This is a genomic window from Corynebacterium sp. MSK032, from assembly GCF_030232065.1.
GTDB classification, from domain to species: Bacteria; Actinomycetota; Actinomycetes; order Mycobacteriales; family Mycobacteriaceae; genus Corynebacterium; species Corynebacterium jeikeium_D.
The window spans coordinates 1-115,343 of the sequence record NZ_JASPJR010000003.1; the positions used below are offsets into that span (position 1 = coordinate 1).

Below are 115,343 nucleotides of genomic sequence, written 5' to 3' on the forward strand. Positions count from 1 at the left end.
AGCATATATTTCTCTGAAACCTAGAGGTCAACCACTACAAATCACCGAATCCAGACACACTTTCTGTCGTTTAACCCAAAAACTATGTCCACACCCACATCCTCGCGCCTCAACGCGCGCGACTTCATCAATATCGGCGTCTTCACTGCCTTGATGTTCGTCATCGTGTTTGCATTCGGAATGCTCGGGTTCATTCCGGCTGCCATGTATGCCGGCTTCTTGCTTTCTATCCTCGTTAACGGCATCGTCTTTGCGCTGTTTACTGCCCGCACTCCGAAGATGGGGGCGTTGACAATCATGCTGATTATCATCGAAATCCTCTTCTTCGTGACCGGCCACTGGGTGGGAGGAATTGCGATCGCCGCTGTGTTCGGCCTGCTCGCTGACTTGGTGATCACCAAGGGGCCGAAGAGCGTGAAAGTTCGTGTCCCGCTGGCATATGCACTGTTTATTCTGCCGATCTATGTTTCCCCGTGGATTCCGCTATTTATGAACCAAGACGCATATATGTCGCAGATCGCCGAACAAATGGGTGCCGAGTATGCCGCCAAGATGGCACAGGTCGTCACGATTCCGATTCTGCTGGGCTTCTTCGGCGTGATGCTCATCGTGGGCTGGCTTGCTGGTCTGTTGGGAACCAGGGTCGCGCGCAAACACTTTGAACGGGCCGGTCTTGTCTAAACTTCCCGACCCGCGCACCATTATCGCAGCGCTCGTCATCGTCTCCACCACGATCTACAGTGCCTACTCGCCGTGGTTCGTGTGTACTCTGGGCGGATTCGCCGCCGTGATGCTGACGAGCGCTACGATCAACCCCAACACGCTCGTGCGCCCGAGCTGGGTGGCCGTCTACCTGGCCACGTTTGCGGCTCTCGGCACACTCGTCTTCGTGATACCCCTGGTCTGGAAATCAACAGCCAGCGCGTTCCTCGTGCTGTTTCTGCAGTGGATGTGGCGATTCAGCGTCAGCGCAGGAATGGGAGCCTACGCGATCGGCGTAATCCGACCCGCCACCTTGCAAAAAGCACTCGCCAGCTCACGAATCCCGACCTGTTTCACGATCCCGATCTCAGTCGCGTTACGTGTGCTGCCCGTGATCGGCCACGAAGTTAAAGCGATCTCAGATGCCATGAAACTACGCGGCATGTCCGTGCTCTCACTGCGTGCGGCGCAATACTTCACAATCCCTCTGCTATCGACCGTGGTACGCAGCGGGGACGAACTGGCATCGGCCGCCCTCGTGCGCGGACTGGGCGGAACCGCAAAGCCCACCTCAGTCACAGTCGTGAAATTCCGAGTGGTCGACGCAGTCATTCTGCTCATCGTTATCGGCTTCGCGATATGGAGAATCGTCCTATGACAATAGCCCAAGCAACTAGGGTCACCTTCACCTATCGAGGAGCAGACCACCCCTCAATCAACGACGCAACCATCACCATCACACCCGGAACCGTCACCTTGCTGTGTGGCGCATCCGGGTCAGGAAAAACCACCGCACTACGGCTATTTAACGGGCTCATCCCGCACTTCCACGACGGCGACCTTACCGGAAACGTCACAGTCGACGACATTGACGTGGCACAAACAGACCTGCCACGCCTTGCCCACCACTGTTCGACAGTGTTTCAAAACCCGCGCACCCAGTTCTACACCACCCACGTGCGCCAAGAACTCGCCTTCGGCCCAGAAAATCTCGGCCGCGACCCGCAGGAGATCTGTGCCCGCATTGACGAGGTCGCAGCCGAGTTAGGTATCGCCGACCTGCTGGAATCCCGCGTCACACAACTATCAGGCGGACAGATGCAACGCGTGGCCTGCTCCGTCGCCATGTGCAACAACACGTCGCTGATCGTCTTTGACGAGCCAACCGCGAACTTGTCCGCTGACGTTATCGACCAACTCGCCACACTCATCGCCAGGCTCAAAGCCGATGGACACACCATCATCATTGCTGAACACCGGCTAAGTTTCCTTTCCGGGATCGTCGACCGTGTCTACTGCTTCGACAAAGGCAAGATTGTCCTCACCGCAACCGGCGAAGAGTTCTACGCTACCTCGGATGAGGAGCGCAAACAGCTTGGGCTGCGATCCCTAGTGCCCGTATCCATGCCGAGCCTGCCCGAACCAGAAGGTGAAGGGCTCACAATCGACAACCTCGCCTTTGCCTACCGCCACGGAAACACAGTCCTCAATATTAACCACGTGTTGTTTCCGGCAGGGAAAATCACGGCACTCCTCGGCCCGTGCGGGTCAGGCAAATCAACACTGGCACGCATTGTTTGCGGACTAGAAAAAGCCAAACATGCATCCATCACACTCGGCGGACAAAAATTCACCAGCCGCGACGCCTACCTTGTGATGCAAGACCCTACCCGACAGTTGTTCTCAGATACCGTCATCGACGAAGTCACGCTCGGCACGACCAAAGCCGAAAAGCAACACATCGATGCCCACGCGATCCTTGAAGAACTCGACCTTGCCGACCACGAGGCTGATCATCCGCAAGCACTCTCTGGCGGGCAACGTCAACGTCTGGTTATTGCTACAGCGCTTGCTGCGAACAAGAAAGTTTACATCTTCGACGAGCCCACGTCCGGTGTTGGCTACAAACACCTTGTCGCGATTTCCCGAGTAATGCGTAAACTCGCTGACACTGGTGCCGTCGTCATCGTCATCACCCACGATGCTGAACTCGTTACCGAGGTCGCCGACCACGCTATCCACCTCGACCAAATCAACGCCTGCTAACGCAAACGCTCACTCAGCCGAAAGAGAGGAAAGTGTTTCTACAGGTCAGAGTTAACGCGCTATACACTCGCTAACGCAAGCGATTTTCTTGACCCCTTGGGGCATACTCGCTAACGCAAACGCCTACTTATCATTTTCGACGTCTAAGTGGAGCCGATGACGGGAATCGAACCCGCGCCGCCTGCTTGGGAAGCAGGAGTTCTACCATTGAACTACATCGGCACACAGTAGGCGGAATGATTAAAAGCACGCCACGGGATTGGCACAGTAGGTGTGGCATGCAGGAAATCAGTCGCCCTCTGTAACTTCAATGTAGCACTCTCGATTCGCGTCGAAAAAATTGGTTGGCAGCAGCTCCGCTGAATTTATCGCGGGCATATCCTGCAACCCGCGCACGCTGTGCATTACAGAGCGGTTAAGCTGGTCTATGTGTTGCTCTCAGATCGTGATATTCGTGCCGCTATCGATGCCGAAGGCTCCGGCCATCTCGGCATTGATCCTTTTGACCCGAAGATGATTCAGCCTTCGTCCATCGACGTGCGTCTGGACAAGTTCTTCCGAGTTTTTAACAACTCGCAGTACACGCACATCGATCCGAAGTTGCCGCAGGAAGAACTGACGTCCCCGCACGAGGTTCCAGAAGGGCAGCCCTTCATTCTTCACCCGGGCGAGTTCGTCCTGGCATCGACCCTGGAGTACTTCACTATTCCTCCGAACTTGGCAGGCCGCCTGGAAGGTAAGTCTTCGCTGGGGCGTCTGGGCCTGGCAACGCACTCGACCGCCGGCTTTATTGATCCAGGGTTTTCAGGTCACATCACGCTGGAGCTATCCAATGTGGCGAACTTGCCTATCGCACTGTGGCCAAATATGAAGGTCGGCCAGCTGGCACTGTTCAAGATGTCCTCGCCGGCAGAAGTGCCTTACGGTTCCGGCAAGCTCGGTTCGAAGTATCAGGGGCAGCGCGGCCCGACGCCGTCGCGTGCGTACCTGAACTTCCGTGATGAGGAATAAGGCACCTGAAACTCGGGATATGAACTCGGAATATAAATGAATTGTGAATAGCCCCGAGTGAATTCTCGGTGAAGAAATGGAAACAATTGTTCAATAAAGAGTTTCCGCAGGTGAAAAGCCTAAATATGGGCCTTTAGTTCACACCATTTAAGGGTTAAATCGGCTTGAGGGCCTTTTATCTTTCGATAAATAATAGCCCTTATGCGTATTACGGTTATTGGTACGGGTTACCTTGGCGCCACTCATGCCGCGGCAATGGCGGAGTTAGGCCACGAGGTTCTCGGCGTAGATGTTGATCCCGCCAAGATTGAGGCATTGTCCGCAGGTCAAGTTCCTTTCTTTGAGCCTGGCTTGCCCGAACTGCTAAAGAAGCACGTTGAGTCGGGGCGACTACGTTTCACCACTAACTACGACGAAGCCGTTGAATTTGCGAACGTCCACTTCGTAGGTGTCGGAACTCCGCAGGTTAAGGGCTCGTACGCCGCCGATGTTCGCTATGTGGACGCAGCTATTACCGAATTGGCTAAGCGCGTCGTCGGCAAGCATTTAGTGTTTGGTAAGTCCACTGTGCCCGTCGGTACCGCACCGCGCCTGCAGGAGCTGGCTGCGAAGATGATCGGTGAGCGCGCCGCAGCCGGTGATGAGCAGTTGAAGAACACCAGCCTCGAGATCGCCTGGAACCCGGAGTTCCTGCGCGAGGGCTTCGCGGTAAAGGACACCCTGGAGCCGGACCGTGTGGTGCTGGGCACCCAGAAGCCGGGCATGATCCTCAATGGTGCTGGTCAGGAGGTCGAGTCAATCGCTGAGGACAGCCTGCGCGAGTGCTTCGGCCCTATCTTTGAGCGTGAGACGCCGTTTATCGTCGCGGACACCGCCACCGCAGAGCTGGTGAAGGTGTCGGCGAATGCATTCCTCGCCACCAAGATTTCCTTCATCAACGCGGTCTCTGAAATCTGTGAGGTCACAGGTGCGGATATCACCACGCTTGCCGACGCCATCGGTATGGACGCTCGAATTGGCCGCCGCTTCCTCAATGCGGGGCTGGGCTTCGGCGGCGGTTGCCTGCCGAAGGATATCCGCGCATTCATGGCCCGCGCTGGTGAGCTGGGCGTTGACCAGGCGCTGACTTTCCTGCGCGAGGTCGATGCAATCAACATGCGTCGCCGTGAAAAGACCGTTGACCTGGTACGCGGCAGCTTCGGTGGCTCGTTGCTCGGTCACACCGTGACTGTGCTGGGTGCGGCTTTCAAGCCGAACTCTGACGATGTGCGTGACTCCCCGGCGCTGTCGATTGCCGGTTCGCTGTCGTTGGCAGGCGCTTCGGTGAGCGTTTACGACCCACAGGCCATGGAGAACGCCAAGAAGAATTTCCCGACCTTGGAGTACGCACCGAGCATCGAAGCAGCTCTGGAAGGCTCGGAGATGGTTGTCGTCGCCACCGAGTGGCAGCAGTTCCGCGACATCGACCCGGTGGCTGCGAAGAAACTGGTCAAGCGCGCAGCGGTCCTTGACGGCCGCAACTGCCTGCCAACCGATCAGTGGCGTGCCGCAGGCTGGGACGTCACCTGCCTCGGCCGCGGCTAAATGCTAGCTGCCCTCGAGCGCTTCGGAAACTTCATACCCTCCGGGGCCACGGTATAGGCGGCGATGAGGGTGGTAATCGGCACTGCGAGTACCAAAGCCACCGCACCGATGGTGGAACGCAGCAGCTCTGTGGCCACGACATCGGAGGTCAACGACTGCATCAGCGGCCGGTCGGAGACGCTTAACAAAATCGATAGCGGCAGTGCGGTGCCGAGGTACGCCAGTACCAGTGTGTAGACCATCGACGCGATGTGATCGCGACCGACGCGCATTGCCGAGCGGAAGACCTCCATAGGGCGCGACCGCGGAGCTGCTTCGTAAAGCTCCTGGACGGTCGATGCCTGGGCGATGGTGACGTCGTTAAGCACGCCCAACGCGCCGATGATGAATCCCGCCAGAAGCAGACCTGTGACGGAGACGTCAGGCAGGTAAAGCTGAATGAGCAGGTTGTCCTCGTTGCCGAGACCACGTAGCTGCGACGTGGAGATAGCGAGGTTGGCCAGGCCCGCCGCCAGTACCATCGTGGTGAGTGTTCCCGCCAGTGCGGAAGCTGACTTCCAATTGATGCCATGAACGAGGAAGAGCACTGGGAAGAGAATCGCCGCGCCCGCCGTGATGGCTAAGGCCACAGGATCGCCGCCGCGTAGCAGTGCCGGAACCAGGAATCCCATCACTGCGGCCAGCGTGATGCCAAGACCAATGAGGCTCAAGACTCCGCGAGTCATGCCGACGAGGATGATGAGCAGCACCGCTGCGCCGAGCCACAACCAGATCGTCGTGGTGCGATCCATGTCCAGGAAGGTGTAGGTGTTGCCGATGCTAGCGGTGTCGACAACCTGATGAGGTGCGAGGTCGACGACATTAGTGTCGGCCGCGGGAGCAGGAGCTGCGGGGGCAGCGGGGGCTTCTGCACCGGATTCAGGTGCTGGTTCCTGCTCCGGGGCTGGAGCTGGTGCCGGAGCCTCTGCATCAGGAGCAGGCTCACCCTCTGCGCCCTCAGGGGCAGGCGCGGGAACAACGCCGGGAGCCGGTGTCATCAACCCCGGATCCGGCACGGCACCATTGTCGACAGCTCCGGTACCGGCCGCGTTTGGACGGTGAATTGCCAGGACGACCTTGTCGCCCTCCGCCAGCTCGATTTCTCCGGGCAGGCCGGATGCCTCCAGAAGCGTCTTCTTGCCCTCGTCTGGGCCCGAGGTCAGCTCAATGACCGAGAGCTGGCATTTCGGCGCCGCGGGGTCATTGAGGGAGGCCGCCAGTCCTGGCCGCGGCTGGTCATCGAAGACGCGTCCGTTGTCAGGCGAATTGCACGCGCCGACGCTGTGCTTTACGACGGTTCCCTTAACCGTCTCTGCAGCTGACGTCTGTGACTGCAGGAATCCCGGCCCTGGGCTCGGAGCTTCACCCGATGGCCAGAGACCAATCACTGCGAGGAAAGTGGCAATACCAGCAACTGTGAGAGCTGTGGCCAGTAAGCGACGTGCTCTTGTGGGGTTGTGCCGCGGTTTCTTTGGTTTTGGTTTGGCTTGTGCAGGTTCGTTTTGCCGTACCGGTGCTGGTTTTGAATGTGCGGCTGGTTCTGCATGTCGTGCTGGGGCAGCCGAGGTTGCAGAGTTGGGTTGATTCGCGGTATTGACAGCCCGGAACCGGCCGGTAGGGGAGCCGCTGTTCGAGTTCTTCAGTACGTCGAGATGCGCACCTATGTCGGAACCCGGAGCAACGCGAAAAGGTTGCTGGTTGTCAGAGTTCATTGAATCTTTTGAATGCCTGCCCACCCTTAATAACCTAATCGCTGCACCAGCACCGGAAGGCGTACCGCCATTCCGGCGCGCCGGGCCGTGGTCATCAGCGCTATGGCCCACCTATCGATGCAATACTCACTCATCGATGCGCTCCAGTGTGTCCATAAGTGAATAGCGCATCGATATGTGAGAAGGGCAGAACCAGTAGCGTGCGCAACCTTAAGTACTGCTATTGCTTGTAGCTGACCAGGAAGTTGCCCAGGCGCTCGATGGCTTCCTTCAGGTCGCGTGCCCACGGCAGGGTGACAATTCGGAAGTGATCCGGCGTCGGGTAGTTGAAGCCAGAGCCGCCGACCATCAGGATCTTCTCTTCACGCAGGATGTCGAGCATCAGCTTTTCGTCATCGTGAATTTCGTAGACGTTCGGATCCAGCTTCGGGAATGCGTACATGGCGCCCATCGGCTTCACGCAGCTCACGCCCGGAATTGAGGTCAGTCCCTCGTAGGCGACATTGCGCTGCTCCAGAAGGCGACCCCCTGGCAGGATCAAGTCCTCGATGGACTGGTAACCGCCAAGTGCCACCTGAATGCCGTGTTGAGCAGGGACATTCGGGCATAGACGGGTGCTGGCCAGCAAGTTGATGCCCTCGATAAAGCCCTCTGCGTGGCGCTTCGGGCCAGTCAGCACCATCCAGCCAGCGCGGTAGCCGGCCACACGGTAGGTCTTGGACAGGCCGTTGAAGGTGATACAGAGCAAATCCGGGGCCAAGGAGGCAGTGGAAATGTGCTCTGCATCGTCGTAGAGGATGCGGTCGTAGATTTCGTCGGAAAGCAGCAGGAGTGAGTGCTCACGAGCGATATCCACGATGGCTTCGAGTGTCTGGCGTGTGTAGACCGCGCCGGTCGGATTGTTCGGGTTGATGATGACAATCGCCTTCGTGCGATCCGTCACCTTCGAGCGAATGTCTTCGACATCCGGGGCCCAGTTATTCTCCTCATCGCACGTGTAGTGGACGGCCTTGCCGCCGGCGAGGGTGGTTGCTGCAGTCCAGAGCGGGTAATCCGGAGCTGGAATGAGGACCTCATCGCCCTCGTTGAGCAGCGCCTGCGTGGTGATGGAAATCAGCTCGGAGACGCCGTTGCCCAGCCAGACGTCGTTGACGTCGAAACGGGGGAAGTCCGGGTCCATCTCATAGCGCGTGACGACGGCACGGCGTGCGGAGTAAATACCCTTGGACTCGGAATAGCCCTGTGCGTGGGGGAGAGCGCGGACCATGTCCTGCACGATGGTGTCAGGTGCATCAAAGCCGAACTTCGCCGGATTGCCAGTGTTGAGCATCATGATGCGGTGGCCGTCGGCCTCCATCTGCTCGGCGAGAGTAGTCACCGGACCGCGAATGTCGTAGAGGACGTTCTGCAGCTTGGAGGATTGGTCCAGTGTCTTCAGTGGAGTGCGGCGAGGTGCCCTGATGTTTCCACGACGGGCGGCAACACGGGCAGCACGGGACTGCTCGGCCTGAGCGGCCTGCGCAGCCTGAGCGTCCTGCGTTGTCTCGTTGGTGGTTTCGGTGCCCTGGGAAGTGTCTTTACTGGAACTCACCTGTCTAAGCATGCCACTTTTTTGCTCCCGCACCATGCTTTTCTCACAGCGGGGGCAGATTAATTGCACATTAATTGCGCAAAAGCGCCCTGCATGAGGATGCAGGACGCTTTACTGGGTTGCGGGCAGCTGGGGTTCTGGCTGCTAGTTACTGCTTAACTGCGGAGCCGTCGATCTGCAGGGAAATCTCGTTGCCAAGGAGCAGTCCGCCAGTCTTAATAGGAGCGTTGTAATCGATGCCGAAATCGGTGCGGTCAATCTTGGTGGCTGCCTCGAAGCCAACGCGAGTCTGCCCCCATGGGTCTTCAGCGGAGCCGAAAATGTCGACATCCAGGGTGACCGGCTTGATGATGCCGTTGATGGTCAGGTCGCCGGTAACGGTGGCCTTTTCTTCGCTCTGGAGCTCGATAGCGGTGGAAACGAATTCGAAGGTTGGGTTTTCGTCGGTGCCGAAGAAGTCCTTCGAGCGCAGGTGGTTGTCGCGCTCTTCATTGTTGGTGTTGATGGAGTTCGCCTGAATGGTCGCCTTTGCCGTGGAATTCTCCGGCTTGTCGGCATCAAAATTAATAACGGACTCAAACTCAGTGAACTGACCGTGGACCTTAGTGATCATTGCGTGACGAACGGTGAATCCAACGGTGGAGTGCTGTGCATCAAGAACGTAGTTGCCAGACTGAAGAGCCATAGTGAATCTCCTAAAAGTTAAAAGTATCTCGAATGTTTCGAAGTATTTTTGTCCGCCGGAACCAACTTCCGGTGTTGACGTGTCAACTATAAGCCGGTGAGGGATGACGTGTCAACAAAAAGGTCTTAATATGGAGCCATGCAATTCGGAGTTTTTACAATTGGCGACGTCACAAAAGATCCCACGACCGGACAAATCCCTACTGAACATGAGTGAATTAAGGCAACTGTCGCCCTAGCGAAGAAGGCCGAAGAGGTCGGCCTCGATGTATTTGCTACTGGCCAGCACCACAATCCACCGTTTGTGGCACCGGCGAATCCGCCGATTTTATTAGCCAACCTCACAGCACAGACCGAAAATCTGATTCTGTCGACCTCGACAACGCTGATTACCACCACCGACCCCGTGCGCATCGCCGAGGATTACGCCTACCTCCAGCACCTTTCCGAAGGTCGCATTGATCTGATGATGGGCCACGGCAACACCGGGCCGGTTTATCCGTGGTTTGGCAAGGATATTCGCAAGGGAATTCCGCTGGCCATCGAGAACTATCACCTGCTGCGCACCCTTTGGCGTGAGGAGAATGTGGATTGGCAAGGTCAATTCCGCACTCCGCTGCAGTCATTTACGTCCACACCGCGCCCGCTCGACGGTGTAGCACCTTTCGTGTGGCACGGCTCAATCCGCTCCACTGAGATTGCTGAGCAGGCCGCCTTCTATGGGGACGGCTTCTTCCATAACCACATTTTCTGGAATATCGAGCACACCACAGCCATGGTCAACCTCTACCGCCAGCGCTATGAGCACTACGGTCATGGTGCTGCTGATCAGGCAATCGTCGGGCTTGGCGGTCAGGTCTTCGCCGCTGAGACGGAGAAGAAGGCCAAGGAGATTTTCCGCCCATACTTCGACAATGCCCCGGTCTATGGACATGGGCCATCTCTGGAAGAATTCGAGAACATCACTCCACTGACCGTCGGCACGCCTGAGCAAATCATCGAACGTTACCTGGGCTATGCAGACGCCGTTGGCGACTACCAGCGTCAGCTCTTCCTTATCGATCACGCCGGCCTGCCGCTGGAAATGGCGTTGGAGCAGGTTGAAATCCTGGGAACCGAAATCGTTCCGGTCCTGCGTGAAGAGTTCGAGCGCCGCCGTCCGGCGCACGTGCCTTCCGACCCGCCGACGCATGCCTCGCTGGTTGCCGAGGGCGCAGATTCCCCGCACCTTCTCGTCCGCCCGGCTGAAAGGAATCAGTAGTGAAAAAGCTCGTCGTCGTAAGTGCCGGTGTTTCCGATCCATCAACCACGCGCATCCTTGCCGACCGCATCGCGGAGGCCGTCGAGGCGCAGGTCTCCAAGCGTGGCGAGGGGGTCCAAGTTGAGTACGTCGAGCTGCGCGAACTCGCTGTCAGCCTCGGCACTGTGATGTCCACAGGGCTTTACGACGAAAAATTGCGCGCCGCCCTCGATACTGTCAGCGGTGCTGATGGATTGATTGCCGCGACCCCGGTGTTCGCAGCGTCCTACTCTGGGTTGTTCAAGATGTTTTTCGACGCCCTGGATAAGGATGCGCTGACTTCCATGCCGGTCATTATTGCTGCGACGGCTGGCACAGCACGACATTCGTTGGTGCTGGAGTATGCGATGCGTCCGCTGTTTAGCTACCTGCGCGGCACGGTTATGCCGACTGCTGTATTTGCAGCCACTGAGGACTTTGGTGCTGGCGATGGTGCCGGAAATGGCGCCGGCGGAGTGTCCGGCGCGGAGATGAATAATCGCGTGGTGCGTGCAGCTCGTGAGCTTGCCGAGTACCTTGTCGGTGTTCGCTCGGCCGTAGTCGGTTTTGGTCCAGATTTTGGGAACGAAGCTGAAGAAAAGGGTGCGGAGCATTCAGCGGGCGGGGCCAGCGAGGGGAATCGGGGTGTTGGCGAGCCGAACCAGCGACGCAGTACAAACACGCGGGTGGATACTAATGTCACGGATTTTGCCACACTGCTAGAGGGGCTCGACGGCACCGCGAAGTAGCCGCGCTCACGTGAAGGGGCGGCAGAGGAGGGGTAGGGGGTCAGCGCTCTTTAGCGGCACCACGGGAGGTTGTAGTAGTCGCAAGAGAAGGTATCGGAAAGAGCGTATTCCTTAACCTGCAGGTCGTCGCTGCTGGTCGTAGCTGTCGGTGCTGCGGTAGCGGTCGGGGCGCCGGTCAGCGCGCCCAGGGAAAGTGCTGCGGATGCAATGGTGGTAGCAAGAACAGAAGTGCGTCGAAACATTAGGTAGTACTCCGAAAGATATCTGCCTCGGCAAAGTGTCAAGGCTGTGTGGACTGCCGGACTTCGCCAGTGATTAATAAAGAAATCATAACTATTTAATCAAGAGTGTGAAGTGTGGAGGTCTCTCTACCTGCCCGCGCCTGGGGGTGGCCATTCGGCTACTCTCTGGTGTCTTTATGTAGGTGGGCTAGTGGCCGAAATGTTGATTGTCTAGTACCAAGTGGCCGACCGAGGCATTTTTGAATTGGTTCAAAAGGCGTAGTTCTGATGCGATTGAATTGATCGCCGAAATCTTATTGTGGCGCCCATAATCGCTGGTCAAGGTCAATTAGATGTCGTATTTTCGCGTGGTAGAAATCGGTGAGATTCCATTTTTACTATGTGGATAATCGCTGCGGCCGTCGTAAAGCCAGTCGAAAATTTTCCATTACAAAACGCTGAATTTCGACTTACCTTTGCAGGTGTCAGTTCAAGTATTTCCTTACGAGTTGCTCGTCACATCCTGAAAGGATTTCGCCGTGAAGAAGACCCTGCTCTCCGGCTCCATTGCAGCCCTGGTCACCATGTCCTCGCTGGCTGTCGCCCCGATGGCTGAAGCTGCCCCAGCCCCCACCCCGGGCACTGTCGGTGGCACTTGCTCCGTTGAAGGCCAGTCCGGCCAGTCCCTGAAGATCACCGGCTCGAAGTTCGAGGTCGAAGGTACTGCGACTGTCGCTAACTACGGCGACACCGACCTGCCGCTGACTCAGACCCTGAAGGAAGGCAAGACCAAGTCCTGGAACGTCGGCGGTTCGGTCGACTTCGATTTGCTCAAGCTCTTCCACGTCACCTTCAGTGCCGGCTACCAGTCCACTCAGACCTGGGAAGTTGGCCAGACCCTCGGCCCGTACCCTGTCAAGCCCGGCTACACCGGTGTTCTGGAGTATGGCTTCCTGAATCAGTCCTTCGAAGGTACTCACCTGACCTGTAAGGGCGGAAAGTGGATTGACGCGGGTCGTCCGTACTGGGGCACCATCCCGAAGGAGCGTCACATTCGCGTTTCCATGCGCGCCAACGAAGCTGACCGCTCCGTGGACGGTGCTGCTCCGCAGGTCAAGGAGTACGCCGTTTAAGACGGCCAGAGCCCCTAAAGCCTCGAAGCAGAAGGAAGTTTCTCCATGTTGAGCCTGAAAAAGAAGGCCCTGGCCTGCGCGGTGATGGGTGCAAGTCTTCTTGCACCAGGCATCGTTGGACAGGCCGCGGCGACCCCGCTGACCCAGACCCCTGACCAGGATGAGCACCACACCGGTTTCACCAATACGGATAAATGTGACCCGGTCAAGGATGCCAAGCGTCACCCCTGGGAACAGTGGATTACCGACGAATGGGACCGCTACAACGGCACTAACTCATTCACCAACCGCACTGACCGCCCTATTCAGTACACCCTCGAGGTGACAGAGGGAGTCAACGAGTCCGTAAAGGCCATGAGCTCCGGAAATATGTGGGACGTGTTCCTCCACGGGGTGAAGAACAAGTACGGCATCGTCGAGGTCAGTCAGTGGTCGGTTGGCGACAAGCTGGGCCCGGTGACCGTCAACCCCGGTGAGACCGTTCGCGCAGACTACGGCGTGCACATGAAGTCCTTCATTGGCCGTGTTCGCACCTGTGACCAGAAGACCGGCCTGTGGCGCGGTGAGCCCTACTTCGGTGAGTACAACGGCAAGGGGCCGTCGACTCGCTTCGTGGTCTGGCACAAGACCACCAAGGAGGGCGAGCACCGTCAGCAGTGGGCGCCTGTCAGCGGTAACTCCGGTGACGGCGGCCCGGCATCCGCCACGATTAACGACTAGGAGCAGTTATGAAAAAGCGTGTTGTCGCCATGTGCTTGACGACGGTCTTTGCGCTCGGACTCGGTGCTCCGACAGCGGTGGCCGCCCCGAATCCAGGAGCCGGTGAACCGTTCGCGCCGGAGGAGTGGGTACCAGTGCCCAAGCCGGCGGCAGTTGACCGCGGTCCGGCACCGGGAACCACTTGTGAAGCTCCGGGTTCGGTGGCTGAGTTCGTGGAAATCACCGGCTCTCGCTACGACGTTGAGGGCGTTGTTTCTACGAAGAATGACATCGGTGATGAGCCGATTCCGCTGACGCAGACCATTAAGGAGTCCAAGACCAAGAAGTGGTGGACCAATATCTCTGTCAGCGTGAAGGTCAGCAAGGAGCTCAACCGTAAGTACTCCTGGGAATACTCCCGAGAGATGGTTTGGAGCCTCGGGCAGAAGATCGGACCATACGAAGTACGCAAGGGCGAAACTGGTCGTCTGAGCTGGGGATTCCTGGTTGACGAGTTCGCCGGGCAGACTGTCCGCTGCAACGCCAACTCGAAGACGTGGCAGCCCATTGGGCGCAGCTACTTCGGCGTGGCTCCGCGTGAGCGACATGTCGAGGTGACCATTCAGTAGTTACACAGTTCTCTCTCCACACTCAGCACGGGTAAAAGGGGGCCTATTCACGAAAGTGAATAGGCCCCTTTTTTTGCTACTCCGTCTTTTTGTTACTGCGCTGTTTTGCTACTGCGCGGCAGCGGATGCCGGAGGCTGGAAGCCTGCGTCTATTGCTTTCAGAGCCAAGTCCAGGCGTGAGGTAGCCCCGAACTTATTGAACATGCTGGAGAGGTGCTTCTTGATGGTGCCCGGCGACTTGCCGAGTTCCTTGGCGATGTCGTGGTTCGATTTACCGCGGCAGATCAGGCCGAGAACCTCTCGCTCGGCATGAGTGATCTTGTACGAGGAAATGTTGCGGGACGGCAGCGTTTTAATCAGCCGAGTCGCAGAAATCGGGGAGATGACGGTGCCGCCCTGGAAGACATCTTCAACGGTGCCAATGACGGATTCCGGGCGAGCGGTTTTGAGAATGTAGCCGTTTCCACCGAGGCTCAAGATTTTCAGCATTGTTTCATCGGTATCGAATGAGGTGATAGCGATGAATTTCGGTGGATTCTCCACCTTCTTAATGCGCTCGAGCAGCTCAACGCCGTCCATGTTGGGCATATGAATATCGGTCAAAACTACGTCAATGCCACCGCGGGCAATGATATTGAGGGCCTCGTGGCCATCGCTGGCTTCATCGACCACGGTAATGTGCGGTGCCTTCTTGAAGTAAGTTCGCAGCGTCGAGAGTACGAGTGGGTCGTCGTCGACAATGAGAACCTTAATGTCAGACATCCGCGAACCTTTCATAGAAGTTATAAAAACCGAACAATATCTGTCATCGTGTGATATTACTACGCTAACCAGGACTTTTCGAGAGATATCTTCGTCACAGGCGGTTACTACACCAATCTTACGCTAGCGTAACTTACTGATTGGTAGGTGGCATGTGGAGTTTGGTATTCCACACATTTCCTTCTCGTTCTGATGTGATGGAACCGTCCCACGGTCGCACTCGCCGATGCAGTGAGGAAAGCCCCAAACCGCTCGAGAGCATCGCCCGCGGCAGAAAATGCGGTAGCGCCTTCGATATCTGATTGCTGATGTCGAGCGTGAAGCCATCCTCCTCATTGCCCAGCGCCAGAATGTGGACGTTCGTTTGCGGCTCGCCGTACTTCTGAATATTCGTGCAGAACTCCGACAGCGCCGGCGAGATAACTTCTGAAATCTGCGTCAAGGAGGGCTCGGTTTCAATGCTCGTGGCCAGCGAAACGTTAAACCCAGCTTCCTGCAGTTCATCCTTGGCCTGTTGGAGCACCCTGTTCATGCTAGGAACTCGCTCATCTTGGCCAATAGCCGAGGTCAAAGAGCTTTCTTTGTCAGCGGATTTCAGCAGTGAAAGCAACTGGCGAAGCTGTAGCAGACCTTCTCGGGAGGTTTCTGCGATGTCCTCCAGGGACTCTTCAAGCTTTTCATCTGTCCCTTCTCGCTCGATGGCGAGCGCCTGCGCCAGCATGGTTACGCGAGTAAAGGACTTGGCGGTGGAGTCGTGCAGCACGGTCGCCAACTCAAGGCGTTGTTCTTCCAGGGCGCGGTTAGATTCAATCGTTGCCTGCCGGCGTTGCTCTTTGTAGCGACTGCGCATCATGCCGATGGCGTAGGCAATTACAAAAAGCAGCGTTGTCACAAAGGTCGCGACGTGGTCGCGCGCGAACGTATTTGTGTTTACGTCGTAGTTTGAAATTACCAACAAGAGCAATGCAGTGATTCTCGCCGGCATCTTGTTGTTGTTAGCACGCATCACTTCCACGATGAGAAGCGCGCAGAAAATCTGCATTGGAGCCTGCTCTGTAGGAAGGAAAGTCAACGCCAAGAAATTCGCTGGGACAACCACCATGGCAAAGAGCGGCAAATACGTCGCCACTGCAACAAGAATGACCTGAAGGCCACCGATAATGGTTGGCAACAATAGATCAGAGTTGCTCTCGCGGAGAATTAGCGCATCGAGAGCAGTGAGGATCAGCGCAATGACCATCTCCACTGACCCCGGAGTCCTCAGAAAGTCTCTTATCTGTGACAGCGATTTCTTAATCACTACGCCAAGACCTCTTTCCACACCACAACGCGGTCATCTCTAACGGGATGCAGTAATCAATATATTGTCAGTGCGGTTGAGAGTGCCATTTGCATGATTAATGCCGTGGCGCAGGGGTCGTCGTAAAGCACAAAAAATCCGCCCGGGAAGAATAACCTCTCGGGCGGATTTTGGCTTACTTAGCGAGCGTTACTTACGTCGCGCCGATCCTGGCAGCGGAACTCCGTGCTGGTTGCGCGGAAGGTTCTTAGCGCTTGCCGACGGTGCCTGCGTCTCCTCGGCTGGGGCCTCAGCGGCCTGCTCGGTGGAGGTGGCTTCTTCCGTCGCCCGCTCTTCGGTAACCTCTGGCTGTTCCGGAGCCTGCTCCGCCTCTGGCTGGGCAGATGCTTCCTGAGCCTCGGTTTCCTCGGCTGCCGGGGCAGGGGCGCTAGCGGCCGGCTTTGCCTTGCGCGCGCCACCTGGAATCGGAGCGCCCTTGCGTGCGCCACCCGGAACCGGGGCACCGGATGCGGTCTTCGGCTGCTCAGCTGCTGGCTGCTCGGACTCGGTGGCCGTAACCTCAGCAGCGGTGTCCTCGGCAGGAGCGGTTTCCTCGGCCTTCGGCTTGGCGGCTGGAGCTGCCTTCTTAGCGCCACCTGGGACAGGTGCGCCCTTGCGTGCGCCACCCGGAATCGGAGCGCCCTTGGTTGCCTTCGGGGTCTCAGCCGGAGCTTCGGTTTCCGCAGCTGCTGGCTCTGCCTGCGCGGCCGGCTTAGCAGCCTTGGCGCTACCCGGAACTGGAGCGCCCTTCTTGGCACCACCTGGAACCGGTGCACCGGCCTTTGCGCCGCCTGGCTTTGGAGCGCCACCCGGAACTGGTGCGCCGGCCTTAGCCCCGCCTGGTTTCGGTGCGCCACCTGGAGCTGGAGCGCCCTTCTTGGCGCCACCCGGGGTCGGTGCGCCGGCCTTAGCGCCGCCTGGCTTCGGAGCGCCACCTGGCTTTGGAGCACCACCTGGAGCTGGAGCGCCCTTCTTGGCACCGCCCGGGGTCGGTGCGCCGCCCTTAGCGCCGCCTGGCTTCGGAGCGCCACCCGGAGCTGGAGCGCCCTTCTTGGCACCACCTGGGGTCGGTGCGCCGCCCTTAGCGCCGCCTGGCTTCGGAGCGCCACCCTTGGCAGCAGCGCCTGCAGCAGCACCAGCAGCTGCGGCACCAGCGCCGGCAGCGGCAGTCTTTTCTGCCTTCTTCTTCTCGGCAGCCTCAGCCTTCTTGCGCTTTGCTTCCTCCTCCTCGAGGCGCAGGCGCTCTTCCTCTTCAGCCTTCTTCGGATCGACCCAGCCACGCTCTGGCTGCTCAATCCACTCCGGCTCACGTGCCTGTGGCAGCTCGCCGTCGACCTTCACAGAGTCGCGGAGCATCTGGGCGATGTCCAGGACTTCCGGCTTCTTCTCGTCGTCCTCGATGACGTTGTTGACACCGTCATTCATCATCGTCTTACAGAACGGGCAGCCGATGGCAATTGCCTCAGCGCCAGTGCCGACAGCCTCTTCGGTGCGGTTGACGTTGATGCGCTGGCCGATGGTCTCTTCCATCCACATGCGCGCGCCACCTGCACCACAGCAGAAGCCGGTGTTCTTGTTACGCGGCATCTCGACGAGGTTAGCGCCGGATGCACCAATCAGCTCACGCGGAGCCTCGAAGACCTTGTTGTGGCGACCCAGGAAGCATGGGTCGTGGTAGGTGACCTGGCGGCCTTGGCCGGAAGCAACCGGCTGGAGGCGGTTAGCGCGAACCAGTTTATTTAGCAGCTGGGTGTGGTGGACAACTTCGTACTGTCCGCCCAGCTCTGGGTACTCGTTCTTGAAGGTGTTGAAGCAGTGCGCACAGGTGACGACAATCTTGCGCTGCTTCGGCGGGACACCGTCGAAGACCTCATCGAGCTGTTCGATGTTCTGCTCAGCCAGCATCTGGAAGAGGAACTCGTTACCAGCGCGGCGAGCGGAATCACCAGTACAGCCCTCAGCCTGGGAGAGCACAGCGTACTTCACACCGGCGGTGTAAAGCATTTCTGCAACAGCCTTGGTGGTCTTCTTCGCATTGTCGTCGTAAGCACCGGCACAACCGACCCAGAACAGGTACTCGGTGTCGTCGAAGCTCTCGACATCTTCGCCCCAAATCGGGACGACGATGCCTTCCTTGCGGACCTCGTTAATCCAGTCGGCACGAGTGGAAGCGTTCTGGCCCCACGGGTTGCCCTTGGTCTCGAGGTTCTTGAACAGGCCAGCCAGCTCGGTCGGGAAGTCCGACTCAACCAGAACCTGGTAGCGGCGCATATCGACGATGTGGTCGATGTGCTCAATGTCAACCGGGCACTGCTCAACACAGGCACCACAGTTGGTGCAGGACCACAGGACGTCCTGGTCGATGATGCCCTCATCGCCGTCGCCAACCAGCGGCTTGGTCAGGAGTGCTGCGCCAGCGCCTTCGCCCTCGCGAGCGGTTTCGATGGTCTCGCCAGCCAGCAGGTACGGGGCAGAAGCGTAAGCGTGGTCACGCAGCTGGTTAACCAGCAGCTTCGGGGACAGTGGCTTGGAAGTGTTCCATGCCGGGCACTGCTCCTGGCAGCGACCACACTCAGTACAAGAGGTGAAGTCCAGCAGAGCCTTCCAGGAGTGGTCGGTGACCACACCGGTACCCATGGAGTCAACTTCTGGGTCAGCCTCTTCCAGGTTCAAAATCTCGCCGTTAGAGGTCATCGGCTTAGCGCCAGCGAGGGCGTTGTAGCCATCAGCGTTGCGCTTGAGCAGGATGTTGGCGAATGCCAGGAAGCGGTGCCATGCGACACCCCAAGTCAGGTTGCGGCCAACAACGAAGAGCCAGACCATACCGGACAGTAGCTTAATCAGCGCGAAGATGGACACCATGACTTCGGAGGCCGGCAGAATCTGTGCGATACCACCGGTGACGAAGTTCGCCCAGTTCCAGACCTCGGCGCCAGTGTGACCGTGGTCGCCGTAGGTAGCCAGCTTGGCTGCCTTGACGAACATCATGCCGAGGCCCTCGATGAGGACGACAGCCTCGACGAAATAAGCAGCACCAGCGTTGGAGCCGTAGAAGCGGCTCAGGCGCTCCTTGCCGAGGTTGGTCTGGCGGACGAGGATCAGTGTCAGGATGCCCAGGGTGGTGCCCAGGCCGAGCAGTTCGTCGATGAAGTGCCAGGCGGTCAGATTCCTGAGGATTGGCCAACCACCGGCTGGCCAGAAGGTCTGAATGTACGCCTCGAACCACACCAGGGAGCCGAGGAGGAAGCCCACCATGACGAACCAGTGAGCCACAGCAACGCCGGGTTTCTTGGCCATCTTGGTGTGACCGACGATCTCTCGGATCATGGTCCAAATACGGGTTCCCCATTCACCGGTGTGACCGTATGTCTTTTGGCCCACCATGATGGTCTTCACCATATGGGTGAATCCCTTGATAAAGATGAACCAGCAGGGCAGGGACAACAGGACGCCAATAACGCCGACTGCGACGGTGAATCCGGTAGATTCCGGAATCGCCGTGTCAGCCGTCGCCGCGGCGAGGTTGAGCACGCTCATAATGTTCCTTCTAGGCTGGCTCAGCCAGGGTGATGGCTGAGTGAAAATAGTTCTCTTGTGAGTTCTATCACGAGCCGCGGACGCTTACCTAACTAATGTCCAAAATGGTGCTGAATTCATCGATACACGGTGTAACCAGCGGTTATTTGGCGAATTACGCAAAAAAATCGTTGTTTTATTCGAGAGGGATTCGAGGGGCAACGTCTTCGCTTGACGACGGTGCGAGGCACTTTCGTCGTCACGCTTTTATGGGCGGAAGTGGTGGCGGTGTTGCGTGTGGGCAGTTGTCGAGTGTTGTCGACTCGATGTTCTGCGGACGCATTGCGGGGGTAGCGCCGAAGCGCAGGGGCGGAGCTGTGTTGCGAGGCGGGGAGGGGGTCGGTGGCGTGTTGGTCTTTGAAAACTGATTGAAGCAGACATGTATTCACATGCGTTACATTCTTAACACAAATAACAATAGTTACTTCTGTACCTGTGTTTTGGTGGATAGTTCGCTATTGGGCCCGGGATTTGCTGACAATTAACGAAAAAGTCATTAAATGTAACTGACTTTTATGAATCCCAAGTGGATTTAAAAGCCTCTATGTCCGCAATTTGCCTGGTAATCGGCGTGCCAATTCGGTGGTGAGGAGAGTTGCCTGGCCACCCCCGGCGCAATTCTTATGTAGGCGCCATTCTGTGTATTACCTAGTATTAGCAGCGTGATACTGCAGATTTATCCGTCTGATTCTAAATGGCAGTGGGGTATGGATTTCTCAGTGCCACTTTTTCTTGAGAGGGACTTTAATGGCGCGATCTTTCCGTGCAATCGCTATGGCTGGAGCAGGCCTTATTCTTACTGCGAGTGCGGTCTTTGGCTCGGGTGTAGTGGCAAACGCCAATCCGGTCAGTGCGGTCGCAGTCAAGGCGTTCAATAGCTCGCTTGTGACTCCAGTGGTGGTGTCCCCGGTCGGACGTGCAGCTGCGGAGACTGCGTTACTTGATCCTCAGGTGCCGATTATTGTGCTCGGGGCCCGTCTTAATCCCGACTGCAGTGCTCCTGCTGTTTTGACGTCCCGATTGGAAACTGCACGTTCGCTGGCGCTGCGTCATCCGCTTAACCCGGTCGTCGTCACGGGTGGTCGTACTCAGCCGGGCTGCCAGACTGAGGCTGAGTACATGCGTGATGCGCTTGCATCTATGGGAGTGTGGAAGCGACGAATCACGATGGAAACAAACTCAGACTCCACCGTTGAAAACGCGGCAGGCACTGCATACCTTGCAGGATCGGGAGCCCGTGGCGTTCGTGCTGCTGTCATTGTGACTTCTCCAACGCACACACCGCGTGCACGAGACACCTATGCTGCCGCCGACAACTCGGCTCTGTGGCTGGCAGTCCCGTCGACTGTGAACTAGCAGTTTCTAGGAATTGGTGAAGTTTGCCTCGCGCTTTTCAGTGAAAGCGGCCATGCCTTCCTTCTGGTCATTGGAGGAGAACAGGGAGTGGAAGGTGCGACGCTCAAAGAGCAGTCCCTGCGACAGCGTCATTTCGTAGGCCTGGTTGATCTGTTCCTTAATCTGAGTAGTGGCTACCAGTGACTTCGACGCAATGGTGTCGGCGACCTTCAGGGCCTCGTCGAGAAGCGCCTCCGGCTCGACGACGCGGGCGACCAGACCTGCGCACTCAGCTTCCTCGGCACCCATCATGCGGCCGGTGAGGCACATCTCCATTGCCTTAGCCTTGCCGATTGCGCGGGTGAGACGCTGCGAGCCGCCCATGCCCGGAGAGATGCCGAGGTTGACCTCAGGCTGACCGAACTTGGCCTTAGCGCCAGCGATGATGAAGTCCGCCATCATAGCGACCTCGCAGCCACCGCCCAGGGCGTAGCCGTTGACGGCGGCGATAACTGGAGTGCGGACGGAAGTCAGAACATCCCAACGTGCGAACCAGTCAGAGACATACATCTCGGTGCCGGACTTGTCCGCCATCTCCTTAATGTCCGCACCTGCGGCAAACGCCTTCTCGGAGCCGGTGATGATAATCGCGCCGATTCCCGAGTCGTTGTCGAAAGCGGTGGCTGCTGCGCCGATCTCTTCCATGGTCTTGTGGTTCAGGGCGTTCAGTGCCTTCGGGCGGTTCAGGGTGATAATGCCGACGCGACCTCGGGTTTCGGTAAGGATGTTTTCGTAGGTGGTCATTAGATACTCCTTTGGGATGGCTTGAGTTTGGTGAAAGTTGTGTATGTAGCCCGCAATTCCAAAATCTGAAGAACGTGGCTGCGGCTTGAAAAGTCTTTCCTGTATGCGAGGGTACCTGCGGTAGCGGGTGTCGTCAGGCTGTTTGAGCTGATAGGTGCAGGGTGGGGCGAGTTGGTGTCTTTTAGTGCTCGATGTGCCGGTGGCCATATTGGCTAACTAGACAGCTTTGTCTATATACTTCGCTTTATGTCGAACAAGAACACCGCAAACACGCACGAACTATGGGACATTGCTCGCAAGCTTCGGGAAAACCACACCTATGTTGACTTGACTCACGCGTTTCACGCCGGTCAGCCGAAATTCCCTGCGCTTCCCGACGAACAGCGAACACGGCTTTTCACCGTTGCTGAGCATGGATTTGAAATCGACCAGTATCAGTTTGTTGGCCAGTGGGGTACGCATGTGGATCCGCCTGTGCATTTCGTCCAAGAGACGAGAACTCTTGACAATATTGGCGTCGAGCAGATGATCCTGCCTTTGGTCGTCCTAGATTTCACTGCTGAAGTCGCTCGGGATAATGATTTCTCCCCTTCGATTGCTGATGTCGAGGCGTGGGAGGAACGCAATGGTTTGATTCCGGGCGGTGCATTTGTCGCATTTCGCAGTGACTGGTCAAAGCGGTGGCCTGACGCTGAGGCAATGGCCAATGCGGATGAAGAGGGCGTGACTCACTACCCAGGATGGAACGTTGAGGTTGTCGAATGGTTGATAGACAACCGTGGCGTTGTGGCGATTGGGCACGAGACCACTGATACGGACCCCGGCATCGTGGCTCATGGTGGCAGCTTGCCGACGGAACTCTATCTATTAGGGCGTGACCGATGGCAGATTGAACTTCTGGCTGGGCTCGACCAGGTGCCGGAAACGGGGGCTCTCGTGGTTGCCTCCTGGCCGAAGCCAAAGGATGGGACGGGGTTCCCAGCTCGAGTTTTTGCTGTTTTGCCAGTGTAATCCTCCCACTGCCTTCGAACGGTTTTCGAATACGCCATAAAGCTTCGCCTAACTCAATCCGAGCCTAGATGCGTGATTCAGCCGTCATTGTTTGAGAGCTTTGCATTGTCCGTTCACTGCGTCGACCGAAACGACGAGCCGACAGCACGGATTATCCTCCGGCGTGCATTGTCAAGATCGGCCGGCTCTATGTGCTCGCATGGGGTGAGCTCTGTGAAGGCATGGGCGGCAGTGCCGCGGTGAAGGCGGATTCCCGAGTGGCAATCCGCCTGTGGTCTTAACCTCGCTTACGCAGTGAAACTACCAATGCGGCAATACCGGTCAGCGCGCCCACGAGGCCGAGCCCCAGGCCCCAGCCGCCAAGCGTGCTGCTCGAATCCTCGCTGGTAGCAGCTGCGGAATGCTCCACGTCGTCTGAGCGGCTATCGCCGTGGTTTGTCTCGCTGGTGCCATGGTTGTGGCTGTGGTCGTGACCGTGGCTATGTTCATTGTCTTCCGACTTCTCAATCAGCTCCACAGTTGGAACCGGGTAGTCACTATCGTGGTCCTTTTCAGCCCAGTTCATCGAACCCTTTTCACAGGTTTGCAGCGTCGGCACCTCAACTGTCGACGGCTTTGCGTCATCAGCCACCTTCACGCTGAGCGTCAGAGAATCCTTCAGGTCCGACGGCAGTGGAGTCTTTGCGGTGTAGATGACCTTCTGCACCTTTTCATTCTTGCCAGAGCCGGTCGACTCCTTGGTGACATCCCAGTTCGCGTTCACGTTCGGCGTAACCTTTTCGAACTCCTCCGGGATGGTGAACTCGACCTTCGTCGTCGGCGAACCGTCGCAGCCATGGCCGACCCCGAAAGCCAGATCCGCGTAGCCGCCAATCGGGGCAGACGACGGGGTTGCATGCACATGTGCGGATGCAATGGCAGGGAAGGCGAGGGTTAGTGCGGCGCTTGCCGACGCTACTGCGAGCCCACGGAAAAAGGGGAAATGGTGTCGCTGTGCATTCTGAGGCACGAAAAACTCCTAAATAAGTGGGATGAATTCTTGGCTCAATCGCCCCGTAAATGGGGAGAATTTAGACATGTATTAGTGGAGCCGCCAGAGCTGATTCGGTGTCAGGCCATGGGGTAACAAGGGCATGGCCTGTTGATGAGCCGGTGGCTGCAAAACACGTCAGGGGATTAGTCGGTTCGCTGTGCAGGAAAGTTCCCAGGGCTAGTGCTAGGAAATTCTTTGTCCCCCTGGAGTCCAGAGGCAGGATTCTGTATAGAAAATTGCGCTGTCGGCTACCGTGAGTGGCTTTAGAGCATAGTCTTGTAAAAATCTTTTATCGCGGTGACCTGCGGTGATGACGGTTTTTTTAGAAAAGTTGAGTCGGGTTGGAATAACTTTGTCCCATAGTCCGTTGCATAGCATGACAAACATTGAGTCGGACACACTCAAGTTTGCTTGACAGATTTTCTACGGCAATGCAGACTTGAGCGCGTAAGACTTAAGGGCAATTCTTTTACTCTTCTAGAAAGGTGTTCATCATGGGACGCGCTGTTGGTATTGACTTGGGTACGACGAACTCCTGTGTCTCCGTCCTCGAGGGCGGCGAGGCTCAGGTGATTGCGAACGCTGAGGGTTCGCGCACCACTCCGTCGGTGGTTGCATTTGCAAAGAATGGTGAGGTCCTGGTTGGCCAGTCCGCTAAGAACCAGGCTGTCACTAACGTTGATCGCACTATTCGTTCGGTCAAGCGCCACATGGGTACTGACTGGAGCATCGAGATTGATGACAAGAAGTACACTCCGCAGGAGATTTCCGCTCGTACGCTGATGAAGCTGAAGCGCGACGCTGAGTCTTACCTGGGTGACGACGTCACTGATGCGGTTATTACCGTTCCGGCTTACTTCAACGACGCTGAGCGTCAGGCAACCAAGGAAGCGGGTCAGATTGCTGGCCTGAACGTCCTGCGCATTGTCAATGAGCCGACTGCTGCTGCACTTGCTTACGGTCTGGAGAAGTCCGACAAGGAGCAGACCATTCTGGTCTTCGACCTCGGTGGCGGTACCTTCGACGTCTCCCTGCTGGAGATCGGCGACGGTGTTGTTGAGGTTCGCGCAACTGCTGGTGACAACAAGCTCGGTGGCGATGACTGGGATCAGCGCATCGTTGACTGGTTGGTTGAGAAGTTCCAGTCCAGCAACGGCATTGACCTGACCAAGGACAAGATGGCTCTGCAGCGTCTGCGTGAGGCTGCTGAGAAGGCCAAGATTGAGCTGTCCTCCTCGCAGCAGGCATCTATCAACCTGCCGTACATCACCGTTGATGCTGACAAGAACCCGCTGTTCCTGGACGAGACCCTGTCCCGTACTGAGTTCCAGCGCATCACCTCTGATTTGCTTGACCGCACTCGTAAGCCGTTCCAGCAGGTCATTGCTGACGCTGATGTTTCGGTTTCCGACATTGACCACGTCGTGCTGGTCGGTGGTTCCACCCGTATGCCGGCAGTCTCCGAGCTGGTCAAGGAACTGACCGGTGGTCGTGAGCCGAACAAGGGCGTTAACCCGGACGAGGTTGTCGCAGTTGGTGCTGCTCTGCAGGCCGGCGTTCTGCGCGGTGAGGTCAAGGACGTGCTGCTGCTCGACGTCACCCCGCTGTCGCTGGGTATTGAGACCAAGGGCGGTGTCATGACCAAGCTGATCGAACGCAACACCACTATCCCGACCAAGCGTTCGGAGACCTTCACCACTGCTGAAGACAACCAGCCGAGCGTTCAGATTCAGGTCTTCCAGGGCGAGCGTGAGATGGCTGCAGCTAACAAGCTGCTGGGCTCTTTCGAGCTGGGCGGTATCGCTCCGGCACCGCGTGGTGTCCCGCAGATTGAGGTCACCTTCGACATCGACGCCAACGGCATTGTCCACGTCACCGCTAAGGACAAGGGCACTGGTAAGGAAAACACGATCACCATCCAGGACGGCTCCGGCCTCTCCAAGGAGGAGATCGACCAGATGATCAAGGACGCTGAGAAGCACGCTGACGAGGACAAGAAGCGCCGCGAGGAGCAGGAAGTCCGCAACTCGGCTGAGTCCATGGCTTACCAGACCCGCAAGTTCGCATCGGAGAACGAGGACAAGGTTTCCCAGGACATCCGCGACCGCGTTGAAGAGGCCGCCAAGGAAGTCGACGAGGCTCTGAAGGGCTCCGACATCGAGGCCATCAAGTCCGCCGTCGAGAAGCTGTCCACCGAGAGCCAGGAGATGGGTAAGGCTATCTACGAGGCTCAGGCAGCTGAGGGTGCAACCGCAGCCGAGGGTGCTGAGGCCGCTGACGCTGACGACAACGTCGTTGACGCTGAGGTCGTCGACGAGGACGAGAAGGACAAGTAAGAATGACTGACCAGGATCAGGGAAACCAGCCCACCCCGGAGGAGCCGGCCAACCTGGCCGATCAGGTCAACGAGGTCTTCGAGCAGGCCAAGCTTGACGACGACGTGGAGCCGGCGACCGAAGGTGCCGCCGGCGACACCGCCGCGGAGGAAGCTGCAGACCCAGTTGCAGCCATCCAGCGTGAGTTGGATGAGCGCACGGAGGACCTGCAGCGCCTGTCGGCGGAGTTCGCAAACTACCGTCGTCGAGTTGACCGAGACCGTGAAGCCGAGCGCGTACAGGCGAAGGCAAAGCTGGCTGGAGAACTGCTGGTTTTGGCTGATGACCTCGACCGGGCTGAAGAGCACGGCGACTTGGCAGACGGCACGCCGCTGAAGGCTTTCGCGGATAAATTCCGTGGCGTGCTGACCGCACAGGGTGTTGAGGAATTTGGTGCCGCAGGAGAGGAATTCGACCCGGACATCCACGAGGCTGTCCAGGATCTCTCCGAAGGGGATGACAAGGTTCTAGCCAATGTGCTGCGCAAGGGCTACCGAATTAATGACCGTGTCATCCGTACGGCGATGGTAATCATCGGCGATCCGCAGTAGCGGAGACACAAGTGACGCAGATTTCTTTGAATTAGTTTTTCTGAAAGGAGGAGATGCACCATGACTCAACGGGAATGGGCAGATAAGGACTATTACGCTGACTTGGGCGTCTCTAAGTCTGCGTCACTCGACGAGATTAAAAAGGCCTACCGCAAGTTAGCCCGGGAGAACCACCCGGACAAGAACCCGGGTAACAAGGTTGCTGAAGATAAGTTCAAGCGAATCTCCGAGGCATACTCGGTGGTCGGTGACGAGGACAAGCGCCGCGAATACGATGAGCTGCGTGCAGCTCTCGCAGGTGGTTTCCGATTCCCCGGTGCCGCAGGTGCCGGCGGAGCCGGTGCTGCCGGTGCACGTGGATTCGACTTCGACGTGTCGGATCTCTTCGGCGGAGGTGCCGGATTCGGTGGCAATGCTGGTGGTGCAGGTGGCCTAGGTGATTTCCTGGGCGGCTTCGTAAACCGCAATGGTGGCGCTGGTGCTGCCGGGCGGCAGAAGGCCCGCCGTGGTGCGGATGTGGAGACAGAGATTACGCTCGATTTCCGCGAGGCTGCCCAAGGTGTCACCATCCCGCTGCAGCTCACCAACCCGTCGCCATGCACGAACTGCAATGGTTCGGGTGCAGCGCCGGGAACCTCACCGGTGACGTGTACCACCTGTCATGGTTCGGGATATGTCAAGGAGCAAAAGGGGGCCTTCGGCTTCTCCAGTCCGTGTGCGGACTGTGGTGGCCAGGGCACTCGTATCGAGAACCCTTGCTCGCAGTGTAACGGCACCGGTGTGACCACCCGCCGTCGTACCATCACCGTTCGCGTCCCCGCAGGTGTGGTGGACGGCCAGAAGGTCCGTCTTGCGGGCCAAGGTGAAGCGGGACTGCGGGGGCGTCCGGCCGGTGACCTCTTTGTCACCGTTCATGTTCGCCCGGATGAAGTCTTCACCCGCAGCGGCAACGACCTTGAGGTCACGGTGCCCGTGAGCTTCGGCGAGCTCGCGCTCGGCGGCACTATTACTGTGCCGACGTTGGGTGACAAGATTCGCGTGCGTGTCCCGGCTGGCACAGCCGATGGCCGAACACTGCGTGTGCGCGGTCGAGGAATCCCGAAGCGCAATGGCACTCCGGGTGACCTGCTGGTAACCGTGCGTGTGAAGGTGCCGACCAATTTGGACGACAATGCCACTTCGGCATTGCGCTCCTACGTCGAAGCGGAACGTGCCAGCGGGTTCAATCCTCGTGAGGGTTGGGCAGGTGCGAAATAATGTCCGACAACACTGAGGTCTATGTCATATCCGTAGCCGCGAATCTCGCGGGCATGCATGCGCAGACGCTGCGCAATTATGACCGACTCGGGTTGGTAACTCCGCAGCGAACCTCCGGCGGAGGTCGGCGCTACACCAAACGCGATGTGGCGCTGCTGCGTGAGATTCAGCGTCTGAGTCAGGAAGACGGCGTCAACCTGGCCGGTATTAAGGCCATCATCGACCTGACTGAGCGGGTGGATTCGCTTGAGCAGGAAAATGCAGAACTGCGAGAGCAGCTCTATCAAGCAAAGGCACAGGCTCGTCGTTCGCGAGGCGAACTGGTTCACGTCCCACGCTCTACGGCAGTGGTGATGTGGGAGCCGCGCACACGACGCCGGCACAAAGACAACCGCGGTGGGGAAAGGTCATCCCACACGGCTGAGTGAACGGACTAACCAGCGTCGCCTGGTTAGTCCGTTTTCTTTTGGCTTGTTAATTTGGGCCGTGGATTCGCAACCGCTGATCTGAGAGACCGGTCAGCTGTCAGTTAGCCACCGGTTGGCCTCGCGGGTGAAAACTCCGTCGTCAAAGTAGTGTTCGATGTGTGGGTTGCCCTGGATGTGCCGATACTTTTGAGGAATATCCTGCACGGGAGTGACCATGAATTCGGCCAAGTCTCGCATGGACAGGCCACGCTCACTCAGGTTGAGTGCGTACGCGCCGAAATCCTTATCCGCTGGGTTTTTCCCATGAATCCCCAGTTCGGCAGGAATACGAATGGGGTCCATCGGGGACGTCGCCACTGCCACACGGTGGCTATTTTCATCTTCGGGTCGGACTGTGCCGTCCGGCTTGAGTAGTTTCATGTCGTTTGCGCGCTCCAGTCCGGGGCCAACACCTGGCGGAGCTATGAGCAGCACCCTATCCGCGTAGAGGCCACTACCAAGGGAAGCCTGCGAGACCACCGTCGCCCCATAGCTATAGCCGGCGACAACGTGCCGCTGAGTAGAAGACGTGCCGTGGCTAGTAAGGCCACCGGCAATCGCAGTGTCACCACTATCGACGCCACCGGAACGCTCAATCAAACCAGCTTGCAAATGCTGCAGCCGCTCAGCGGCAAAATTGTGATACTCGGTGCGTATGGCCTCACGGAGGTCGGGTGGCGCGTCATAGGAAAACAACACCACCGCCACATCCTCCGGATCTTCACCGGCGGCGTGGAAGGTCGCGGCTACGCGCTCGAACTGCCTGCTAGCGTCCTCCGCGCTAGAGCTGGTGCCGGGGACGAGAGTAATCACAGTCGATGCTCGCTCAACGTCACCGAACGCAATCGCAGAATGTCCAGGCGAGGACTCCAATAGTTGTCCAGGAGGCAGCCCCAAAGACCGGGCGCGAGCGGACATGGCAGCGTCTATCTCCGATAGCGGTCTACTCGAATACGCCCCAGTCAATCCGCTCCCAACTTCCAAGTCCCAACCACCGTCAAGCCCTCTGTCAGCAGGGTTGCCAGTACCACTGCCAGCCTGTGATGGCTGCAATCTACCCGAGCCGCTAACTCCGCTTGCCACCAGTGGTGAAAGAGCTGAGATTGCGCCCGCCGCCTTCTCATCGAGTCGGTTGAGTTCAGCCAAAGCCGACTGAATCCGAAGCTGCGAGGTTGCACGCCATTCGGCCATGGTGAAAGGCCCGGAAGGAATTTTGGGATGAACGAGGCTGCGCGCAATCGTAGAAAGCATGCCCTCCGGCGGAGTCACCGCACCAGAAACCAGGTTCACCTGAAATCCCAGGTTGGTTGCCTGGTTTACCGCGTCGGTAAGTTCGCGGATGACGTCGTTAAGCATGGCGGCGGTGTCGCTGCAGCAGGCGGCGAGACGTTCGAGCGCGACACTGCTCCGGCGTAGACGCGTGGAGCTGTGGGTGACAGAAATCTCGGCGGCGCTGCGGTTGTCGCCGGCGAAGTCGTCCTCTGAGAGCGCGTTGAGTGCGCCCTGGGAACTGTCGGCGGAATCGGCGAGGGCGCGTGCCCCGGAACGCAGTGCCCGGGCAAGCGTCTCCAGCGAATCCACATGCCACAGCAGTGCTTCGCCTACCGTGACCATGACAGCTTTTCCAAGGCGGCGGACTGGTCATGCTCGTGCGCGAGAGCGCTGACAGCGAGGGCATCGGCAGCCTGCGCAATAACGTCGATGTTTGTGCACGCAGCAAGCAATGATTCCGACCACTTCCCACAAGTAGTGGAGGCAGCGGGGACGATCCGTGAGCCGGGCAGGGCAGAGGTGAGCTCGGCGCTTCCTGGGGCAGCTGCGACGATGGTGGAAAGACCATCAATACGAGTGGAAATCTGCTGGTAGGAACGACTTAAGGCGGATAGTTGAGCTGGGTTGACTGTGATGTGTTCTGCCATGTTTTTGATTCTGCTGGGTGGCGAAAGGCAGCGGAAGACCATCTTCAGCGAACTGTGGATAACTCTGAGCGGAAGCAACGCAGGAAGCCGCGCTGTGGATAACTTCAGGGCGGTCAATCCGGGGTAGTCGGTAGCATTTAGGCATGCGTATTGCACTGGCTCAATTGGAATTGTCAGCGTCGGTTGAAGAGAATCTGGACGCGGTGAAGGTGACTATCGCGCGGGCAGCACAGGACAACGCCGATTTGGTGGTTTTCCCCGAAGCCACGATGAAGGCGTTCAATTCCGGTCGCCTGGATGTCGTGGCGGAGTCCAGCAGCGATAGGTTCGTAGCGGAGGTCTCGCAGGCCGCTCACGATGCCGGAATCAGCGTGGTGGTCGGCATGTTCCGGCCGGCAGATGAAGTGGAGCGCGACGGTAAGACGATGCACCGCGTCTTCAATTCGCTGCTTCTGGCTTGGCGTGATGAGGACGGCCCCGGTGTCGAGTTCTACGACAAACTCCACCTCTTCGACGCTTTTGGGTTTCGCGAATCGGATACTGTCGCGCCGGGCAACGCGCACGTGGTCTGTGATGTCCCGCTTGCCGACGGATCGTCGGTCGCCCTCGGTCTTGCGACATGCTTTGACATCAGGTTCCCGGAGCAATTCATTCAACTGGCCAACCTGGGCGCAGAGGTCATCGCGCTGCCTGCATCGTGGAATGATGGCCCGGGCAAGGTAAGGCAGTGGCAGACGCTGGTGTCGGCACGCGCACTGGATAGCACTTGTGTGATTGCGGCAGTCGATGCGGCCCGGCCTGGTGGGGCGAAGGCCGCGGGGAAGGATGAGGGGCCGACCGGCGCGGGGCATTCCATGTTGGTCAATGCGGACGGCGGAGTTATTGCCTCGGCGGGCTACGGCCCGCAGTTGCTTGTGGCCGATGTGGATATAGCGGAGGTGGAGCGGATTCGTCGCTCGATTCCGGTGCTGGAAATTCGCGATCAGGGCTAGCCGGGAAGCAATGAAGCGGGCCGAGTCGAGGGGGCGAAGATTGCGGGATATTAGCCTATAGTTCTACCGATTCGGGCGAAGTCCTTTATATTTCTTATCATGCTGCTCCACATCCTCTGGGTCATCGGAATTACGGCCGAAGGCGTCACCGGCGCACTAGCGGCCGGTCGAATGCGCATGGATCTCTTTGGAGTTTCAACAATTGCGTGCATGACTGCTATCGGCGGCGGTACCCTGCGCGATGTCATTCTCGGTCACTATCCGTTGGTGTGGGTTGCAAGCCCACAATATTTGCTGGTTATTGTCGGTGCAGCACTGATCACGGTGCTGTTGGCCGACTTCCTGATGAAGCACTTCCGGGTCGTGTTCTTGGTCGCTGACGCAATCGGTTTGTCGGCGTTTTCCATCATTGGTGCCCGCGTGGCCATGGAAATGGGGCACGGCGTCATCATCGCTATTGTCGGCGCCGTTCTTACCGGTGCGTTTGGAGGTGTGCTCCGCGACCTGATGTGTGACCGCGTCCCGCTGGTGTTTCAAAAGGAGCTCTATGCCTCCATCGCAGTCGTCGCGGCGACGCTTTACTACGTGCTCGACATGGTTGGCCTGCACGAGAACATCAACATCATCTGTGCGGTGCTGTCCGCACTGTTCATTCGACTAGCGGCGCTTTGGCGTGGCTGGTCGCTGCCGGTATTTGATTATCAAGGGCGCGATTAAATAACTCCCGCACCAAGAAAACCTGGTACGGGAGTTTTTAGTTGCGCTAGCGACTACCTAGAGGTGCGCACAAGCGCAGATGCACAGCGCGGACGATTAGGAAATCGAAGCCTCGTAGATGCCCTTGACGGACTCAGCCATAGTTGCGTTGAACTCTTCGTCGGACTGCTGAGCGGACAGGCCCTCAGACAGTGCACGGGAGAAGGAAGCAATCATGCCGTGGTTGCGGGACAGGCGCTCGTTGGCGTCCTCGCGCTCGTAGCCACCGGACAGGGCGACAACGCGCATGACCTTCGGGTGCTCAATCAGCGGCTTGTACAGGTCATCCTTGGTTGGGATGGAAACCTTGATCATGACCTTCTGGTCATCAGCCAGGTCATCCAGGCCAGCGAGCAGCTCGCGCAGGACAATGTCCTCAGCCTCTGCCTTGTCAGCAGCGTTGATGTCGACCTCCGGCTCCAGGATCGGAACCAGACCGTGGGACAGAACCTGCTTGCCGAACTCGAACTGCTGAGCAATGTTGGCCTTGATGCCCTCTTCGTTTGCCTCAGCAATGAAGGAACGCATCTTGGTGCCGAAGATGCCCTTAGCGACAGCGCGCTCCAGCAGCTCATCCAGGCCCGGGCACGGCTTCATAAGCTGAACGCCGTTTTCCTTGTCTGCCAGGCCCTTGTCGGTCTTCAGGAACGGGACGATGCCCTTCTTTTCCCACAGGTACTGAGCGGTCGGGATTCCCTCGATGTCGCGATCCATTGTCTGCTCGAAGAGAATCGCGCCAATAATCTGCTCAGAGTTGAAGGACGGGGAAGTGATGATGCGGGTACGCATCTCGTGAACCAGGTCGAACATTTCATCTTCGTTCGAGTACTGATCCTCGTTGATGCCGTACAGGCGCAGAGCCTTCGGGGTAGATCCACCGGACTGGTCGAGAGCGGCGATGAAGCCTTTGCCCTCAGTCATCTGACGTGCCTGCTCGATGTTCATTCGAGTCCTTTCGTGAGAATGAAGGAATGTCACCTACCAGGGTAACCAAAACAGTATGAGTGCGCTGTCCACCCATCACTCACATGGGGGAAGTTGAATCCGGCGGGAGTGTGCTGGTGAGGACGTCGGGCGGTGTGTCGGAGTGTGTTCGCACGTGGTTTCTGGAGCTTTCCAACGTTTTCTAGTGCTTTCCGGCGTGCTACTACGCTTAACGACGCTGCCGAGCTCAATCCTTTTTGCTATAGGTGTGGTGTGAATCACGGTCGGGAAATTGAAAAACTTGAAGTTGAGTGGAACAGACTCAAGGTTGAATGCGTTATGGGTAGTGAATGACAAAGTTGAGCCAAAGGGGCGCAAGTTATGAGTTTTACACCAACAACTAAGACTGGAGAAGTTCTCCAGGAAGCTATGAAGGCCGCGACCAGCGCGGGTAACCCGGATATCCGGCCTGGGCACATTCTGGTAGCACTGCTGGAGCAAAAGGAGGGTATTGCGGCTCCACTGCTTGAAGCAGCGGGCGTTAATCCTTCCGGGGTTTTGACCCGCGCTAAGGAGTTGGTCGCGGGGTACCCGTCGGCAAGCGGGGCGAATATGGCGAACCCACAGTTTAATAGGGACGCCGTTAATGCTCTGAACGCCGCCGAGGAGCTGGCGGGGGAGCTGGGAGACGAGTACGTTTCCACGGAAATTCTGCTTATCGGTGTGGCAACTGGCCAGTCGGAGGCGGCAACTGTGCTGCAGTCGGCGGGTGCTACTGCCGAGGCGTTAAAGGGTGCGCTGACTAGTGTGCGTGGATCGAGGAAGGTAACAACGGAGAATCCAGAAGAGCAGTACCAGGCTCTGGAAAAGTATGCGACGGACTTAACCGCGCGGGCACGTGAGGGCAAGATTGACCCAGTTATTGGCCGCGATGCGGAGATTCGTCGCGTGGTACAGGTCTTGAGTCGTCGTACCAAGAACAATCCGGTGCTCATTGGTGAGCCGGGCGTTGGTAAGACGGCCATTGTAGAGGGGCTGGCACGACGCATTGTTGCAGGTGATGTGCCGGAATCTCTGAAGGGCAAGACGCTGATGAGCCTGGATCTGGGCTCTATGGTCGCCGGTGCGAAGTATCGCGGTGAGTTCGAGGAGCGCCTGAAGGCGGTTCTGGACGAGATTAAGGAGTCCGACGGTCAGATTATTACCTTCATCGATGAGATTCACACCATCGTTGGCGCTGGCGCCACGGGTGATGGCTCGATGGATGCGGGCAATATGATTAAGCCGATGCTGGCTCGTGGTGAGCTGCGGCTGGTCGGTGCGACGACCCTGGATGAGTACCGCAAGTACATCGAGAAGGATGCTGCGCTGGAGCGTCGTTTCCAGCAGGTCTTTGTCGGTGAGCCGAGCGTTGAGGACGCCATTGGTATTCTGCGTGGCCTGAAGGAGCGCTACGAGGTCCACCACGGTGTTCGTATCCAAGACTCCGCGCTAGTGGCTGCAGCAACGCTGTCGGATCGCTACATCACATCCCGCTTCCTGCCGGATAAGGCTATCGACCTGGTTGATGAGGCCGCATCGCGTCTGCGTATGGAGATTGACTCCTCGCCGGAGGAAATCGACTCCGCGGAACGCATCGTGCGCCGCCTCGAAATCGAGGAAATGGCCCTGGAGAAGGAAACTGACATCGCGTCGAAGGAGCGTCTGGACAAGCTCCGTGAGGAACTTGCAGATGAGCGCGAGAAGCTCAACGCTCTGAAGACTCGCTGGCAGAACGAGAAGTCCTCGATTGATGATGTCCGCTCCGTCCGCGAAGAGCTCGATGCCCTGCGCACTGAGTCCGAAAAGGCTGAGCGCGAAGGTGACTACGGGCGCGTCGCAGAGCTGCGTTACGGACGCATCCCTGAGTTGGAGAAGAAGCTGGAGGCCGCCGAGGAATCGGTCGCTGACGCAGAGGAAAACTCCATGCTCAAGGAGGAGGTCACGCCTCAGGAAGTCGCTGAGGTTGTCTCCGCCTGGACGGGTATCCCGGCTGGCAAGATGATGCAGGGTGAGACCGAGAAGCTGCTCGAAATGGAGCTCAACCTCGGCCGTCGCGTTGTTGGTCAGAATGCCGCTGTGGAGGCTGTCTCCGATGCCGTCCGCCGTTCGCGTGCGGGTGTTGCCGATCCGAACCGTCCGACTGGTTCCTTCCTGTTCCTCGGTCCAACTGGCGTTGGTAAGACAGAGCTGGCCAAGGCGCTGGCGGAGTTCCTCTTCGACGATGAGCGTGCGATGGTGCGCATCGATATGTCCGAGTACGGCGAGAAGCACTCTGTCGCTCGTCTGATTGGTGCTCCTCCCGGATACGTCGGCTACGACGCTGGCGGTCAGCTCACCGAGGCTGTTCGTCGCCGTCCGTACACCGTCGTGCTTTTCGACGAGGTCGAGAAGGCTCACCCGGACGTGTTCGATGTGCTCCTGCAGGTGCTCGATGAGGGTCGCCTGACCGATGGTCAGGGCCGAACCGTGGACTTCCGAAACACGATTCTGATTCTGACCTCCAACCTCGGTGCTGGTGGTACGCATGAGCAGATCATGGATGCGGTCAAGATGGCCTTCAAGCCGGAGTTCATCAACCGTCTCGACGATGTAGTGATCTTCGATCCGCTGACCTCCGAGCAGCTGCGCGGCATTGTGGACATTCAGGTTCGCAACCTGGCAGAACGCCTGGAGGCACGTCGTCTGGTGCTGGATGTCTCCGATGAGGCACTGGATTGGCTGTCGGAGCGCGGCTACGACCCGGCCTACGGCGCCCGTCCGTTGCGTCGTCTGGTGCAGAAGGCAATCGGCGATGAGCTGGCACGTCGACTGCTCGCTGGTGATGTTCGCGATGGTGACCGCGTAGAGGTCACGGTTGCTGACGATGGCGAGTCGCTGAAGGTTGTCGGCTATGACGAGGATGGCGTAGCCCGAATCTAGGGCGCCTGATACTCAGGGCGATAACTGCTGAGCAGGCTGTCTGTTTGTTGGGGCGGTTTGAGAGAGTTTTCTCCTGAACCGCCCTTTTTGTGCTTTTATTGTCCAGATTTATGTGTCTTGTGACCGACCGTGTGGGCTTGTTGCATTCCGGTCAGTCTGGAGTGCGCCGGTATAGTGCGCAAATATGACTAACTTTCAGTGGCGACCAGCGACAGACTCCGACCTCCCCTTCATTGCCTGGATGGACGAACTAACGGAAACATTCGGAGATGAAAGTCAGCCACTGCCGGAAGATTATGTAGTCACGAGGCGTCAATACGTCGACCAGTGGGACGCGAGTCAGGGCGGGGTTATCCTTTTCGCCACTTCGCTTGACGACGCTGACCTCGAGTCGCTCAGTAGCGACATGACCCGCACTGACCCATTTGAACCGAGGGTTTCTCGCGAGGCTACCTACAGTGCGGCCGCCATTAAGACGGAATGGTTGGAGCGCGGGGATTCGTCGTCAAGCGAAGAGCACGAGAGCTATGAAGTGCCGGTGGGGGCGGCCTGGCTGCGTACGTTTACGCAGGACGATCCGGGGTACGGGTTTGTGGAAAATCGGATTCCTGAGGTAGCGATTGCGCTGCGTCCGGGTGTTGTTGGGCGCAGGCTGTCGCAGCCGATGATTGCAGGACTCCTTGAGTATGCGCGTGAGCTGGGGTACCCGGGGGTTAGTCTGGCTGTCCATGATGCCAACCCGCGGGCGGCGAAAGCCTATGTGAAGGCGGGATTTGAGCTAGTGGGGCGCTCGAGCTTCCCGGACCATGATGTGATGGTGGTGCGGTTTTAGGTTTTCGGCGTGCAGTTTTTGGTGGGGGCTGCGCGGGTTGGTGGGGGCTGCGCGGGTGGTGGGGTGTTTAGGGCGGATGGTGGGGTGTTTAGGCGCTGGAAGCGAGGCAGCGTTTCGGAAAAAGGTTCGAAAAAGTTGACTTAGGGGGTTGTGGTGTGTCGAATGGGTGTGCGATAATGTGGGGGAGGGAAATTAGTTAGTCCATTTGGGGATTCGGATTGCTAGCGTTTTAAAAGGGGTGGGGAAATGTCTACACCATCGGCGTCAAACGGCGGTGGACCGCTTTCGACATCGCAGGTTTTAGATGCGGTTGCGCAGTTTGAAGCTCTGTCGACAGTCATCGTGGAGAACTTCGAAGTACTTGCACCGGATCATGCGCACGATGCATATAAGTCGATTGAGAAAGCGCGAAAACGACTCGCAGTAATTGATGCGACTTATGTGGAGACTATGAAGGGGCGGATGCCCAGCGCGGAGCACCGAAGGATCGCGTGGCTAGCGCAGGAGATGCGAATCTCGCGAGCAGAAGCGAGGCAGCGTATCAATGTCGTCGGACGTCTGAGTAGGAATGTTGATCCGTTTGCTCCGGCGAATGAGGATGTGCGAATGCCGAACCTTCGTCAGAAGGTTGAGGAAGGTGTTGTCGGTGCGGATGCTGTTGCGAAGATTGACAAAGCCGTTCGGGAGCTGCCGGCAACGGAGCATGCACAGCTGTCTAGGCTGCTGGACAAGCACATTTCAGATTTAGTGGACAAAATCCGTGTTGATGATCTCAATAAATTGCCGAACCGCCTGCGGGCGATGTTGGGGGTTGATGACCCGTATACGGATGAGGACCGCGCTCGGAAACGAAGTCTAAAAATCGGTGCTCAGGGGCCGGACGGCATGAGCCGGTTGAGCGGTGTGGTTACGCCTTCGTTTGCGGCGGTGCTCAAAAGGCTGCAGGCAGATCATGCGCGGCCTGGTGGGTTACTCGAAGAAGGCGCCGATGACCAGCGGAATCCGGAGCAGCGTTTCCATGATGCCGTGGAAGCGGCGGTGAATGGGGGCTTTCAACCGGGCGGTGAGCTTCAGCCGGCGCGGGGGACGACATCGGTGGTCACCGTCGCGCATATCGCAGATGTGGCAGCGTTAGCTGGAGTCTCCCTGCCTGAGGGGGAAGATTTTGTACTTCCTGGATCGGGTAAAGCGGTCTCAGACGCGGGAGTGCGAATTTCCATTAGTCAGGCCGTGCAACAGATGGTCGATAGAAATTCGTTCCTCCAAGTCTTGGGGAATGAGGGGCAGACCTTGTACTTTGGTCGATCCCGCAGGCTGGGGACTTTGCCGCAGTATCTGGCCCTTCTTGGAGAGGAAGGAGGTTCCTCCGCGCCGGGCATGGGCACTCCGGGAGCTATGTGCGATGTTCACCATGTGCAGTCGTGGGCTTCCGGTGGTGGCACTGACCTGGATAATCTCACGTTGGTGGATCCGGGTACGCATCGAAAGATCGATGATGCTCGATGTGATGAAAATGCTTGGTGGACGCTCCGGCCGGATGAGGTGCCGGAGATTCTAGGAACTGACGAAGGGGACGGGGTTAGCGGGGAGTGTGAGCCGGCCTCTACTGATCGTGTGGTCTGGGTGCCCCCGAAAGACGAGGAAGGAAACCGGAAAGCGGAATCCAATGAGGACCCCGATACGTTCGATAGCCCGGGGCGCTGGTTGCGTCGTAAAGCGCGAGAGAAACGGACGAGGGACACAGCGGATGGCAATGGTGGGACGGGACAGGATCCCGGTGGGTAGTCGGATTGGGAGGCGGGGCCTGGCTTAGAGGTTGATCTTCCGTTTCGTAGTCAGCTTTGCGTTAATGAAGCGGTTAAGAAAAGGGGTGCCGACGCTGGCGGCATAGTGCAGTAGTTTTTCTGCGGTGGCACAGCCGATTCCATGGCCGGTGCCTGAGATGAAAACGGCCAGGTGGGCAGCATCTTCAGGCACCTTCCCAAGCTCCTAGTTTTAATAACGTACATATCGCGCTACCAAGTCAATCGATTTAGAATCCGGAATTATGACAACATCCATCTCGGTACAAGAGCTTCGTGACAAGATTGCCGGCGGCGGTCGCATCGTCGTCGTTGACGCACGCTGGTCGCGTGCTAAAAAACCATATGACTCCTACGCCACGGCTCACATCCCACTGGCCGTGTTCTGTGATCCCGAGTTGGACCTAGCAGGTGTTCCAAGCCGAGAAGCTGGTCGCAACCCGTTGCCGGATATCGAGCGTGTGCGCGATGCCGTCCGTCGATGGGGAGTCCGCTCGGAGCATCTGGTGATCGTCTACGACGCGGGCGATGGACTGTTCGCGTCACGTGCTTGGTGGATTCTGCGCTGGGCAGGTTTGGAGAATGTGCGTGTCCTCACCGGTGGGCTAGCTGCTTGGGAAGCAGATGGAAACGAGACTGCCTTCGGGCCCGGAAATCTGCCGCGGCCTGGAACGATTGCAGTGAGTGAAGGCAATATGCCTGTTGCCAGCCTCGATGACGTGCGCACCTGGTCTGAGCGTGGAATTTTGGTGGATGCGCGTGAGCCCAGCCGTTTTGAAGGTCGTAGTGAGCGCGTTGATCTGCAGGCAGGTCACATCCCGGGTGCCGTGAACCTGGCGGCTCGCAGTCTGCAAAATGCCGACGGCTCCTTCCTGCCTGTTGAGCAGCTCCGTGAGCGCTTTGCCTCCGTCGGTATCGAAGACGGTCGCAATGTAGCGGTCTACTCCGGTTCCGGTCTTCATTCCTCGCTGTTCATTCAGGCTATGGAAGAAGCGGGCATCACGGGCGCCGCTCTGTATGTCGGCGGCTGGTCCCAGTGGGCTGGCGATCCGAGCCTGCCTATCGTCCGCTTCTAAGCGGGCCCGGGCCCGGGCCAGGGCGACCGCCCCAGGGCCCTTGATGTGCCGTCCATGTGGCTTTTGCCCCTCGCCCTTTACCGTCCTAGAGAGTCCCGTACGCTCTCTCCTCGGGCATTGGCATTGCGCCAGACGGGGGACGGCATCTTGTCGCTGACCAAATAGAACTGCTTCTGGCTTAAGCTAGGAGATTAATGATTCCCCTAGTATTCACCCTCGCAGCGATTCTCATCATCGCCGCAGTCGCGCTGTTCGTTGTCGACCGCCGCCGTCGCAGCATAAGTGAGACTGCTGTGGCGTCTCCGTCATCGCCATCGCTTTACGACGAGCCCTCGGACTTCACCGGCGAAGTAACCGGTGTGGCGGCAGAAGATGTTGTGCCCGAACTGCCGGATTCTTCAGAGCAAGGAAGCTCCGAGACAGCTTCTGTGGCGAGACCGAATATCGCAGCTGATGCTGACTCTGAGGTTGCCGCTGAGACTGATAGCGCCGCTGCAGTTGATTCTGAAACTGAGGTTTCGACGACAGAACTGGGGACTTCAGCTGTAGAAAAGACACCGACGGAGCCTGAATCTGTCTCGGGAATCGAGCCGGCGGCCACTGCTGAAATGCCCGAAGCAACAGAAGACGCGGGTGCTGCCGAAACATCGGAAGCAGCAGCTGATCTGAATGCGGGAACGGACGTGACTCTCCGAAGCGGCGCGGAGTCTGGCACAGAATCTGGAGCAGGGCCTGGCATGGAGCCAGCCGAGTCGGTGACTGCTGAAGATACCGATACCACGGATGAGCCCGAGACAGGTTTAGTGGACAACACCAGTGCCATAGATGCCAACAGCACCACTGCTCCTGACGCTCGCATTGGAACTGTTGACGGTGCAGAATTCGAGGCTGTGCCCGGCGAAAATGCCGAGACTGACGAAGTGCCGCAATCATCCGATCGTGCGGCGCGCACCCAGGCCACCCAGGCCACCCCGCCCACTGTGTCCACCCAGCCCGCGCAACCGCAGCGCGCTCAGCAGCAATCAGTGGCCCCTATCCGTCGACGTATCAGCGGTCGCCGTGTGCGTCACTTGCGGAAAGCCTGGGCGCAGGAACGTAATTCTGTCTATAACCGTGTGGACCATGAGCTGCCGTCGTACTGGCAGCGTACGCCGGACGGCGATGCCAAGGCCGTGGTCTCCGGTTTCGCCTTTGGCCGGGAAATGCACCTCGCCGATGTCGGCGGCATCACCACCATCGCCATCCGCCGCTCTGTATCCAGCGATGAGGTTTTCGAGTTGCGCCGCAGCGGCGGCACGACGCTGCCTCACGTAGCTACCGAAGCCGGCCTGGTAGTCGCAGCTACCGACCCAGAGCTCATTCATCGCATCTTCGACGACCGTGCAACCCGCATGCTTGCCGACGTACACCCGGCCATTACCCGCATGTGGTCCGAAAACTCCTGGTCCTTGGCTCAGCTGATTGATAATTCAGTGCCAGAGGACTGGGACGGTGCACTGGCATCGCTGTCGGACTTCTCCGACATTGCGCGCAGGTTGCCACCGGCGGAAGGCGAAACCGTCGCTCCGGACACTAATCAGTGGGATCCCACTCGTTTGCAGCTCACCGAGCAGTCCGTTGACTCTGGTTCCTTGATTTCGGATGGAACCGGGCGTGGGCACTTGCACGCGGTACCAGATCAGCGTCGCAACGGTTCTGCTAACCACGAATCGCAGGATCACAGCTCACAGAACGGGCATGCCCAGAGTCACAGCGCGCAGAATAGCAAGGGTGAAGAGCCGCTGGACGTTGAGGAAATTGTTTACGCAGATTCTCCTTCGTCCTCGTCCGCTGCTACCGCGGATGCAACCACGGATGATTCGCAGTGGCCGTCGCAAAGCAATGCACAACCCACGGTGGTGCAGGCGATTGACGGTTCGTCGTGGCGCCCTACGCGGGATATACCGCTGGATCCGACGGCGCTGCCTTCGCGGTCGACGGCACGAAAGATGGGTGCAAACGTTGGCGAGTCGGAGGACATTGGAGATTCTGGCCAGCAGATTCCTGCGCTTGGGGAGGACCCCGAACATAGCCGGATGCGCTCGAGCCAGGGGCGTGTGGTGCGATCAAATGTGAAGCCCGCCAGTATTTTTACCGACGCCGCCCCAGACCTCGACAGCAGCGACGACCCCACCGAATCTATGTCCGAGGACAAGGGCGTAACCCCTGATTCCGCGGACGAGTAGAACCAGACATATCCTTGAGCACACAGTCGTTTATTTAGGAGACAACCTCAGATGAGCATCCACACGAGCAATGTCAATCAGGAGAAGCTGCAGCGTTTGGCCGAGCTGGTCAAGGAGCTGGCGGTTGTTCATGGCAAGGTCACGCTGTCGTCTGGACGTGAGGCTGATTACTACGTTGACCTGCGCCGCGCCACTCTACATCATGAGGCCTCGCGTCTGATTGGTTCTCTGCTACGAGAGCTCACTGGAGACTGGGACTACGCGCACGTCGGTGGTCTGACGCTTGGCGCGGATCCGGTGGCTACCTCTGTCATGCACGCCGAAGGGCGTCCAATTGATGCCTTTGTGGTGCGTAAGGAAGCCAAGAAGCACGGCATGCAGCGCCGCATCGAGGGACCGGACATTGTAGGCAAGAAGGTCCTGGTTGTGGAGGACACCACCACCACGGGCAACTCGCCGCTGACTGCCGTCGCTGCACTACGTGAGGCCGGTGCTGAGGTTGTCGGTGTCGCCACGGTGGTTGACCGCGCGACGGGCGCCGACGAGGTCATCAAGGCTGAAGGCCTGGACTACCGTTACCTGCTCGGTTTGGATGACTTGGGTCTGGCCTAAGAATCTGAGCGCTAGAGCTATCGCCGAGCCTCACCCTGCTCGCCGAGCCTCACCCAGCTCACCGCCCCAACGCAGTCCCACGAAAGAGGAACATCCCCATGACCACCAAGCGCGCAGGACTCCTGTCCAAGCTCACCACGACCAAACTTCCCGGCACCAAGGAAACCGTCGCTGACATGTTTGTGCGTCGCACGGGCGAGGGCCTCGGCGCACTCGTCGGTATCGCCAGCGCAAGCTCCGACACCCGCCGTGCCCCAGAACGTGCCGGCTATATCGCCGCCAGTGCGGTCAACGTTGTCTCCAGTGCCTTCGGCTGGGAGACTCCACGTCGAGTTTCCAAGACTGTCCTCATGCCACTGTTGGCGGCCAATGTTTGGCGCCGTCGCCACGAGACGTCTCGCTTTACGACGACCACCCTGCTCATCGGCCTCGCCGGCGGTTGGCTGGGCGACTTGATTCTCATGCCGAATAAGCCGAACCTGAACCGCGGTTCTGTGCCGTTCGCAGTTAACCAGGTTGCCTACCACGTGCTGCTGTGGCGTGCCGGAGCTCGGATTAGCGCGCTGCGTGCTGCCATTCGCTTCCCACTGTGGGCTGGTTCGGTACCGCTGGTCGGTGCTGTAAAGCCCGAGGCGCTGCCCGCTGCTGTTGGCTACGGTCCGCTGCTGGCTGTGACCTCCGCACTGGCCGATGACCCGGCGCTGCTGGAGGGTGCCGGTGCTGTCGGTACTGATGAGCAGACCGGCCTGCCGATTGCCGATGCCGCCTACGGCCTCGGCCACGGTGGCAACCTGTTCCTCGTCTCCGACACGCTACTGATGGCTCGAAAGATGTTTGCGGAGGAGGGCGTCGTCGGCAAGCTTCTGAATGCGGCAGTGATGGACACCTACACCGTGGCGCAGTTGTTCCTGGTCGAGGGGCTGTTGGCTCTTGACCGCGCCTGAGCCCGGGAAGGGGCCGACGGAATGGTTTGAGGCTCGTGTCGGGGTGGGGCCGTGGGAGCAGGAGCACCCGAACGAACCCCGGCCGACCGGCCCAGAATACGATGAGCAGCTTCTGGATGAGGGCGACCGACGTAATGTCGTCGATGCCTACCGCTACTGGACGATGGAGGCTATCGTCGCGGAGCTGGATAAGCGTCGTCATCCGTTGCACATCGCCATCGAGAATTTTGAGAATGACTCCAACATTGGCACCGTGGTACGCACCGCAAATGCCTTCCTGGTGGAGGCCGTGCACATCGTGGGGCGCAAGCGTTGGAATCGTCGCGGCGCGATGGTGACTGACCGCTACCAGCACTTGCTGCACCACGAGACGGTGTCGGAGGTCATTAGCTGGGCGCGCGAGCATGATTTGGCTGTCGTGGCCGTGGACAATGTGCCGGGCTCCGTACCCATCGAAACCGTTGAGTTGCCCGAGCGTTGTCTTTTGCTCTTCGGCCAGGAGGGGCCGGGAGTGACTGAAGAAGCACAGCAGTCGGCGGATTTGACGGTGTCGATTGCCCAATTTGGCTCGACGCGTTCGATAAATGCGGGGGTAGCGGCGGGTATTGCCATGCACTCTTGGATTCGTACTCATGCAGATATCACCGCGGCCTGGTAATTGTCTGCTTAGGTGTTTTATTTCGAAGGCTGTTTTAGAGCTGTTTCACAGCCGTTTTAAGGAGAGCCAGTGGTTCTAAAAATGTCGCGTCCGGAGGCCGAAACGTGGGCCTATCGTGCGGACGTGGCTGAACAGGCGATTCGCAACCGTCATGCGGCGAAGCTGTGGGGTCTTCCGGGCACGAATTTGGCAATGGCTTCCTGGCCCGCGCCGCTGCGACATAAGGTCTTCATCAACTGGCATTACTGGTGGCAGGCGCAGTATCTCGACTGCCTGGTAGACGCAGCCAAGCGCGTGCCTTCTAAGGAGAAGTACCGCGCTATCCGCCAGACCACTCGGGGTATCCGCATTCGCAACCTCACGCTGCTGACCAAGAACAAGTACTACGACGATCGCGCGTGGATGGCGTTGGCGCTCGGGCGTGCCGACGCGGTCCTCGGCGCATCGGTGCCCAAGAAGACGACAGCACGGCTGATTTCATGCTTGGGTGATGGTCGGCAGGAGTCCACGGGTGTGCTGCCGTGGCGTGAGCAGGACCTCTTCTTCAACGTTCCCTCGAACGGTCCTGCAGCCATCGCTCTGGCCCGGGCTGGTCGTATCAAGGAGGCAGAGGAACTTATCGATTGGGTTTACGCCAACCTCCTGGCGGACTCAGGGCTGCTCTACGACGGCATTCGCTTGTCCATGGCAGGTGCCGTCGTGCAGAAGGGCATGTTTACGTACAACCAGGGTGTCATGATTGGCGCTTGCCTCGAAGTGGGACTTGCGCTTCGGGCGCACGGCCAGCGTGAACAGGCGACGAAGTATTTCACGCGCGTGCAAAACCTCATCCACGCGGTGGCAAAGGATTTGGCGACCACCGACAATGTCATCGCCGGTGCCGGTGGCGGCGATGGTGGTCTGTTCAACGGCATCCTCGTGCGATACCTCGCCGATGCGGCGGTGCGTTTGCCTGGAGACAATCGCATGAATCGCGCGGCGGCCCGCATTGCTCGCCGACTGGTTCTGGCGTCGGGGGAGAAGTGCTGGTACCACCGCCTCGAGGTTGATGGCCTGCCGCTTTTCCCCGCAGATTGGAACGACAATGCTCAGTTCCCACAGGGCGGTTCGGTTGCGCAATCAGTCGGTGGCGCGGTTCGCGGTTCGGCGATTAAGGAGCGTGACCTCTCTGTCCAGCTGTCGGGTTGGATGCTGATGGAAGCGTGCGCCCGAGTGGCCGATTTTGTTGCGACCAAGCTGGAAAATGGTGAGTCGTTGGATTCGACGAAGCCGAGCTGTCCGGAGTAGTCGGGGAACGCTAGTTGGTCGTCATCTGGCGCTTGCCGACGTTGTACCACCACGCTGTGCCCGCCGTTGCCAACAGAGAGTCACATACTGAGCCCCTGCCATCGCCACGTGATGCCTGGCACAATAGGACGCATGAAACTCAATGACATGATGGCTCCTGCTCCCGTGAAGCTCCCCGTTCTTGACGAGGCCGTTGCTGCCCGCAACGGTGGCGCAAGCCCGGAGGCCGTGGTTCGCGCATGCCCGCGCGATTCCCAGGCTTGGGCGGATTTGGCTGAAAGCGCCTTGTCCGAGGGCCAGGAGATTCAGGCCTATGCCTTCGCTCGCACTGGTTACCACCGCGGTCTGGACCTGCTGCGTGGAAACGGCTGGAAGGGGTTCGGAGCCATTCCGTGGGAGCACGAGCCGAATCGTGGTGTGCTCCGCGCCTTCGCAGCGTTGGCTAAGGCTGCTAAGGCTATCGGCGAGGATGATGAATTCGATCGCATGATGGCGTTGCTGCGTGACAGTGATGAATCCGCGTTGCCAGAACTGGGTCTTTAATCGCGCATAGAGATTCAGCGGGCACATAAGAGTGCACAACAGCACAACGGGTACATAAAAAGCGCACAGTTTTTTACATGAGGATGGTGACTTCGGCATGGCTGGCATAGCTGGTGGGGAAGATAAGGATGCCGCAGCTGCCAGGAATCTAGAGGACCTTGCTCCCGCGCATGTCGACGACCTCGTCGAAGCTAAGGAAACGCAATTCGTCGAGGATAATCCGCGCCCGGATTTCCAAGATTTTCGCAATACGTACCTACATCCGGCCTCCCGCGCAGCAAACAAGCTGCGTCAGAAAGTGAGGCCCCGCACGCGTTTCCTCCATGCGATTGACCGTGTGCGCTCCCGTTGGATGCTCATTGTCCAAGCCACGTTAGCCGCTGGGTTGGCCTACTGGTTCGCACTTGAGGTACTGGGGCACCCCAACCCGTTCTTCGCGCCGATGGCCGCTTTCATCAGCCTCAACGTGATGACCGCAGGTCCTCGCCTAAAGCACTCTGTGGAGTTGGTGCTCGGCGCCTCGTTGGGAGTCGGCATTGGTGATGTGATTATCTCCATCCTCGGCTCGGGTATCTGGCAGCTGACTGTCGGTGTGTTCGTCGCCATGGTCATTGGCGTGTTTGTCGGTCGCGGTCCGCTTGTGGTCAACCAAGCGGCATCTTCAGCCGTGCTCATCGCCACCATTATTCCGCCGGGCACCGCCGGTTCTTATTACCGAATGATCGATGCTCTCGTCGGTGGTGTGGTGGGCATTATTGTGCTCATGATATTGCCGCGAAGCCCGCTGGCGGGTGCTCGCCGCAAGGTGGCCAAGGTCCTCGACATGGGTGCAGACGTACTTTATGACATCGGCATCGGCATGAAAGAGGGCGACACCGATCGCATCCGCACCGCACTGAGCGTGGTGCGCTCCATGCAGGCGCAGGTCTCGCTGATGGACCGCACTGTCGCCGACGCGGGCGAGCAGGTCCGTATCTCGCCGTTGCTCTGGCGCTCTCGGGATAGAATCCACTCGCTGTCGCGCATGGTACATCCCGTCGACAACGCCATGCGCAACATCCGTGTGCTCGCGCGTCGCGCTATCACCGCACGTGAGGATCACATCGACTTCTCGTCCGAACTGTGCGCACTTGTTCTCGGCGTGTCTGAAGGTACGCGCCTGGTCAGTCATGTGCTTGACGACGAAGCCGCCGTGCGCCGAATCCCAGAGTGGGGCGAGTTGCCTTTCGAATCCGGCGACATCGCTATCGCTCAGCTTTCCGAGGGATCCGGAGAGGTCAAGCTTGAAGACGTGGTTCGGTACTTGCGTCGTCTAGCGGCGAAAATGCACCCGCGCGTGATCGAGGACGCAACGCTGTCGGAACAGGTTGTGTTTGCGCAGTCCCGCTCCTTGGTGGTGGACCTGTTGCAGGTGTGTGGCCTGTCCAGACGTTCAGCTGTGGCAACGCTGCCGCCGACGACGCCGTTCCCAGCAATGCCGCCGGAGGTATGGGACGAGTAGCCGGTGAGACGTGGGCGAGTAGTGGCTCGCCAGGCGCACTTGCTACTGCAGCATGCTCTAGTGCGGTACGCGCTTGACCTCGACGCCACCGAAAGCGACGAAGCCGCGCACAATAATCTTCGGAGCCTGTCCTGCGCCAGGAGCAGGAAGGTTACGTCCCGGGTTTCCAGTAACATCCGTGCCTCCGAAGATGGGCAGCACGTCGACATCAACCTGGTAGTGGTCGGGGACAATGACGTCGACTCCACCGAAGGCGCAGCCAATGTTGACGACAGTAGCTTCCGCGGTCAGGATGGCCTCGCGGAAATCCAAGCCAGTCCCGCCGAAGGCCGCCACCGTGGTGTGCGTGGGAGCGCACGTCCATGGGCCTCTCTTGTCGGTGCCGCCGAAGATGCCGATGGAGAGCTTCGAACCAGTTGCCGCGGCGGAGCTATCAATCCGAGCTGGTTGATGATTGTTGGCTGCATTCGGTGCCACCGAATGGTGCTCGTCCGGGACGCTGTGTAGGTTCGGGCGCAGGTTAGGGTTTGGGTGCGCATGTGGAGTCGGCTCGGCCAGGTTCGCGGGCAGCGACAAGTCCTGTGTCAATGCGGGCAACTCATCGATGTACGTCGCCTTTTGGGCTTTCTCGGTGCGCTCCTGCAATTCCGCAAAGTCAATCTGGCCATCGCGGAATGCCCATTCCAAGCGTTCCAGCGCAGTGTGGCGGGCTTGGTCGCCAGCGCGTAGCCGTGGGGTGTTGTCAGTCATGATGCTGTCCTATCGAGGCAGTGGCGGGCAGTGGCTTTAACACCCAAATGTTATCTGTACTCGAACTTTCGCGCAGGTCACTTTCATGCACGCCACTTTCGCACAGGCAGACCGTGGCTATTGCCCGCCGCAGTTAGTGCACAATCTGCAAGTCGCGAAGGTGTCGGTACAGAGTTGTCTTCTCTCTCGGCTTTCGTGACTCCACGCCATCGCGCACATATCGGAAGCCCAGGCCACCAACTTGAACTGCCCGACCCGTCATCGGACGGTGTAGCTCGCGGGCCGGGGCTTCTTTCGCTTTACGACGGCCACCGCGCCCCAATCCGAGTCGGCTCAGCAGGCCTTTGCCGCTCTCACCCTCGTTACCGTTTTCCGCATCCGGCGCCGGAACTTCGGCCGCAACGATGCCCGGGGCATCGGGGGTAGGGCGAATCTGCAGGCCGGTGGATGTGCCGGAGAACATCTGATGCTCGTCGACATAGACCTCGCCAGTAAACCCGTTTGCCGAGGACACTCCGGTAATTCCCGGCTCTGTCAGTAGGGCGTAACCAACAATTGCGTGGCCGGTGTCGTCGCGAATCAGCGGCACTGGCGTCGTCGGGCGTGTGAGCGCGGCCGCCGCATCGAGCCCTTCTCCTCCTTCGATGCCCCAGTTTTTGGCCGCGGTCGAGGGCGCGGTGGGGACATGTGCCACTTCAATCCACAGGAGGTTCTTGCGCATCAGGTAGGTTGCCACGGTAGCCAGTGCCGCGTCGGTGCCAACGACCACAATTCGTAACGGCTCGCTCGGCTTTTGCGGAGCGGGTTGCGGAGCGCCTAAGTGGTCGACTTTCTTCTGCTTGGAGATTTCCTCCGGCGTCGGAGCTGTATCGACAGGCAGTACGTCCTTGGCCAGGTCGTCGATGAAAGCCAGCTCCTTGCGGGTGGGGATCATCGCGACGTCGTGAAGCGCATAGGCGGGTGGTGCCGGAGTAGCTGGTGCTGATGGTGTGGACGGTGCTGATGTAGACCATGATTGGCGGAGCAATTGGGAAAACGCGGGTACATCGGGGCCACACAGCAGCACAACAATACGCATAGGACTACACTCTAATGCGTCGTCTGCAATCCCAGGAGTTGAAGTAGGACTATGGCCGCAATCATTATCGTCGGTGCCCAGTGGGGCGACGAGGGCAAGGGCAAAGCAACCGATATTCTCGGTGGCCGCGTCGACTACGTCGTCAAGCCCAACGGTGGCAATAACGCCGGCCACACCGTTGTCGTTGGCGGTGAGAAGTACGAGCTGAAGCTGCTTCCGGCGGGTGTACTGTCGGAAAACGCTGTGCCGATTATCGGTAACGGCTGTGTGGTCAACCTCGAGGCGCTTTTCGACGAGATTGATGGCCTCGAAGCTCGCGGTGCAAAGGCCTCCCGCCTGCGCGTTTCCGGCAATGCCCACATGGTTGCTCCGTACCACCAGACGCTGGACCGCGTGACCGAGCGCTTCCTGGGTAAGCGCGCTATCGGCACCACTGGCCGCGGTATCGGCCCGACGTATGCCGACAAGGTCGGCCGTACGGGCTTGCGTGTCCAGGACATTCTGGATGAGTCGATTCTGCGCCAGAAGATTGAGTCTTCGCTGGCTCAGAAGAACCAGATTCTGGTCAAGCTGTACAACCGCCGCGCTATCGACCCGGATGAAGTCTTTGATTACTTCATGGGCTTCGCCGATCGTCTGCGCCCGATGATTATCGACTCGGAGTTTGAGCTCAATCAGGCTTTGGATGCCGGCAAGCACGTCCTCATGGAGGGCGGCCAGGCCACCATGCTCGACGTCGACCACGGCACCTACCCGTTCGTGACCTCCTCGAACCCAACCGCTGGTGGTGCCTGCGTGGGCACCGGCATCGGCCCGACGAAGATCACTTCGGTGCTGGGCATCATGAAGGCCTACACCACCCGCGTCGGTGCTGGCCCGTTCCCGACGGAGCTGTTCGACAAGTGGGGCGAGTACCTGCAGACCACCGGCGGTGAGGTCGGAGTCAACACCGGCCGTAAGCGCCGCTGTGGTTGGTACGACTCGGTGCTGGCTCGCTACGCCGCGCGCGTCAACGGTTTCACGGATCTGTTCATCACCAAGCTGGATGTCCTGACTGGTATCGGCGAGATTCCGATTTGTGTCGCTTACGACGTTGATGGCGTGCGTCACGACGAAATGCCACTCACCCAGTCGGAGTTCCACCACGCTGTCCCGATTTACGAGACCATGCCTGCATGGGACGAAGACATCACTGGCTGCCGCACCTTCGATGAGCTGCCGGACAAGGCCAAGGATTACCTGAACCGCCTGGAGGAGCTCTCCGGCGCTCGCATTTCCTACATCGGTGTTGGCCCGGGTCGTGACCAGACCATCGTTGTCCACGATGTGCTGGACAACTAGCGCTGGGCAACTAGCGCTGGGTACTTAGCCTGGGGGGCAGTGGCGAACTAGCCGGAAAATAGTCCGGCTTTCGACCCGGCTTTATCGAACTGTTAGATAAAAAATCTTCGGTGTCGAAACTGCTGGCTGCTGTAAAAAAGAACATTTGCTAACCACGAGAAGGCTCTGGGAATTGTCAGTTGACACTGGCATCCCAGAGTCATTTTTGTATCGTAGGCCTCACCGCGTGGTCCAACGACAGAAGTCCAAACGACAGAAGGCGTGTGGTTTTCATGCAAAACACAGGACACCGAGTACAACGACTGGCAAGTTCCGCCGTACTTTCCGGCGCGATGGTTTTCTCCGCAGTAGGTGGAGCCGTTGCAGCTCCCGCGGCTCAGGCGGAACCGGCCCCAGTGCCGGCACCGGCTCCGGCGAAGGCAGATAGCTGTACCCCGAACCCGGCAGCACCTGAAATCCAGGAGGCCCTGGATAAGGTCAACAGGGAGCGTCCGAACAACCATGATGGGTGGAAGTACACTGGCACCTCCAACTTCAGCCCGTGTAGCGATTTGAGCTTTGCTCTCGCAGATCAGGCCAAGCAGGGCAACGCTCAGTCCTCCACTGTGCTGTTGATGTTCCACAAGGGTGAGTTCATTGGTACGGACTCTGACCGGCCTCAGCACATCAACAAGGTGACGCCGACCCCTGATGGTAAGAACATCTCGGTCATCTACCACGACTGGGAGGCCCAGGAGGCCGCAGGTGCGCCGAACGCTGATGCGGCCAAGTTCACCTCTAATGTTCACTTCTTCTGGAACGGCGATCACGTCGTCCACGAGGGCAAGATTCCCGGCGGGGCGAAGCCCGCTTCCTAAGGACTCCCGAGAATTTTCGAGAGCTTTCGAGAATTCTTGGACACTCCCGGGGTCTCTTGAATTTTCCCAAGTAAACTCAATTCAGAGTCGGACATGAGAAAGTAATGCTCCGTCGTAGCTCAGTGCTTGAGAAAACTTGAGAGAACAGAAGAGGTTCCAGCCATGAGTGGTCATTCAGTTCGTCGCGGGTCGATGCTGGTTAGCGCGGCGGTCGCAGGTGTAGTGGCTTTGTCCGGTTGCTCCACTGATGAGACCGCAGCACCGACCTCTGCTTCTCAGGTAGATCAAGAAACGACGACCATCACTACGACCACCACTGTCGAGGATGACAGTGAAAGTGCAGATACCCCCAATCCGGATGTCGATGACAACGACCCCGATGGGGGTTCTTCTGCGCCAACCCAGGAAGAGGCTTTCGAAGAAGCGGTTGCCGACCTGAACTCAATGGAAGGTGGCAATGGCAGCGGTTGGACAGTCACGGACGATACGAACTGGGATACCACCAGCGAGTTGACCTTTGCCTCAGCAGTACAGAATGAAATTACGCATTCAACTACCGCTGGTGCAGTGCTGCTGTTTCATAAGGGCGAGTACGTGGGGACCGCCGGTGGTCCGCAGACAATCAACTCGGTCGAGGGTGATGGCAAAACTGTGACCGTCAATTTCTTCGATGTCAATAAAATGATCGAAGACGGCGGTGCCTTCGCCTTTAAAGACCAGTACAACGCTCCCGTTACGTACTCCTGGGATGGGGCAGAGGTTGCTCAAGAAGGCGAGATTCCAAAGGCAGAGGGGAATTAAACGCTCACCCCGCACTCTCTCCAGATGCGAGTGCTGTCAGGCCGTTTTAAAGTAGTGGCGCACCACACAGTTTTCACCCAGATTTCTGTGTTCCGTAAACCTCCGACGGTAGTTTGTCGACACTGTGTTGTCGGTACTATGCCGTCGCTATGAAGTCGCTAACACTACGCCCAAAGAGGAAAAATCACCGGCCATGTCTTCTCGCAACTCATCTGACTCCATGTTTGACGAACGGACCAAGCAGAGCGAGCAGCCTCAGAATTCACGCGTCCACGGCACGCGCCGCGCAATCGCGGCCATCGCTATGGGCGCGTTTGCTATTTCTCCTATTGCAGCCTGCAGCAATGATGCAGACAACGACGCGGCGTCGTCGTCAAGCAGTGCAAGCGCGGTCAGCACTACGTCGAGCGAAGAGAAGACCTTTGAAAAGCAGCAGGTCGCTGAGCTGAATGCGGCCGCGAATGTGCGGCCGGCTGCGATGGCTAAGCTGCCGGAGGGTTTTGATCTGCAGTCACACCGTGGTGGTCGCGGTGAGTGGACGGAGGAGTCCAAGCAGGCGATGATCAACTCGTTGGAGCTGGGCGTTACGACGTTGGAGCTGGACATCGTCCTGACGAAGGATGGCGTGCCTATGGTCTGGCACGATCCGGAAATCCAAGACGACAAGTGCTCGGACACCGAGCCAGTGACGGAGGGGGACCCGCAGTACCCGTACGTCGGCAAGCTCGTACATGATCTCACCTATGAGCAGGTACAAACCCTGGTCTGTGACAAGAAGCTCGAGGACTTCCCGGATGCGGAGCCAATCAAGGGCAATAGGATGATGACCCTGCCGGAGCTGTTCGAGCTGACTAAGGATAACCAGGACATCCACTTCAACATTGAGACCAAGATCGAGGGCGAAAAGCGCGCTGACTCGGCAGAACCGCAGGAGTTCGTCGATGTGATTCTCGACGAGATTGACCGCGCGGGTGTGGCTGATCGTGTGATGATTCAATCCTTCGATTGGCGCTCGTTGCCGCTGGTCGCGGAACGGAACCCGGAGATTCCGCTGGTCATGCTGTGGGACGAAACCACCTGGAAGAAGGATTCTCCTTGGATTGGCGATGTCAATTACGACGAGGTCAATGGCGACATCATCGAGGCCGCCAAGCAGCTCGGCGTGCAGGTGCTCTCGCCGACGCACAGCATTCCTTACGGCAAGACACCGTCGGATGCTGACTACCACCCGGTCGCCACGCCGGAGCTAATCTCCCGTGCGCATGAGGCCGGCATGAAGGTGGTGCCATGGACGGTGAACGAAAAGGAGACCATGCGCGAGCAGATTGCCGCTGGTGTCGACGGCATCATCACCGACTACCCGACGCGACTGCGCGAGGTCTTGGCCGAGCTGAATATGCCGCTGCCGGAGCCTGCTCCGGTGGGTGATGCAGCGATGTCGACGAACTAGTAAACCCGGCCAGCACCAGCGGAAACTCGTCTGTATCCCTGTTTTGCCCATGTTTAGCTCTGCGGGCCGAGCGTGTTTCGTGTCACACTTGACCTTATGACGCGTTTGAAAGTGCTTGCCGACGTTGACACGGGTATCGATGACAGTCTTGCTCTCGTCTACCTCGCGGGGTTGCATACCGCAGGCGAGATCGAGCTGGTGGGTGTGACCTGCGCAGGTGGTAACACCACTGCGGCATGGTCTGCCCGTAATACCAAGTACATGCTGAATCTTTGTGGTTGTCCGGAGGTTCCGGTCGTCAGCGGTTTCGAGGGGCCCGCTGACCGTGAGCTGACCACCACGCCTGAGACTCATGGCCCGTACGGGCTGGGCTACAACCTGGCGCCACCGGCCGTCATCTACGAACCGGGGCGCGCAGGAGCGGCGGATCCGCTGGCGCTGTGGCGCCAGGTCATCGAGCAGGCACGGTCGACGGGGGAGAAGGTGCACCTGCTGGTCACTGGCCCTATGACCACCTACGTGGCCGCTTTGAAGAAGTACCCGGAACTCATGCGGGAGCTCGACGGCGTGACCATTATGGGTGGTGCTGTGGAGTACCACGGTAACGTTACCGAGTTTGCGGAATGGAACTTCTGGGTTGACCCCACCGCGGTCATCGAGGTCTTCGGCACCGCGGGCGCTGTGGCCGTCGAGCGCCCGGAGGATGCCGTGCGCAGCATCGCCACCGCCGCAGGCGCGCCGGTGCCGACGCTGGTTCCGCTCAATGTCACCGAGACCATCACCATTAGTGATACTGAGATTGAATCCTGGCGAGATGCCGGTATGAACCCGGAGCTACTGCGTGTTCTGCGTCGCTCACTGAAGTTCTACTTTGAGTTCCACCAGGGAGTTGGAGTCGGTTACAAGGCGCAGGTTCATGACCTCTTTGCCGCGATGGTGGCCGTCGGTGCGGTGACCGGGGAAGTGGAGAAGATGCGTCTCGTGGGCGTCGATAAGCGAACCTTTGCAGATGAGCCAGCACGCCGCGGCCAGGTGGTGGAGGATTCAGCCGGAGCGGTGGCGAATGTTGTCCTGGCCGCTGACCGTGAGGTGGCGCTGGCTGAGTTCCAGCGGGTGTTCCCGCGCTAGGTTCCCGCCCGTGCCCGCCGCGGTGAATCAGCTCGCTGTCGTATGCTGGAGGCAATCAATTTAACAGCTGCTGGTTGCGCAGCGTATGTGCCGTAGACGAAAGCGAATTTATCTCGATGTTCACCCCTGAAGTCACCGGAACCCCGTACCAGCCGGGAGCAACGCGAGTTCTGCTGCTCGGCTCTGGCGAGCTCGGCAAGGAGGTGACCATTGCTTTCCAGCGTCTTGGCGTTGAGGTGCACGCTGCCGATCGCTACGAGCATGCACCGGCACACCAGGTAGCTCACCACGCCTACGTGTTGAATATGTCGGACCCTAGCGCACTGCGGGACCTGATTCTCCAGGTCAAGCCACACTTCATCGTCCCTGAGATTGAGGCTCTGGCAACCGAGGTGCTGGCAGAGGTTGAGGAAGACGAGACGCTGGATGTCACCGTTATTCCGACCGCACGGGCGACTCAGCTGACCATGAACCGAGAAGGTATTCGCCGCCTGGCTGCGGAAGAGGTGGGACTGCCGACTTCCCGCTATCACTTCGCCTCCAGCTTTGATGAGTTCACCGCAGCTGTTGATGAGATTGGCTTCCCATGCGTGGTCAAGCCGGTCATGAGTTCCTCGGGCAAGGGACAGTCCACGCTGCGTTCGCCGGAGGATGTCCAGGCCGCGTGGGATTATGCCATGAGTGGCGGCCGCGTCGAGTCCGGCCGCGTCATTGTGGAGGGCTTCGTCGATTTCGACTACGAGATCACGCTGCTGACCGTGCGCTCCGTTGATCCGGAGACCGGCGAGGGGGCAACGTGGTTCTGTGAGCCCATTGGGCACCGTCAGCAGGACGGCGACTACGTTGAGTCATGGCAGCCGGCTGCCATGAGTGAAAACGCCCTGGACAATGCGCGCTCTGTCGCCGCGCGCATCACCAACGCGCTGGGCGGTCGCGGTATCTTCGGCGTCGAGCTGTTTGTCCGCGGCGATGAGGTGTGGTTCTCCGAGGTCAGCCCGCGTCCGCACGACACCGGCATGGTCACCATGGGCACCCAGCGTTTCTCTGAGTTCGAGCTGCACGCGCGTGCAGTGTTGGGTCTGCCTATCGACGTCACGCTGGTGTCCCCGGGAGCCTCCGCTGTGGTCTACGGCGGTGCTGACATCGAGCAGCCGGGTTACACCGGGCTGACGGAGGCCATGGCTATTCCGGAGACTGATATTCGTATCTTTGGTAAGCCGGTCGCTGGCCCGCGTCGCCGCATGGGCGTTGCTGTTTCAACCGCGGATTCTGTCGATGCTGCTCGTGAGCGTGCATCGGAGGCGGCATCAAAGATTAAGGTCGTCGAACTGGGCTAGTTCGACGACCTAGTGTGCGCTGCTGGTGTTGCTTGGGAAAGGAACGCTGCAGCGCACTTTTTTGTGCCCGCTGTGGTGCGTAAGCTACTTGATCTACTTGGACTTCTGTACCGGTGGCTCGGCCGACCAGGGGAAGACGATCCAGTCATCGGTGTGCTTCCAGACGTAGTCCGGTGCAATCTCCGAGCGGGACTTGCCGTAGAGCACAGCGGAACGGACTTCAGCGCCGTGCTTCTTGAGCAGGTCGAGCACCAGATGCAGCGTGCGACCGGAGTCGGCCACATCGTCAACGACCAGCAGGCGGCGGTTGGAAATCGATTCGATGTCCAGGAGCGGCTCCAGCAGAACCGGATCCGGCAGGGTCTCCGCCACGTCGGTGTAGAACTCGACGTTGATGGCGTCAGAGAGCTTGACGCCCATGGTGTAGCTGAGTGCGCCTGCTGGCAGCAGGCCACCGCGGGCCACGGCGATAATAATCTCCGGGTCGAAGTCCGAGTCGACAATCTGCTGTGCCAGTTCACGGGAGGCGACGCCGAAGCCTTCCCAGGTCAGAACTTCCTTGACGTCCAGGTTGGATGAGTCTGCATGATAAGCCATGTATTAACTCTAATCCGAAAATCGACTGACGTGCATAATCAACTGTCCGGTTAGACCCGATGCGCTAGCTCGCGACGGTCTCCACAACAGCTTCGTGCACAGCTTCGGCCACGTCATCGGCATCTGGCTGCTTTGCGACGACCGTGGAGGCCGTAACCATGTCAGCCCACTCGACCAGCTTCTTGCGCTCGCGGCCTTCGGCTTCGCCCGCGGCACGCTCGGCGGCGTCGAGTGCGTGCCAGCCCTCCCAGGTGGTGACCTGGAGGCCCTTGTCGGCCAGGAACTCGTCGACGTCGTTATGTGTGGGCTTTGCAGGTGCGGCCAGGCGACCTGCCTCCCAGTCGGCGATGAGGTTGCCGACAGCTTCGTTGGCATCGCCCTTGGTGTTACCGATTAGGCCGACCGGGCCACGGCGAATCCAGCCGGTGGTGTACAGGCCCTGGATGTGGTTGCCGTCGATGTCGTCAAGCACGCGGCCGCCGGCATCTGGGATGGTGTGCGTGCCGGTGTCGAACGGTACGCCGGTGACTGCGTCGGAGCGGTAGCCGACTGCGCGGTAGACCGCACCGACCGGCCATTCGGTGAACTTGCCGGTGCCGCGGACGCCACCCTCGCCGTCGAGTTCGGTGCGTTCGGTGCGGATAGCGCTGACGTGCTGTACTCCATCTTCACCGGTCTCGCCGATGATTTCGACCGGGGACTCGAAGAAGTGGATGAAGAGCTTGTGCGGGGCGCCCTTTGGCTCGCGGATGGCGTAGTTTTCCAGAATCGTACAGACCTGATCGGTGATCTTGGACTCGTGACGGGACGTTTCGGAGGCGGCATCGTACTGGATGTCCTCCGGATTCACGACAACCTCAATGGTGTCAGAGTGGTCCAGTTCCTTCAGCTCCAGTGGAGTGAACTTTGCCTGAGCCGGACCGCGACGGCCAAAGACATGGACTTCGCGGGCGGCATTCTTTGCCAGGCCGTCGTAGACGTTGTCGGCGATTTCGGTGACGTGCAGCTCATCGGCAGTCTTGGCGAGAATACGGGCGACGTCGAGACCCACGTTACCGACGCCGATCACAGCGACCGACTCAGCAGAGAGGTCCCATTCGCGAGCAAACTCCGGGTGGGAGTCGTAGAAACCTACGAACTCACCGGCGCCGTAGTGCTCCGGCAGATCCGAGCCCGGGATGTTCAGATCGCGGTCGCCGGTCGCGCCAGTGGCGAAGATGATGGCGTCGTAGAACTGGCGCAGTTCATCAACGCTGACCTGCTTGCCGACGTCCACGTTGCCCAGCAGTCGAACCTGCGGCTTGTCCAGCACTCGGTGGAGGGACTTAATGATGCCCTTGATTCGCGGGTGGTCTGGCGCAACACCGTAGCGGATGAGGCCGAACGGCACTGGAAGGCGCTCGTAGAGGTCGATGGCGACATCGCGGCCGGACTTCATCAGCGCGTCGGAGGCGTAGATGCCGGCCGGGCCCGAGCCAACCACGGCTACACGCAGTGGCGTGGTGGAGTTGGCGAGATCGGGCAGTGAGGAAGCGGCCGTGTTCTGGGCTGCAGTCTGGTCGTTGGTCATTGGGTGGAATCCTTTTTCTACGTTTTCTTTGTCGCGATTGCTTATCGTAGACCAACCGGTCTATGCTTGCTGAAACAGAATATAGACAAACTGGTCTACAAAAAGCAAACACAAAACACCGCAAGAATCACTGCTTTGGCTTGAGAGGGTTTTGCTGCGCATCGCTTCTGCTGAATGAGCTCTGAAAGGGGCTCGTCGTGCGAGCATCGTGGCAACGGCAGGCTCTGGTTGGGTAAGCGGGGAAGGGCTTGTCATGGAAAAACTCATAGTCTTCGTGCTAATCGGCCTTGGCGCGCAATTAGTCGACGGCACTCTGGGGATGGCTTTCGGTGTCACCGCTACTTCGCTGTTTATTGTCGCTGGTAGTAGTGCTGCCACTGCGTCGGCGGTGGTTCACGTAGCAGAGGTGGGTACGACACTGGCCTCCGGTATTTCACACTGGCGATTCGGCAATGTCGACTGGCGACGCGCGCTGAGTCTTGGCGTGCCGGGTGCTATCGGTGCCTTTATTGGTGCGACCTTTTTGGCGAATCTCGACGGTGATGCCGCGACGCCTGTGACCTCGACAATCTTGCTTTTCCTCGGTCTGTGGGTGATTATCCGCTTCGCCTTTTTGGCCAATGTTAAGCGCAAGAAGAAGGCCTGGGGGGCGAAGAAGCTCGCTCCGCTGGGGCTCTTTGGTGGCCTGCTTGATTCCACTGGAGGCGGTGGTTGGGGGCCTGTTACCACCTCAACTTTGCTCGGCGCTGAGGCTGACCAGCCGCGCAAGATTATCGGTACTGTCTCTGCGGCGGAATTTCTCGTTGCCTTGGCGGCTGTACTGGGCTTTTTGCCCAAGCTGCGGGAGGAATTCACTCAGCATGCCGCACCGGTAATTGGTTTGTTGTGCGGTGGTGTGATTGCGGCACCCTTGGCTGCGTACCTGGTGGGGCGCATTAATCCGCGGCTGCTTGGGATTGCGATCGGCGGCGTGTTGGTGGGGCTGAATATTCGCACTCTGTTTTCGTCGCTGGTTTCTGGGGGCGTACTGACGACAGTGCTGCTCGTGTGGGCTTTTGTTGTCGTTGTGCTGGTGCTGTGGGCGCGTTCGCACGACACTCTTCCGGGGCTGCGTCAGCGGGTCCAACTTGAGCCGACTTCTCAGTCTCCCTCGGCTGATGTGTCTAGTTCTGGATCTCCATCACCCGCTTCGGTTGATGCCGGGGCCGAGGATGCTTCTGAAGGTGTCAAAGTGGGTGTGAAAAACGGTGTCCGCGTGGGCGAAGCAGGGGTTCGCTAGGTGTCCGAGCGTGTCCCGGCTTGCACTAGCCAGACTGGTCGGTCTAATGTTGCCTGCAATACAACGTAGACCAAACGGTCTATAAAGATTAGAAACTGATTCGGTCAACGAGAACAAAACGAAAGTGATTCGGTAGATTCCCCATGAGCTCTCCTACGAAAACCGCCGAGCGTCCAGCTTCCGCAGCGGCTACCCGACGTAAGAAGCGCGCACCGAAGCCACAGGGGCAGTGGCTTATCGACGGCCGCGAGCCACTTAACGACGACGAGCGCATTAAGAAAGAAGATGCTGGCATCGCCGTTAAGCAGCGTGTTATCGACATCTACTCCAAGCAGGGGTTTGACTCCATCCCCGCGGAGGACCTAGCGCCTCGCTTTAAGTGGATTGGCCTCTACACCCAGCGCAAGCAGGGGCTTAGCGGTGAGCACACCGGCGTGAAGACCAACGCCGAGCTGCAGGACAAGTACTTTATGCTCCGCGTCCGCCTCGACGGTGGCCAGACCACCACCGAGGGTATTCGCACCATCGGCGAGATTTCCCGCGATTTCGCCCGCGACACTGCGGACTTCTCCGACCGCCAGAACGTCCAGCTGCACTGGATTCGCGTCGAAGATATGCCGGAGATCTGGGACCGCCTTGAGCGAGTTGGTCTCGACACCAACTTTGGCTGCGGCGACGTTCCCCGCGTTATTCTAGGCAGCCCGGTTGCCGGTGTTGCGGCCGATGAAATTGTCGACGGCACCAACGCCATCCGCCGCATCAAGGAGGAGTACCTCTCCGGCGACGAGTTCTCCAACCTACCGCGTAAGTTTAAGTCGGCAGTTTCCGGTTCCCCGCGTCTCGATGTCACCCACGAGGTCCAGGACGTTGCCTTCGTCGGTGTCAATCATCCAGAGCACGGCCCCGGTTTCGACGTTTGGGTCGGTGGTGGTCTCTCCACCAACCCGATGCTCGCCCAGCGTCTCGGCGCCTGGATCCCAGAGGACGAGGTTCCCGAGGTATGGGCGGGCGTGTGCCGCATCTTCCGGGACTACGGCTACCGTCGCCTGCGCAATCGTGCGCGTCTGAAGTTCCTCGTTGCCGAATGGGGCGCGGAGAAGTTCCGCCAGGTACTCGAAGACGACTACCTCAACCGCAAGCTTATCGACGGCCCCGCACCCGAACCTTTCGAAGGCGACCGTGACCACATCGGCGTGCACAAGCAGGCCGACGGTCTCAACTACGTCGGTGTTAAGCCCGCTGTTGGCCGTGTTCCGGGCTCTGATCTGGTCAAACTCGCCGACATCGCCGAGCGCCACGGTGTTTCCCGCGTCCGCACCACCGTGATGAAGGAGCTCATTCTCCTCGACGTCGCCGACGACCAGGTCGACTCCCTGCTCGCAGAACTCGACGAAATTGGCCTGTCTGCCAAGCCCTCAGCTTTCCGACGGGGCATCCTGGCCTGCACCGGCCTAGAGTTCTGCAAGCTCGCACTTGTCACCACGCGCCAGCGCGCAATTGATTTGGTGGGCGACTTGGAGGAACGCCTCGGTGACCTCGACGTCCCAATCACCATTGCGCTCAATGGCTGCCCGAATGCCTGCGCCCGCACGCAGATTGCCGACATCGGACTCAAGGGGCAGATTGTCACCGACGACGAGGGCAACCGTGTCGAGGGTTTCCAGGTTCACCTCGGTGGTTCGCTGGGGCTCGATGCCAACTTCGGCCGCAAGGTTCGCGGACACAAGGTCACCTCGGCAGAACTGGGTGACTACATCGAGCGCGTCGTCAATCACTTCAAGGAGCAGCGCCACGAGGGTGAACAGTTCCGCGAGTGGATTGTCCGCGCTGATGAGGAGGACCTGAAGTGAGTGAATCTCCCAATGGGGTTCGGTCGCAGGGGCCGTCGTCAAGCGAAAAAGACGAGACGCCAGCGCGACTGGGGATCGGTGGCCGAAGCGCACACCCCAATCCGAACCGGGGTGCGGTGATGCATTGCCCTTACTGCGGCGGTGATGATCTGTGGCCCGACCTGGAAACCGATTACGCCTGGCAATGCCGCGAATGCTGCCGGGTATTCACAGTGAAACTGCACGGACATATCGATAGAAAGGTGGCGTCATGAGCACGGGACTGAAAACCGCTGAGGTCATTAAGACTCAGGAGGCGCTCGCGCGTGAAGACGCGCTGGACAACCCGGAAACTGCTCGCCGTCTGATTGAGCTCGCACTGGAGTGGGGCTCCAAGCTGGAGACTGCCACTGCTGGGGAAGTACTGGAATGGGGTGCGGGGCACCTGCACACGCCACTGGCCGTGACCCTGTCGATGCAGGACACAGTGTTGGCGGAACTGGCTGCTCGGCACGCGCCGGAGGCAGATCTGATTTTCCTGGATACCGGTTACCACTTCCCGGAGACCCTCGACGTGGCAGAGCAGGTCGCACAGCGTTACGACAACCGACTGCTGTCGATTGAGCCGAAGCGCACCCGCGCCGAGCAGGACGCCGAAGAGGGCGTTGATCTGTACAAGACCGACCCGACGCGTTGCTGCGCATTGCGGAAGGTCGAGCCGCTGTCTGCCGTGAAGCGCCCCTACGAGGGCTGGGTCACAGGTCTGAAGCGCGTCGACGCGCCGACCCGCGCACACACGCCGGTACTGGAGATCGACAAGACTGGTCGCATCAAGCTCAACCCGTTGGCCACCTGGACAGATGAGGATGTTGCCCAGTACATCGAGGACAACGACCTCATTGTGCATCCGCTGACGCAACAGGGGTTCCCGTCGATTGGCTGCGCGACATGCACCGCGCGAGTGGCAGAGGGCGCGGATCCGCGCTCGGGTCGCTGGGCGGGCTCCGAGAAGACTGAGTGCGGATTGCACCTCTAGTTCGAGCGGCTAGCAGACAGCTACTTGCCGCCAGCCACTAGCCGCCCGCCGATAGCCGACATCAGCTAAAACTGCGCAGTTACAACAGCCAACACAGCCCCAACAGAAAGAACCCCCATGACTAGCTCAACCACCGTTTCCGTACAAAACCGCCTCGACCCGCGGCTTGCCGAGCTGGAAGCCGAGGCCATCGACATTATTCGCCAGACCGCCGGTCAGTTTGACCGTCCGGCACTACTTTTCTCCGGCGGAAAGGATTCCGTCGTCGTGCTCGAGCTGGCCAAGCGCGCTTTCGCACCGGCGGGTATCCCGCTGGAGCTGCTCCACGTCGACACCGGCCACAACTTCCCCGAAGTTATTGAATTCCGCGACAAGATTGCCGCTCAGCCGGGCATCAAGCTGCACGTAGCCAAGGTCCAAGACTGGATCGACAGCGGCGTGCTCACTGAGCGTGCCGACGGCACCCGCAACCCCTTGCAGACCGTGCCGCTGGTGGAGACCATTGCCAACCGCGGTTACGATGCCGTTCTCGGTGGCGCCCGCCGCGATGAGGAGAAGGCCCGCGCAAAGGAGCGCGTGTTCTCCGTTCGCGACTCCTTCGGCGGTTGGGATCCACGCCGTCAGCGCCCTGAGCTGTGGGGCCTCTACAACGGTCGCCACGCCGCCGGAGAGAACGTCCGCGTTTTCCCAATCTCGAACTGGACCGAGGCCGACGTCTGGGCCTACATCGAAGCCCGTGACATCGAACTGCCGCCCATCTACTTCTCCCATGAGCGTGAGGTGTTCAACCGCGGCGGTATGTGGCTGGCACCGGGCGAGTGGGGTGGACCCCGCGACGGCGAGACCCTCGAGGTTCGCACTGTCCGCTACCGCACTGTCGGTGACATGAGCTGCACCGGCGCTGTCGAATCGACTGCCACCACTATTGCGGAGGTCATGGAGGAACTTCGCACATCCAAGCTCACCGAGCGCGGCGCTACCCGCGCAGATGACAAGTTGTCCGAATCCTCCATGGAAGACCGCAAGAAGGAAGGTTACTTCTGATGAGCCAGCCAAATTCCCCAGCTACCCTGATTACCGCTGACCGCGCCACTCGCGCTCGTCGCACTCTTCGCCTGTGCACCGCTGGCTCCGTCGACGACGGTAAGTCCACCTTCGTCGGTCGCCTGCTGCACGACACGAAGAACATCCTCGCTGACCAGTACGAGGCCGTCGTCGCCTCCTCACAGGCGCGCGGTCAGGAAAACCCTGACCTGTCGCTGCTGGTCGACGGTCTGCGGGCCGAGCGCGAGCAGGGCATCACCATTGACGTCGCCTACCGCTACTTCGCCACCGACGTCCGCTCGTTCATCCTCGCCGACTGCCCTGGTCACGAGCAGTACACCCGAAACACCATCACTGGTATGTCCACCGCCGAGGCCGTCGTTTTGCTTATCGACGCGCGCAACGGCGTCGTGACGCAGACCAAGCGTCACGCAACGGTGGCCGGTCTGCTGGGCGTTCGCCACGTAATCTTTGCTGTCAACAAGATTGACTTGCTGGACTACAGCGAAGAGGCCTTCCGCAAGATTGAGTCGGATGTGGCAGCACTAGCAGAGCGCCTGGGTCTGCAGAACACCTTCGTTGTTCCAGTGTCGGCTCTGGTCGGCGACAACATTGTCGATTCTTCTGAGCACACTCCGTGGTACGAGGGTCCGACCGTGCTGGAGCTGCTGGAAAACCTCAACATCGGTGCCGACCTGGAAACCGATGCCGAGGCTGACCTGCGCCTGCCCATCGACTATGTCATTCGCGATCACGCCACTGAATACCGTGGTTACGCCGGCCGTATCGCCGCAGGTAGCGTGCGTGTGGGCGATGTTGTCTCCGTAGACGCCAACCGTCAGGCTACGGTCACGAAGATCACCGTGGCAGCTGAGGATGTCACTGAGGCCGTGGCCGGCCAGTCGGTGGCCATCAGCCTGGATGCCGAGTTCGACCTAGCCCGTGGCGACCTCATCAGTGGCACGCGCCCGGAAGACGTGCGCCGTTTCTCCGCCGTGGCCGTCCACCTTGCAGACAAGCCGTTGGCAGTCGGTCGCGTCGTAGAGGTGCGCTATGGTGCCGCGCTGGTGCGTGGTCGTATCGCTTCCGTCGATGCGCTCATCGATATCGAAACCGGTGAGCCCACCGGTGTGGCTGATCAGCTTGCAGTCAACGACGTCGCTGAGATCACCGTCGAGGTCGCACAGCCGCTGCCGGTCGATGCCTACCGCGTCGGTGGTCGTGTCGGTGCGTTCCTGCTCATCGAGCCGGGCACCGGTGACACCCTCACCGCAGGCCTCGTGCGTGGCGCTGCCCAGTAGAGCTGCCAGGTAGAGAAACCAGAAAGCACAGCTAGCGAGCCTGAGGAGACCATCGATGACCGCACTGATTCTGCTTGCGCACGGTTCTCGGCACTCAGAGACCAAACCGGTGCTCGAAGACGTGGTCGCGCTCGTGCGCGAGAAGATGCCGCTCACCCGCCTCGATGCGCCCTCTCAGATTCGCCTCGCCTGGCTGGACCTCGACGAGCCCTCACTGGATACCGTCTGTGCCGAGCTCGCCGCTGCCGGCGAGACTCAGGCACTGGCCGTACCGCTCCTGTTCACCGATGCGTTCCACTCGCGAGTCGACGTTCCCGAACAGGTTCGACTCTGCGATCGGCATGGTGTTGACATCACAGTGGCTGAAGGACTCGGGCTTGGCGACGGCACGAAGCGCGCCGTCGTAAAGCGAATCATCGAAGCGGCGGAGAATGCATCTTTTTCCTGGCCGGTCGATGCGCTGGTGATGGGGGTCGGCTCCTCTGATGAGGATGCCAATGCGGCGGTGCACCAGTTTGCGGCAAATCTTGGCGGGATGCTGCCGGGACATGTGAGCGCGGCATTCGTGGTCGGTCCTGAGAAAATCAAGGGAGCCGATGCTGTGGCCGCGGCGCAGGAGCGCGCGGCCAAGCGCGGACGCGGACTCGTAGTGGTGCCGCTGTTTACCGCGCCGGGCCTACTGTGGGATCGAGTCATCGATGCGGGCGCTGCCGACGGTGCTGGTCAGGTGGCTTTTGGTGAGCCATTGGTCGAGCTGTTGGCGCCGATTGTGTGCTGCCGCTGGGACTCGCGCGCCGCGTACACGGACGTGAAGGTAGTGGCGTAGCCGACGCTTTTTATCCGTCCTAGTTACTCGCCGTTACTCGCCCTTGGAGTGGGTGACCATCTCATCCCACTCGACGTACTTCTTGCGTTCGCGGCCCTCGGCCTCGCCGGCGGTGCGTTCGGCAGCATCGAGCTTGTGCCAACCTTCCCAGTCCAGGTAGTCGATACCCTTGGACTCCAGCAGCTCGTTGACAGCGGACAACTCCGGCTTCGACGGGTTGAATTTCTTGCCCTCAGCGGCATCGGCCAGGAGATTGGCCACGGCCTCGTTGGCATCGCCCTTGGTATTACCAATCAGGCCGACCGGTCCGCGGCGAACCCAACCGGTGGTGTAGAGGCCAGTGATGGCCTCAGCTGCTTCATCCTCGGTGTTGTCGGATTCGATGACTCGACCACCGACGTTGGAAATGACATTCTTCACGTTGTCGAACGGGATACCCGGCAGCGCATCAGAGCGGTAGCCCACGGCGGAGTAGACAGCGCCGACCTTCCAGTCGGTGGTCTCGCCGGTCGGCCGCAGCCCGCCAGCACCGTCGTATTCCATGCGCTGAGTGCGCAAGCCTGTCACATGCTGCTCGCCGTCGGTACCCTCCTCGCTGAGGATTTCCACTGGCGACTCGAAGAAGTGAATGTAGAGCTTGTGCGGTGCGTTCTTCGGCTCACGGATGGCGTAGTTCTCCAGGATGGTGCAGACCTGGTCAGTAATCTTGGAGTTGCGACGCATAATCTCGGATGCGGAGTCGTAATCAATATCGCGCGGATCGACAACGACCTCGACGTTCGGTGAGTAGTCGAGTTCCTTGAGCTCCAGCGGAGTGAACTTTGCCTGTGCCGGGCCGCGGCGGCCGAAGACGTGGACTTCCTTGGCCTTATTTGTCTTCAGAACCTCGTAGACATTGTCCGGAATCTCTGTGACGTGCAGTTCCTCACCGGTCTTCGCCAGGATTCGGGAGACATCCAGCGCGACGTTGCCGACACCGACGACGGCCACGGACTCCGCCGAAAGGTCCCAGGTGCGCTCAAAGAGTGGATTGCCGTCATAGAAGCCCACGAATTCGCCTGCGCCGAAGTGCTCCGGCAGGTCCGCTCCCGGCGTTGGCAGTGCGCGGTCGCCGACGGCACCGGTGGCGAAGATGACGGCGTCGTAATGCTCCTTTAATTCGTCGAGTGTGATGTCCTTGCCGAACTCAACGTTGGAAAATAGGCGCAGCTCCGGCTTTTCCATCACGCGGTGCAAGGCCATGATGATGCCCTTGATGCGTGGGTGGTCGGGGGCGACGCCGTAGCGGATTAGACCGAATGGAGCCGGCATCTTTTCAAACAGATCGACTTCCACGTCAGTACTGGATTTCATCAGTGCATCGGAAGCATAAACACCGGCCGGGCCAGAGCCAATTACGGCAACGCGGAGCGGGCGATTCATGAAGTGTGTCCTTCTTTCTCTAATGCTTTACGACGGTCACGAGGCCGCGGCATAAGTAGCTGCCAGCGGTGACCTCGTGGGGAAAGGAGTTATTGGTGAGCTATCGGTTTATTCGACATTCCCAATGGTAGCGCCCCCAATCGTAGCGATAACTTACGAAAAATCGAGAGGTGAGCATCACATCATCGGTGAGATGCTTTTGAAGGCATACAAAACTAAATGTGACCTTAGTCACGTCTAATGTGGAAATTTGGGCTAGTTCACTAGAAAAACCGCATAAAAGCCGCGATTATGCGGGAAAATTGTTGGAATCTGTGGGGAAAAGTGTGGCTACCAGGGGTAACCAAAGAGGTTTGAGTCCGCCGTGAGATGTAAGGTGACTCACAATAAGATGAAAATAATGATTTGGGACTCAGCGGGATTAGATTCAGCAGGATTAGAAGCTCAGCATGGTCTTGAGCCTCCGGCAGTCCAACGGCTCGAGCCAAGTCAACGTTTAAATAAGTCAACGATTAAGCGCAGTGCGAGAAAGGAACGTCGGTGAGCGATAAGAACGCCCAAGCGTCCACCAACAACTCCGCAGTCCTGATTACTTCAGTGGACCGCGCAGACAATCTGCAAGATGTCATTACGGCATTGTCTGAGGCACTGGGTGGGGCACGTTGCCTCCACACTGTCGGTGGGGCGCACGGCGCCACCGTGGATCAGGTTGTTGTGGATCCGGAATCCGCGCTTGACACCATCGTCAGTGCTGTTGAGGCTGATCGCGCTGCTAACGAGGGGGCGGCTGTTCTGACCGGCTCCGGCAACCTCGATTTTGACTTCCGCATTGCCACCGTCGCCGGCGCCGGTGTCATCGTTGTCGCTGGTGGCGAGGGCTGCCACACAGAGGCCGCAAAGGCTCGCGTTCGTTTGGCTCTCAGCAGTGCAGCTCAGCGTCACAGCGAGGTACTCGCAGTTGTCCTTACAGGGGAGGAGGCAGCTGAGGCTGCTAAGACTCTCGAGCTCGACGTTCCCGTTGTTGCCGTTGACGATGCTGAGGGGCTGCGCAAGGTCGTAAGCCGCGAGGTCACCGCAGTGATGACTCCACAGCGTTTCCAGTGGTGGCTATTGCAGCGCGCCAAGGCTGATAAGCGTCACATTGTGCTGCCAGAGGGGGACGATGACCGCATTCTTGAGGCCGCTGATTACCTCCTGCGCGAGGACATCTGTGAGCTTACTATCCTCGGTGACCCGGATGCTATGAAGGCGCGCGCCGCCGAACTTGGTTTTGACATCGACGCCGCCCATCTCTGGAACCCACAGACCTCCGAATATGTTGAGCAGTTCGCGGAACAGTTCGCAGAGATGCGCAAGGCCAAGGGGGTCACGCTGGAGCAGGCCCGTGAGACGATGCAGGACATCTCCTACTTTGCGACGATGATGATTCACAACGGGCTTGTCGACGGCATGGTGTCCGGTGCAGCCCACACAACTGCGCACACCATTCGTCCGTCCTTGCAAATCATTAAGACCAAGCCGTCGGCTTCCACGGTGTCGTCGCTGTTCCTCATGGTTATGGACAACTCGCTGTGGGGTTTTGCGGACTGTGCGGTGCTGCCGAAGCCGGCTCCGGAACAGCTGGGTGAAATCGCGGTGGTATCCGCCGAGACTGCAGCTTCCTTCGGTATCGACGCCCGCGTCGCCATGCTGAGCTACTCCACTGGGGCATCCGGCACAGGTGAGGATGTTGATCGTGTGAAGGCGGGTCTGGCCAAGGCCAAGGAGCTGGCTCCGGACCTCGCTGTCGATGGTCCGCTGCAGTTCGATGCCGCTATTGACCCGTCTGTGGCTGCGAAGAAGATGCCGGATTCCTCCGTTGCGGGTAAGGCAACTGTTTTCGTGTTCCCGGATTTGGACGCCGGTAACATCGGGTACAAGATTGCCCAGCGCTGTGGTGGTGCGTTGGCAATCGGCCCGATTCTGCAGGGCTTGAACAAGCCGGTCAACGACCTCTCCCGTGGCGCCACGGTGCCGGACATCATCAACACGGTTGCAATTACCGCTATTCAGGCTGGAGGAAACTAATTATTATGTCCCGTCACGTACTTGTTTTGAACTCCGGTTCCTCCTCTATCAAGTTTCAGCTGGTAGATCCGGAGAAGGACTCAACGCAGCCGCCGTATGTCTCCGGTCTGGTGGAGCGCATTGGTGAAGAAGACGGCATTATTAATCTGAAGTTCTCCGGACAGAAGATTGAAATCACTGAGCCGATCGCTGACCACGCCAGTGGTCTTGACCGCGCGTTCGAGCTGATGGATGAGCACGGTGTTGGTCCGGAGTCGGTGGATATTGCGGCCGTCGGTCACCGCGTCGTTCACGGTGGTCGCCTGTTCTCTGGACCGGAGCTGATTACCGACGAAATCGTCGGCATGATCCGCGACCTTATTCCGCTGGCGCCGCTGCACAACCCGGCCAATATCGTAGGCATCGAAGAGTCTCGCAAGCTGCTTCCGGACGTGCCTCACGTCGCCGTCTTCGACACTGGTTTCTTCCACACCATGCCGCCAGCTGCTGCTCTGTACCCGCTCAACGCAGAGGTCGCATCGAAGTTTGATATCCGTCGTTACGGCTTCCACGGCACCTCGCATGAGTTTGTTTCCAAGCAGGTGCCGGACCTTCTGAATAAGCCGGCAGAGGAAATCAACCAGATTACGCTGCACCTGGGTAATGGTGCGTCGTGTGCGGCTATCCGAGGTGGCCAGGCGATGGATACCTCGATGGGGCTGACCCCGCTGGCTGGTCTGATGATGGGCACCCGTACCGGTGACATTGACCCGGGCGTCATCTTCCACCTCTACCGCAACGGCATGAGCATCGACGAGATCGACAATCTGTGCAACCGCCAGTCCGGTCTGAAGGGTGTCTCTGGTGTCAATGACTTCCGAGTCCTGCAGGAGCGCATGGATGACCACGACCCGGATGCTTGGGCTGCATACCAGATGTATGTCCACCAGCTGCGCCGCTACATTGGCTCTTACATGCTGATTCTCGGCCGCCTCGATGCCATCACCTTCACCGCAGGTGTCGGTGAGAACCACGTCGGTATTCGCCGTGATTCTATGGCTGAGCTTGAGAACTTTGGTATCAAGATTGATGACGAGCTCAACTCCCAGCCGAATGACGGCCCGCGTCTGATTTCGGCGGAGGACTCCAAGGTCAAGGTCTTCGTGGTACCGACCAACGAGGAACTGGCCATTGCCCGCTACGCAATGAGCTTCGTGGAGTAGGTTTTGGGGCAGGGGCCCTGGCGAGTAGGCAGGACCCCCTGTAACCCTCCGTAATCGACGGCTGCTAGATGCCCCATCTGTTGAATCCGCAGCTGTGACCCAACAAAAATGAGCTCGCTCCCACTGTCTTCCAAACTGGAAGAACCTAGTGGGGCGAGCTCATTTTTCACCGCCGGGGCGACTGCGCCTATGCCTCAACAGGCTCAGTCACCCGGTCATCGTTTCAACGCATCAGCGCAGCTAACTACCAGATGTAGACGCCGTCGCCGACCTGCAGGGTATCGAAGTACTTCACAGCATCATCGTGGTTCAGGTGGATGCAGCCGTGGGACATCTGATTAACAGAGCCCTCGTGGAAAGCTTCGCCGTCGTTGGTGAAGTACACCGAGAACGGCATCGGACCGTTGTAAGGACGGGACCACTCATCGCGGACCTTGCGGGTAACGCTCAGGTGGCCGCGGGTGGTTTCGTAACCCGGCATACCGGAGGACATTGGCACCGGACCGTAGGTGATGTTGCCATTTTCCTGCAGCCAGGTCTTCTGGTTAGCCAGGTCAACGCATGCGCGGGCGCTCGGCGGGCACGGGTTGTTTGGCTCTGGGCGTGGTTCAGGGCGTGGCTTCTGCTCTGGCTGTGGAGCAGGGGCAGGCGCCGGCTCAGGCTGCGACGGCTCGTCCTGGCCCCCCAGCAAACCGAAAATCTCGTTGACGACGCGGGTGGCTTCGGCCTTCTGTGCAGCTGGCAACGGCAGGCTGTCGATGGCGTTCAGCAGCTGAGTTTTGACCTTGTCCGCCACCTGCTTGTTGTTTTCAGCGAACTTGAAGTTTTCATTAATCAGAGCGACGACCGAATCCGGCAGCTTCACCGAAGAGGAATCCAGTACCTCAGAGAGCTCAGGGGCAAGGTCGCCCGAATTCAGAGTCGAGATCTCCGGCAGCTTGAGGTCCCGAACACTCTGGCTAAGCGACTGCAGGTCTGGAGAAACCGGCAGGGCAACGGCAGTGCCGGCCCCAATACCAAAGGCGGTGGTGAGGGCTGCAGCGCTGATAATTACGCGCTTAGCGCTGCGGAGAGAGGATTTCGAAGAGGCAAACATAGAGGATATCTTAAACCACGAAAGGCAATTCTCTCTTTATTCACCAATTCTGGGGTGGCGCTCAGGCCCACAACAGCATGTTTGACCAGGTTCGGTAAGGAGCTGTTAGAGAGCTAACGCCAAGTCCGTGGCCGAATGAGATTTGCGATATCCACCAAGTTGTAGCGGTGTCGCGGAAACTGCGAAGAGCGTGCCAGCATCCGTAAGTCTTTTTCCAATCCTTCACGCAGGCCGGCCACGGTAAAGGGCGCATCGAAAAGACCATTGGAGCTAGCTGCATGGTCGAGGTTCGAGCTGCGCAACCAGTTCAGCGCGGACGCCATCACGGCGATGCGCAGCTGTGGCATGCGCGGTTCATTCGTCGGCAGCTCCACCAGACGACGCGCAGCACGGCGAATTCTCGATTCAGTTAACTCGGAGGGCATCCCTGAGGTGAGCATCAGAATCGTCGTCAAACGTGCCATGCGATGGTGACGGGAGTTACCGGGTACGCGGTCAAGCTGGGAGATAGCCATTTCGTGTTGGCGCTCAGAGGCCAGCTGACGAGCTAGCCCGAAGGCGGAGGATACCGTCGTCGGGTTGGCCGCCCACACGACGGCGTAGAGACGCAGGGTGTTGAAACGAATCGTCTGAGGCGACAGGGACTCGCTGGCCCAGGCGGGGGAGAAGATCTCGGGCGTATCGGCAGCGACATTATCCAGCGCGCTGCTCAAGTTCGCGGCGGCGCGGGCGACAGCGGGCTCGAGGAGAGATGCGTTGGCGATGCCCAAGCGCTGTTGAATCAACTCGAGAGTCGCTGCCAGCGCCAACTTCGGGGCGGGCTCGCCGGGCAGCATCGTCAGCACGTGGTGGAACGAGGCGAGGGCATCGTTGAATTGGTCGAGAAGCAAATAAGTCACGCCCTCGTACCAGTGATAACGCCAATCGCGCTGCAAACGTTCAGAGACATCGCAGAGGCTGTCGCGGGCCTCATCAATTAATCCGAGGTCCAGTTTTGCACGCACGATGCCCAGTGGAATTTCCACCGAAGAACCATACTCGGGTTCGGACAGAGCATTGGTCAGTGCCTCGATAAGTTCGTTGGGCTCCGTAAATGACGAGGCACTCAAGATGCGCGCACCCGGATCTGTCGGGTTAATCAGTGGTACAGGCAGCGCGAAGGTCACTTCTTGCGGAGTGATTTCCACGCCGCGGGTGATGCCGTCGACAAGCTGATCGGTGCGGAACACCAGGTGCTTGGTGCCGTACGTGGAACGCTGCGGCGAGAAATTCGACACCGCCTGCGGGAATTGCACGCCGTCGCGCACCGCCAGAATCTCGCGCAATACGCCGATGAGCTGCACACTCATCTCTTCAGCAGAACCGAAGCGAGCCTCCGGGTTCTCGTGGCAAGCGCGTAGTAGGAAGCGGTAGAGCGAGTAAAAACGGCGGAACAGAGGCTCTTCGACAGGTGAGGGTAGCCCCGGGTCGTAGACGCCGTTGGTCGCCGGCAACTTCAGAATCAGCGAGGCCAGCGTGCGGCCGACTGTGTAGATATCGCTGGCAATCGTCGGTCCCGTCGTGGCAATCTCCGGCGCCTGGAAACCGGGCGTGCCGTAGATATGGCCGTAGGCGCCGATGCCGGTGACCGCGCCAACGTCGATAAGCGTGACGTGGTCTTCGCTGAGCAGCACGTTGTCCGGCTTCAAATCGTTGTAGACAACGCCGCGCGAGTGCAGGTAATCCAGCGCGGGGAGCAGCTCCAGGATGTAGCCAATCGCCAGGTCACAGGGCATGACGCCGTCGGGGTAGCTCCGTCGCTGCTTGCGTAACGACGGGCCGCCGACGTACTCCATCACAATGAAGCCGGTGGCGCTGTTGGCGTCCGTCTCATCGATGAAGTTGATAATCTTCACAATTCCCGGATGCGAGATTTCCGCGAGGAACTCGCGTTCCGCCTGGACTACGGCGAAATCCTTCTCGTTTTTCGCTGCCATCATGCCCTTGAGCACGACCCAACGATCCGAGACATTGTGGTCAATCGCCAGATAAATCCAGCCGAGACCACCGTGGGCAATCGGGCCCACGATCTCGTACTGATCCGCCACGATATCGCCGGCTTTCAGGCTCGGCGCCGGCTTATTCGTCGCTCGAATCTTCTCATCACTCATTACTGCATCGCGCGGATCCTGCGTTGTGATGTACGGCAGGTGCACCATGCCGTCGGCGACAGTGCGTCCGCGGTGTGCATTCGATCGCCTCCGGCGGAAGTCCTCCAACGCTTTCCGGTGCGAGGCCATCGACGGATCTGGCGTCTGGGCGCCGGGTTGGGTCGTCGCGCTTGACGACGAGCCCCCGCGCCCCAACAATTCGGCGATATCGAACTCTTCGTCATCGTCATCATCGTCCGCAAAAGGGTCGAAGGCGACAGCGGCAGTGCCGGGCTCTTGTTCGTCGTCTTCATCGGCGAATGGGTCGAAGGCGACGGCCTGAGTGGCAGCTGCCTCTGCCTCTGCGTGAGCATCCTCCTGGGGCTCCGGCGTGTACTGGGGATGCTGGGCTTGCTCGGATTGCTGGGCTTGTTCGGAGAACTGGTTTTCGTCGCTCATCGGTTATCCACCTCGCCTTCTGGAGCAGCTTCCGGTGTGGGGGAGATTCCAAGTATGTCTTCATCGTCGCCGTACTGTGGCGATGGCTGTGTACCGCTTGGCAGGAAGGGGCCGAACCAAGTGTCGTAGAGGGACTGCCAGGTGCCATCGCTGGCCATACGCTCCAGGGTCGCGTTGATTTGGCGAACTAGGCCTGGGTTCCCCTTGGATACACCGGCCGCGTAGCTTTCCTCGTTCAAGCCCCGCTGGACAATGGCGGTAGCCGGATCTTGGTCGTTGATACCAGCGAGGATGGTGTCATCGGCAACGACAATCTCTGCCTGGCTGTTTTGAAGTGAAATGAGGCAGTCCGACCAGTTACCGACCAACAGCAGCGTATTGTTCGGCGAGAGCCGTCGAATCAAATCCTCGGTAGTGGATCCCCGGGAAACGCAGATGCGACCGTCCTCGACGTCCTCGGGGGAAGCATCGCCACCCGGCGAAGAGACTAGAACTCCAGCTCGTGCTGTCAAATACGGTGTGGAGAACAGCACCCTTTCGCGCCGGGCATCGGTGACCGTCATAGTGCGCAAAACGACATCGACAGTGCCGTCTTCGAGTGCGGCAGTGCGTTCGTTGCTGTCGACGAACCGAAACTCGACAGCATCGGGATTGTCAAAGATGTCCCGGGCAATCTCTTGTGCCAGGGATACTTCAAACCCCGAGAGCTCTCCGGTGCTGAAGTCGCGGAAGCTGAGCAGGTTCAATGATTGGTCAACACCAACGATGATGCGGCCGCGCTGGTAAATCTCCGGGATTCGCTCTTCCGGTGTTTGGTCATCGGGGGCGAGCGTGGACAGATCTGGGGCGTTGGCTTCTGCCGCAGGCTTCCTCGAGGAGGCTTTGTCGTAGAACGCGCCCGGTGGCAGGGGGAAGTCACCGGTGGCCTCCAGGATTGTGCGCGAGTAGGGATCGTCGGCAAGCGAATCGGTCGCGCAGGCACTGACGGTGAGCCCGGCGATGGCGAGTGCACCAAGGACGGCCCTGCGCCGCCAACCGGCGAGACTGTGGAGCGACGGGGAGAACGAAACGATCATAGGTACTCCAGAAGCCGGTGTCGGAAGCCGAAAACAACCAGAACTGCCGCGATGACGGTCAGCGTAACCGTGGCGAGGGACAGTGCCGCGATAGCGCGACGGGATTGGTCGAGGTTCTCACGGGCGGTCAGGCGGGACTCGGCGATGGAATTCTGTAGCGACTCATCGACCTGGTTGAACGCAGTCGCCGACGAGCTGGCATTATCCACATCGGTCGCGATGCGAACCGCACCGGCGTAGTCTCCTGAACTCAAGTGCTCCATCATCAGGTTGTGGCCGGACTCCCAGCTGTAGATACCGTGGATGGCGGCTCTGACATCGTCGTCCGGCGCGTTGGCGTCCACTCTTTCCAGCTCGCCGACCAGGGTGCGCACCGACTGCGAGAAGGACTCCGCATCCGCGGGCTGACGGCGCACTAAGCCGAGGGTTTCGCTGGCGCGTAGCTGCTGGGCATCAATGCGTACTTGGGTTAGGGCATGAACGTCCGGGCGCTGCTCTCCGAAGAGGGAGTTAGACTGCCACGGCTGAGTGGTGGCGATTCCCACACCGACAAGTGCGATGGCCATCAGCATGGTTGCACCAAACAGGCCGACGTTGAATAGTCGACCGGTGCGGCGAGTCAGCCACCACTGTGTGATTAGCAGCATCAAAATTGCCGCTGCCAGGCCTGACATCGGGAAAAGAGGTGGTTTCGATAGTTCGCGCTGCTCCTCATTAGTGGTGGTACTGGTGCGTTCGTAGAGCGATTTTGCAGCTGGCAGAATCTGGACCTGCATCAAGTTTGAGGCAGAGGCGAGGTACGCGACACTGACGGGGTTGCCCTGGCGCGCATTCGCGCGAGCTGTCTCGACCATGCCGGTGTAGACCGGCAACAGTCGCTGTACAGTCGCGACATCCTTCATCTCTGGATCATCGACGTTTTCAATGCCCGTAGCTGCGCGGGTAGCGGACATGGATGCTTGTGCGATGACATCGTCGAAGTTGCTGACCAAGTCCTGGCTGCTGTTGAGCGTGCCGCGGGAAAAAGCGGTGTTGGCCGACGCATCGGCAATCGTCAGCGAGGCATAGAGATTCTGCGAGGCATTGGCCATCGGCTCGCTCAGCTGCGAAATGCGGGTGAGCTGCTGCTGGCGTTGCGAGGTTGTTTGCCACATGGATAGGCCGGCGGCCAGGATTGCGACGATGAGGATGAGGGCGACTATGGTCAATCGGCCCGGCGACGTTATCAAAAATGACGCTGACCGGCGCACATACGTGGCCGACGGGCCGAGCTTGTCGTAGAGGCGCTCACCGAGAAAACGTGTCAATCTCCGGTTGCGCGGGCCAATCTCCAGGGCATCCACGCGCAAGTCTGTATCGCGCGGAGAGTCTGCCAGGGCTGTTGGGGTTGCGGCCGTTGCTGGGGCATTAGCCGAGGACTCTGTAGTGTCCAGAGCAGTTGATGGTGCCGCGCTCTCGGGAGCCGGGGTGGCGGCGGGAGTATCTTTCGATTCCTTTGCCGCCTGAGCCGCAGTGTGTATGTCTAAGCTTTCGCCACCGGGAGTGGTGCGACCGCTGAAACGAGTTCGGCGTGGAGCGCGATTCTTGCGGTGGAATGGGTTTCGGCTTTTGTCGTGGGCGCGGGAATGAGGCGCACTTGAAGTGGTTTCACCCATGTGCACGTGTCCTTCCGACGTGACCGAAGTCGCCTGCGACGATCTCTCCGCTCAGAGCAACGTTAGTTCCTTGCAAATCTTAGTCGCTCGGGCTTGTGACGGAAAACACAAGGGTATCTGGCGTAGGGTGGAGACATGCTTCAGGATGGAAATGGTTGGGCAGCCGGCCCCAACGGTACGCGCTGCTGGGGACGCTTCGGAGCTGCAGGGCTGCTGATTGTGAGCCCTCAGCGCACGGCGCTTATGCAGTATCGAGCTGACTGGACATCGTTCCCCCTAACGTGGGGTGTTCCTGGTGGGGCTTGTGATTCTCATGAGACTCCCGAGGCGACCGCGCTGCGTGAAACGGCTGAGGAAACTGGGCTGCTGGAGCATCAGCTTCGCATCCTCGACACGCAGGTCACCACCGGGCCCTTCCCGGCCGATCCGGACCGCCCCGAGCTCGCCGGCGGCTGGAAGTACCACACGGTCTACGCACTAGCTGCCGAAGAGCTGGAGACGAATCCGAACGAAGAGTCTCTAGAGCTGCGCTGGATTCCGCTTGACGACGTCGACAGCCTCAATCTGCTGCCGCCTTTCGTGGAATCGTGGCCCCGGGTGCGCGCGCACCTCGAGAAATTGTTGGAGGCCCTTGGCTAGGTGGCTAAGGTCTGAGGTTAACACCGACCATTGAGGCTGCACGCTGAGATTTGGCACACCAAAGCCGCTCCCCGGCGCGACTTTTAAGTCGGGAGAGCGGCTTGTCTACTTGTTGCTTACTTGGAGTCGGCAACTGCTGCTGCGCCAGCAGCCAGCGCGGTGACGGTCAGGACGGACGGCCATGCGCCAATCTTCTTAGCCAGCGGGTGTGAGAGGCCGAAAGCGCCGAGGTAGGCGGCCACCAGACCAGTGGCTCCCAGGGCGCCGGTCTTTGCGTTCCAGGTGCGTGCTGCATATGCGCCGGCGGCGCCCAAGATGACGCCACCGAGCGGGCGAATGCCTGTTTCGCGAGCGGTGAGCCAGCCGCCGATGAGGCCGGTGGCCACCAATGGAGCGGTCTTTACGTCTTTTGCCTTCTTCAAAGTAATAGCCATGAGCATCATCGTACCTAGTAAGAAGGGTTTAGCGGCGCGCTTTTAGAACGGCTCCTGGCGGCGCTGGTGCTCCTCAACATAGCTTTCCGAGTGCTCCGCCAGCTTCAGCAGCGAAGGCAGTGCCTTAATTAGCGCACGCACGTCCTTTTGCGACATTGTCCGCACAATTTCGTACACCAGCGCACCCCAGTGGTCGATAAGCTGCTCCAGCAGGGTCTCGCCATCGCTGGAGACATAGAGGTTCTGCGCACGGCGATCCTTTGCATTGTTCTCGCGTTCAATCAGCCCGTTGTCGAGTAGGCGGCGGACTGTTGCCGAAACGTTGGACGGGCGCAGGAAACGCAGGCGTGCAATGTCGGATACGCCGCAGCCCGGGTGGGTCGAAATAAAGTGCAGTACTTCCATTTCCGACTGGGAAATGTCCATCCTGGCATTCGGGCGCTCACCGAGGCGGCGAGTCGACGCAAGGAAGTCATACAGGCCGATGGAAATCTTCTGCACGCTTTCGCGCAGGGATTCATCGGACTCAGTTGAGTCATCCGCGGTGGGGAAGCCGCTCGCTGGCTCCGGGGTAGTGGTGCGCTGAGGGGAGCGTGCAGAAGTCATGATCTTCCTTCCCGACGTAATGAATTGATGTTCTGAATAAACACCTTATATCGTCGAAATAACTTTCTGTGGTGAAAATTTGTAGATTGAACAAAAAGTTAGACTCATAAGTGTTGTGCGGGTGCTTTATCGCCCATTTCTGCCCCTGATTTTAGGGGCTGGCAGCAAAGACTCCGCTTTACGACGGCCCCAGCGACACCCCCTAGTAGGAACTAGGCCTACGCGCTTTTCCGCCCGTTTATCTACACTTCGTAATCCACAATCACCGGAGCATGGTCGGATGCGCCTTTGCCCTGACGCTCTTCGATGTCGATGAATCCGGCGGACGCCTTTGCCGCGAGGTCGGGGGAGGCGAGCTGGAAGTCGATGCGCATGCCCTCATCCTTGAAAAAGCGGCCAGCCTTGTAATCCCAGTAGGTCCACTGGTTTGGGGTGAATTGGCGAGTTACTTCCTTCATGCCCGCCTGCTCCAGCGCATAGAAAGCTGCGCGTTCAGGCGGTGTGACGTGTGTTTTCCCTGCGAAGGCTGCCATTGACCAGACATCGCCGTCGGTCGGGGCAATGTTGAAGTCGCCGCCCATCATGAAGGTGGCCTCCGGGTCGTCGTCAAGCGTGGCGATGATGTGCTGACGGAGCCGCTCCAGAAATTCGAGCTTGTACTCGAAGTGCGGGTCGGTGATGTCGCGGCCGTTCGGGATGTAGAGGCTATGGACGCGCACGCCACCGCAGGTAGCGGCGATATGGCGGGCCTCCAATGCGGGAGTTGCGTCGGGGTCCTTGTTGAAACCCGGCTGACCGGGGAACTCTGCCTGGATGTCCTCAAGGCCGACGCGGGAGATGATGGCAACGCCATTCCACTGATTCAGGCCGTGGTGGGCGACTTGGTATCCCAGCTCTTCAAAAGCAGCGGTGGGGAATTGGTCGTCCTTGCACTTGGTTTCCTGGACGGCCAGGACATCAATGTCATTCCGGCGCAGCATTTCCACCATTCGGTCGAGGCGAGTTCGAGCCGAATTGACGTTCCAGACACAGATTCGCATATCAACGATTGTAAAAGGGGAACGAAACGGCGGCCTCATGCGTTGAACAAAGCAGTGACAAAATAGGCGGACAAAAACGGATAAGGTGGGCGGAAGCCCGGTAGGAAAGGGAGTTTCGAGGTTGGCTAACTGGGACGATCGCCGTTACGGCGGCGAGTACAGTCCGACGGATTACCTGGGTAGTAGTGGCAGGAACGCTTATCGGGAACACGACGCATATGCGGCGTACGATGCGGCAATGCCGTATCAGGAAGTGCCATATCCGGTAGCAAACATTCCGGTCGGCTATGAAAGCGGGTACCCCGCTAGCTATGGGGTGTCTTCCTTCGGTGAGCTCAGTGCTAATCCCAAAGTCGCGCCGCTGACCGCTCAAATGGCAGTACACCTGGGCTTTGACCCCAATCTGGCCAATGGCTCAGTGGCACGTCGTGGTGGTGCGCTGTTGGTGGATTCTGTCATCTACACTGCATTGATTGCCTCCATTGCAGTTCTCACTAGCATCGTGGGGACATCGGACAGCGGCGTAATGGTGATGCTGATCAGCCTCTTCCTCGGTCCCGGTGGTTTTTACCTCTACCGCGTGGCGGGGGACTCCATCTTCGACGGGTCGCCGGGTAAACACGCCATGGGCATGAAAATCGAAGGTGCACACGGGATGCCAGTCTCAGCCCGCGATGGTTTTGTGCGCAATGCCTGGATTCTGCCGTCGATGATTCCGGTCGCCGGTTGGTTTGTCTCTGCGGGCCTGGCCGGCTGGATTGCAATGGCTGCCTCACGCGATCCGCTGGGGAGAGGTCGTCATGAACTCTCGGTCCACACCCGTGTGGTGGAAAAGCCGGAGACGCGCGAGCTGCCGCGTGGGCAGCGCCGCATGGGCAATCGCATGGGTAGCAAAGAGCAGCAGGGCAAGCAGCTGAAGCGGATTAAAAGGGTTAAGCGCGGGAAGTAGGGCAATCAGGGCGAGCAGCGCAGGGCCGAAACGTAACCCCCGGCCCCTAAGCCCCTGTCAGCTCCGCGTAGCGGTGCCGGTGGTGCTCGGTAAAACCGAGTGTCCGGTACAGCGCAATGCCAGCCTCATTTGAGCCCAATACCTGCAGATATGCAGAATCTGCCCCGTGTTGTGTGCCCCAGTGCATCATGTGAATTCCCAGTAGGGTGCCAAGTCCTCGGCGGCGCATATCGGCTGCGACTTCCACAGCGGAGAACCCGAGCCACACACGGCCGTCGTCCGATTCGGTCAGCGTGCCGCGCGTAATGGCTACCGTGCGTATGCCTTCAGGCGCATTGTTGTCAGGCACTTGCAGGCGTCCGAAGCACATGCGGCCATCAATTTCATTGCGCAGAAGCTGTAGTGCATGCTCGGGCAGCGTGGTACCGCGGAAATGGTAGAGCCCCAGCCAGTCGTCGTCAGGTTGATCAGCGATATCCACCTGCACGTCTGCAAGCTCGACGCTGTGCTCATCGAGCACCTGTTCGGCGCTGTGCTCATCAAGCACCTGTTCGGCGCTGTGCGATTCAGCTGCCAATTCAGCAGGCGGCAAATCCCCATCGAGCGAGCGCGTCATAACCACAATGTCCGGCCCGACCGTCCACTCCGGCCCCGCGACCAGCGCCTGTGCAGGTTTGGCGATTCTATCCGGAATCGCAATCCGCACCGGCAAATCGTGGGAATCGTAAAACGACTTAATCTTCTCCAACGGCACCGGCTGAGTGCTGGCTCCGGGTTCGAGCGGCAGCGCGGAGTTGGAACGCTCCGTAATGCCATCGCCGGCTCGCAGCAGCCAGCCCGACTCCACCACATGCGCGATACCCGGGAAGGCCTTCGCTGTCGCAGTTTCCACGGCGCGAATATCCGAATTGCGCACCGGATGATCCGGCAGGGCCTTCACAATCAAAATGTGCTTATCGCTAAAGTCCACCGCTGCCACGGATTCGTCGGCACGCACGCCAGCATGAACCTGCGGACGCACGACGAACGGATCCATGCTGAGCACATGCCCAATGACGTCCGTAGTCTTCTTGCCGCTGGCCAGCGCCTCTTCATCGGTCAGCGCACGCCGCACAATGACACGACGTCCCACCGTCACTTCACCGACGCCCCAGCGGGAAATCGGTAGCTTCTGTGCTGCATTTTCGCTTGCCGACGACTCCAATTGCCTATCCGCCACGATTTAATCCTCGTGGCCGAACGGATCGGGATCCACGCCCGGCATCCAGGTCAGGCCGCCCTCGGTCCAACCGGCACGCTTGATTTCCTTCTTGGCCATGCGCTTCCAGCGGCCCGTGAGACAGTCGGTGTAAAGGAACCCATCCAGATGGCCGACCTCGTGCTGCATGCATCGGGCGAGGAAACCGGTGGCCTCGATGCGGACCTCTTCGCCGTTTTCATCCAGGCCGGTGACGACAGCCTTCTCCGCGCGGTTGGTGGGGAAGGACAGGCCGGGTACAGAGAGGCAGCCTTCGTCATCGGAACCGTCGTCGTTAGGCATGGTCTTCGGGATTTCACTGGTGGTCAGCACCGGATTGATGACGCAGCCGCGGTGCCAGACGTCGTCATCATCGGGACAGTTGTAGACGAACAGACGCTTGCCGACGCCCACCTGGTTGGCAGCCAGCCCCACACCGTGGGCGCGGTCCATAGTTTCGTACATGTCCTCGATGAGCTCACGCAGCTCGGAGATGTCCTCGGTCACCGGCTGGGTAGGAGTGTGGAGAACGGGGTCTCCGGCAATCACAATGGGACGGATAGTCATGTCGCTGATTCTACTCGGCGTCCATCTTTTCTAAATCGCCTGGTGATGTCAGGGGTCTTGGAGACGTTGGGCGATGTCGGAAGTGGTATGTAGGGCTGGGTGGCTGAGCCTTACTATGTATCTTCACTAAGTATCTGCATAAGCAGTGTCGTGCAGAATAGAAAATCAGGGCGACTGAGAAGGAAAGCGGGGTGCAGAAAATGGTGAGCAAGAAGCCCATAGGCGGCAGCCACGAACCTGAGACTGAGCTGCGGCCTGACTCATCCGAGCATCTCGGACTCGCGGGCGATATCGGCGGCATTGAGCCCATTTTGGCGCAGAAGATGCTGGATTTTGAGAAGGAATGGCTGAAAGTTGCCCGCCGTGGGCCGCGTATGGCCGGTGCGCGGCAGGAGGCAATTCGGCGTCGCTTTGCCGAGGACTTCGGCAACAACACAATCCGTTACCACCAGGTACTTTCGCGACTTCTCGATTCTCCGGCAGCCGAAGCGGCCGAACCCGTGTTGGTTCATCGGCTGCGCGCCGTGCGAGACAACCAAGACGCATAAGGTTCAAGTTTCACTTCACGGTTCGGCGGCAGAACATATAGGATGTGGGATGTGTCTGACCAACTAAACCCTCAGAATTCGCCGCGTCCGGGCCGTCATCGACTCGATGACGACTTCGACGACTTCGATGAGTACAGCGATTACGCGGAGGCTCCCGCCGCTGGCGGCGCCCATGCGTACTCCGAGCCGTCGGATGCTCAACACACAGCGCCAAAATCTGCGGCTCCCGCCGCTGGTGCAGCTGCTGCTGGTGCCACCGCCGCCTCGACCGGTGCCAGCGCTGGGGCTGCTAGCAATTCCGCAGCTGCTGATGGCGTTGATGACGGCGACATCGGCGACGGTGCCGGTGATGGCCGCTACATGCGCGTTCTCGCTATCGTGCTGCTCGCTATCGGCGTGTGCCTGGTCGCCTACGGTGCCTATGCACTCAGCACACGTGGCGACGATGCTGAGAACACCGGCCAGAATGACACCTCGGCATCCGCTCCGGCTGACTCTGGTGCGCCTGCTGCCTCGGCCAACGGCAGTGATCCGGCAAAGGATGGTGCTGCTGGAGATGGTGACGGCGAGGTTCCGCCGCCGCCACCGGCAAATGAGCCAGGCAAACCGGTTCCTCCCGCTGAGAATCCGCCGGCACAGGATGAGGCCAACGAAGCGCCCCAGATTGACCGCAAGACTGTCAAGGTCAGTGTCCTGAATAACTCTGAGGTCGTGGGCCTCGCCGATGACCTGTCCAAGCAGATGGGCGAGCAGGGCTGGGGCGCCGGCGAGACCGGCAATGCGCCTGAAGAGAAGATGGGTGTGTGGGAGAAGACCACCGTCTACTTCGACCCGAGGAACGAAGAGGAAAAGGCCGCCGCTGAGCAGATCGCGCACGACAACGGTTGGGAAGCCGCACCTCGCGATGACCGCCTCCGGGACGCGCCGGCGGGAATCGTCGTGGTCGCCACTGACCCGGCTCACTAGACTCCCGGCCCACCAGGCTTTGGTCTCTCACTAAGGTTTGCGGTCTAAGTCTCAAAACCTGCCGCCGTGGTGCGAAGCCCCATAGCTTCCCAAGCCCCGCGTAAGCCACACATTTCATGGCTTAGGCGGGGCTTTTGCATATTTTGCAGTCTCAAACAGATCACGGCTGAAAAAGGGGTACTAGTATTCTGCTAGTAGCCAGTGAGGTCTGTGAGGTTTTTATGTTCGCCGTAATGCGTCGTCGCGTTGCTGTCGCCACCGCGTTGGGTTGTGCTGCAACACTGTTGGTTTCCTGCTCAGGGGTTGAATCCAGCAGTGACAAAGACGGGAACGCGGACGCGTCGTCAAGCACTGCGCCAGTGAGCGTAGATCCGGCTGCACCGAAGCTGACCGAGCGAGTCAGCGCCTATAACTTCATCCGCACAAACGACGACGGATCAATGAAAATGCTGGCAACTGTACAGGTCATGAGTGCCAAGGGGTGGATGGGTCTTTCCGACGAAAAAGGTCAGTTCACTACCTTGGATAAGGGTAAGTACACAGTGCAGGCGCGCGGTGCATCTGGCTGCAGTGGCATAGGCAGTCCCGCAGCTGAGGGGTTAGGTGTCATCGGCGAAGTGCACGTCGATGACAAACGGAATGCAGATGTCTGGAACGTTCCGTCCAAGGTGGATGAAGACAGTTTCACCACAGTTGCGCTTGTCGATTCCAACGGTGACCTTGCCTCCTGCGCAAAAACCGTCACCTGGACGGAGCCAACTGAGGAAAACGACTCCTAGTGTGAAAAAATAGCGGTATGACTGAGCAATTTTCCGGATCGGCGCAGCCATCTCTGGGAGTGGAATGGGAAGTGGCGTTCGTTGACCGACGAACGCGCGACACCGCCCCCGCTGCCGCCGAGGTGCTCGACATCATCGATGCGGAGCATCCCGGACATGGGCTCCAGCGCGAGTTCCTCGCCAACACTGTAGAGCTCGTCACCGGTGTGCACATGAACGTGCCCGATGCCGTAGCGGAGCTCCAAAGCCAGCTGGATATGGTTCTCGACGCCGCTGACCGCGTTGGGGTGGATGTGTGGTCATCGGGCTCGCATCCGTTCGCCCGCGGTACTGCTCAGCAGGTCAGTGCCAAGGGGCACTACTCCGAAATCATCAACCGCACTCAGTGGTGGGGGAACCAGATGATTATCTGGGGAGTCCACGTCCACGTAGGCATTAAAGACTCCGAACGCGTTTGGCCGATTATTCAGGCTCTGGCAACGAAGCTGCCGCACATGTTGGCGCTGTCTGCCTCCTCACCGGCCTGGAACGGCGAGGACATGGGTTACGCTTCCAACCGAAGCCTGCTCTACCAGCAGCTTCCCACCGCGGGTCAGCCGCCGGCGATTTACACGTGGCCCGAGTGGGAGTCCTACATGCACGACCAGTCCCGCTCCGGCGTCATCAATCACACCGGCTCGATGCACTTGGACATTCGCCCGGCATCAAAGTACGGCACCATTGAGATTCGTGTCGCTGACGCTACCTCTAACCTGCAGGAACTCGCCGCTATCGTGGCATTGACGCACTGCCTGACGGTTTACTACGACCGCATGTGGGAGGCTGGCGAGGAACTACCGTCACTGCAGTCCTGGCACATCGCCGAAAACAAGTGGCGCGCCGCTCGCTACGGGATGGACGCGTTGGTCATCGTCAATCGCGATACCGACGAGCGGTGGGTTCGCGATGAACTCCGTGAGCTTGTGGTTCAGCTCGCCCCGCTTGCCGACGAACTGGGCTGCCGAGCCGAACTGGAATTCGTCAACAACATCGTGGAAATGGGCGCGGCATACGAGCGTCAGCGCACTGTGGCGGATGCGGCCGGGGCGCTGCCTTCCATGGCTACCGAGGACGACGTACGAGCGAACGAAGAGCGCATTGGCCACACCCCGTGGCGGGCCGCTGTGGATCTTGCAGTGCAGGAACTGCGCGCCGGGCATCCGATAGCGCCTGCAGATTTCCACGAGCAGGTGAGCGACTAGCCGTCGTTAAGCGGTGTGTGCCTAGACAAAAATAGTGACTAGGCTTATAGCACTTTTGAGGTGCATAAACCTAGTCACTTTGTCATAAACCCAGTCAGTGACTTAAGGCCATTGTCCTCTCGTTATTCCCGGCTGTCATCGCGGGCCACGCTGTCCTCGTCGACGAGCCTCTCCTTGAACGCCTCGTGGCCAACGCGGTTACTAACAATCGGCGATGTACCCAGAGCAAACAGGATAATCAGGGTCAACAGAGCCAAGTCACTGCTAGTAGTTGTGTGAGCTGACGCGTGCGTGGCGACGTGTACAAGCGAGCCCGACAGCGTCAAAATTAGCCCCAGTGTTTGTGGCTTGGAGGATGCGTGCATCCGACTGATGGTGTCGCGGAAGCGTATCAATCCCACGGACGCTGCAACGCACAGTAGCATTCCGGTGAGAATCAGTGTGATGGCGATAATGTCTGCCACGAGAATCATTTGGATTCTCCCTTCGCTGTTTTCGGAGCCGTTGTCGGTGTTGCCTTAGGCGCCGCTTTCTGTGCGGTTTTCTTTGTGGCGACCTTTCCGGTTGCTTTCGTCGCACCCTTCCGGGAGCTCTTTGCGGGCTGCTTTCCGTCATCCGGAACACGGAACTTGGCGACCGCCAGCGAAGACAGGAAACCGAGCAGCGCAATGATGAGCATTGGGTAGACCACCGAAGTGTCCAAGCTCCAGGCCATGAACGCAGCGAGCATGCCCTGCAGCATTGCAGTCGTCGACTCCAGCGCCACCAGGCGGTCCAGCGAGTTTGGACCGGCAATCATGTGCCCGAGGGTAATCATCACCGCAATGAAATAGCCTGCGGCAGCCACTCCGAGCAGAGTGTTAAAAACTTCCGGGTTCATCGGCTACTCCTTTCGCTGCTCTTGTCACTGCTCACCTGGTTGTCACTTGGCACCGACTTGGTCGGTTGCTCGTTGACATCGCGGTTTTCAAACGCCCGAATAACCCGACGCTCGATTCGAGTCAGCTGGTTGATTTGCTCGGCTACCTTGCTCGTCGACGACGCGTCGAGAATGTGCATGGTCAGCGTCTTTTCCCGCTTGTCGATGTCCACGATGATTCCGCCCGGCTGCAAGTTAATCAGTGCCATTGCAGTCGTGAGCGAAATATCGTCATTGGTGCGCATAGGGACCTTGATGATGGCCGTCGGTGGTGGATCAGCTCGTCGGATGGCCAGCCAGGAGACACTGATTGAGGCCTTCACAAAGTCGATTGTCCAGGAACCGAACAGTCGCACCATGCCACCGAAGTTGATGTCCAGCGCGCTGTTTGGCGGGATAGGCATGGCGAGGTTGAGCAACGTGGCTACCAGGATTCCCGAAAGCACATTGGCAAATGTCACTTCGCCCCACAGCATGACCCAAATAATCAGCGTGAACAGGAACAACAGGATTGAAATACGCGGTGGTCGTTTTGCGGCCACCCTGGCGCGAGCTTTACTCATGAGCTTTCACCTGCTCCTTCCAACGTGCTGGTGGCATGTTCGGTCACCGGGTCCGACTCCCACGGGCTCTTGGTGCGGCCTGGGTTCTTCAGCTGCTCCAGTCCCTTGTCATCGGCCGAGTCGATACCGAGAACTGCCGCGCGGTACTCATCGACATTCGCGACATTGCTTGCCGCTGAGGTCGCCACATTGGACAGTGGACCGGCCAAAACAGTGACGCCCACGGAGGCAATCACCAGCAGGGCCGTCGGCATCACCATGCCGAGTGGCATCCTGCCGACGTCGTCACGCTCTGAGATAGCAACCATCTGAGTTTTTTCCCGAAGTGTGGCTGGGTGTGCCAGCACGGTGTCGCCCTCGGGGGCATCGGAACGGTCGCGCCAGAATGCCTTCGACCAGACGAGAATCATGGTGTAGAGAGTCAGCAGGCTGGTGATGATAGATCCCGCAACCAGGATCCACGCGGTGGCGGATCCGTTGTGCGCACCGGCCTCAATCAGCATGACCTTGCCCAGGAAGCCCGAGAACGGCGGGATACCACCGAGGTTGAGCGCGGGGACCAGGTATAGCAGCGCCAGCAGCGGCGACGACTTGGCCAGACCGCCCAGACTGCGCAGGGAGGACGAGCCCGCCTGGCGTTCGATAAGCCCGACCACCAGGAACAGCGCCGTCTGCACCAGAATGTGGTGGACGATGTAGAAGATGGCGCCGCCGAGGCCCAGCGTATTGCCGACGGCAATACCGAAGATCATGTAACCGATATGGGACACCAGCGTAAATGACAAGAGACGTTTGATGTCATTTTGGGCCATGGCACCGAGAATGCCCATGAGCATTGTCGCCAGGCCGGCCCACATCAGGACGTCGTCAAGCCTGCCGTCGGGGAAAACGACACTGCGCGTGCGGATGATTGCGTAGACACCCACCTTCGTCAGCAGACCCGCGAAGACCGCGGTGACCATCGACGGTGCGGTGGGGTAGGAGTCCGGCAGCCATGCCGACAGCGGGAACACCGCCGCTTTCACTGCGAAGGCGACGAGCAGCACTGCGAAGATTGCGGTGCGGGTGCCGTCGGGGATGGCTTCCATGCGCAGGGAAATGTGCGCGAAGTTCACCGTGCCGACCGCCTGATAAACCAGGCCAATCGCCAGCAGGAACACCATCGAGGACAGCATGTTGACCATCACATACGACACGCCTGCGCGAATTCGTGACGACGATGCCCCCAAGGTGAGCAGCACGTAGGAGGCTACGAGCAGAACCTCGAAACCGACATACATGTTGAACAGGTCGCCAGCCAGGAAGGCCATTGAGACACCCATGTTGAGCAGCATGTACGTCGGAACGAAGACGGAGATGGGCTCGTCTTCATCGCCATCGCTAATGCCCTGGCCGATGCCGAACCACATCACGGCGAAGAGGACGAGCTGCGAGACAGTAATCATCAACACTGCGAGGTTGTCGGCCACGAGTGTGATGCCGATTGGTGCGTCCCAGCCGCCAACCTGGACCGTGTGGATGCCGTGGGCATAAATCAGGTACACCAAGGCGCTGGCGACTCCCAGCAGGCTGCCGAGTGAAAACAGCGCGATCGCCTGCTGTGCTTTGGGAAAACGTGCCAGCAGCAGAGCAATTGCGGCGGTGGCGGCGGGGACGATGATAGGCAGCGGAATGAGTGCCAGAATTAGTTGCTCAGTCATCATCGTCGTCACCTCCTGGGGTGTTTGATGGTGGGGTCACGGGCTTTTCGAAACTGACCGGACCGAAGTTATCTCCGGCCTCCGTGGGACGACCGGTGGTGGGGTCGTCGGACTTGTCGTGATCCGGAGCAGCCGACGGGTCGCTGGCGCGACGCAGTGCCAGGTTGCGGTCCTCGTGGTCATCCTGCACGTGATCGCCGATGTGGTAGCGGTGCTGGCGATAGAGCAGAGCCAACAGGAAGGCGGTCATGCCCATAGAGATAACAATCGCGGTGAGGATAAAGGCCTGGGGCAGCGAGTCCGCCTGAGCATCGCTGACTAGCGATTCCCTATCCCAAATCGGTGGGCGCCCCGGCGAACCAGAGCCAAGCAGGATGAGCAGGTTGATACCGTTGCCCATCAGCAACAGTCCCATGAGCATCCTGGTCAACGAACGATCGAGGAACAGGTACACCCCGGCGGCGATCAGCGTGCCGACAGTAGCCAGCAGAACAAAATTGAGAATCACTGGTGAGTGTCCTTTCCTTCGGTCCTAGCTGGGGTGGTCGGTTGTGATGCCTCTGACTCGGTGGTGTTGGTCGCAGTCCGTGCATCTGCCGCTGTTTTGGCGCCTGCAGTCTTGGCACTTGCAGGCTTGGCACCGGTTGGCTTCGCACTTGCAGTCTTGGCGCCTGCGGACTTAACACCTGCGGGCTTAGCCGCCGCCAACTTGCTACGCAGCTGGCGGGACTGGCCGAGTGCGGCTCGATTCACACGACGTGAACGATCACGCTCAGCGCGAAGGTTTATCTGAGCATCGATGCCGCCGCCCAAACTGCGCAGGATGTAGACAATCGTGCCAACGACAATCATGTACACACCCAGGTCAAAGAGCATAGGGGAGACAACGGTGACGTCGCCGAGCAGCGGAATTTCCCGCGAGCCGTACCAGGAAGTCAGCGGAGCCCAACCCACGAACAGTGGCCATACGGCGCTAAGAGCCGACACCAGCAGACCGCCGCCGAGAAGTACCTCGGTAGGAATTGGCAGAGTTGCTGCCAGTTCACGATGCCCACCGATGAGATAACGCATGGTCAGTGCCAGCGCAGCCACGAGGCCACCTGCGAAGCCACCACCGACATCGTTGTGGCCGGCGAAGAAGAGGTAGATGGAAACCACCATCATGGCGGGGAAGAGCGCGCGCGATGCCACCAGAACCATGATTGGGTAGCGCAACCGCTCGGCTTCACCGGACTCATCGATGGTGTTCAACCAGCGGGTGTTGCGGCGAGCACGATTCCGCTGTGGCTTAATCTTTGAGCGCATGTGCATCGTGTGCGTGCGGAATACCAGCGAGGTAATCCCCAGCGCCACCATCACCAGCACGGTGATTTCACCGAAGGTATCCCAGGCGCGGATATCGACAAGAAGTACGTTGACCGCATTCTGGCCGTGCCCAATGTCGTGAGCCAGCGGCGGAATGTCGCCGGAGATTGGCTCAGTACGACGGGAGCCCATAGCGTAGGCGGCCAACACTGGGACAGTGACACCGACTGCGATGGCCAGCCATGCACGGTGTCGTATCCACCTCGGATTTGATGCCGGTGCCCGCGGCGAGAGCGTGCGCAGCACCAACACGAAAACAATCATTGAGACCGTCTCAACCAGCAGCTGCGTCAGAGCCAAATCAGGTGCACCGTACATGGCGAAGATAATGGCCAAGCCGTAGCCGGTCACACCTACCAGGATGACACCGGAGAGCCTGTTTTTCTGTTGGGTGGCGGCCAAAGCCGCGATGATCATAATCAACGCGACCGCGCCCTGCGGTGCAGAGTCCCACAGTTCCATCCGGAGCTCATCACGCTCACCGAGCAACAAGGCACCGATGGACAGCACGATGAGGGTCAGCAAAATGACCGCCTCATTCAACGGAAGGGAACCACGCTGGGTCGCAGCAGTGGCACGGAGAGAAAGACGGCGGGCCAAGTCCAGGATGCCGTCGTAAAGCGCATCGGCACTACCGAGAGCCGGCTGTTCAAACTGTAGCTGACGCACCAGTTTGCGCTGCCAGTGCATGATGCCACCTGTGATCAGAATTGTGGCTGTCAGCGCCAGAGGAAGGGTGAAACCGTGCCAGAGAGCCAGGTGCGATTCTGCTTCCGCATTCGGGTAGGCATTGGTGAGGTAGGGCGAGATAGTCGAGTCGAGGACGCGGGGAACCAGGCCGAAAACCAAACCTGCCAGCGCCAACAGCCAAGCCGGGCCAATCTGATCCCACGTCGGGGAATCCATCTCTGCCACGGCAGGGGAAGTGCCACCGCCGCTGGCGTGGGTGCTGGACTTGGTCGCAAACGCGGCGCGCAGCAGGTACAGCGAGTACGCTACGGTCAGAATCGAACCCACGACGAGGCCAATGGTGGTAAACACCGACGGCATCCCATGCAGCGGATCAGCATTGAGCGTGGCCTCCAGCGCAGCTTCCTTGGCGACGAAGCCGAAGAACGGCGGCACACCCATCATCGATGCAGCGGCGAGAATCGAAATCACCAGCAACTGCGGCGACTTTCTACCGAGCCCAGAGAGCTCACGGATATCGCGCGTACCAGTCAGCCTGTCAATTGTGCCCGCGACCATAAACAGCGCGGCCTTGAACATGGCATGGCCGAGCGTCAGTGCCAGGGCTGCCAGCATCGTCGCACGCGTGCCTATCGACGCGACTGTGATGATGAATCCCAACTGGCTGACAGTGCCATACGCCATAATCAGCTTGAGATCCTTCTGGCGCAGGGCCATCCAGCCGGCCATGATCATGGTCAAGAGGCCGAGCGGGATGATGATTGGCTGCCACGCGTTGGTGTCATTGAAGGTCGGCGCGAGCCGGGCAACCAGGAACACACCGGCTTTGACCATCGCTGCCGAATGCAGGAAGGAAGAAACCGGGGTAGGGGCGGCCATTGCACCGGGTAGCCAGAAGTGGAAGGGCGCGATAGCGGACTTCGACAGCGCACCAACGACCAGCAGGATTGCGGCCGTGGATACTGCCGTGGAGTCCAGCTGTGCCGCTGTCAGAGCGCCAGGCGCGGTGAGTTCGGAGAAGTTCCAGAAACCGGTGGTCACTCCCATCAGAACGATACCGACCAGCATGATGAGGCCACCCAGCGTCGTGACCAGGAGCGCCTGGCCTGCTGCGCGACGGGAGGAGGCGCGCTCGGCGTAGTAGCCCACCAGGAGGAAGGACAGAACCGAGGTAATTTCCCAGAAGACGAACATCAGCATGATGCTGTCGCTGATGACCAGGCCGTACATCGCCGCAGCGAAGGCGATCATTTGGGCTGCGAAGGAACCTACGCGGCGACGTTTGCCGAGTGGCGGGTTGATGAAGTAACCGGAGCAGTACACCAGTACGAGAAAGCCGATGGTCAAAACCAGCGTGCCGAAGAGCGATTCAATAGGACCTAATCGCAGGTTTACATCCAAGTGGATAATGGGCATCCACGAAAAATGCGTGACGGCGGGTTGCGTGAGTGCGGAAGTTTCCCCGTTGCCATTGTCTAGAGCTAAGCGAACGAGATGGGTGCCGGTGTAGATGGCACCGCCTGCCAGCGGGAGGCTGAGTACGAGGAACCCGCGGGTTCCGAGCCACTTAATCGTCCATGGTGCAAGCGCTGCCGTAACGAACAGGATGCACAGGAGAGAAGTCACTATTCCATAATGATTGGAACACGCCAGTTCATGCAACCCCGTTTTAGGGACTTAAGCATTTGAAGCGGTGTTAACCGAGTGTGTGAAAACGGTCAATTGTTTCTGGGAAAGTGAAAATTTGGGGGTGAGTTGTGGGGGGGGCGGAAGTTGGGCATTTTTTGGGGCTTGAGCGGCTGACTGCTCAAGCCCCAAATCAGTGCCATTACTGCCCCCCCCCCAACACCACCCCACCCCAAAGGTCAATACATTGAACTTGGTGATTCATTGAACTGACCACTATTCTTGGCTGCCATGAGTATTAGCGTCCAGAACTTGAGCGTGAGCTACGGCGCGAACACCGCGATTCGGAACATCAGCTTCACCCTCGACTCCCCCGGCATGCACGGCATCATCGGCCCCAACGGCTCAGGCAAATCCACCCTCATGAAGGCGATGCTCCAGATCCTGGACAAACACAACGTCCACGGCACAGGCCCCACCGGCGCCCCTGCCGGCTACCCCGTCACCCTCGACGGCAAGGCCCCCGCCGAGCAGCGCCGCGCAATCGCTTATATCGAGCAGCGCTCTGACCTCGACCGCAACTTCCCCACCAGCGTCTTCGACACCGTCCTGATGGGCACTTACCCGCGCCTGGGTCTTTTCCACCGCCCCGGCAAGGCCGAACGCGAAGCAGCCACCCAGGCTCTCAAGGACGTCGACATGTGGGACTTTCGCCACCGCCACATCAGCGAACTCTCGGGCGGACAGTTCCAGCGCGTCCTCTTTGCCCGCGCCATCGTCCAGGACGCGGAGTACATCTTCCTGGACGAGCCCTTCGTCGGCATCGACGTCCCCAGCGAGAAGACGATCGTGACCCTGCTGCGGCAGATGGCGGACGCGGGCAAGCACGTCGTCGTCGTGCACCACGACATGAACACGGTGCGCGGCTACTACAACGACCTCATCGTCCTCAACGGCGAGCTCGTCGCGGCGGGTCCCACCGAGGAGGTCTTCGTCCCCGACGTGCTGCAGAAGGCCTTCGGCGCGCTCGTCATCCGCGAGCCGTCAGCACCAGCCCACCCCACGCCACGGCAGGCAGCCCTCCAGGAGGAGACAGCATGATCGCGGAGTTCCTCGACTCACTACTCAGCCACGGCTACCTGCAAAAAGCGCTGATCACCTCGGTGATCGTGGGCGTGGCCTGCGGCATCGTCGGCAGCTTCATCGTGCTGCGCGGCATGGCCCTGATCGGCGACGCCATCTCGCACGCCGTACTACCGGGGGTCGCGGCCTCCTACCTGCTCGGCACGAACCTCTTCCTCGGGGCGGTGGTCGCGGGTCTACTCGCCACACTGGCGATCGGGCTGATCAGCGAACGCTCCACTGTGAAGAACGATTCGGCGATCGGCATCGTCTTTTCCACCTTCTTCGCGATCGGCGTGCTGCTCATGGCGAAAGCGCAGACGGCGACGGATCTGACGGAGATCCTCTTCGGCAACGTCCTGACCGTTCAGGACGCCGACCGCAACCTCTCGATCGGTATTGCCGCTGCCGTGCTGATTCTCACGCTGGTCTTTTACAAGGAGCTCAAGCTCAGCACCTTCGACCCCGTCATGGCGCAGTCGGCTGGCGTGCCCGTGCGGGCAATCCACTACGGGCTGATGGTGGTGCTCACGCTGGTGACGGTCATTTCCCTGCAGACGGTGGGCGTGATCCTGGTGGTCTCCCTGCTGATCACTCCGGCGTCGGCGGCGTACCTGCTGACGAACCGGCTGGGAGTGATGATCGGGCTTTCAGTGGCGATCTCGGCGCTCAGCTCCGTAGTGGGGCTGTTCCTGAGCTATAGCTACAACGTGTCCTCCGGCGTGACGATCGTGCTGACCGCCAGCGCGCTGTTCCTGCTGGCTTTCCTCTTCGCGCCAGGCAAGGGACTGATTGCTCGCTCGCTGGGCAATAAGCCACTGGCCGCGCTGTTGGCCCTCCTGGTGGGCGGTGCCCTCGTGTTCGGGGCCGTGACCTTCTCGACGGAGGAGAAGGCAGACGGTGAGCAGCTGAACGTCGTCACCACCTTCACGCTGCTGGCGGACCTGGTGGAGGAGATCGGCGGCGAGGCGGTGGACGTCCATAACCTCGTGCCGACCGGCACGGACCCGCACGACTACGACCCCCTGCCCGCGGACCTGGATGCGACGAGCGACGCCGACCTGCTGTTCTACAACGGGCTGAACCTCGAGGGCGGTGAGCACGGCTGGCTCGCGAAACTGAAAAACACCGCGGGCCTGGACGATTCCCAGATGGTCGAGGCCACCAAGGGCGTGGAACCGAAGTACCTCAAGGACGAAAAGGGCAATCAGGAGATCAACCCGCACGCCTTCCTGGACCCGACCGTCGGCATCGCGATGGCCGAGAACGTGACCGCGGCGCTGGCCGAGGCCCTGCCCGAGCGTGCCGAGCACATCGAGGAGAAGGGGGCGGAGTACAAGGCCATGCTGGAGAGCATCGACGCCGACTACCGCGAGCAGATCGGTGCGCTGCCGAAGGAGGATCGTGTGCTCGTGGCCAGTGAACATGCCTTCCAATACATGGTCGACACCTACGGCATGGAGCAGCTGTATATCTGGCAGATCGACACGGATGAAAACGGCTCCCCCGCGCAGATCGGACACCTCGTGCGCCAGCTGAAGGACAAGCGCCCGAAGCACCTGTTCGTGGAGTCGAACGTGGATACGCGCCCCATGAAGACCGTCTCGAAGGAGGCCGGGATTCCGATCTTCGACGAGCCACTGCACTCCGATGAGCTCGGCAAGCCGGGCACGGTCGCGGGAACCTACGAGGATTTCCTGCGCAGCAACTTGAAGACCATGATCGCGGGGCTGAAGCGCTAAAACGCGAATGCTCGAGGCCCACATGCGTTGGGCTTCCCCGGTCGCATTCCCGTTACCTTGTGAGTGTCCCCGATAATGGGGATAGTCGCTGGTCCCGGTATGGCTTACCTGCCCTGTAGTTTCCATAATCCGGGGGGGGGGTGTTGCCGCCGGGTGCCAGGACTTTCGATGACAGCTGATAGGGACACGGCCAGTTTTAAACTAGGTCTCTTTGTAACGTGGGTGCTTGCAACGAAGGTCATGACACCAGCGACTGGAACAACGCCATACCCATCTCGTTTTCTAGGAGCTCATCATGTCTCCGGAGCATTCCATCGACATATTCCTTGGGTTAGACGTCGGCAAATCTGAACACCACGCCTGCGCCTTAGACCGTGATGGCAACAAGGTCTTCGACAAACCGTTGCCTCAACTCGAATCCGAACTAGCAGGCGTTTTTCACCAGCTTCAGAAGCTTGGCACCGTGCTCGTGATCGTCGACCAACCCAACACCATCGGCGCACTACCGATTGCTGTAGCCCGGGACTGCGGTTGCGAAGTCGGATACCTGCCAGGTCTTGCGATGCGCAAAGCTGCAGATCTCTATCCGGGACGTGCAAAAACAGACAAACGCGACGCATTCATCATCGCCGACACCGCCCGCACAATGCCCCACACGCTACGTGCCGTCGACCGCAATGATGAGGTACTCTCCGCCCTAAAGATGCTGTCCGGCTTCGATGATGACATCGCCCGCGATTGCACTCGCACTGTCAATCGGCTTCGCAGTGTCCTCACCCAGATCTACCCCAGCCTGGAACGAGTTTTTGCTGGTAGCACCCTGACTCGCACGCCGATCCTGGAATTATTGATCCATTACAAGGGACCGCAGGGGCTAAAAAGAGCCGGATACCAACGAGTGTTGAACTGGATGATCAAGCGCACACGTAAAGACCCCACCCCGCTGGTAGACGACATTTTTACAGCGCTGAAAGCTCAAACAGTCACCGTGCCTGGAAGCGATGCCGCCGAGTTAGTAATTCCTCAACTGGCTGCAAACATCCAGGCCCTCAAAGAGCAACGAAACACCATTGCTGAGCAGGTTGAAGAGATGCTCGCTGATTTCCCTCTTTGTGAGGTCTTGATGAGTATGCCCGGAGTCGGCATCAAGACCGCAGCGCAGATCCTTCTTGCGATCGGTGATGGCTCCGACTTCGCTAGTGCTGGCCACTTAGCTGCTTATGCTGGAATAGCACCCGTGACTAGACGATCCGGTTCGTCGATCAGAGGTGAATTCCCGGCACGGTCAGGCAATAAACGACTGAAAAACGCCTTGTTCTACTCCGCATTCGCAGTTATCCGCAGCCACGAACCGTCACGGCGGTATTACGAACGCAAACGCGCTGAAGGAAAACGCCACAACGCAGCAGTCATCTGCCTGGCACGACGCCGATGCAATGTCATCTACGCGATGCTGAAAAACAAGGAGTTCTTCCGCGAAATCCCGCCACGCCCCGTCGCCGCATAAAGCCCCAAAGACGAAGCCGACCAGCACACGCTGGCCGGCTCCTAGGCACGCCTAAGAAACTACTCCCAAGACTGTGCTCGTCAACATCGGTCTGGCACTTGACAAAAACATAGGGACACCCCCCGTTTACTAAACGAGCAGCATCCGCGTCCTACCCATGCAGGCGGTTAGCAGCGCAGACCAAAGCGGAGAGCACGGAAGCCTCCGGAGTCTGGCCGAAGCCCATGGTCCACACATGGTCATTGTTGTGACCTGCATAGACAAAGGTAGCGGTAGCTTCGAAGATTTCGAACTGGTGGAATTCCACGATTTCCACGCGGTAACCTGCATCAGCCAGCAGATTAGTGCAAGCCGACACCGGCCCCATAGCGGTAATCTCCTGGGTGAAGGTGTGGGTGTGGTCGTCCTTGTCGGTCAGTGTTAAGTCAGCGTTGAAATTCCAGCGCCCCAGGGTGCCGCGGGTTGCCTCGAAATTCTTGATCTGAACCGGGCCGCTCGTGGGGGAGTAGGTGTCCTTGAACTTCTGCCAGTTCATGCCACGAGCTTCTTGCCTTAAGCCTCGAGGCAGGCGATGTCCGAATCGAGCCCTAAATGGATCGTCGGAATAAGTTCGCACATTGCCGTCGTCCTGGTGCTCCAACGAAGGGCGCTTGCCCGTGAACGTCGTCGAAGTGGACATGTTCTTCTGGGTGCGAGTGGGAAACATTCTTTTCTGGTCCTTTGCTTAGTTGCTTTTGCTGTGAGTGGCGGACCAACCAAGTGCTTTGAGAAGTTGCGGCCAGAGACCCCGTGTGGAGGGGTCAGTCCTGTCGGCCTCCACCGGGGTTCGTAGCCTTCGCTACTCGAATAAGAATGTTCTGCTGCATGGGTGGAACCTTACTACAGGTAAAAGATGTGACACAAGTCATTCAATCAATATCTTTGGTGGATTCTTTGCTGTCCCCGTTAAATTCCGTTGACAGAGGCCAGGAAAACCGCCTCGCCAATAGCGATGTCGCGAATCTCGTTCGGGTCGACCGATTCATCAGCCGAGTGAATGCGGGCCTGTGGCTCTTCCACACCGTAGAGTGCGATGTCAGCACCTGGTACGGCCTCCAGCAAAGTGGCGCACAGCGGAATCGAGGCTCCCTCGCCCATGCTTGCCGTCTCCTTGCCGTAGGCGGCCGACAGGCTGTCGGCAACCAGCTGCACAACCTTGCCCTCAACATTGGCCCGGAATGGGTTCGCTAGCTCGTCGCGCTCGACCGTCACCTTCACGCCCCACGGAGCATGCGCGCGCAGGTGATTCTCCAGTGCCTCCTGTGCTTCGGCCGGGTCGACGCCGCTTGGGATGCGGAAGTTGATGTGCGCCATAGCAGTCGATGAAATTGCGTTGACAGCATTGGTCGCTGGTGGGCAGTCGATTCCGGTCACAATCACAGACGGGCGAGCCCAGGTCAGGTCAGAGACGGAAGCGTCCTCGTTGCTAATTAGGTCCACGCCGTCGAGTACACCTGCGTCGGCGCGGAAAGTCTCTGGCGCGTAGTCCAGCCCCTCCCAGCGCTGCGAGCAGTCCAGGCCGTCAATAGAGGTAAAGCCATTTTCATCGCGCAGGCTGTCGAGCATACGAATCAACGCCGCCAGTGCATCCGGAGCTGCGCCGCCGAACATGCCCGAGTGCACCGGCTGCTCCAGCGCATCGACGCGAACTTCCACATCGGCGGTGCCGCGCAGGGTGGTCACGAGTGTCGGCTGGCCAACCTCGGCATTGCCGACATCCGCAATGAGGATGACGTCGGCGTTGAAAAGCTCCGGCTGCGTGGCGATGAGGTTGTTCAGGCCCGCCGATCCGCGCTCCTCGGAGCCTTCCACGATGAGCTTGATGTTTGGCATGTCGACGCGGCCCGCAAGCGCGTCGTCACGCAGCGCGCGCAGCGCAGCTAGGTGCATGACCACGTTGCCCTTGCAGTCGGCGGTGCCACGGCCGTACCAGCGACCGTCGCGCTCGTCGAGCGTCCATGGATCTGCGGTCCAGGCGGATTCGTCGCCCGCCGGCTGAACGTCGTAATGGGAGTAGAGCAGTACGGTCTTCGCGCTTTCCGACGACCCGGGGACGAAACCCGACAGTGCAATCGAGCCGTCGACGGTGTGGTGCGCCTCCAGTTCGATGCCCAGCTCTGCGTACATGTCGGTAACCGCCTTAACTGCGTCAATGCAGGCCTGCTTGGTTTCTTCGGTGCCGTGTACGGAGGGGAAGGCCACCAGCTCGGTCAGCTGGGTGCGGATGGTCTCGCGTTGGCTGGAGATGTGGTCTCGCAGGGTCTCCGTGAGTTCCTTATTAATAATGCTCATGTGCGACAGTGTAGGCGCACAACCATGATGGCGTTGGAAGTGGCATAAGGAGTGACGCCAGGAGTGACAATGCTTAACCTTGCACTCGATGGGGTTGAGTGCTAGAAAAGTGAATTAGCACTTGCTCTAATTGAGTGCTAATAAAAACAACTTCACACCTTGTGTATGCGTGTGCTGAAACAAGTGTTGAAAAGTCGTTAAAAAGTACAGTGTTGACTCCGGTGATGGAGAGGGCGGCGCTTCCCTCGAATCACATGCCGTCGCGGGCGCCTGGGTCAACTTCCAATGTAAGTGCCACATAAATAGACGGAGGATTCTTCAAACCTCATGGCTAAGATGATTGCATTTGACGAGGAGGCCCGCCGCGGTCTCGAAACGGGTCTGAATACCCTGGCAGACGCTGTCAAGGTTACGCTGGGCCCGAAGGGTCGCAACGTAGTCCTCGAGCGCAAGTGGGGCGCACCGCTAATCACCAATGACGGTGTCTCCATTGCACGTGAAATCGAACTTGAGGATCCTTACGAGAAGATCGGCGCTGAGCTGGTCAAGGAAGTTGCCAAGAAGACCGACGACGTCGCTGGTGACGGTACTACTACCGCTACCGTTCTGGCTCAGGCTCTGGTTTCCGAGGGTCTGCGCAACGTTGCTGCTGGCTCCAACCCGATGGGCATCAAGCGCGGCATCGAGAAGGCTGTCACGGCTGTTACCGAGAAGCTCCTGGAGTCCGCTAAGGACATTGAGACCAAGGAGCAGATTGCTGCTACCGCTGGTATCTCCGCTGCTGACCCGGCTATCGGTGAGCTGATTGCCACCGCTATGGACAAGGTCGGCAAGGAAGGCGTCATTACCGTGGAAGAGGCCAACACCTTTGGTCTCGACCTGGAGCTGACCGAGGGTATGCGCTTCGACAAGGGCTACATCTCCGGTTACTTCGCCACTGACATGGAGCGCCAGGAGGCCGTTCTGGAGGATCCGTACATCCTCCTGGTTTCCGGCAAGATTTCCAACATCAAGGACCTGCTGCCGCTGCTGGAGAAGGTCATGCAGTCCGGCAAGCCGCTGCTGATCATTGCTGAGGACGTCGAGGGCGAGGCTCTGTCCACCCTGGTCGTCAACAAGATCCGCGGCACCTTCAAGTCTGTCGCTGTGAAGGCTCCGGGCTTCGGTGACCGTCGTAAGGCAATGCTGCAGGACATGGCGATCCTGACCGATGGCCAGGTCATCTCTGAGGAGGTCGGCCTGTCGCTCGAGACCGCTGACCTGCCGCTGCTGGGTCGCGCTCGCAAGGTCGTCGTCACCAAGGACGAGACCACCATCGTCGAGGGTGCTGGCGACCAGTCCGCTATCGAGGGCCGCGTCAACCAGATTCGCGCTGAGATTGAGAACTCCGACTCCGACTACGACAAGGAGAAGCTGCAGGAGCGCCTGGCTAAGCTCGCCGGCGGTGTTGCAGTCATCAAGGCTGGCGCCGCAACTGAGGTCGAGCTCAAGGAGCGCAAGCACCGCATTGAGGATGCCGTCCGTAACGCAAAGGCTGCTGTGGAAGAGGGCATCGTCGCAGGTGGCGGTTCCGCACTGCTGCAGGTCTCGCACGTGCTTGACGACGAGCTGGGTCTGACCGGCGACGAGGCAACCGGTGTCCGCATCGTGCGTGCGGCTCTCGCAGCTCCGCTGCGCCAGATTGCTCTGAACGCTGGTTTCGAGGCCGGCGTCGTTACCGAGAAGGTTGCTTCCCTGCCGCAGGGTGAAGGCCTGAACGCTGCTACCGGCGAGTACATCGACCTGATGGAAGCTGGCATCAACGACCCGGTGAAGGTTACCCGCTCCGCACTGCAGAATGCCGCTTCCATTGCGGCTCTGTTCCTGACCACCGAGGCTGTTGTCGCTGACAAGCCGGAACCGGCTATGCCGGCAATGCCGGGTGGCGACGAGATGGGCGGCATGGGCTTCTAAAAGAGGTCCCGACTGCTTGAGTTAGCCTAAAAAGCGCCGCTGAGGGAAATCCTCAGCGGCGCTTTTTGCTGTGTAACTTGAGAAAGTTTTAAGTCCCCGAACCCACCCTCGTTGCATCAGACGCCTCAGCGCTTGGTAGTGAAAAATAACCGATGATCTGTACCCATGTACGCAATGCCGAGGACTGTCTGTTATTAATCCTGCTGCCTCAGTACAGGTGAGATCTTTAGGTGTCCCCTTAAGGCCAGAGACAGGCCGTCGCGCTCGCCGACAATCTGGATGCAACTACCGACTTATCAAAGTGTGAAATTCTTCTGGCTTCGCTACCGAACCGTGCTTGCTATTCGGCCGGCTTATCCGCGGCCTCGATAAGCTCGGTTGACCAGTTCGCCTGCTGAATACGGGTATCCAAGTCCCGGTATTCCTTCGCCGCCTTGTCGGCTTTCTGGCGCAGCGACCGGATATCCACAGTGGCGACATAGCGAATCTCCGAGGCTGAGTATCGATCCCGCCGACCCGAGCCCTGATCGGCTGCGGAGGTGTAGAACCGCCGCCGTGTTAGCAGGTGGTCGCGCTTCGCAAGTGCGTCGCTAAGCGTTCCGTCCTCGAAGGCAGTAGCGGAATTCGTTGCGTTAATCGAGCGCACCAGCCATTCGAAGCGCGCCATCAGACGCTCGGCTTCGGCAATAAGCGCTTGCGGATCTTCATCAGGCGTATCGCCTTCCTGCACCTGCGCTACTAGCGAAAGACGGCGATTAATCTCAGCCAGCCGGTCGGAAACTTCGGATCGTGCGGCAAGAGCTTCGGATAACAACATGGCATTTATTGTACGCGCAGTGCTTATCGACGGTCGCTGCGTGCAGTCCCACCCCTCAATTTCGGTAAACCGGAACGTTAACTGCTGGGAAATTGCAGGTAAGGGCACCCGCATGGGGGACGCGTGGCAGAGAAATTCAGTAGGATAAGGGGTATGGCTGACAAGAATGAAGAGGAATTCCACATCGTCGATTTGGCGAAGACCGAAGGCTACGTCGTCGATGATTCTGATGAGGACGATCCGGTACTGGTCACTCCAGACGGTGAGCGGGTTGATACCTGGCGCGATGGCTACCCGTACGAGGAGCGCATGACGCGCAAGGAATATGAGTCTATTAAGAGGAAGCTGCAGATTGAGCTTCTGAAGTGGCAGAACTGGACCAAGGAAACTGGTCAGAAGCACATCATCCTCTTCGAAGGCCGTGACGCCGCCGGTAAGGGCGGTACTATTAAGCGCTTTAATGAGCACCTGAATCCGCGTGGTGCTCGTACTGTGGCTCTGGAAAAGCCGTCGCCGCGTGAGTCCACCTCGTGGTACTTCCAGCGCTACATTGAGCACTTTCCGTGCGCTGGCGAGATCGTCTTCTTCGACCGTTCTTGGTACAACCGTTCGGGCGTTGAGCGCGTGATGGGTTTCTGTACTGAGTCGCAGCACGCAGAGTTCCTGCGTGAGGTCCCGATGCTGGAGAACATGATTCTGGGCTCCGGTATTTCGCTGACCAAGCTGTGGTTCTCGGTGACTCAGAAGGAGCAGCGCACTCGCTTCGCTATTCGCCAGGTTGACCCGGTGCGTCAGTGGAAGCTCTCTCCGATGGACCTCGCATCGCTGGACCGTTGGGGTGACTATACCCGCGCAAAGGAAGAGCAGTTCCGCTACACGGATACCGATGAGTCCCCGTGGATTACCATTAAGTCCAACGACAAGAAGCGTGCCCGCATCAACGCAATGCGTTATGTGCTTAGCAAGTTCGAGTACACGGAGAAGGACCACGAGCTGGTTGGTACTCCGGACCCGAAGATTGTTAAGCGTGGCCGTGACCAGATTGGTGACTAGTTCGGTGGTCCGTGACTGACAAAGTTCTTGTCTAGAAGAAACGCCCGCAGGAGTGCTCAGGCACTCGGCGGGCGTTTTCTTATGGCTGGCGGCGGCGGGGCGATGCCCTTACGGCTGACGACGGCGGGCCAGTGCAAGTTAGTGACTGAGTTTATGTCAAAAACGGCCAGAAAATTGGCCCGAAAGTGTCATAAACTAGGTCAGTTTCACATTTGCAGCCCGTCAGATTTTAGTCCGTCAGGCCTTAGCCCGCCAAGTCAGTTTTTCGCCGCCAGCTTGCAGCCTCTACCCCTCAATCAACTCCTGTCCCCAGTAAGAATCAGGGGTAGTGCCAGGGGCGATCCAATACACAGCGGAGCCGATGTGACGGTTCCACTCATTGAGCAAATCGCCGCGATCCAAACGGGCCTGGATTGCACTGAATTGGTTGTCCGGGTTCTTCTGGAATGCAACCCAGACCAGGCCAACGTTCGGTCCTTCGAACGGGAAGGCCGGCTCACCGGGCTGGTCTTCGTAGGCATAGGCGCGGCGACGCAGGGCGTCGTCAGGCTGACCATCCTGCTCACGGGAAAGCGCCAAGTGAGACTGGCGGTGGATGAGGTACTCGCCCTGGTCATCGACGGCGTCCATGTCCTCTTCATCGAACTCGTCATTGCCGCCGGAAAGAGGAGCACCGGTGTGGAAGTCACGACCGATAACGATGGAACGATCGTCGGTGCTGAGCTCATCCCAATTGTTCAAGTCGAGCGCAATACGGCGAACAACCATCACGCACGAGTTGTTAATCGCCTTGTCCTTGGAGTCAATCCACACCTGTTCGGACCATTCCTCCGGAGTGGACGGGTTGACGGTGCCGTCGAGCTGGCCCAGCGGGTTGCGTGGGGTAGCGCCGTGAGGCTGCGAACCCCAGGCGTAGGAAAAGCCCTTCTGGAACCACTTCACGCGAGCCCACGGAGCCGCCTTCTTTTCCAGTAGACGGGACGCGGCCGAAACGGTGACGAGGTCATCACCACACAACTGCAGAGCGAAGTCAGACTGACCCCACTCAGGGCGGAGCATGTCATGCTGGAATGACGGGATATCGTGCAGACCAGCCGGCTTGCGCCCTGGTTTGCCGAGGACGTCGAAGATGCGCTCACCGAAACCGGCTGTGATAGTCAGGTTTGCAGTGGCTGCAACCATTTCCGGTTCCAGATACCCCTCGATGTCCTGGCCTTGGGTGAGGCGGCGGGCAACGTCGGTAAGCGAGGAGAACAGTTCCTTCAAATCTGCTGCGTCGATGCCGTCCTTCAAATCGAATGCGACGAGGCGGAGATGTGCTTGGCCGGGCTGTTCAACGCCTGACTGGACCGGGCCATCGAACGGAATCTTGGCGCCCCTCAGGGAAGGTCCGGAAGCCTGTGTCACTCGAGGTCACTCCTTGAAAAGAGGTAGAATAAATAGCTTTTATGACTACGAGCTTAATCACTTTGGTCCCAGCAGGAGAGCATCAAAGCAAAGGCTCGGGGAGGGGGCTAAGTGAATGAGATATTTGTATATTGCGATATACTTCACATCCACAGCCGCCTCGAAGGTGTTCATTAAGGAAAGTGCTGCATATCGCACGTTTTCCGCGCAAGGTGTGTTTTGAGCCTAGCGCGCATAAGGCCTTCGAGTTATGCAGGGGAATCCCGGTGCAAGTCCGGAACTGTCCCGCAACGGTAAGCATCACTGCCAGAGCTTTGGTTTATCCGACGCGTTGATAACCAATCTTTTCAGTGATGACAAGTCCGAATGCCTGCCGGTTGTGCAATTTCATACCCGATGCTGATCACGACTGACGAGGAAATCACGAGATCATGGCAATTCACGCAACCCTCGCGGGCATTCCGCGGATAGGGCGTAATCGTGAGCTCAAAAGAGCTCTGGAAAACTACTGGCGCGACCCGGCGACCGGCGGCCTGCTGGCCGCGACGGCGCGCAACACTGTCAATAGCTACATTGGCGCAGCGCTGAAGGCAGGAATCGACTCGGTTCCGACAATTGGGCGCTCGTTCTACGACTCTATGCTGGATACATCGGCGCTGCTCGGAGTGCTTCCAGCCCGCTTCCAGAATGTCCCGAAAACGGACGGTTCCAACCTACCGGAATGGATCAACCACTACTTCGCCGCCGCTCGCGGTACGAAGACGCAACCGGCATCCGCAATGACCAAGTGGTTCGACACCAATTACCACTACATTGTTCCGGAGCTGTCAGCCGATACTGAATTTACCTCTGACCTCACTGACTGGTTGGATGATTCCTGCAGCTTGAACAATGGCGCCACAACGATGCTGCGCCCTCATTTGATTGGTCCTGTGACCTACTTGAGCCTGTCGCGTACCGACGATGGTTCGAACCCACTCGGCCTGCTGGAAAAGTTGACCGATGCGTACGCGGAAATCATCGCTCAACTGGGGGATAAGGGCTTTGAGTGGATTCAGCTCGATGAGCCAGTATTGGTCACTGACCTCGATGAAGTGACTCTTGCTAGGACTCGCCAGGTCTACGAGAAGTTGGCCGACGTGGCGGAGTCTGCGAATACCAAGTTGTGGGTGCAGACCTACTTTGGTGATGGTGATCAGGCGCTGGAAACCCTTTCTGGCACAGGCGTGCAGGCCATTGGTTGCGACCTGGTAGCAGGTAGCTCCGAGTTGCCGCATTGGACTGGCAAGGAACTGCTGGTTGCGGGCATTGTCGATGGTCGTAATGTGTGGCGCACCGACTTGGATGCAGCTCTGGCGACGCTGGAGAAGCTGGCAGCCCGAGGCCCCATCGCGGTGTCGACTAGCTGTTCGCTGCTACACGTGCCGTATTCCCTGACAGCGGAAGACCCGAGCGAAGAGGATGCCGAGGTGCTGCAGTGGCTGGCCTTCGGGGATGAGAAAATCGCCGAGGTGACCCTCTTGGCGAGAGCGCTTGATGCCAGGTTGAATGACCACCAACTCGATGCCGCGGATTTGAAGGCGTTGAGTGAGTCCCGGGCCGCACTGGCATCGAGGGCAGAGTCGAAGCGGATTGTTAAGCCTGAAGTTCGTGAAGCTTTGGCGGCAATCGAGGCCAGCGACCGGACTCGTTCCCCGTTTGCAGCTCGCCAGGCGGCTCAGGCTGAGGCCCTTAACCTGCCTCCGCTGCCGACCACCACAATCGGTTCCTTCCCGCAGACCAATAGCATTCGTCGTGCACGTGCGCAGTTGCGCGCGGGAGAGCTCACCCCAGTCGACTACGAATCAGCAATGCTCGCTGAAATTCGATGCTCCATTGAGCAGCAGGAAGAATTGGGACTCGATGTGCTGGTTCACGGCGAACCTGAGCGCAATGACATGGTGCAGTACTTCTCGGAGCAGCTGGACGGCTACCTCGCGACCGCCAATGGCTGGGTCCAAAGCTATGGTTCCCGCTGCGTGCGGCCGCCGATTCTCTACGGTGATATCACCAGGCCAGAGCCAATGACGGTGCAGTGGTACAAGGCAGCGGCAAACATGACTGACCTTCCCGTCAAGGGAATGCTCACCGGGCCGGTGACCATGTTGGCATGGTCGTTTGTCCGTGATGACCAGCCCATCGGTGACACTGCGGATAACGTTGCGCTGGTTTTGCGCGATGAGATTGCAGATCTCGTGGCCGCTGGAGCGCAAATCGTGCAGGTCGATGAGCCAGCCATTCGCGAGTTGCTGCCCCTGAATGAAGCGGACCAGCCCGCCTACCTGAAGTGGGCCGTAGGTTCCTTCCGTCTGGCTACCTCTGGTGTGGCTGACGACATTCAGATTCACACGCATATGTGCTACTCGGACTTCAATGAGCTTATCGACACCGTCGATGATCTCAACGCCGATGTCACGTCCATCGAAGCAGCTCGCAACGGTATGCAGGTGCTCGCAGCGCTGAAAGATGAGGGATACGTTCGCGGGATTGGTCCAGGTGTCTGGGACATCCACTCGCCTCGCGTGCCGACGGACGGAGAAGTCAACCAGCTCGTGGAAGATGCGCTTGAAAGCGTTGACCCCAACCTGCTGTGGATTAATCCGGACTGTGGTCTAAAGACCCGAGGTTGGGAAGAGGTTACGGCTTCACTGAAAGTATTGGTAGCCGCAGCTCAGCAGGCTCGGTTGCAGCTAGCAGAGTAAGTCGCGAACTGCATAGCCGCAAAATAAATAGTGGGTTAAGTAGCAAAAAGTGTGTCCGCTCGGCGTGTCGCCGGGTGGGCACCTTTTGCTACTTAGCCCTACTTAGCCCCAATGCGAGTTAGTGACCTCGGTTATGGCTGGCAGCGGGCCAATGGAGTTACTGACCGCGTTTATAGCAAAAATTGTCCGAAAAATGGCTTGAAAGTGTCATAAACTCTCACAGTTTCACATTTGCAGCCCGTCGTGCCTACCAGGCTCCTACCTAAGCCCCCCACTCAATCCGGGCTACTTCTTGGCCACCACTGGCTCAATTGGGTTACCTCGCCAGGAGGTGTGCGCAGGAACATGGTCACCGCGCATGACGAGAGAACCGGGTTCGACGCGGCAGCCGTCGTCAAGCACAGATGCCGGCAGTGCGACTGAGTGCGGTCCTAGGACGGAGCCGTGTCCGATGTGGACGGTGTCGAGCGTCATCACGCGGTCGGTGAACAGGTGCGTCTGAACGACACAACCACGGCCGACAGAAGCGCCCCGCTCGATTTTGACAAGGTCGGTCTCGGGCAGCCAGTACGTCTCCAGCCACACCCCGTGGCCAACGTTCGCGCCGAGCAGACGCATCGCGCGTGCGATACCGCCGGTGGCCATCGCCGGGTTCAGGTACCACGGTGCGGCAACCATTTCGACGAATGCATCCTGCAGCTCATTGAGCCAGACGAACTTGCTCCACAGTGGGTGATCACCGGGCTTGTGCTTGCCGACGCACACCCACTTGGCCACGACCGTGATGAGCAGCCCCAGCACACCAACAATCAGTAGCACGGCAGGGGAGAGCAGCCACGCGACCAGCAGGCCGAGCAGGGCAGCGCCAACGCCACCTGCAGTGACCAACTCCGCGGTGAACATGCCAAGGGCCTGCAAGATAAACAGCGTGACCGTAGCCAACATGAGAGAGACCATCGGTGCCAGGACGCGCAGTGTCTCGACGATGCCGCGGGCGACCTTCAATCCCGTAGTCGGACGGTAGGTCTGCGCCGACTCATCGCTGGAGACGGTGCCCACGCGGCGCATGCGCTCTGGCGGCGAACCCCACCAGTTGGAGCCGGACTTGGTCTTCTTCGGGGTAGAGGACAGCACGGCCACCAGCGAGTTCTTCGCCAGCTTGCGTTCTGGAAGCGTGATGCCGGAGTTGCCCAGGAAGGCGCGCTTGCCGATGCGGGAGTCACCCACCAGCAGCCAACCGCCGCCGAGCTCGTAGCTGCCGACCATGGTGTCGTCAGCCAAGAAGGACTCGTCCTTGACGTGCAAGAACTTCGGAATACCGATCGCGGTGGAGACTTCGCTGTCGTGACCAATTTGGGCGCCCAGTGCACGCAGCCACAGCGGCGTCAACATGGAGGCGTAGATGAAAAATAGGTCGTGACGGGCAGCGTCCATCAGGCGAATTGTCGCCCACGACTGCCAACCCACGCGCGAACGCACCGGGAACACTCCCGGCTTCAGGCCGATGCTGAACAGGCGCACGAGAATCAGCGTCAGCAGGGCATACACCGCAACACCGACGAAGGTGGCGGGAATAGCCCACAGCACGGCGCTACCCAGCGTTGGCCAGAGATTCGAGGTGGTTAGCTCGGTGGTGCCGTCGATAAGCCCCGTGCCCCAACCGATGACAGCAGCCATCGCGACCGCAGCGGACAGCGGCACCAGCGTCAGTAACACAGCAGTAAGACCGTAGATAGCCACCCAGTGGCGACGCGCCGGCGGGACTTCCTCCGGGAAGCGGTGCTTGGACCGGCCGACCTTGCGAGCCGGGGAACCCGACCAGCGCGCACCAGCCTTGACCTTCTTTTCACCGGTGACGGTGGAACCCGCCTCGATGTGAGCGTCATTGCCGATACGCGCGCCGGGCAGCAGCGTGGAACGGGCACCGATGCGGGCGTGCTTGCCAATAGTGACCTCGCCGACGTGGACGACATCACCATCGACCCAGTATCCGGACAGGTCTACCTCCGGCTCGATCGAGCAGTAATCATCCAGTTTGACCAGACCCGTCACCGGCGGCAGCGCGTGCAGATTCACGCCCTTACCAATGCGGGCACCCAGCATGCGGGCATACCACAGCACGAACGGAGCGCCCGCCACTGAGTGGGCGCCGGAGCTCTCTGCCAGGCGTTCAGCCGCCCATAGGCGCAGATGCACCGAGCCGCCACGCGGGTAATCACCCGGGGCGATGTTGCGCGTGAGCAGGCGTGTCGTCGCCGCGTTGATGGGCATAACCCCCAGCGGGGTCAGGAACAACACGGCCAGTACAGCCACCAACCAGCCTGGTAGTGCCAGCGGCCCGCCGATAACCCAGTTGATAATCGCAAGCCACGTTACCCAGCGCATGCCACGTGCCCACTGCAGAGGCACCATGAGGCCGACCTGCGCCCAACGGGTCTTGCGGGAGACAGGCGTCGGCTCGGGCACCTTTTCCAGGTGGGCGGTGGGGTCTGGCGCGTCGGCAAGCATGTCGTCGCTGATGAAACCGCGAGCGACCAATTCCTCGGCGAGGTTTCCCAGGCGTGGGTGGTCGTAGAGATCGCGCACGGCGACCTGTGGGGCGCGCTGACGAATGCGCGCGATGACGCTCGCCGCCGCCAGCGACGTGCCGCCCAGGGCGAAGAAGTCCGAGGCTGCGCCGGGCGCAGGTACGGACAGCACGTCGGCCCAGATATCGGACAGCCATTTCTCCACAGGGCTCAGCTTGTCGACGTCGCCCTCACCCGCACGTGCAGGCAGTGGCCACGGCAACGCCGCCTTGTCGACCTTGCCGGAGGTGCGAACCGGCAGCTCATCCATGATGTGCAGGCGTGGCACCATCGCGGCTGGCATGGCATCGCGGAGGGTGTCCATGCACTTGTCGTAGTCCATGGCTGCGGCGTCGCCACCGGCGCCGACGTAGCCGACCAGGATGGAGTCGCCAGCACCGGTCTTCTGCACCACGACAGTCGCCTGAGTAGCGCCGGGGAGGGCAGCCAGGTGCGCCTCGACCTCGCCGAGCTCAATACGGCGCCCGCCGATTTTCACCTGATCGTCGACGCGGCCGGTGAAGTACAGTCCGCCCTCATCCATGATGACGTGGTCGCCGGTGCGGTACGCGCGCTCCCAGCCCAGGGCTGGCAGCGGCGCGTACTTCTCGGCGTCCTTCTCCGGATCCAAGTAGCGCGCGAGTCCCACACCGCCGATGACTAGCTCACCCTTCGTGCCCGGTGGGACGGGGTTGCCCTCCTCGTCGATAACGGTGAGGTCCCAGCCGTCCAGAGGAAAACCAATGGTCACGGGCTTGCCAGGCTTCAGCTCGATGCCGGAGGCCACGACGGTGGCCTCGGTGGGGCCGTAGGTGTTCCACATCTCGCGCTCAGGGGTGGACAGGCGCTCGACCAGCTCTTGCGGGCAGGCTTCGCCACCGACGATGAGTAGGCGCACGCTGTCGAGTGCTTCAGCGGGCCACAGGCCGGCCAGTGTTGGGACCGTGGAAACGGCCGTGATGTGGCGGGAAATCAGCCATGGGCCCAGGTCTACACCGGAGCGCACCAGCGAACGTGGGGCCGGCACCAGGCAGGCGCCATTTCGCCAGGCCAGCCACATTTCCTCACAGGAGGCGTCGAAGGCGACGGACAGTCCGGCGAGAACGCGGTCGTCCGGGCCGAGCGGCCCTTCCGGGTGGTTGGCCAAGAACCAGCGGGCCTCCGCATCGACAAAAGCGGCGGCGCTGCGGTGGGTGACCGCCACGCCCTTGGGCTTGCCGGTGGAGCCAGAGGTGAAAATAATCCAGCAGTCATCGTCAGGAGTGGGCTCCTGCGAGATGATCTCGCGTGCGTTCGGCGGCGTCGGTTCCGTCGCTTCCTCGTCGGAGTCGGCGTCGAAGTCCAGCGGGCGGGGGCGATTACGCGCCGTAGAGCCAGCCAAATGTAGGCCTTCAGCATCGAAGTAACCAGCGATACCGGCCTCGCCGAAGACCATTTCGGCACGCTCGTCGGGGTCGTCCGCATCCACCGGAACGTAGGCGGCACCGGCAGCCATGATGGACAAAATTGCCAGGTAGAGCTCGCGGCTTCCCGACGGCATCCGCACACCAATGCGGTCGCCGCGACGGATGCCCTGTTCGTAGAGCCACGTAGCTGTGGAATCAATCTCGTTGATTAATTCCGCATACGTGACGACAACCTCGCCGTCATCGATGGCCTCAGCCTCAGGGAACCTTCGCGCGGTCGCCCGGACAATGTCAATGAGTGTGCGCTCAAGCGGCTGTTCCGTAGCACGTAGGAACTTCGCTTCAGTGGTTGTCACTTAGAAGATCCCTTCTTATTCTTCTTGCGCTTTTTCTTCTTCTTCGACTTCTTCCGTTTAGGACGCTGGGCATCGCTTGACGACGTCGCCTGCGTCTTATTCTCCGCCATGTTCTTGGTGTCTGTCTCAGTGGCCGTGACCTCTGGGGTAGCGGTCTCGGGGTTCTTCGCGCCGGCATCGGTTTCGGGGCTTGCAGCGGAGTCGTCGGCAAGCGATGCAAGCAGCGCGCGTACCTCGGGTGCGCATTCGGCGACGGCGGCGCGTTCGGCTCTGCGGAGTGAGCGTCGCAGAGATGCGCGGGTGGTGTTGCCCGTTTCTGTCAGCGCGATGAGCTGGCGGCGTCGATCCTTGGAGTCTCGGGTGCGTTCGACTAGATTTGCCGACTCCAGAGAGTCAATCAGGCGAACCATGTCAGAGCGGTCCATGCCGAGCAGCGCGCTCAGCTCGGTTTGAGCCATGTCGCCGCCATCGGCGATAGCCTCCAGAACCCAATACCCGCGGATGGAAATCGACTCAATCTGAGTGCGGCCCAGAGCCGCGTTGACACTGGCGCGGACAGCCGCATCGAGCTGTGCCAGGCACCAGGACGCGGATTTGCGCAGGGCGGCCGGTGTGACGGCGAGTTCGCTTGCGGAGCCGGGCTTGCACTTGGACTTAGCGCTGGCCTTGTTTTTCGCTTTCGCTCCCTTGCGAGCCTTCTTCGCCTTGGTGCTGCTCTGTGCGTCGACAGCAGGCACCTTCGCGTCTACGGCGGCTGCCACACCACCGCTGGTGTCGGCTGAGTCCGCCGAGGAAAGTACGGATGAATCAGACATACTTCCCATACTAGACAATCTGGGGAACCATCAATAATGGGACATGGCCAACTAATAATGTCCCTGTTTGCCTGCGGATTGTTAGAAGGTCGGTGCTTTGGGGTGGGTAGATAAAAGAAAAACTGCCCTGCAGGTAGGCAGGGCAGTTGTAGTTGATTTAGTTGGCCTTCTCCATTGGGCGGCCGAAGTGCTCCCAGTCGATCATGCCGCCGGTGATGACGATGGTGTCGATACCGTTCTTCTCCAACCAGGAAGAAACCTGAGCGGCACGTCCACCGGAGCGGCACATCAGGTAAATGTCGGAATCCAAATCTAGCTCGCCGTAGCGGGACGGAATCTCTTCCATGGGGATGTGAACGGCGCCGGTGGCGTGGCCGTCATCCCACTCCATCTGTGAGCGGACATCAATGATCTGTGCGTCTTCGGGTACTTCAGATACGTTTACGGTTTCCATAGTGCGCACTATACGCAATCTGGCCTTATCGCCGGAAGCACAAAGGCCGCCGGAGGAAAACTCCGACGGCCGTAGCGCTGAATCACAGGAACTGCGTCAAAGGTGCGAGCCCCAGGAAGGGAGGTTGGCTAGCGCAATTCTTACTTGTGGCTCTTACTTGTGGCGCTCGATAGCCTCAGTCAGGATGCGCTCAGCCTCAGCCTTGTCGCCCCAGCCCGAACCGGAAACTTCCTTGCCCGGCTCCAGGTCCTTGTAGTGGACGAAGAAGTGCTCAATCTCGTCCTTGGTGAACTGGGAAACATCATCGATGTCCTGGTAGTGGTCGAAGCGGACATCATCCAGGACGCACAGCAGCTTGTCGTCGCCGCCGGCCTCGTCGGTCATCTTGAAAACGCCGAGCGGACGAGCCTTGACAATAACGCCCGGGAAAACCGGCTCCGGCAGGATCACGAGAGCGTCCAACGGGTCGCCATCTTCGCCGAGGGTTTCATCGATGAAGCCGTAGTCGGCCGGGTAGGCCATTGGGGTGAACAGGTAGCGGTCGAGGTAGACCTTGCCGGTCTCGTGGTCGACTTCGTACTTGTTGCGCTGACCCTTCGGGATCTCAATAGTGACCTCAACGCTCACGGCGATGACTCCTTATAATCGGTGTACACTTCTCTGACGGCTATCTTATGCGAAACCCGCTCAAAACCGTTTATTTGTGCACCTTAAGTGAGGTTTTGTTTCCAGGAAGAAGGTGTTTGTGACCGTGGGCAGTACCGACTCTGACAGCTCCAAAACCGCCGCTAAGGGCACGGAAAAATCGCCCAGTTCCGTAAAATCCGGCAAGTCCAAGAAGTCGCGTGGACTGAAAATCGGCGGTGCCATCGCCGGTGTTCTCGTTATCGCAGCGGGCAGCGGCGTAGCGGTTGTCGTCAATAACAATCGTCAGATTGTGGTCGATGCGCCGCCCGCCGTCAGTCAAGCTTCTGTTCCCGTGACGGCTGCGCAGTCTTCGCTTGACGACGGCACTCTGGCCCAAAAAGTCAGCGCCATCATGGACGCTGCTGCGGCTGATCCAGCCTTCGGTGAGCTGCATGGAATTGTCAGCGATGCTTCGACCGGCCAGAAACTGTGGGGGATCAATGACACCGCGGTGGCCTTGCCGGCGTCCAGCATGAAGATTCTCACCGCGTCTGCCGCACTGTTGGACTTAGGTGAAGATCATCGGGTTTCCACCCGCGTCTCCCGGGTTACGGGGACTAATGACATCGTTTTGCACGGCGGGGGCGACCCTACCTTAAGCAAGGACGGGGAAGGGTTCTTCCAGGACTCGGCTTCAATCGCTGAGTTGGCGAAAAAGATTTCCGTGGTCATTCCGGAGGGGGTCGGCAAGGTTTATCTCGACAACTCTCTATTCACCGAGAGTTTCCACGAGACCTGGGAGCGCGAGGGGTTGGAGGACGGCTACATCGCACCGGTGGAGTCGGTGATGATGGATGCCGGTCGTATCGATCCGACGAATGAAGAATCGCAGCGCAGCGCCACGCCCGCTGCGGATGCAGCTGATGCGCTGGCCAAGGCGCTTGGTGCGGAAAACGGAGGCAGCCTGAGGGATGCAGCCAAGGATGGTCAGTCACTACCTCTGGACCCAGACATTGTTGCGCTCGTGCAGTCGGCTCCGCTAGTTACCCGTGTGCACGAGATGATGATTTACAGCGACAACGTGCTCGCAGAGTCCATTGCCCGTGAGGTGGCTATCTCTCGCGGTCTGCCGCCGACCTTTGAGGGGGCCGCACGTGCCGTGCGTGACACTCTCGCGGAGCACGGTTTTCCTCTCGATGGTGCGGTGCTGTCGGACTCCAGCGGCCTGAGCACGGATAACCGTATTTCTCCGCAGCATCTCTCCGAGGTGCTCAATTCCGCCGCGGGGCCGGTGGAATCGGCTGAGCAGGGAGGACTGGCGGAGTCGCAGGAGTCGTCGGAAAGCACTGCGTTGCGGTTGCGCCCACTGTTGGACAGCCTGCCGGTGGCGGCAGTGTCCGGCACTCTGGCGACGCGCTTTGCTGGTCAGTCCGGGGCGGGCATCGTCCGTGCGAAGACAGGCACGCTGAATAAAGCCTCGGCGCTGGCGGGGTATGTGGTGACGAAGTCGGGGCAGGTGCTGACGTTCGCATTTATTTCCAATGAAGCGAGCCTGTTGCCAGCAAGAGCTGCGGCGGATAAAGCAGCGAGCGCACTGGCAGATATCTAAACTGAGATTCATTTAC

At 59.3% G+C, this 115,343-nt stretch carries 96 protein-coding genes, 1 tRNA gene, 1 pseudogene and 1 riboswitch; of the genes and pseudogenes, 56 read left to right on the forward strand and 42 right to left on the reverse strand.

All coding sequences use genetic code 11. The annotated features are described in order from the left end of the window. Positions 1-84: 84 nt before the first annotated feature. The 3 genes from QP995_RS02255 to QP995_RS02265 are packed head-to-tail and all read left to right on the forward strand — an operon-like array spanning position 85 to position 2,748. A complete protein-coding gene (locus QP995_RS02255; protein WP_070437219.1) occupies positions 85-681 on the forward strand; it encodes an MptD family putative ECF transporter S component in 597 nt (198 codons plus the stop codon). Next, entirely contained in the window at positions 674-1,360 is a 687-nt protein-coding gene (locus tag QP995_RS02260; protein WP_070437217.1) for an energy-coupling factor transporter transmembrane component T family protein, read from the forward strand. Before QP995_RS02255 ends, QP995_RS02260 begins: the two co-directional genes overlap by 8 nt. Continuing rightward, a complete protein-coding gene (locus QP995_RS02265) occupies positions 1,357-2,748 on the forward strand; it encodes an ABC transporter ATP-binding protein (protein WP_070602388.1) in 1,392 nt (463 codons plus the stop codon). The genes QP995_RS02260 and QP995_RS02265 overlap by 4 nt, the downstream gene beginning before the upstream one ends. A 148-nt stretch (positions 2,749-2,896) precedes the next feature. Here QP995_RS02265 and QP995_RS02270 read toward each other — a convergent pair. Beyond that, positions 2,897-2,970 (reverse strand) — tRNA-Gly (locus tag QP995_RS02270). A 207-nt stretch (positions 2,971-3,177) separates the two neighbouring features. Here QP995_RS02270 and dcd point away from each other — a divergent pair. Continuing rightward, positions 3,178-3,759 (forward strand): dCTP deaminase, encoded by a 582-nt coding sequence (gene dcd / locus QP995_RS02275; RefSeq protein ID WP_038626826.1) that lies wholly within the window; start codon positions 3,178-3,180, stop codon positions 3,757-3,759. Positions 3,760-3,960: 201 nt separating this feature from the next. Continuing rightward, on the forward strand, positions 3,961-5,343 hold the full coding sequence (locus QP995_RS02280) for a UDP-glucose dehydrogenase family protein (protein WP_070607408.1): 1,383 nt from the start codon (positions 3,961-3,963) through the stop codon (positions 5,341-5,343). Here the strand turns inward: QP995_RS02280 and QP995_RS02285 are convergent. The 3 genes from QP995_RS02285 to QP995_RS02295 form a co-directional block, all read right to left on the reverse strand. Then, positions 5,340-6,770, reverse strand: a complete 1,431-nt coding sequence (locus QP995_RS02285) for a YibE/F family protein (protein ID WP_049171749.1) — start codon at positions 6,768-6,770, stop codon at positions 5,340-5,342. The two genes, QP995_RS02280 and QP995_RS02285, sit on opposite strands and share 4 nt — an antisense overlap. 544 nt (positions 6,771-7,314) lie before the next feature. Further along, positions 7,315-8,685 (reverse strand): pyridoxal phosphate-dependent aminotransferase, encoded by a 1,371-nt coding sequence (locus QP995_RS02290; protein WP_370449407.1) that lies wholly within the window; start codon positions 8,683-8,685, stop codon positions 7,315-7,317. Between the two features lie 148 nt (positions 8,686-8,833). Then, entirely contained in the window at positions 8,834-9,370 is a 537-nt protein-coding gene (locus tag QP995_RS02295) for a YceI family protein (protein WP_070595697.1), read from the reverse strand. A gap of 138 nt (positions 9,371-9,508) precedes the next feature. Between QP995_RS02295 and QP995_RS02300 the strand changes: the two are divergent. Further along, positions 9,509-10,630: pseudogene (locus tag QP995_RS02300) on the forward strand (CE1758 family FMN-dependent luciferase-like monooxygenase). Further along, positions 10,630-11,397, forward strand: a complete 768-nt coding sequence (locus tag QP995_RS02305; RefSeq protein ID WP_049171746.1) for an FMN reductase — start codon at positions 10,630-10,632, stop codon at positions 11,395-11,397. The pseudogene QP995_RS02300 and the gene QP995_RS02305 overlap by 1 nt, the downstream one beginning before the upstream one ends. A gap of 50 nt (positions 11,398-11,447) precedes the next feature. On the opposite strand, the gene QP995_RS02310 is transcribed toward QP995_RS02305, so the two are convergent. Further along, positions 11,448-11,639, reverse strand: coding sequence for a hypothetical protein (locus tag QP995_RS02310; protein WP_049171743.1), 192 nt, complete (start codon positions 11,637-11,639; stop codon positions 11,448-11,450). A 518-nt stretch (positions 11,640-12,157) separates the two neighbouring features. On the opposite strand from QP995_RS02310, the gene QP995_RS02315 reads away from it, so the two are divergent. From QP995_RS02315 to QP995_RS02325, 3 genes are read left to right on the forward strand one after another with little or no spacing between them, the layout of a single operon-like run. After that, complete coding sequence (locus QP995_RS02315; protein WP_016421574.1) at positions 12,158-12,751, forward strand: hypothetical protein; 594 nt, start codon at positions 12,158-12,160, stop codon at positions 12,749-12,751. Between the two features lie 45 nt (positions 12,752-12,796). Further along, on the forward strand, positions 12,797-13,471 hold the full coding sequence (locus tag QP995_RS02320; protein ID WP_005511744.1) for a hypothetical protein: 675 nt from the start codon (positions 12,797-12,799) through the stop codon (positions 13,469-13,471). Between the two features lie 8 nt (positions 13,472-13,479). Beyond that, a complete protein-coding gene (locus tag QP995_RS02325; protein ID WP_038626812.1) occupies positions 13,480-14,079 on the forward strand; it encodes a hypothetical protein in 600 nt (199 codons plus the stop codon). 108 nt (positions 14,080-14,187) lie between these two features. Here QP995_RS02325 and QP995_RS02330 read toward each other — a convergent pair whose 3' ends face one another. The 3 genes from QP995_RS02330 to QP995_RS02340 all read right to left on the reverse strand — a co-directional run bounded on the left by QP995_RS02330 (position 14,188) and on the right by QP995_RS02340 (position 19,717). Then, complete coding sequence (locus QP995_RS02330) at positions 14,188-14,841, reverse strand: response regulator transcription factor (protein WP_070429401.1); 654 nt, start codon at positions 14,839-14,841, stop codon at positions 14,188-14,190. A 133-nt stretch (positions 14,842-14,974) separates the two neighbouring features. Next, on the reverse strand, positions 14,975-16,081 hold the full coding sequence (locus QP995_RS02335) for a histidine kinase (protein ID WP_246820044.1): 1,107 nt from the start codon (positions 16,079-16,081) through the stop codon (positions 14,975-14,977). 249 nt (positions 16,082-16,330) lie between these two features. Next, complete coding sequence (locus QP995_RS02340; protein ID WP_284852867.1) at positions 16,331-19,717, reverse strand: heterodisulfide reductase-related iron-sulfur binding cluster; 3,387 nt, start codon at positions 19,715-19,717, stop codon at positions 16,331-16,333. Between the two features lie 786 nt (positions 19,718-20,503). Here QP995_RS02340 and QP995_RS02345 point away from each other — a divergent pair. After that, positions 20,504-21,112, forward strand: coding sequence for a YdcF family protein (locus QP995_RS02345; protein WP_016421568.1), 609 nt, complete (start codon positions 20,504-20,506; stop codon positions 21,110-21,112). Between the two features lie 6 nt (positions 21,113-21,118). Here QP995_RS02345 and QP995_RS02350 read toward each other — a convergent pair whose 3' ends face one another. Beyond that, complete coding sequence (locus QP995_RS02350) at positions 21,119-21,895, reverse strand: enoyl-CoA hydratase (RefSeq protein ID WP_049171737.1); 777 nt, start codon at positions 21,893-21,895, stop codon at positions 21,119-21,121. Positions 21,896-22,141: 246 nt separating this feature from the next. Between QP995_RS02350 and QP995_RS02355 the strand changes: the two genes are divergently transcribed. Next, positions 22,142-22,906, forward strand: coding sequence for a cyclase family protein (locus QP995_RS02355; protein ID WP_049171735.1), 765 nt, complete (start codon positions 22,142-22,144; stop codon positions 22,904-22,906). A gap of 277 nt (positions 22,907-23,183) precedes the next feature. On the opposite strand, the gene QP995_RS02360 is transcribed toward QP995_RS02355, so the two are convergent. Then, complete coding sequence (locus QP995_RS02360) at positions 23,184-23,915, reverse strand: YcnI family protein (RefSeq protein WP_049171733.1); 732 nt, start codon at positions 23,913-23,915, stop codon at positions 23,184-23,186. A gap of 518 nt (positions 23,916-24,433) precedes the next feature. On the opposite strand from QP995_RS02360, the gene dnaK reads away from it, so the two are divergent. Genes dnaK through QP995_RS02380 form a run of 4 tightly spaced genes read left to right on the forward strand, consistent with a single transcriptional unit; the run spans position 24,434 to position 28,550 of the window. Then, a complete protein-coding gene (dnaK, locus tag QP995_RS02365) occupies positions 24,434-26,275 on the forward strand; it encodes a molecular chaperone DnaK (protein ID WP_048734453.1) in 1,842 nt (613 codons plus the stop codon). 2 nt (positions 26,276-26,277) lie between these two features. Next, positions 26,278-26,865, forward strand: a complete 588-nt coding sequence (grpE, locus tag QP995_RS02370; RefSeq protein ID WP_284852868.1) for a nucleotide exchange factor GrpE — start codon at positions 26,278-26,280, stop codon at positions 26,863-26,865. Between the two features lie 60 nt (positions 26,866-26,925). Then, a complete protein-coding gene (gene dnaJ / locus QP995_RS02375) occupies positions 26,926-28,122 on the forward strand; it encodes a molecular chaperone DnaJ (RefSeq protein ID WP_284852869.1) in 1,197 nt (398 codons plus the stop codon). Next, the gene (locus QP995_RS02380; protein ID WP_284852870.1) at positions 28,122-28,550 is read left to right on the forward strand and encodes a heat shock protein transcriptional repressor HspR; all 429 of its coding nucleotides are present in this window, start codon (positions 28,122-28,124) and stop codon (positions 28,548-28,550) included. Before dnaJ ends, QP995_RS02380 begins: the two co-directional genes overlap by 1 nt. A gap of 90 nt (positions 28,551-28,640) precedes the next feature. On the opposite strand, the gene QP995_RS02385 is transcribed toward QP995_RS02380, so the two are convergent. Together QP995_RS02385 and QP995_RS02390 are read right to left on the reverse strand one after the other, a co-directional pair. Further along, positions 28,641-30,203, reverse strand: a complete 1,563-nt coding sequence (locus QP995_RS02385; protein ID WP_284852871.1) for an alpha/beta hydrolase — start codon at positions 30,201-30,203, stop codon at positions 28,641-28,643. Further along, entirely contained in the window at positions 30,191-30,508 is a 318-nt protein-coding gene (locus tag QP995_RS02390) for a hypothetical protein (protein WP_016421560.1), read from the reverse strand. The genes QP995_RS02385 and QP995_RS02390 overlap by 13 nt, the downstream gene beginning before the upstream one ends. 143 nt (positions 30,509-30,651) lie before the next feature. On the opposite strand from QP995_RS02390, the gene QP995_RS02395 reads away from it, so the two are divergent. Next, positions 30,652-31,500 carry a carbon-nitrogen hydrolase family protein gene (locus tag QP995_RS02395; protein WP_101738773.1) on the forward strand — a complete coding sequence of 283 codons (849 nt, stop codon included), beginning with the start codon at positions 30,652-30,654 and terminating at the stop codon, positions 31,498-31,500. Positions 31,501-31,599: 99 nt separating this feature from the next. Further along, positions 31,600-32,217, forward strand: coding sequence for a trimeric intracellular cation channel family protein (locus QP995_RS02400; RefSeq protein WP_016421558.1), 618 nt, complete (start codon positions 31,600-31,602; stop codon positions 32,215-32,217). Between the two features lie 96 nt (positions 32,218-32,313). Here QP995_RS02400 and QP995_RS02405 read toward each other — a convergent pair whose 3' ends face one another. After that, positions 32,314-33,201, reverse strand: coding sequence for a fructose bisphosphate aldolase (locus QP995_RS02405; RefSeq protein ID WP_038626781.1), 888 nt, complete (start codon positions 33,199-33,201; stop codon positions 32,314-32,316). Positions 33,202-33,561: 360 nt separating this feature from the next. On the opposite strand from QP995_RS02405, the gene clpB reads away from it, so the two are divergent. The 3 genes from clpB (at position 33,562) to QP995_RS02420 (ending at position 38,758) form a co-directional block, all read left to right on the forward strand. After that, positions 33,562-36,141 (forward strand): ATP-dependent chaperone ClpB, encoded by a 2,580-nt coding sequence (clpB, locus tag QP995_RS02410; protein ID WP_070546029.1) that lies wholly within the window; start codon positions 33,562-33,564, stop codon positions 36,139-36,141. 184 nt (positions 36,142-36,325) lie between these two features. Further along, entirely contained in the window at positions 36,326-36,973 is a 648-nt protein-coding gene (locus QP995_RS02415; RefSeq protein ID WP_048734476.1) for a GNAT family N-acetyltransferase, read from the forward strand. Positions 36,974-37,219: 246 nt separating this feature from the next. Beyond that, positions 37,220-38,758 carry an HNH endonuclease signature motif containing protein gene (locus QP995_RS02420; RefSeq protein WP_284852872.1) on the forward strand — a complete coding sequence of 513 codons (1,539 nt, stop codon included), beginning with the start codon at positions 37,220-37,222 and terminating at the stop codon, positions 38,756-38,758. A gap of 24 nt (positions 38,759-38,782) precedes the next feature. Here the strand turns inward: QP995_RS02420 and QP995_RS02425 are convergent, their stop codons facing one another. Beyond that, positions 38,783-38,950 (reverse strand): hypothetical protein, encoded by a 168-nt coding sequence (locus QP995_RS02425; RefSeq protein WP_187271215.1) that lies wholly within the window; start codon positions 38,948-38,950, stop codon positions 38,783-38,785. 70 nt (positions 38,951-39,020) lie between these two features. Here QP995_RS02425 and QP995_RS02430 point away from each other — a divergent pair, with 70 nt between their 5' ends. The 8 genes from QP995_RS02430 to QP995_RS02465 all read left to right on the forward strand — a co-directional run bounded on the left by QP995_RS02430 (position 39,021) and on the right by QP995_RS02465 (position 47,621). After that, on the forward strand, positions 39,021-39,851 hold the full coding sequence (locus tag QP995_RS02430) for a sulfurtransferase (protein WP_016421551.1): 831 nt from the start codon (positions 39,021-39,023) through the stop codon (positions 39,849-39,851). Between the two features lie 194 nt (positions 39,852-40,045). Further along, positions 40,046-42,076, forward strand: coding sequence for a TtfA family protein (locus tag QP995_RS02435; RefSeq protein WP_284852873.1), 2,031 nt, complete (start codon positions 40,046-40,048; stop codon positions 42,074-42,076). A gap of 51 nt (positions 42,077-42,127) precedes the next feature. Further along, on the forward strand, positions 42,128-42,688 hold the full coding sequence (pyrE, locus tag QP995_RS02440) for an orotate phosphoribosyltransferase (protein WP_049169851.1): 561 nt from the start codon (positions 42,128-42,130) through the stop codon (positions 42,686-42,688). 98 nt (positions 42,689-42,786) lie between these two features. Then, positions 42,787-43,632: a lysoplasmalogenase family protein gene (locus QP995_RS02445; protein WP_016421548.1), complete on the forward strand. Its 846-nt coding sequence runs from the start codon at positions 42,787-42,789 to the stop codon at positions 43,630-43,632. Next, positions 43,619-44,290 (forward strand): TrmH family RNA methyltransferase, encoded by a 672-nt coding sequence (locus QP995_RS02450; RefSeq protein ID WP_070429389.1) that lies wholly within the window; start codon positions 43,619-43,621, stop codon positions 44,288-44,290. Before QP995_RS02445 ends, QP995_RS02450 begins: the two co-directional genes overlap by 14 nt. A 69-nt stretch (positions 44,291-44,359) precedes the next feature. Next, entirely contained in the window at positions 44,360-45,577 is a 1,218-nt protein-coding gene (locus tag QP995_RS02455; RefSeq protein WP_005510131.1) for a glycoside hydrolase family 76 protein, read from the forward strand. 132 nt (positions 45,578-45,709) lie between these two features. Continuing rightward, on the forward strand, positions 45,710-46,120 hold the full coding sequence (locus QP995_RS02460; protein ID WP_016421545.1) for a DUF3151 domain-containing protein: 411 nt from the start codon (positions 45,710-45,712) through the stop codon (positions 46,118-46,120). Positions 46,121-46,217: 97 nt separating this feature from the next. Beyond that, positions 46,218-47,621, forward strand: a complete 1,404-nt coding sequence (locus QP995_RS02465) for an FUSC family protein (RefSeq protein ID WP_005510217.1) — start codon at positions 46,218-46,220, stop codon at positions 47,619-47,621. Between the two features lie 57 nt (positions 47,622-47,678). On the opposite strand, the gene QP995_RS02470 is transcribed toward QP995_RS02465, so the two are convergent. Together QP995_RS02470 and QP995_RS02475 are read right to left on the reverse strand one after the other, a co-directional pair. Further along, positions 47,679-48,371, reverse strand: coding sequence for a DUF1707 SHOCT-like domain-containing protein (locus QP995_RS02470; RefSeq protein ID WP_070549992.1), 693 nt, complete (start codon positions 48,369-48,371; stop codon positions 47,679-47,681). Positions 48,372-48,504: 133 nt separating this feature from the next. Further along, complete coding sequence (locus QP995_RS02475) at positions 48,505-49,449, reverse strand: hypothetical protein (RefSeq protein WP_284852874.1); 945 nt, start codon at positions 49,447-49,449, stop codon at positions 48,505-48,507. 51 nt (positions 49,450-49,500) lie between these two features. Between QP995_RS02475 and QP995_RS02480 the strand changes: the two genes are divergently transcribed. The 6 genes from QP995_RS02480 (at position 49,501) to purT (ending at position 56,363) form a co-directional block, all read left to right on the forward strand. Further along, complete coding sequence (locus QP995_RS02480; RefSeq protein WP_016421542.1) at positions 49,501-50,790, forward strand: adenylosuccinate synthase; 1,290 nt, start codon at positions 49,501-49,503, stop codon at positions 50,788-50,790. A gap of 272 nt (positions 50,791-51,062) precedes the next feature. Beyond that, the gene (locus tag QP995_RS02485; RefSeq protein ID WP_016421541.1) at positions 51,063-51,647 is read left to right on the forward strand and encodes an LppP/LprE family lipoprotein; all 585 of its coding nucleotides are present in this window, start codon (positions 51,063-51,065) and stop codon (positions 51,645-51,647) included. 162 nt (positions 51,648-51,809) lie between these two features. Beyond that, complete coding sequence (locus tag QP995_RS02490; RefSeq protein WP_016421540.1) at positions 51,810-52,448, forward strand: LppP/LprE family lipoprotein; 639 nt, start codon at positions 51,810-51,812, stop codon at positions 52,446-52,448. Positions 52,449-52,641: 193 nt separating this feature from the next. Continuing rightward, on the forward strand, positions 52,642-53,898 hold the full coding sequence (locus tag QP995_RS02495) for a glycerophosphodiester phosphodiesterase family protein (RefSeq protein WP_049169869.1): 1,257 nt from the start codon (positions 52,642-52,644) through the stop codon (positions 53,896-53,898). A gap of 96 nt (positions 53,899-53,994) precedes the next feature. Continuing rightward, positions 53,995-55,026: a nucleoside hydrolase gene (locus tag QP995_RS02500; protein ID WP_049189472.1), complete on the forward strand. Its 1,032-nt coding sequence runs from the start codon at positions 53,995-53,997 to the stop codon at positions 55,024-55,026. Positions 55,027-55,142: 116 nt separating this feature from the next. Further along, a complete protein-coding gene (purT, locus tag QP995_RS02505; protein WP_048734516.1) occupies positions 55,143-56,363 on the forward strand; it encodes a formate-dependent phosphoribosylglycinamide formyltransferase in 1,221 nt (406 codons plus the stop codon). A 93-nt stretch (positions 56,364-56,456) separates the two neighbouring features. On the opposite strand, the gene QP995_RS02510 is transcribed toward purT, so the two are convergent. Both QP995_RS02510 and QP995_RS02515 read right to left on the reverse strand, forming a co-directional pair. Next, positions 56,457-56,960 carry a phosphoribosyltransferase gene (locus QP995_RS02510; RefSeq protein ID WP_048734520.1) on the reverse strand — a complete coding sequence of 168 codons (504 nt, stop codon included), beginning with the start codon at positions 56,958-56,960 and terminating at the stop codon, positions 56,457-56,459. Positions 56,961-57,024: 64 nt separating this feature from the next. Beyond that, entirely contained in the window at positions 57,025-58,530 is a 1,506-nt protein-coding gene (locus QP995_RS02515; RefSeq protein ID WP_284852875.1) for an FAD-dependent oxidoreductase, read from the reverse strand. Between the two features lie 253 nt (positions 58,531-58,783). On the opposite strand from QP995_RS02515, the gene QP995_RS02520 reads away from it, so the two are divergent. The 6 genes from QP995_RS02520 (at position 58,784) to QP995_RS02545 (ending at position 65,845) form a co-directional block, all read left to right on the forward strand. Continuing rightward, entirely contained in the window at positions 58,784-59,809 is a 1,026-nt protein-coding gene (locus QP995_RS02520) for a sulfite exporter TauE/SafE family protein (protein ID WP_284852876.1), read from the forward strand. Positions 59,810-59,952: 143 nt separating this feature from the next. Then, positions 59,953-61,659 carry a nitrite/sulfite reductase gene (locus QP995_RS02525; protein ID WP_016421533.1) on the forward strand — a complete coding sequence of 569 codons (1,707 nt, stop codon included), beginning with the start codon at positions 59,953-59,955 and terminating at the stop codon, positions 61,657-61,659. A gap of 250 nt (positions 61,660-61,909) precedes the next feature. After that, entirely contained in the window at positions 61,910-62,674 is a 765-nt protein-coding gene (locus tag QP995_RS02530) for a phosphoadenylyl-sulfate reductase (protein WP_284852877.1), read from the forward strand. Positions 62,675-62,791: 117 nt separating this feature from the next. Beyond that, entirely contained in the window at positions 62,792-63,718 is a 927-nt protein-coding gene (gene cysD, locus QP995_RS02535; RefSeq protein ID WP_070429385.1) for a sulfate adenylyltransferase subunit CysD, read from the forward strand. Continuing rightward, positions 63,718-65,019: a sulfate adenylyltransferase subunit 1 gene (locus QP995_RS02540; RefSeq protein ID WP_048734531.1), complete on the forward strand. Its 1,302-nt coding sequence runs from the start codon at positions 63,718-63,720 to the stop codon at positions 65,017-65,019. Before cysD ends, QP995_RS02540 begins: the two co-directional genes overlap by 1 nt. Before the next feature lie 55 nt (positions 65,020-65,074). Then, positions 65,075-65,845, forward strand: a complete 771-nt coding sequence (locus tag QP995_RS02545; protein ID WP_187400225.1) for a sirohydrochlorin chelatase — start codon at positions 65,075-65,077, stop codon at positions 65,843-65,845. Positions 65,846-65,878: 33 nt separating this feature from the next. On the opposite strand, the gene QP995_RS02550 is transcribed toward QP995_RS02545, so the two are convergent. Continuing rightward, complete coding sequence (locus QP995_RS02550; RefSeq protein WP_070438263.1) at positions 65,879-67,267, reverse strand: FAD-dependent oxidoreductase; 1,389 nt, start codon at positions 67,265-67,267, stop codon at positions 65,879-65,881. Between the two features lie 741 nt (positions 67,268-68,008). Between QP995_RS02550 and pta the strand changes: the two genes are divergently transcribed. Both pta and QP995_RS02560 read left to right on the forward strand, forming a co-directional pair. Then, positions 68,009-69,334, forward strand: a complete 1,326-nt coding sequence (gene pta / locus QP995_RS02555) for a phosphate acetyltransferase (protein WP_284852901.1) — start codon at positions 68,009-68,011, stop codon at positions 69,332-69,334. A gap of 5 nt (positions 69,335-69,339) precedes the next feature. Beyond that, positions 69,340-70,536 (forward strand): acetate kinase, encoded by a 1,197-nt coding sequence (locus tag QP995_RS02560; protein ID WP_284852878.1) that lies wholly within the window; start codon positions 69,340-69,342, stop codon positions 70,534-70,536. A 244-nt stretch (positions 70,537-70,780) separates the two neighbouring features. Here the strand turns inward: QP995_RS02560 and QP995_RS02565 are convergent, their stop codons facing one another. From QP995_RS02565 to QP995_RS02580, 4 genes are all read right to left on the reverse strand, one after another. Next, complete coding sequence (locus tag QP995_RS02565) at positions 70,781-71,632, reverse strand: L,D-transpeptidase (RefSeq protein ID WP_016421524.1); 852 nt, start codon at positions 71,630-71,632, stop codon at positions 70,781-70,783. Between the two features lie 113 nt (positions 71,633-71,745). Then, positions 71,746-74,220: a serine/threonine protein kinase gene (locus QP995_RS02570; protein ID WP_070438255.1), complete on the reverse strand. Its 2,475-nt coding sequence runs from the start codon at positions 74,218-74,220 to the stop codon at positions 71,746-71,748. Then, entirely contained in the window at positions 74,217-75,296 is a 1,080-nt protein-coding gene (locus QP995_RS02575) for a glutamate ABC transporter substrate-binding protein (RefSeq protein ID WP_070438252.1), read from the reverse strand. The genes QP995_RS02570 and QP995_RS02575 overlap by 4 nt, the downstream gene beginning before the upstream one ends. After that, entirely contained in the window at positions 75,293-76,951 is a 1,659-nt protein-coding gene (locus QP995_RS02580) for a GlnX family signal transduction membrane protein (protein WP_049189482.1), read from the reverse strand. Before QP995_RS02580 ends, QP995_RS02575 begins: the two co-directional genes overlap by 4 nt. Positions 76,952-77,086: 135 nt before the next feature. On the opposite strand from QP995_RS02580, the gene QP995_RS02585 reads away from it, so the two are divergent. Continuing rightward, a complete protein-coding gene (locus QP995_RS02585; protein WP_284852879.1) occupies positions 77,087-77,590 on the forward strand; it encodes an NUDIX hydrolase in 504 nt (167 codons plus the stop codon). 116 nt (positions 77,591-77,706) lie between these two features. Here the strand turns inward: QP995_RS02585 and QP995_RS02590 are convergent, their stop codons facing one another. The 3 genes from QP995_RS02590 to QP995_RS02600 form a co-directional block, all read right to left on the reverse strand. Further along, positions 77,707-78,024, reverse strand: coding sequence for a hypothetical protein (locus QP995_RS02590; RefSeq protein ID WP_172620224.1), 318 nt, complete (start codon positions 78,022-78,024; stop codon positions 77,707-77,709). 42 nt (positions 78,025-78,066) lie between these two features. Next, the gene (locus QP995_RS02595) at positions 78,067-78,630 is read right to left on the reverse strand and encodes a MarR family winged helix-turn-helix transcriptional regulator (protein ID WP_016421518.1); all 564 of its coding nucleotides are present in this window, start codon (positions 78,628-78,630) and stop codon (positions 78,067-78,069) included. Positions 78,631-78,872: 242 nt separating this feature from the next. Continuing rightward, a complete protein-coding gene (locus tag QP995_RS02600; RefSeq protein WP_038626705.1) occupies positions 78,873-79,670 on the reverse strand; it encodes an exodeoxyribonuclease III in 798 nt (265 codons plus the stop codon). 121 nt (positions 79,671-79,791) lie between these two features. Here QP995_RS02600 and QP995_RS02605 point away from each other — a divergent pair, with 121 nt between their 5' ends. Then, positions 79,792-80,619 (forward strand): RDD family protein, encoded by an 828-nt coding sequence (locus tag QP995_RS02605; RefSeq protein WP_222865185.1) that lies wholly within the window; start codon positions 79,792-79,794, stop codon positions 80,617-80,619. Between the two features lie 46 nt (positions 80,620-80,665). On the opposite strand, the gene QP995_RS02610 is transcribed toward QP995_RS02605, so the two are convergent. Both QP995_RS02610 and QP995_RS02615 read right to left on the reverse strand, forming a co-directional pair. Further along, entirely contained in the window at positions 80,666-81,838 is a 1,173-nt protein-coding gene (locus QP995_RS02610; RefSeq protein WP_083308210.1) for an N-acetylglutamate synthase, CG3035 family, read from the reverse strand. A gap of 3 nt (positions 81,839-81,841) precedes the next feature. Further along, entirely contained in the window at positions 81,842-82,423 is a 582-nt protein-coding gene (locus QP995_RS02615; RefSeq protein WP_049169904.1) for a peptide deformylase, read from the reverse strand. Positions 82,424-82,623: 200 nt separating this feature from the next. Between QP995_RS02615 and QP995_RS02620 the strand changes: the two genes are divergently transcribed. The 4 genes from QP995_RS02620 (at position 82,624) to QP995_RS02635 (ending at position 85,957) form a co-directional block, all read left to right on the forward strand. Then, the gene (locus QP995_RS02620; RefSeq protein WP_070438246.1) at positions 82,624-82,971 is read left to right on the forward strand and encodes a DUF3263 domain-containing protein; all 348 of its coding nucleotides are present in this window, start codon (positions 82,624-82,626) and stop codon (positions 82,969-82,971) included. Between the two features lie 42 nt (positions 82,972-83,013). Then, positions 83,014-83,937, forward strand: a complete 924-nt coding sequence (locus QP995_RS02625) for a LytR C-terminal domain-containing protein (RefSeq protein WP_257962895.1) — start codon at positions 83,014-83,016, stop codon at positions 83,935-83,937. A 221-nt stretch (positions 83,938-84,158) separates the two neighbouring features. Further along, positions 84,159-84,716, forward strand: a complete 558-nt coding sequence (locus tag QP995_RS02630) for a hypothetical protein (RefSeq protein ID WP_070549995.1) — start codon at positions 84,159-84,161, stop codon at positions 84,714-84,716. A 17-nt stretch (positions 84,717-84,733) separates the two neighbouring features. Beyond that, positions 84,734-85,957 carry a glutamate--cysteine ligase gene (locus tag QP995_RS02635; RefSeq protein ID WP_069358946.1) on the forward strand — a complete coding sequence of 408 codons (1,224 nt, stop codon included), beginning with the start codon at positions 84,734-84,736 and terminating at the stop codon, positions 85,955-85,957. 122 nt (positions 85,958-86,079) lie between these two features. Here QP995_RS02635 and QP995_RS02640 read toward each other — a convergent pair whose 3' ends face one another. From QP995_RS02640 to QP995_RS02665, 6 genes are read right to left on the reverse strand one after another with little or no spacing between them, the layout of a single operon-like run. Beyond that, positions 86,080-86,430 carry a monovalent cation/H(+) antiporter subunit G gene (locus tag QP995_RS02640; RefSeq protein WP_069358945.1) on the reverse strand — a complete coding sequence of 117 codons (351 nt, stop codon included), beginning with the start codon at positions 86,428-86,430 and terminating at the stop codon, positions 86,080-86,082. Then, entirely contained in the window at positions 86,427-86,837 is a 411-nt protein-coding gene (locus QP995_RS02645) for a monovalent cation/H+ antiporter complex subunit F (RefSeq protein WP_069358944.1), read from the reverse strand. Before QP995_RS02645 ends, QP995_RS02640 begins: the two co-directional genes overlap by 4 nt. Continuing rightward, positions 86,834-87,439, reverse strand: a complete 606-nt coding sequence (locus QP995_RS02650; RefSeq protein ID WP_069358943.1) for a Na+/H+ antiporter subunit E — start codon at positions 87,437-87,439, stop codon at positions 86,834-86,836. Before QP995_RS02650 ends, QP995_RS02645 begins: the two co-directional genes overlap by 4 nt. Further along, the gene (locus QP995_RS02655) at positions 87,436-89,142 is read right to left on the reverse strand and encodes a Na+/H+ antiporter subunit D (RefSeq protein WP_126108205.1); all 1,707 of its coding nucleotides are present in this window, start codon (positions 89,140-89,142) and stop codon (positions 87,436-87,438) included. Before QP995_RS02655 ends, QP995_RS02650 begins: the two co-directional genes overlap by 4 nt. Beyond that, a complete protein-coding gene (locus tag QP995_RS02660; RefSeq protein WP_126108204.1) occupies positions 89,132-89,647 on the reverse strand; it encodes a Na(+)/H(+) antiporter subunit C in 516 nt (171 codons plus the stop codon). Before QP995_RS02660 ends, QP995_RS02655 begins: the two co-directional genes overlap by 11 nt. Then, a complete protein-coding gene (locus tag QP995_RS02665) occupies positions 89,644-92,823 on the reverse strand; it encodes a Na+/H+ antiporter subunit A (protein ID WP_126108275.1) in 3,180 nt (1,059 codons plus the stop codon). The genes QP995_RS02660 and QP995_RS02665 overlap by 4 nt, the downstream gene beginning before the upstream one ends. 288 nt (positions 92,824-93,111) lie before the next feature. Here QP995_RS02665 and QP995_RS02670 point away from each other — a divergent pair, with 288 nt between their 5' ends. From QP995_RS02670 to QP995_RS02680, 3 genes are all read left to right on the forward strand, one after another. After that, positions 93,112-93,921, forward strand: coding sequence for a metal ABC transporter ATP-binding protein (locus QP995_RS02670; RefSeq protein WP_035006260.1), 810 nt, complete (start codon positions 93,112-93,114; stop codon positions 93,919-93,921). Beyond that, positions 93,918-95,684 carry a metal ABC transporter solute-binding protein, Zn/Mn family gene (locus QP995_RS02675; protein ID WP_222865187.1) on the forward strand — a complete coding sequence of 589 codons (1,767 nt, stop codon included), beginning with the start codon at positions 93,918-93,920 and terminating at the stop codon, positions 95,682-95,684. Before QP995_RS02670 ends, QP995_RS02675 begins: the two co-directional genes overlap by 4 nt. 295 nt (positions 95,685-95,979) lie before the next feature. Beyond that, complete coding sequence (locus QP995_RS02680; protein WP_011273191.1) at positions 95,980-97,191, forward strand: IS110 family RNA-guided transposase; 1,212 nt, start codon at positions 95,980-95,982, stop codon at positions 97,189-97,191. A gap of 151 nt (positions 97,192-97,342) precedes the next feature. Here the strand turns inward: QP995_RS02680 and QP995_RS02685 are convergent, their stop codons facing one another. Next, entirely contained in the window at positions 97,343-97,897 is a 555-nt protein-coding gene (locus tag QP995_RS02685) for a 2-isopropylmalate synthase (RefSeq protein WP_048731724.1), read from the reverse strand. A gap of 239 nt (positions 97,898-98,136) precedes the next feature. Next, complete coding sequence (locus QP995_RS02690) at positions 98,137-99,522, reverse strand: dipeptidase (protein WP_284852880.1); 1,386 nt, start codon at positions 99,520-99,522, stop codon at positions 98,137-98,139. Positions 99,523-99,849: 327 nt separating this feature from the next. On the opposite strand from QP995_RS02690, the gene groL reads away from it, so the two are divergent. Further along, a complete protein-coding gene (gene groL, locus QP995_RS02695) occupies positions 99,850-101,475 on the forward strand; it encodes a chaperonin GroEL (protein ID WP_284852881.1) in 1,626 nt (541 codons plus the stop codon). 340 nt (positions 101,476-101,815) lie between these two features. Here the strand turns inward: groL and QP995_RS02700 are convergent, their stop codons facing one another. After that, the gene (locus QP995_RS02700) at positions 101,816-102,292 is read right to left on the reverse strand and encodes a DIP1984 family protein (protein WP_070437789.1); all 477 of its coding nucleotides are present in this window, start codon (positions 102,290-102,292) and stop codon (positions 101,816-101,818) included. Positions 102,293-102,445: 153 nt separating this feature from the next. Here QP995_RS02700 and ppk2 point away from each other — a divergent pair, with 153 nt between their 5' ends. Then, positions 102,446-103,345, forward strand: coding sequence for a polyphosphate kinase 2 (ppk2, locus tag QP995_RS02705; protein WP_005510168.1), 900 nt, complete (start codon positions 102,446-102,448; stop codon positions 103,343-103,345). A 285-nt stretch (positions 103,346-103,630) separates the two neighbouring features. On the opposite strand, the gene QP995_RS02710 is transcribed toward ppk2, so the two are convergent. After that, positions 103,631-104,752 (reverse strand): Dyp-type peroxidase, encoded by a 1,122-nt coding sequence (locus QP995_RS02710; protein ID WP_049190646.1) that lies wholly within the window; start codon positions 104,750-104,752, stop codon positions 103,631-103,633. 193 nt (positions 104,753-104,945) lie between these two features. Further along, positions 104,946-105,144: riboswitch (cobalamin riboswitch) on the forward strand. Between the two features lie 39 nt (positions 105,145-105,183). On the opposite strand from QP995_RS02710, the gene metE reads away from it, so the two are divergent. After that, complete coding sequence (gene metE, locus QP995_RS02715; protein WP_284852882.1) at positions 105,184-107,493, forward strand: 5-methyltetrahydropteroyltriglutamate--homocysteine S-methyltransferase; 2,310 nt, start codon at positions 105,184-105,186, stop codon at positions 107,491-107,493. A gap of 285 nt (positions 107,494-107,778) precedes the next feature. Here the strand turns inward: metE and QP995_RS02720 are convergent, their stop codons facing one another. From QP995_RS02720 to QP995_RS02735, 4 genes are all read right to left on the reverse strand, one after another. Then, on the reverse strand, positions 107,779-111,822 hold the full coding sequence (locus tag QP995_RS02720) for a Pls/PosA family non-ribosomal peptide synthetase (RefSeq protein ID WP_049194063.1): 4,044 nt from the start codon (positions 111,820-111,822) through the stop codon (positions 107,779-107,781). After that, positions 111,819-112,637 (reverse strand): MarR family winged helix-turn-helix transcriptional regulator, encoded by an 819-nt coding sequence (locus QP995_RS02725; protein ID WP_070546605.1) that lies wholly within the window; start codon positions 112,635-112,637, stop codon positions 111,819-111,821. The genes QP995_RS02720 and QP995_RS02725 overlap by 4 nt, the downstream gene beginning before the upstream one ends. Positions 112,638-112,794: 157 nt before the next feature. After that, positions 112,795-113,091: a rhodanese-like domain-containing protein gene (locus tag QP995_RS02730; RefSeq protein WP_016421494.1), complete on the reverse strand. Its 297-nt coding sequence runs from the start codon at positions 113,089-113,091 to the stop codon at positions 112,795-112,797. A gap of 153 nt (positions 113,092-113,244) precedes the next feature. Further along, positions 113,245-113,718, reverse strand: a complete 474-nt coding sequence (locus QP995_RS02735; protein ID WP_049194061.1) for an inorganic diphosphatase — start codon at positions 113,716-113,718, stop codon at positions 113,245-113,247. Between the two features lie 124 nt (positions 113,719-113,842). Here QP995_RS02735 and dacB point away from each other — a divergent pair, with 124 nt between their 5' ends. Continuing rightward, positions 113,843-115,327 (forward strand): D-alanyl-D-alanine carboxypeptidase/D-alanyl-D-alanine endopeptidase, encoded by a 1,485-nt coding sequence (gene dacB, locus QP995_RS02740; protein ID WP_241486363.1) that lies wholly within the window; start codon positions 113,843-113,845, stop codon positions 115,325-115,327. Positions 115,328-115,343: the final 16 nt, after the last annotated feature.

Bases quoted from the DNA above. Each gene is read 5' to 3' on its own strand.
- QP995_RS02685 (WP_048731724.1), bottom strand. From the start codon at position 97,897: ATGTTTCCCACTCGCACCCAGAAGAACATGTCCACTTCGACGACGTTC.
- QP995_RS02345 (WP_016421568.1), top strand. From the start codon at position 20,504: ATGGCGCGATCTTTCCGTGCAATCGCTATGGCTGGAGCAGGCCTTATT.
- QP995_RS02530 (WP_284852877.1), top strand. From the start codon at position 61,910: ATGAGCACGGGACTGAAAACCGCTGAGGTCATTAAGACTCAGGAGGCG.
- QP995_RS02650 (WP_069358943.1), bottom strand. From the start codon at position 87,439: ATGAGTAAAGCTCGCGCCAGGGTGGCCGCAAAACGACCACCGCGTATT.
- ppk2 (WP_005510168.1), top strand. From the start codon at position 102,446: ATGGCTGACAAGAATGAAGAGGAATTCCACATCGTCGATTTGGCGAAG.
- metE (WP_284852882.1), top strand. From the start codon at position 105,184: ATGGCAATTCACGCAACCCTCGCGGGCATTCCGCGGATAGGGCGTAAT.
- QP995_RS02350 (WP_049171737.1), bottom strand. From the start codon at position 21,895: ATGACCACCTACGAAAACATCCTTACCGAAACCCGAGGTCGCGTCGGC.
- QP995_RS02330 (WP_070429401.1), bottom strand. From the start codon at position 14,841: ATGTCTGACATTAAGGTTCTCATTGTCGACGACGACCCACTCGTACTC.
- QP995_RS02395 (WP_101738773.1), top strand. From the start codon at position 30,652: ATGCGTATTGCACTGGCTCAATTGGAATTGTCAGCGTCGGTTGAAGAG.
- QP995_RS02295 (WP_070595697.1), bottom strand. From the start codon at position 9,370: ATGGCTCTTCAGTCTGGCAACTACGTTCTTGATGCACAGCACTCCACC.
- QP995_RS02645 (WP_069358944.1), bottom strand. From the start codon at position 86,837: ATGAACCCGGAAGTTTTTAACACTCTGCTCGGAGTGGCTGCCGCAGGC.
- QP995_RS02320 (WP_005511744.1), top strand. From the start codon at position 12,797: ATGTTGAGCCTGAAAAAGAAGGCCCTGGCCTGCGCGGTGATGGGTGCA.
- QP995_RS02400 (WP_016421558.1), top strand. From the start codon at position 31,600: ATGCTGCTCCACATCCTCTGGGTCATCGGAATTACGGCCGAAGGCGTC.
- QP995_RS02600 (WP_038626705.1), bottom strand. From the start codon at position 79,670: ATGCGAATCTGTGTCTGGAACGTCAATTCGGCTCGAACTCGCCTCGAC.
- QP995_RS02355 (WP_049171735.1), top strand. From the start codon at position 22,142: ATGTCGAACAAGAACACCGCAAACACGCACGAACTATGGGACATTGCT.
- QP995_RS02545 (WP_187400225.1), top strand. From the start codon at position 65,075: ATGACCGCACTGATTCTGCTTGCGCACGGTTCTCGGCACTCAGAGACC.
- QP995_RS02445 (WP_016421548.1), top strand. From the start codon at position 42,787: ATGACCACCAAGCGCGCAGGACTCCTGTCCAAGCTCACCACGACCAAA.
- QP995_RS02700 (WP_070437789.1), bottom strand. From the start codon at position 102,292: ATGTTGTTATCCGAAGCTCTTGCCGCACGATCCGAAGTTTCCGACCGG.
- QP995_RS02405 (WP_038626781.1), bottom strand. From the start codon at position 33,201: ATGAACATCGAGCAGGCACGTCAGATGACTGAGGGCAAAGGCTTCATC.
- QP995_RS02340 (WP_284852867.1), bottom strand. From the start codon at position 19,717: ATGAGCGTGCTCAACCTCGCCGCGGCGACGGCTGACACGGCGATTCCG.
- QP995_RS02540 (WP_048734531.1), top strand. From the start codon at position 63,718: ATGAGCCAGCCAAATTCCCCAGCTACCCTGATTACCGCTGACCGCGCC.
- QP995_RS02730 (WP_016421494.1), bottom strand. From the start codon at position 113,091: ATGGAAACCGTAAACGTATCTGAAGTACCCGAAGACGCACAGATCATT.
- QP995_RS02435 (WP_284852873.1), top strand. From the start codon at position 40,046: ATGATTCCCCTAGTATTCACCCTCGCAGCGATTCTCATCATCGCCGCA.
- QP995_RS02515 (WP_284852875.1), bottom strand. From the start codon at position 58,530: ATGACCAACGACCAGACTGCAGCCCAGAACACGGCCGCTTCCTCACTG.
- QP995_RS02690 (WP_284852880.1), bottom strand. From the start codon at position 99,522: ATGAGCATTATTAATAAGGAACTCACGGAGACCCTGCGAGACCACATC.
- QP995_RS02480 (WP_016421542.1), top strand. From the start codon at position 49,501: ATGGCCGCAATCATTATCGTCGGTGCCCAGTGGGGCGACGAGGGCAAG.
- pyrE (WP_049169851.1), top strand. From the start codon at position 42,128: ATGAGCATCCACACGAGCAATGTCAATCAGGAGAAGCTGCAGCGTTTG.
- QP995_RS02500 (WP_049189472.1), top strand. From the start codon at position 53,995: ATGACGCGTTTGAAAGTGCTTGCCGACGTTGACACGGGTATCGATGAC.
- QP995_RS02630 (WP_070549995.1), top strand. From the start codon at position 84,159: ATGTTCGCCGTAATGCGTCGTCGCGTTGCTGTCGCCACCGCGTTGGGT.
- QP995_RS02635 (WP_069358946.1), top strand. From the start codon at position 84,734: ATGACTGAGCAATTTTCCGGATCGGCGCAGCCATCTCTGGGAGTGGAA.
- QP995_RS02470 (WP_070549992.1), bottom strand. From the start codon at position 48,371: ATGACTGACAACACCCCACGGCTACGCGCTGGCGACCAAGCCCGCCAC.
- QP995_RS02670 (WP_035006260.1), top strand. From the start codon at position 93,112: ATGAGTATTAGCGTCCAGAACTTGAGCGTGAGCTACGGCGCGAACACC.
- QP995_RS02495 (WP_049169869.1), top strand. From the start codon at position 52,642: ATGTCTTCTCGCAACTCATCTGACTCCATGTTTGACGAACGGACCAAG.
- QP995_RS02325 (WP_038626812.1), top strand. From the start codon at position 13,480: ATGAAAAAGCGTGTTGTCGCCATGTGCTTGACGACGGTCTTTGCGCTC.
- QP995_RS02585 (WP_284852879.1), top strand. From the start codon at position 77,087: ATGCTTCAGGATGGAAATGGTTGGGCAGCCGGCCCCAACGGTACGCGC.
- QP995_RS02485 (WP_016421541.1), top strand. From the start codon at position 51,063: ATGCAAAACACAGGACACCGAGTACAACGACTGGCAAGTTCCGCCGTA.
- groL (WP_284852881.1), top strand. From the start codon at position 99,850: ATGGCTAAGATGATTGCATTTGACGAGGAGGCCCGCCGCGGTCTCGAA.
- QP995_RS02465 (WP_005510217.1), top strand. From the start codon at position 46,218: ATGGCTGGCATAGCTGGTGGGGAAGATAAGGATGCCGCAGCTGCCAGG.
- QP995_RS02280 (WP_070607408.1), top strand. From the start codon at position 3,961: ATGCGTATTACGGTTATTGGTACGGGTTACCTTGGCGCCACTCATGCC.
- QP995_RS02265 (WP_070602388.1), top strand. From the start codon at position 1,357: ATGACAATAGCCCAAGCAACTAGGGTCACCTTCACCTATCGAGGAGCA.
- QP995_RS02640 (WP_069358945.1), bottom strand. From the start codon at position 86,430: ATGATTCTCGTGGCAGACATTATCGCCATCACACTGATTCTCACCGGA.
- dnaK (WP_048734453.1), top strand. From the start codon at position 24,434: ATGGGACGCGCTGTTGGTATTGACTTGGGTACGACGAACTCCTGTGTC.
- QP995_RS02580 (WP_049189482.1), bottom strand. From the start codon at position 76,951: ATGGGTGAAACCACTTCAAGTGCGCCTCATTCCCGCGCCCACGACAAA.
- QP995_RS02335 (WP_246820044.1), bottom strand. From the start codon at position 16,081: ATGGTCATTGCGCTGATCCTCACTGCTCTCGATGCGCTAATTCTCCGC.
- QP995_RS02725 (WP_070546605.1), bottom strand. From the start codon at position 112,637: ATGTCTGATTCATCCGTACTTTCCTCGGCGGACTCAGCCGACACCAGC.
- dnaJ (WP_284852869.1), top strand. From the start codon at position 26,926: ATGACTCAACGGGAATGGGCAGATAAGGACTATTACGCTGACTTGGGC.
- QP995_RS02310 (WP_049171743.1), bottom strand. From the start codon at position 11,639: ATGTTTCGACGCACTTCTGTTCTTGCTACCACCATTGCATCCGCAGCA.
- QP995_RS02625 (WP_257962895.1), top strand. From the start codon at position 83,014: ATGTGGGATGTGTCTGACCAACTAAACCCTCAGAATTCGCCGCGTCCG.
- QP995_RS02460 (WP_016421545.1), top strand. From the start codon at position 45,710: ATGAAACTCAATGACATGATGGCTCCTGCTCCCGTGAAGCTCCCCGTT.
- QP995_RS02655 (WP_126108205.1), bottom strand. From the start codon at position 89,142: ATGATGACTGAGCAACTAATTCTGGCACTCATTCCGCTGCCTATCATC.
- cysD (WP_070429385.1), top strand. From the start codon at position 62,792: ATGACTAGCTCAACCACCGTTTCCGTACAAAACCGCCTCGACCCGCGG.
- grpE (WP_284852868.1), top strand. From the start codon at position 26,278: ATGACTGACCAGGATCAGGGAAACCAGCCCACCCCGGAGGAGCCGGCC.
- QP995_RS02550 (WP_070438263.1), bottom strand. From the start codon at position 67,267: ATGAATCGCCCGCTCCGCGTTGCCGTAATTGGCTCTGGCCCGGCCGGT.
- QP995_RS02620 (WP_070438246.1), top strand. From the start codon at position 82,624: ATGGTGAGCAAGAAGCCCATAGGCGGCAGCCACGAACCTGAGACTGAG.
- QP995_RS02675 (WP_222865187.1), top strand. From the start codon at position 93,918: ATGATCGCGGAGTTCCTCGACTCACTACTCAGCCACGGCTACCTGCAA.
- QP995_RS02415 (WP_048734476.1), top strand. From the start codon at position 36,326: ATGACTAACTTTCAGTGGCGACCAGCGACAGACTCCGACCTCCCCTTC.
- QP995_RS02560 (WP_284852878.1), top strand. From the start codon at position 69,340: ATGTCCCGTCACGTACTTGTTTTGAACTCCGGTTCCTCCTCTATCAAG.
- QP995_RS02380 (WP_284852870.1), top strand. From the start codon at position 28,122: ATGTCCGACAACACTGAGGTCTATGTCATATCCGTAGCCGCGAATCTC.
- QP995_RS02390 (WP_016421560.1), bottom strand. From the start codon at position 30,508: ATGGCAGAACACATCACAGTCAACCCAGCTCAACTATCCGCCTTAAGT.
- purT (WP_048734516.1), top strand. From the start codon at position 55,143: ATGTTCACCCCTGAAGTCACCGGAACCCCGTACCAGCCGGGAGCAACG.
- QP995_RS02385 (WP_284852871.1), bottom strand. From the start codon at position 30,203: ATGGTCACGGTAGGCGAAGCACTGCTGTGGCATGTGGATTCGCTGGAG.
- QP995_RS02475 (WP_284852874.1), bottom strand. From the start codon at position 49,449: ATGCGTATTGTTGTGCTGCTGTGTGGCCCCGATGTACCCGCGTTTTCC.
- QP995_RS02510 (WP_048734520.1), bottom strand. From the start codon at position 56,960: ATGGCTTATCATGCAGACTCATCCAACCTGGACGTCAAGGAAGTTCTG.
- QP995_RS02490 (WP_016421540.1), top strand. From the start codon at position 51,810: ATGAGTGGTCATTCAGTTCGTCGCGGGTCGATGCTGGTTAGCGCGGCG.
- QP995_RS02570 (WP_070438255.1), bottom strand. From the start codon at position 74,220: ATGAGCGACGAAAACCAGTTCTCCGAACAAGCCCAGCAATCCGAGCAA.
- QP995_RS02420 (WP_284852872.1), top strand. From the start codon at position 37,220: ATGTCTACACCATCGGCGTCAAACGGCGGTGGACCGCTTTCGACATCG.
- QP995_RS02565 (WP_016421524.1), bottom strand. From the start codon at position 71,632: ATGTTTGCCTCTTCGAAATCCTCTCTCCGCAGCGCTAAGCGCGTAATT.
- QP995_RS02520 (WP_284852876.1), top strand. From the start codon at position 58,784: ATGGAAAAACTCATAGTCTTCGTGCTAATCGGCCTTGGCGCGCAATTA.
- clpB (WP_070546029.1), top strand. From the start codon at position 33,562: ATGAGTTTTACACCAACAACTAAGACTGGAGAAGTTCTCCAGGAAGCT.
- QP995_RS02680 (WP_011273191.1), top strand. From the start codon at position 95,980: ATGTCTCCGGAGCATTCCATCGACATATTCCTTGGGTTAGACGTCGGC.
- QP995_RS02255 (WP_070437219.1), top strand. From the start codon at position 85: ATGTCCACACCCACATCCTCGCGCCTCAACGCGCGCGACTTCATCAAT.
- QP995_RS02575 (WP_070438252.1), bottom strand. From the start codon at position 75,296: ATGATCGTTTCGTTCTCCCCGTCGCTCCACAGTCTCGCCGGTTGGCGG.
- QP995_RS02595 (WP_016421518.1), bottom strand. From the start codon at position 78,630: ATGACTTCTGCACGCTCCCCTCAGCGCACCACTACCCCGGAGCCAGCG.
- QP995_RS02430 (WP_016421551.1), top strand. From the start codon at position 39,021: ATGACAACATCCATCTCGGTACAAGAGCTTCGTGACAAGATTGCCGGC.
- QP995_RS02525 (WP_016421533.1), top strand. From the start codon at position 59,953: ATGAGCTCTCCTACGAAAACCGCCGAGCGTCCAGCTTCCGCAGCGGCT.
- QP995_RS02615 (WP_049169904.1), bottom strand. From the start codon at position 82,423: ATGACTATCCGTCCCATTGTGATTGCCGGAGACCCCGTTCTCCACACT.
- QP995_RS02590 (WP_172620224.1), bottom strand. From the start codon at position 78,024: ATGGCTATTACTTTGAAGAAGGCAAAAGACGTAAAGACCGCTCCATTG.